General features: G+C 73.1%; 91 protein-coding genes and 11 pseudogenes. 59 read left to right on the forward strand and 43 right to left on the reverse strand.

All coding sequences use genetic code 11. The features are described 5' to 3' along the window. Nucleotides 1–62 precede the first annotated feature (62 nt). The 4 genes from E1265_RS00005 to E1265_RS00020 form a co-directional block, all read right to left on the reverse strand. A complete protein-coding gene (locus E1265_RS00005) occupies nt 63–1,550 on the reverse strand; it encodes a tripartite tricarboxylate transporter permease (protein WP_165953601.1) in 1,488 nt (495 codons plus the stop codon). After that, entirely contained in the window at nt 1,547–2,092 is a 546-nt protein-coding gene (locus E1265_RS00010) for a tripartite tricarboxylate transporter TctB family protein (protein WP_132928096.1), read from the reverse strand. The genes E1265_RS00005 and E1265_RS00010 overlap by 4 nt, the downstream gene beginning before the upstream one ends. Continuing rightward, nucleotides 2,089–3,060, reverse strand: coding sequence for a tripartite tricarboxylate transporter substrate binding protein (locus E1265_RS00015; RefSeq protein ID WP_132928097.1), 972 nt, complete (start codon nt 3,058–3,060; stop codon nt 2,089–2,091). The genes E1265_RS00010 and E1265_RS00015 overlap by 4 nt, the downstream gene beginning before the upstream one ends. A 118-nt stretch (nt 3,061–3,178) precedes the next feature. Next, entirely contained in the window at nt 3,179–4,000 is an 822-nt protein-coding gene (locus tag E1265_RS00020) for an alpha/beta fold hydrolase (RefSeq protein ID WP_243740424.1), read from the reverse strand. A 143-nt stretch (nt 4,001–4,143) separates the two neighbouring features. Between E1265_RS00020 and E1265_RS00025 the strand changes: the two genes are divergently transcribed. Continuing rightward, nucleotides 4,144–5,049 carry a LysR family transcriptional regulator gene (locus tag E1265_RS00025; RefSeq protein ID WP_207930888.1) on the forward strand — a complete coding sequence of 302 codons (906 nt, stop codon included), beginning with the start codon at nt 4,144–4,146 and terminating at the stop codon, nt 5,047–5,049. Here E1265_RS00025 and E1265_RS00030 read toward each other — a convergent pair. After that, a complete protein-coding gene (locus E1265_RS00030) occupies nt 4,985–6,577 on the reverse strand; it encodes a GH32 C-terminal domain-containing protein (RefSeq protein WP_132928100.1) in 1,593 nt (530 codons plus the stop codon). The two genes, E1265_RS00025 and E1265_RS00030, sit on opposite strands and share 65 nt — an antisense overlap. Nucleotides 6,578–6,758: 181 nt before the next feature. Here E1265_RS00030 and E1265_RS00035 point away from each other — a divergent pair, with 181 nt between their 5' ends. Genes E1265_RS00035 through E1265_RS00050 form a run of 4 tightly spaced genes read left to right on the forward strand, consistent with a single transcriptional unit; the run spans nt 6,759 to nt 11,371 of the window. Then, complete coding sequence (locus E1265_RS00035; protein ID WP_132928101.1) at nt 6,759–8,180, forward strand: extracellular solute-binding protein; 1,422 nt, start codon at nt 6,759–6,761, stop codon at nt 8,178–8,180. Next, a complete protein-coding gene (locus E1265_RS00040; RefSeq protein WP_132928102.1) occupies nt 8,177–9,091 on the forward strand; it encodes a sugar ABC transporter permease in 915 nt (304 codons plus the stop codon). The genes E1265_RS00035 and E1265_RS00040 overlap by 4 nt, the downstream gene beginning before the upstream one ends. A 16-nt stretch (nt 9,092–9,107) precedes the next feature. Beyond that, complete coding sequence (locus tag E1265_RS00045) at nt 9,108–9,944, forward strand: carbohydrate ABC transporter permease (RefSeq protein WP_132928103.1); 837 nt, start codon at nt 9,108–9,110, stop codon at nt 9,942–9,944. Beyond that, a complete protein-coding gene (locus E1265_RS00050; RefSeq protein ID WP_132928104.1) occupies nt 9,941–11,371 on the forward strand; it encodes a glycoside hydrolase family 32 protein in 1,431 nt (476 codons plus the stop codon). The genes E1265_RS00045 and E1265_RS00050 overlap by 4 nt, the downstream gene beginning before the upstream one ends. Before the next feature lie 13 nt (nt 11,372–11,384). Here E1265_RS00050 and E1265_RS00055 read toward each other — a convergent pair whose 3' ends face one another. Next, complete coding sequence (locus tag E1265_RS00055) at nt 11,385–12,437, reverse strand: LacI family DNA-binding transcriptional regulator (protein WP_243740425.1); 1,053 nt, start codon at nt 12,435–12,437, stop codon at nt 11,385–11,387. Between the two features lie 207 nt (nt 12,438–12,644). On the opposite strand from E1265_RS00055, the gene E1265_RS00060 reads away from it, so the two are divergent. Further along, on the forward strand, nt 12,645–13,322 hold the full coding sequence (locus E1265_RS00060; protein ID WP_243740426.1) for a phosphotransferase: 678 nt from the start codon (nt 12,645–12,647) through the stop codon (nt 13,320–13,322). Nucleotides 13,323–13,388: 66 nt separating this feature from the next. Here the strand turns inward: E1265_RS00060 and E1265_RS00065 are convergent, their stop codons facing one another. From E1265_RS00065 to E1265_RS00075, 3 genes are read right to left on the reverse strand one after another with little or no spacing between them, the layout of a single operon-like run. Then, the gene (locus E1265_RS00065) at nt 13,389–14,066 is read right to left on the reverse strand and encodes a GPP34 family phosphoprotein (RefSeq protein ID WP_132928106.1); all 678 of its coding nucleotides are present in this window, start codon (nt 14,064–14,066) and stop codon (nt 13,389–13,391) included. A gap of 25 nt (nt 14,067–14,091) precedes the next feature. Then, nucleotides 14,092–14,580 carry a GNAT family N-acetyltransferase gene (locus E1265_RS00070; RefSeq protein WP_132928107.1) on the reverse strand — a complete coding sequence of 163 codons (489 nt, stop codon included), beginning with the start codon at nt 14,578–14,580 and terminating at the stop codon, nt 14,092–14,094. Nucleotides 14,581–14,639: 59 nt separating this feature from the next. Beyond that, nucleotides 14,640–15,884 carry an MFS transporter gene (locus E1265_RS00075; RefSeq protein ID WP_132928108.1) on the reverse strand — a complete coding sequence of 415 codons (1,245 nt, stop codon included), beginning with the start codon at nt 15,882–15,884 and terminating at the stop codon, nt 14,640–14,642. 79 nt (nt 15,885–15,963) lie between these two features. Between E1265_RS00075 and E1265_RS00080 the strand changes: the two genes are divergently transcribed. Further along, the gene (locus tag E1265_RS00080) at nt 15,964–16,530 is read left to right on the forward strand and encodes a TetR/AcrR family transcriptional regulator (protein ID WP_243740427.1); all 567 of its coding nucleotides are present in this window, start codon (nt 15,964–15,966) and stop codon (nt 16,528–16,530) included. 49 nt (nt 16,531–16,579) lie between these two features. On the opposite strand, the gene E1265_RS00085 is transcribed toward E1265_RS00080, so the two are convergent. Both E1265_RS00085 and E1265_RS00090 read right to left on the reverse strand, forming a co-directional pair. Beyond that, nucleotides 16,580–16,984 carry a hypothetical protein gene (locus E1265_RS00085; RefSeq protein WP_132928110.1) on the reverse strand — a complete coding sequence of 135 codons (405 nt, stop codon included), beginning with the start codon at nt 16,982–16,984 and terminating at the stop codon, nt 16,580–16,582. 132 nt (nt 16,985–17,116) lie between these two features. Further along, nucleotides 17,117–18,289: a serine hydrolase domain-containing protein gene (locus E1265_RS00090; protein ID WP_132928111.1), complete on the reverse strand. Its 1,173-nt coding sequence runs from the start codon at nt 18,287–18,289 to the stop codon at nt 17,117–17,119. A 231-nt stretch (nt 18,290–18,520) separates the two neighbouring features. Between E1265_RS00090 and E1265_RS00095 the strand changes: the two genes are divergently transcribed. After that, nucleotides 18,521–19,024 carry an NUDIX domain-containing protein gene (locus E1265_RS00095; protein ID WP_243740428.1) on the forward strand — a complete coding sequence of 168 codons (504 nt, stop codon included), beginning with the start codon at nt 18,521–18,523 and terminating at the stop codon, nt 19,022–19,024. A 24-nt stretch (nt 19,025–19,048) separates the two neighbouring features. On the opposite strand, the gene E1265_RS00100 is transcribed toward E1265_RS00095, so the two are convergent. After that, nucleotides 19,049–19,498 (reverse strand): twin-arginine translocation signal domain-containing protein, encoded by a 450-nt coding sequence (locus tag E1265_RS00100; protein ID WP_132928112.1) that lies wholly within the window; start codon nt 19,496–19,498, stop codon nt 19,049–19,051. Nucleotides 19,499–19,706: 208 nt separating this feature from the next. Between E1265_RS00100 and E1265_RS00105 the strand changes: the two genes are divergently transcribed. The 4 genes and pseudogenes from E1265_RS00105 (at nt 19,707) to E1265_RS00120 (ending at nt 25,519) form a co-directional block, all read left to right on the forward strand. Continuing rightward, nucleotides 19,707–20,924 carry a M20/M25/M40 family metallo-hydrolase gene (locus tag E1265_RS00105; RefSeq protein WP_132928113.1) on the forward strand — a complete coding sequence of 406 codons (1,218 nt, stop codon included), beginning with the start codon at nt 19,707–19,709 and terminating at the stop codon, nt 20,922–20,924. 973 nt (nt 20,925–21,897) lie between these two features. Then, nucleotides 21,898–22,467, forward strand: a complete 570-nt coding sequence (locus tag E1265_RS00110; protein ID WP_132928173.1) for a GNAT family N-acetyltransferase — start codon at nt 21,898–21,900, stop codon at nt 22,465–22,467. A gap of 163 nt (nt 22,468–22,630) precedes the next feature. Further along, the gene (locus E1265_RS40150; protein ID WP_279571378.1) at nt 22,631–23,716 is read left to right on the forward strand and encodes an SDR family oxidoreductase; all 1,086 of its coding nucleotides are present in this window, start codon (nt 22,631–22,633) and stop codon (nt 23,714–23,716) included. A gap of 43 nt (nt 23,717–23,759) precedes the next feature. Further along, nucleotides 23,760–25,519 (forward strand): annotated as a pseudogene (locus E1265_RS00120) (dihydroxy-acid dehydratase). A 25-nt stretch (nt 25,520–25,544) separates the two neighbouring features. On the opposite strand, the gene E1265_RS00125 reads toward E1265_RS00120, so the two are convergent. Next, nucleotides 25,545–26,276: a GntR family transcriptional regulator gene (locus E1265_RS00125; RefSeq protein ID WP_132928114.1), complete on the reverse strand. Its 732-nt coding sequence runs from the start codon at nt 26,274–26,276 to the stop codon at nt 25,545–25,547. A 114-nt stretch (nt 26,277–26,390) separates the two neighbouring features. Between E1265_RS00125 and E1265_RS00130 the strand changes: the two genes are divergently transcribed. The 7 genes from E1265_RS00130 (at nt 26,391) to E1265_RS00160 (ending at nt 32,641) form a co-directional block, all read left to right on the forward strand. Further along, the gene (locus E1265_RS00130; protein WP_132928115.1) at nt 26,391–27,320 is read left to right on the forward strand and encodes a sugar phosphate isomerase/epimerase family protein; all 930 of its coding nucleotides are present in this window, start codon (nt 26,391–26,393) and stop codon (nt 27,318–27,320) included. Then, entirely contained in the window at nt 27,317–29,035 is a 1,719-nt protein-coding gene (locus E1265_RS00135) for a dihydroxyacetone kinase family protein (RefSeq protein WP_132928116.1), read from the forward strand. The genes E1265_RS00130 and E1265_RS00135 overlap by 4 nt, the downstream gene beginning before the upstream one ends. Beyond that, nucleotides 29,035–29,484, forward strand: a complete 450-nt coding sequence (locus E1265_RS00140) for a ribose-5-phosphate isomerase (protein ID WP_165953602.1) — start codon at nt 29,035–29,037, stop codon at nt 29,482–29,484. The genes E1265_RS00135 and E1265_RS00140 overlap by 1 nt, the downstream gene beginning before the upstream one ends. An 8-nt stretch (nt 29,485–29,492) precedes the next feature. Continuing rightward, complete coding sequence (locus tag E1265_RS00145; protein WP_279571379.1) at nt 29,493–30,233, forward strand: triose-phosphate isomerase; 741 nt, start codon at nt 29,493–29,495, stop codon at nt 30,231–30,233. A 103-nt stretch (nt 30,234–30,336) separates the two neighbouring features. Then, entirely contained in the window at nt 30,337–31,110 is a 774-nt protein-coding gene (locus tag E1265_RS00150) for a 5-oxoprolinase subunit PxpA (RefSeq protein ID WP_132928119.1), read from the forward strand. A 59-nt stretch (nt 31,111–31,169) separates the two neighbouring features. Next, nucleotides 31,170–31,772, forward strand: coding sequence for an allophanate hydrolase subunit 1 (locus tag E1265_RS00155; RefSeq protein ID WP_243740435.1), 603 nt, complete (start codon nt 31,170–31,172; stop codon nt 31,770–31,772). Next, nucleotides 31,769–32,641, forward strand: coding sequence for a biotin-dependent carboxyltransferase family protein (locus tag E1265_RS00160; protein ID WP_132928121.1), 873 nt, complete (start codon nt 31,769–31,771; stop codon nt 32,639–32,641). Before E1265_RS00155 ends, E1265_RS00160 begins: the two co-directional genes overlap by 4 nt. A gap of 308 nt (nt 32,642–32,949) precedes the next feature. Here E1265_RS00160 and E1265_RS00165 read toward each other — a convergent pair whose 3' ends face one another. Beyond that, nucleotides 32,950–34,392, reverse strand: coding sequence for an RtcB family protein (locus tag E1265_RS00165; RefSeq protein WP_132928122.1), 1,443 nt, complete (start codon nt 34,390–34,392; stop codon nt 32,950–32,952). A 45-nt stretch (nt 34,393–34,437) separates the two neighbouring features. Next, nucleotides 34,438–34,896: an archease gene (locus E1265_RS00170; RefSeq protein ID WP_132928123.1), complete on the reverse strand. Its 459-nt coding sequence runs from the start codon at nt 34,894–34,896 to the stop codon at nt 34,438–34,440. A gap of 220 nt (nt 34,897–35,116) precedes the next feature. Between E1265_RS00170 and E1265_RS00175 the strand changes: the two genes are divergently transcribed. The 3 genes from E1265_RS00175 to meaB are packed head-to-tail and all read left to right on the forward strand — an operon-like array spanning nt 35,117 to nt 40,277. Continuing rightward, nucleotides 35,117–37,030, forward strand: coding sequence for a methylmalonyl-CoA mutase family protein (locus E1265_RS00175; RefSeq protein ID WP_132928174.1), 1,914 nt, complete (start codon nt 35,117–35,119; stop codon nt 37,028–37,030). Continuing rightward, on the forward strand, nt 37,030–39,231 hold the full coding sequence (gene scpA / locus E1265_RS00180; RefSeq protein ID WP_132928124.1) for a methylmalonyl-CoA mutase: 2,202 nt from the start codon (nt 37,030–37,032) through the stop codon (nt 39,229–39,231). The genes E1265_RS00175 and scpA overlap by 1 nt, the downstream gene beginning before the upstream one ends. Beyond that, nucleotides 39,228–40,277: a methylmalonyl Co-A mutase-associated GTPase MeaB gene (meaB, locus tag E1265_RS00185; protein ID WP_207930890.1), complete on the forward strand. Its 1,050-nt coding sequence runs from the start codon at nt 39,228–39,230 to the stop codon at nt 40,275–40,277. Before scpA ends, meaB begins: the two co-directional genes overlap by 4 nt. On the opposite strand, the gene E1265_RS00190 is transcribed toward meaB, so the two are convergent. Beyond that, entirely contained in the window at nt 40,253–42,307 is a 2,055-nt protein-coding gene (locus E1265_RS00190; RefSeq protein ID WP_132928125.1) for a TIM-barrel domain-containing protein, read from the reverse strand. The two genes, meaB and E1265_RS00190, sit on opposite strands and share 25 nt — an antisense overlap. Before the next feature lie 192 nt (nt 42,308–42,499). Between E1265_RS00190 and E1265_RS00195 the strand changes: the two genes are divergently transcribed. Both E1265_RS00195 and E1265_RS00200 read left to right on the forward strand, forming a co-directional pair. Next, nucleotides 42,500–43,822 (forward strand): hemolysin family protein, encoded by a 1,323-nt coding sequence (locus E1265_RS00195; protein ID WP_132928176.1) that lies wholly within the window; start codon nt 42,500–42,502, stop codon nt 43,820–43,822. Then, nucleotides 43,819–44,835, forward strand: coding sequence for a hemolysin family protein (locus tag E1265_RS00200; protein WP_132928126.1), 1,017 nt, complete (start codon nt 43,819–43,821; stop codon nt 44,833–44,835). The genes E1265_RS00195 and E1265_RS00200 overlap by 4 nt, the downstream gene beginning before the upstream one ends. Before the next feature lie 21 nt (nt 44,836–44,856). Here the strand turns inward: E1265_RS00200 and ctaD are convergent, their stop codons facing one another. Beyond that, the gene (gene ctaD, locus E1265_RS00205; protein ID WP_132928127.1) at nt 44,857–46,587 is read right to left on the reverse strand and encodes a cytochrome c oxidase subunit I; all 1,731 of its coding nucleotides are present in this window, start codon (nt 46,585–46,587) and stop codon (nt 44,857–44,859) included. Nucleotides 46,588–46,796: 209 nt separating this feature from the next. On the opposite strand from ctaD, the gene E1265_RS00210 reads away from it, so the two are divergent. Then, complete coding sequence (locus tag E1265_RS00210) at nt 46,797–47,645, forward strand: SigB/SigF/SigG family RNA polymerase sigma factor (RefSeq protein ID WP_132928128.1); 849 nt, start codon at nt 46,797–46,799, stop codon at nt 47,643–47,645. Nucleotides 47,646–47,715: 70 nt separating this feature from the next. Here E1265_RS00210 and E1265_RS00215 read toward each other — a convergent pair whose 3' ends face one another. The 3 genes from E1265_RS00215 to E1265_RS00225 all read right to left on the reverse strand — a co-directional run bounded on the left by E1265_RS00215 (nt 47,716) and on the right by E1265_RS00225 (nt 50,049). Then, nucleotides 47,716–48,198 carry a DUF6328 family protein gene (locus E1265_RS00215; protein ID WP_132928129.1) on the reverse strand — a complete coding sequence of 161 codons (483 nt, stop codon included), beginning with the start codon at nt 48,196–48,198 and terminating at the stop codon, nt 47,716–47,718. Nucleotides 48,199–48,202: 4 nt separating this feature from the next. After that, on the reverse strand, nt 48,203–49,015 hold the full coding sequence (locus E1265_RS00220; RefSeq protein ID WP_132928130.1) for a SigB/SigF/SigG family RNA polymerase sigma factor: 813 nt from the start codon (nt 49,013–49,015) through the stop codon (nt 48,203–48,205). 218 nt (nt 49,016–49,233) lie between these two features. Beyond that, nucleotides 49,234–50,049: a DeoR/GlpR family DNA-binding transcription regulator gene (locus E1265_RS00225; RefSeq protein WP_132928131.1), complete on the reverse strand. Its 816-nt coding sequence runs from the start codon at nt 50,047–50,049 to the stop codon at nt 49,234–49,236. 215 nt (nt 50,050–50,264) lie between these two features. Between E1265_RS00225 and E1265_RS00230 the strand changes: the two genes are divergently transcribed. Then, nucleotides 50,265–51,872, forward strand: coding sequence for a DASS family sodium-coupled anion symporter (locus E1265_RS00230; RefSeq protein WP_132928132.1), 1,608 nt, complete (start codon nt 50,265–50,267; stop codon nt 51,870–51,872). Here E1265_RS00230 and E1265_RS00235 read toward each other — a convergent pair. Then, nucleotides 51,869–52,981: a substrate-binding domain-containing protein gene (locus E1265_RS00235; protein ID WP_132928133.1), complete on the reverse strand. Its 1,113-nt coding sequence runs from the start codon at nt 52,979–52,981 to the stop codon at nt 51,869–51,871. The genes E1265_RS00230 and E1265_RS00235 overlap by 4 nt on opposite strands. 154 nt (nt 52,982–53,135) lie before the next feature. Here E1265_RS00235 and E1265_RS00240 point away from each other — a divergent pair, with 154 nt between their 5' ends. The 5 genes from E1265_RS00240 to E1265_RS00260 are packed head-to-tail and all read left to right on the forward strand — an operon-like array spanning nt 53,136 to nt 59,251. Next, on the forward strand, nt 53,136–54,446 hold the full coding sequence (locus E1265_RS00240; protein ID WP_132928134.1) for an extracellular solute-binding protein: 1,311 nt from the start codon (nt 53,136–53,138) through the stop codon (nt 54,444–54,446). Then, on the forward strand, nt 54,443–55,375 hold the full coding sequence (locus E1265_RS00245) for a sugar ABC transporter permease (RefSeq protein ID WP_132928135.1): 933 nt from the start codon (nt 54,443–54,445) through the stop codon (nt 55,373–55,375). The genes E1265_RS00240 and E1265_RS00245 overlap by 4 nt, the downstream gene beginning before the upstream one ends. After that, the gene (locus E1265_RS00250) at nt 55,372–56,223 is read left to right on the forward strand and encodes a carbohydrate ABC transporter permease (RefSeq protein WP_165953603.1); all 852 of its coding nucleotides are present in this window, start codon (nt 55,372–55,374) and stop codon (nt 56,221–56,223) included. The genes E1265_RS00245 and E1265_RS00250 overlap by 4 nt, the downstream gene beginning before the upstream one ends. Further along, the gene (locus tag E1265_RS00255) at nt 56,220–57,248 is read left to right on the forward strand and encodes a hydroxyacid dehydrogenase (protein ID WP_243740429.1); all 1,029 of its coding nucleotides are present in this window, start codon (nt 56,220–56,222) and stop codon (nt 57,246–57,248) included. The genes E1265_RS00250 and E1265_RS00255 overlap by 4 nt, the downstream gene beginning before the upstream one ends. Then, nucleotides 57,245–59,251, forward strand: coding sequence for a DUF2264 domain-containing protein (locus E1265_RS00260; RefSeq protein WP_207930891.1), 2,007 nt, complete (start codon nt 57,245–57,247; stop codon nt 59,249–59,251). The genes E1265_RS00255 and E1265_RS00260 overlap by 4 nt, the downstream gene beginning before the upstream one ends. Nucleotides 59,252–59,363: 112 nt before the next feature. On the opposite strand, the gene E1265_RS00265 is transcribed toward E1265_RS00260, so the two are convergent. The 4 genes from E1265_RS00265 to E1265_RS00280 form a co-directional block, all read right to left on the reverse strand. Next, nucleotides 59,364–59,858: a hypothetical protein gene (locus E1265_RS00265; RefSeq protein ID WP_132928136.1), complete on the reverse strand. Its 495-nt coding sequence runs from the start codon at nt 59,856–59,858 to the stop codon at nt 59,364–59,366. A 148-nt stretch (nt 59,859–60,006) separates the two neighbouring features. Beyond that, on the reverse strand, nt 60,007–61,119 hold the full coding sequence (locus tag E1265_RS00270) for a Gfo/Idh/MocA family oxidoreductase (RefSeq protein ID WP_132928137.1): 1,113 nt from the start codon (nt 61,117–61,119) through the stop codon (nt 60,007–60,009). After that, a complete protein-coding gene (locus E1265_RS00275) occupies nt 61,116–61,859 on the reverse strand; it encodes a sugar phosphate isomerase/epimerase (protein WP_132928138.1) in 744 nt (247 codons plus the stop codon). Before E1265_RS00275 ends, E1265_RS00270 begins: the two co-directional genes overlap by 4 nt. An 81-nt stretch (nt 61,860–61,940) precedes the next feature. Continuing rightward, entirely contained in the window at nt 61,941–63,497 is a 1,557-nt protein-coding gene (locus E1265_RS00280; protein ID WP_132928139.1) for an isocitrate lyase/phosphoenolpyruvate mutase family protein, read from the reverse strand. A gap of 151 nt (nt 63,498–63,648) precedes the next feature. On the opposite strand from E1265_RS00280, the gene E1265_RS00285 reads away from it, so the two are divergent. Both E1265_RS00285 and E1265_RS00290 read left to right on the forward strand, forming a co-directional pair. Beyond that, nucleotides 63,649–65,124, forward strand: coding sequence for an ATP-binding protein (locus E1265_RS00285; RefSeq protein ID WP_132928140.1), 1,476 nt, complete (start codon nt 63,649–63,651; stop codon nt 65,122–65,124). Between the two features lie 67 nt (nt 65,125–65,191). After that, entirely contained in the window at nt 65,192–66,052 is an 861-nt protein-coding gene (locus E1265_RS00290) for a class I SAM-dependent methyltransferase (protein ID WP_132928141.1), read from the forward strand. 9 nt (nt 66,053–66,061) lie between these two features. Here the strand turns inward: E1265_RS00290 and E1265_RS00295 are convergent, their stop codons facing one another. Next, nucleotides 66,062–67,099, reverse strand: coding sequence for a LacI family DNA-binding transcriptional regulator (locus E1265_RS00295; RefSeq protein WP_132928142.1), 1,038 nt, complete (start codon nt 67,097–67,099; stop codon nt 66,062–66,064). A gap of 230 nt (nt 67,100–67,329) precedes the next feature. Here E1265_RS00295 and E1265_RS00300 point away from each other — a divergent pair, with 230 nt between their 5' ends. The 9 genes and pseudogenes from E1265_RS00300 to E1265_RS00340 all read left to right on the forward strand — a co-directional run bounded on the left by E1265_RS00300 (nt 67,330) and on the right by E1265_RS00340 (nt 75,087). Then, nucleotides 67,330–68,091, forward strand: a complete 762-nt coding sequence (locus E1265_RS00300) for a ThuA domain-containing protein (RefSeq protein WP_132928143.1) — start codon at nt 67,330–67,332, stop codon at nt 68,089–68,091. Continuing rightward, complete coding sequence (locus tag E1265_RS00305; protein ID WP_132928144.1) at nt 68,088–69,188, forward strand: Gfo/Idh/MocA family oxidoreductase; 1,101 nt, start codon at nt 68,088–68,090, stop codon at nt 69,186–69,188. The genes E1265_RS00300 and E1265_RS00305 overlap by 4 nt, the downstream gene beginning before the upstream one ends. A gap of 221 nt (nt 69,189–69,409) precedes the next feature. Further along, entirely contained in the window at nt 69,410–69,598 is a 189-nt protein-coding gene (locus tag E1265_RS00310) for a hypothetical protein (protein WP_347877137.1), read from the forward strand. 93 nt (nt 69,599–69,691) lie between these two features. Then, complete coding sequence (locus tag E1265_RS00315) at nt 69,692–70,144, forward strand: DUF6879 family protein (protein ID WP_243740430.1); 453 nt, start codon at nt 69,692–69,694, stop codon at nt 70,142–70,144. 32 nt (nt 70,145–70,176) lie between these two features. Beyond that, nucleotides 70,177–70,296, forward strand: a pseudogene (locus E1265_RS38405) (transcriptional regulator); the annotation flags it as partial. An 873-nt stretch (nt 70,297–71,169) separates the two neighbouring features. Then, entirely contained in the window at nt 71,170–72,234 is a 1,065-nt protein-coding gene (locus E1265_RS00325; RefSeq protein WP_132928146.1) for an ABC transporter substrate-binding protein, read from the forward strand. Continuing rightward, complete coding sequence (locus tag E1265_RS00330) at nt 72,231–73,076, forward strand: ABC transporter permease (protein ID WP_132928147.1); 846 nt, start codon at nt 72,231–72,233, stop codon at nt 73,074–73,076. The genes E1265_RS00325 and E1265_RS00330 overlap by 4 nt, the downstream gene beginning before the upstream one ends. Further along, nucleotides 73,052–73,858, forward strand: coding sequence for an ABC transporter ATP-binding protein (locus tag E1265_RS00335; protein WP_132928148.1), 807 nt, complete (start codon nt 73,052–73,054; stop codon nt 73,856–73,858). Before E1265_RS00330 ends, E1265_RS00335 begins: the two co-directional genes overlap by 25 nt. 86 nt (nt 73,859–73,944) lie before the next feature. Next, the gene (locus E1265_RS00340) at nt 73,945–75,087 is read left to right on the forward strand and encodes an LLM class flavin-dependent oxidoreductase (RefSeq protein WP_132928149.1); all 1,143 of its coding nucleotides are present in this window, start codon (nt 73,945–73,947) and stop codon (nt 75,085–75,087) included. A 205-nt stretch (nt 75,088–75,292) separates the two neighbouring features. Here E1265_RS00340 and E1265_RS00345 read toward each other — a convergent pair whose 3' ends face one another. From E1265_RS00345 to E1265_RS00380, 9 genes and pseudogenes are all read right to left on the reverse strand, one after another. Next, nucleotides 75,293–75,808, reverse strand: coding sequence for a hypothetical protein (locus E1265_RS00345; protein WP_132928150.1), 516 nt, complete (start codon nt 75,806–75,808; stop codon nt 75,293–75,295). A gap of 26 nt (nt 75,809–75,834) precedes the next feature. Continuing rightward, nucleotides 75,835–80,331: a DUF6531 domain-containing protein gene (locus tag E1265_RS00350; RefSeq protein WP_132928151.1), complete on the reverse strand. Its 4,497-nt coding sequence runs from the start codon at nt 80,329–80,331 to the stop codon at nt 75,835–75,837. A gap of 99 nt (nt 80,332–80,430) precedes the next feature. Next, nucleotides 80,431–81,804, reverse strand: coding sequence for an NAD(P)/FAD-dependent oxidoreductase (locus tag E1265_RS00355; RefSeq protein ID WP_207930892.1), 1,374 nt, complete (start codon nt 81,802–81,804; stop codon nt 80,431–80,433). A 43-nt stretch (nt 81,805–81,847) separates the two neighbouring features. Beyond that, nucleotides 81,848–82,060, reverse strand: a pseudogene (locus E1265_RS40540) (FAD-dependent oxidoreductase); the annotation flags it as partial. A gap of 69 nt (nt 82,061–82,129) precedes the next feature. Further along, on the reverse strand, nt 82,130–82,681 hold the full coding sequence (ssuE, locus tag E1265_RS00360) for an NADPH-dependent FMN reductase (protein ID WP_132928152.1): 552 nt from the start codon (nt 82,679–82,681) through the stop codon (nt 82,130–82,132). Nucleotides 82,682–82,704: 23 nt separating this feature from the next. Then, nucleotides 82,705–83,859: an LLM class flavin-dependent oxidoreductase gene (locus E1265_RS00365; protein ID WP_132928153.1), complete on the reverse strand. Its 1,155-nt coding sequence runs from the start codon at nt 83,857–83,859 to the stop codon at nt 82,705–82,707. Nucleotides 83,860–83,888: 29 nt separating this feature from the next. Beyond that, nucleotides 83,889–84,032: pseudogene (locus E1265_RS38420) on the reverse strand (SfnB family sulfur acquisition oxidoreductase); the annotation flags it as partial. Between the two features lie 364 nt (nt 84,033–84,396). Then, nucleotides 84,397–85,981, reverse strand: a pseudogene (locus E1265_RS00375) (ABC transporter ATP-binding protein). Between the two features lie 65 nt (nt 85,982–86,046). After that, nucleotides 86,047–86,823, reverse strand: a complete 777-nt coding sequence (locus E1265_RS00380; RefSeq protein ID WP_132928154.1) for an alpha/beta fold hydrolase — start codon at nt 86,821–86,823, stop codon at nt 86,047–86,049. Nucleotides 86,824–87,748: 925 nt separating this feature from the next. Between E1265_RS00380 and E1265_RS00385 the strand changes: the two genes are divergently transcribed. Next, nucleotides 87,749–89,029: an FAD-binding protein gene (locus tag E1265_RS00385; protein ID WP_132928155.1), complete on the forward strand. Its 1,281-nt coding sequence runs from the start codon at nt 87,749–87,751 to the stop codon at nt 89,027–89,029. Nucleotides 89,030–89,087: 58 nt separating this feature from the next. Continuing rightward, complete coding sequence (locus E1265_RS00390; RefSeq protein WP_132928156.1) at nt 89,088–89,330, forward strand: DUF2630 family protein; 243 nt, start codon at nt 89,088–89,090, stop codon at nt 89,328–89,330. 12 nt (nt 89,331–89,342) lie between these two features. On the opposite strand, the gene E1265_RS00395 is transcribed toward E1265_RS00390, so the two are convergent. Then, complete coding sequence (locus E1265_RS00395; RefSeq protein WP_132928157.1) at nt 89,343–90,347, reverse strand: DUF5937 family protein; 1,005 nt, start codon at nt 90,345–90,347, stop codon at nt 89,343–89,345. A gap of 56 nt (nt 90,348–90,403) precedes the next feature. On the opposite strand from E1265_RS00395, the gene E1265_RS00400 reads away from it, so the two are divergent. Continuing rightward, complete coding sequence (locus E1265_RS00400; RefSeq protein ID WP_132928158.1) at nt 90,404–91,684, forward strand: MFS transporter; 1,281 nt, start codon at nt 90,404–90,406, stop codon at nt 91,682–91,684. Between the two features lie 6 nt (nt 91,685–91,690). Here E1265_RS00400 and E1265_RS40155 read toward each other — a convergent pair. Beyond that, nucleotides 91,691–92,696, reverse strand: a pseudogene (locus E1265_RS40155) (WYL domain-containing protein). A gap of 114 nt (nt 92,697–92,810) precedes the next feature. On the opposite strand from E1265_RS40155, the gene E1265_RS00410 reads away from it, so the two are divergent. Together E1265_RS00410 and E1265_RS00415 are read left to right on the forward strand one after the other, a co-directional pair. Beyond that, nucleotides 92,811–93,914: a winged helix DNA-binding domain-containing protein gene (locus tag E1265_RS00410; protein WP_132928181.1), complete on the forward strand. Its 1,104-nt coding sequence runs from the start codon at nt 92,811–92,813 to the stop codon at nt 93,912–93,914. Nucleotides 93,915–93,995: 81 nt separating this feature from the next. Beyond that, the gene (locus E1265_RS00415) at nt 93,996–94,832 is read left to right on the forward strand and encodes an RNA methyltransferase (RefSeq protein WP_132928159.1); all 837 of its coding nucleotides are present in this window, start codon (nt 93,996–93,998) and stop codon (nt 94,830–94,832) included. Here the strand turns inward: E1265_RS00415 and E1265_RS00420 are convergent. The 3 genes and pseudogenes from E1265_RS00420 to tnpA form a co-directional block, all read right to left on the reverse strand. Continuing rightward, on the reverse strand, nt 94,817–96,025 hold the full coding sequence (locus E1265_RS00420) for an FAD-binding oxidoreductase (RefSeq protein WP_132928160.1): 1,209 nt from the start codon (nt 96,023–96,025) through the stop codon (nt 94,817–94,819). The two genes, E1265_RS00415 and E1265_RS00420, sit on opposite strands and share 16 nt — an antisense overlap. Before the next feature lie 105 nt (nt 96,026–96,130). Then, nucleotides 96,131–97,003 (reverse strand): AraC family transcriptional regulator, encoded by an 873-nt coding sequence (locus E1265_RS00425; RefSeq protein ID WP_132928161.1) that lies wholly within the window; start codon nt 97,001–97,003, stop codon nt 96,131–96,133. 104 nt (nt 97,004–97,107) lie between these two features. After that, nucleotides 97,108–97,364 (reverse strand): annotated as a pseudogene (gene tnpA, locus E1265_RS00430) (IS200/IS605 family transposase); the annotation flags it as partial. Here tnpA and E1265_RS00435 point away from each other — a divergent pair. After that, nucleotides 97,364–98,538: pseudogene (locus tag E1265_RS00435) on the forward strand (transposase). The pseudogenes tnpA and E1265_RS00435 sit on opposite strands and share 1 nt — an antisense overlap. Before the next feature lie 124 nt (nt 98,539–98,662). Continuing rightward, a complete protein-coding gene (locus E1265_RS00440) occupies nt 98,663–99,499 on the forward strand; it encodes an NAD(P)H-binding protein (protein WP_132928162.1) in 837 nt (278 codons plus the stop codon). A 223-nt stretch (nt 99,500–99,722) separates the two neighbouring features. Here the strand turns inward: E1265_RS00440 and E1265_RS00450 are convergent, their stop codons facing one another. From E1265_RS00450 to E1265_RS00460, 3 genes are all read right to left on the reverse strand, one after another. After that, nucleotides 99,723–100,007, reverse strand: coding sequence for a hypothetical protein (locus E1265_RS00450; protein WP_132928164.1), 285 nt, complete (start codon nt 100,005–100,007; stop codon nt 99,723–99,725). A 130-nt stretch (nt 100,008–100,137) separates the two neighbouring features. Then, nucleotides 100,138–101,352 carry an acyl-CoA dehydrogenase family protein gene (locus E1265_RS00455; RefSeq protein ID WP_132928165.1) on the reverse strand — a complete coding sequence of 405 codons (1,215 nt, stop codon included), beginning with the start codon at nt 101,350–101,352 and terminating at the stop codon, nt 100,138–100,140. A gap of 17 nt (nt 101,353–101,369) precedes the next feature. Then, a complete protein-coding gene (locus E1265_RS00460) occupies nt 101,370–101,846 on the reverse strand; it encodes an SCP2 sterol-binding domain-containing protein (RefSeq protein WP_132928166.1) in 477 nt (158 codons plus the stop codon). 104 nt (nt 101,847–101,950) lie between these two features. On the opposite strand from E1265_RS00460, the gene E1265_RS00465 reads away from it, so the two are divergent. The 10 genes and pseudogenes from E1265_RS00465 to E1265_RS00505 form a co-directional block, all read left to right on the forward strand. Next, a complete protein-coding gene (locus E1265_RS00465; protein ID WP_243740431.1) occupies nt 101,951–102,631 on the forward strand; it encodes a TetR/AcrR family transcriptional regulator in 681 nt (226 codons plus the stop codon). A 277-nt stretch (nt 102,632–102,908) separates the two neighbouring features. Next, a pseudogene (locus E1265_RS38445) lies at nt 102,909–103,142 on the forward strand (helix-turn-helix domain-containing protein); the annotation flags it as partial. A gap of 65 nt (nt 103,143–103,207) precedes the next feature. Next, nucleotides 103,208–103,447 carry a hypothetical protein gene (locus tag E1265_RS38450; protein ID WP_243740432.1) on the forward strand — a complete coding sequence of 80 codons (240 nt, stop codon included), beginning with the start codon at nt 103,208–103,210 and terminating at the stop codon, nt 103,445–103,447. After that, a complete protein-coding gene (locus E1265_RS38455) occupies nt 103,444–103,749 on the forward strand; it encodes a hypothetical protein (RefSeq protein ID WP_243740433.1) in 306 nt (101 codons plus the stop codon). Before E1265_RS38450 ends, E1265_RS38455 begins: the two co-directional genes overlap by 4 nt. A gap of 347 nt (nt 103,750–104,096) precedes the next feature. Then, complete coding sequence (locus E1265_RS00475; RefSeq protein ID WP_132928167.1) at nt 104,097–104,315, forward strand: hypothetical protein; 219 nt, start codon at nt 104,097–104,099, stop codon at nt 104,313–104,315. 33 nt (nt 104,316–104,348) lie between these two features. Further along, nucleotides 104,349–104,792 carry a DUF4383 domain-containing protein gene (locus E1265_RS00480; RefSeq protein ID WP_132928168.1) on the forward strand — a complete coding sequence of 148 codons (444 nt, stop codon included), beginning with the start codon at nt 104,349–104,351 and terminating at the stop codon, nt 104,790–104,792. A gap of 65 nt (nt 104,793–104,857) precedes the next feature. Next, on the forward strand, nt 104,858–105,343 hold the full coding sequence (locus E1265_RS00485; protein ID WP_132928169.1) for an MSMEG_6728 family protein: 486 nt from the start codon (nt 104,858–104,860) through the stop codon (nt 105,341–105,343). A gap of 279 nt (nt 105,344–105,622) precedes the next feature. After that, nucleotides 105,623–106,072, forward strand: coding sequence for a hypothetical protein (locus E1265_RS00490; protein ID WP_132928170.1), 450 nt, complete (start codon nt 105,623–105,625; stop codon nt 106,070–106,072). Between the two features lie 622 nt (nt 106,073–106,694). Next, a pseudogene (locus E1265_RS40160) lies at nt 106,695–106,979 on the forward strand (transposase); the annotation flags it as partial. Between the two features lie 56 nt (nt 106,980–107,035). Beyond that, a pseudogene (locus E1265_RS00505) lies at nt 107,036–107,380 on the forward strand (transposase); the annotation flags it as partial. Nucleotides 107,381–107,523: the final 143 nt, after the last annotated feature.

Consider the following 107,523-nt stretch of genomic DNA (forward strand, 5'->3'; position numbering starts at 1 on the left):
GGGGCGGTGGTCATGTGGAGCCTTTCCGAGTTCTCGGGGGTTTCTCGGGGGAAGGGGGTTCGTCAGGCGCGGGCCGGCAGGCGGCGGCGCAGCACACGGCCGAGCGCGGGCCCTGCGACCAGCAGCAGGGCGAGCGTCAGGATGGTGACGGCGATGGGGCTGCGCAGCAGGAAGAGGCCGTCGTCGCCGCCCAGGGCCGAGGTCTGCACCAGCGCCTTCTCGAACAGCGGGCCGATCACCAGGCCCAACACCAGGGGCGCCATGGGGAAGTTGAGGCGCTTCATGGCGTAGCCGACGAGCCCGAAGAGCAGCACCACCCAGACGCTGAACATGCTGCTCTTGACCGAGTAGGCGCCGAGCAGGCTGGTGACGATGATCAGCGGGTAGAGGAAGGCGTAGCGGATGCGCAGCAGTTGGGCGAAGACCGGGGCCAGCGGCAGGTTGAGGAGCAGCAGCATCAGGTTGCCGAGGAAGAAGGAGACCAGCAGGCCCCACACCAGGTCGGGCTGGCTGTCGAAGAGTTGCGGCCCGGGCTGGATGCCGTAGACGAGGAACGCGCCGAGCAGCACGGCGGTGGTGGCGCCGCCCGGCACGCCGAGCACCAGGGTGGGGATGAAGTTGGCGTTGGAGGCGGCGTTGGTGGCGGCGTCGGGCGCGACCACGCCCTCGATGGCGCCCTTGCCGAGCTCCCTGCGGTGCCGGGAGAACTTCTTCTCGGTGCCGTAGGCCATGAACGAGGCGAGCGTGGTGCCGGCGCCCGGCAGGCAGCCGAGCAGGAAGCCGACGACGGTGCCGCGGGCGACCGGCGCGGCCGACCGCCTCAGGTCGTCGCGGGTCAGCATCAGCTCGCGGAACCTGGCCCTGATCGGCGGGGCCATGCCGATGTGCAGCTGGTTGAGCAGCTCGCCGATGGCGAAGAGGCCGATCATGACCTCGACGAACGGCACCCCGCCGTAGAGGTCGATCTCGCCGAAGGTGTAGCGCGCCGTGCCGCTGCCGACGTCCACGCCGACGCAGCCGATCAGCACGCCGAGCAGGCCGACGGCCATGCCGAGCGCCAGGTTGCGTCCGGAGAACACCACGATGGTGCACAGGCCGAGGATCATCACGGCCAGCATCTCGCGCGGCCCGAAGGTGAGCGCGGCCTCGGCGAAGAAGGGGGCCACCGCCATCAGCGCGAACAGCGAGACCATGGCGGCGACGAACGCGCCGATCGCCGAGATGGCGAGCGCCGGCCCGGCCCGGCCCTTGCGGGCCATCTGGTAGCCGTCGAGCGTGGAGATCACGGACGACGCCTCGCCCGGGGTGGCGATCAGGATGGCGGTGATGGTCGCGCCGAACTGGGCGCCGTGGTAGATGCCGGCGAGCATGATCAGCGCGGTGAGCGGCGGGAAGGTGAGGGTGACCGGGATCAGGATGGCCACGCCGGTGGCCGAGCCGAGCCCGGGCAGGATCCCGATGACGGTGCCGAGCAGCACGCCGACGAAGCACCACAGCAGGTTGTCCGGGGTGAAGGCGGCCTCGAAGCCGGTGACGAGGTTTCCGATCACTGGGCGCTCCAGACGGCCGGGTCGAACACGCCGAGCGGCAGCGGGACGCGCAGGACGACGACGAAGATCAGGTGGGCCATCGCGTAGGTGGCGCCGGCCACCAGCAACGAGCGTGGCAGCGGCTGGCGTTCCACGACGACGGCCAGGAACAGGGTCATCAGGGTGAGGGCGGGCAGCAGTCCGAGGAGCGGGATCGCGAACGCGGTGACCACCATGGTCGCGACGACGGCGAGCAGCTTGCGGCGGATCCGCCGCCGCTCCTCCGGGGTGTGGTCGCCGTCGTCGATGACCAGGCCGTCGCCCTCGAGCGCGGTTCCGGTGCGGAGCTCCTGGCCGACCAGCACCAGGCCGAGCACCAGCAGGGCGAGCCCGGCGACGCGTGGCAGCGCGCCGGGGCCGACGGCGCCGTCCTCGGGGTTGGACCAGTGGTACTCGAAGGAGAGGGCGAAGAACGCGGCGCCGACGGCGGCCAGCACGGAATAGGCGACGACCACCGGCGCCCGGACTTCGCGGGGCTCCGTGGTCGTGGGGGCGGCGCTCATCGGTAGATCTCCCGCATCCGGTCGTCGTATGCGTCGAGATAGGCGGCGAACTCCTCGCCGCTTCGGTTGGCCGGGATCAGCAGGTCATTGGCGATGTAGTCCTCGTAGGTGTCGGACTCCATGGCCCGCTCGATCTCGGCTATCCAGTAGTCGCGCTGCACGTCGGCGATCTCGCCGGCGCCGAACACCCCGCGCCAGACGGTGACCTCCGCGTCAATGCCCTGCTCGCGCGCGGTGGGCACCTCGCCGAGCACCGGGTCGTCGTAGCGCTCGGCGGTCATGCTGCACAGCGCCACCAGGTCGCCGCTCTCCAGGTAGGGCTTGACGGAGGCGGCGCTGGCGGGCGCGAAGTCCACCTGGCCGCCGAGCAGTCCGGTCATCACCTCGCCGCTCGAACCGTAGGGGACGGTGTCGAACGAGCCGCCCTCCTCGGTGAGTTCGGCGACCACCAGGGAGTCGGCGCCGGTTCGCCCGCTGGAGCCGACCACCACCCGGTCGCGCTCGCTCGCCTCGATCACGTCCCCGCAGTCGCGGAACTCCGAGTCGGCGGGCGCGACGACGACGCGGGAGTCCTCGGCGAACATCACCAGCGGAGTGAAGTCCCGGTAGGTGAAGGGCACGTCGTAGACCAGCGGCAGGGTGTTCAGCGCGGTCTCGGCGACCAGCAGGGTGTTGCCGTTGCCGCGCTCGGCCATGAAGGTGGCCCAGCCGACCGCGCCGGAGCCGCCCTCCTTGTTCTCGACGTTGACGTCGAAGCCGTCGTCGAGCTCGTTGAGCCCCTGCGCGATGACCCGCGCCGAGCGGTCGCTGCCGCCGCCCGGCGCGAAGGCGACGACCATGGGCACCGAACCACGCGGGGTCCAGTCGTCGGGGACGGGTGGTGTCGTGTCGAGGACCGAACACGACGCGAGACACAGAACCAGTGGTGCGCTTGCGACGCCCAGCCGGCTGCGCAGCGGTGACGTCATCGTCAGCCTTCCTGCAAACATCCGAGATCCTATTGGATATTTGAAGAAGGTAGGCGGCGGCCGTCCCACTGGCAAGAGTCGTGCGGGTATCAGTTCGAACGCCGACGCGCCGGCGCCGTCAGTCGGCGAGGAACCGGGCCAGGGCCTCGACCACCACGTCCGGCGCGTTCTCCGTCGGGATGTGGCCGGCGCCCGGGACGCGCACCAGCGTGGTGCCGGGGACCTCGGCGGCGAACCGCTCGGCGTAGGAGACCGGCTGGAAACGGTCCTCCTCGCCCCAGACAAGCAGCTTGGGCGCCGGCGAGGCGACCAGCTTCGGCAGGACCGACAGCGTGTGCCGGCTGTCGGCCGCCGCGGCCAGGCAGAGCCAGGACCTGGCGACCCGGGGGTCCGTCCACGGCTCCAGATAGGCCGTGATCTCCTCCTCCGTGGCGGGCCGGCCGAGCGCGGCGGTGAGCGCGGCGCGACGGGCGGCGAGCAGCTCCTCCTGGGTGACCGCGGCCCGCACCGCAGGGTCGCGGAACCGGGCGACGGCCGGAACCGGCCAGGAGTCGTAGGTCACCGAGTTCACCAGCGCCAGCCGATCGGCCTCGGCGCCCTCGCCGACGAGCAGGTGTTGGGCGACGGCGCCGCCGATGTCGTGGCCGACGACCCGCAGCGGACGGGGAAGACCGAGCGCGGCGGCGAAGCGGGTGACCCACGCGGCCAGCTCGGGGACGGCCGCCGTCTCGGGCGTCAACTCCCCGGCCGAGCGGCCGAGGCCGGGCAGGTCGACGGCGACGGGGCGCAGCCCCGCCTCGGCCAGGCCGTCAAGGACGGGCAGCCACACCCGGCTCCAGTAGGTGCCGTGCAGCAGCAGCACGGCGGGCGCGTCGGCCCGGCCGGCCGTCAGGTAGCTGGCGGCCAGGCCGTCGACGGTGACTGAGGAAGCGGTGCTCAAGGCGTCCCTCCAGACGGGAGAAGGAGTGATGGCCATGACCATCAGGGCCGCCGGGAACCACCGTCAAATACCCCTTGCGGTATGGGCCCATGCCGGGCGAACATGCGCTCTGACCAGCGCCATCGACCTGACAATGGAGTGTGATGCGGCTCTCACAGCTTCGGGTGTTGCTGGCCGTGGCCGACCACGGCGGGTTCACCGTGGCCGCCGAGCGGATCGGCGTGTCCCAGCCCGCCGCGAGTCGGGCCGTCGCGGCCCTTGAGGCGGAGCTCGGCGCCCCGCTGCTGGTGCGCGGCCGCGACGGCGTCACGCTCACCGAGGCCGGGCGGCGCGCGGTACGTCACGCCCGCGCGGCCGTCCACCATCTCGACCTGGTCAGGACCGAGGTCGCCGCCGCCATCGGGCAGGTGACCGGGGAGCTACGGCTGGCCAGCCTGCCGAGCGCGACCGGCACGCTGGTGGCGGCCCTGCTGCGCGAGTTCACCGACCGCCATCCGCACGTCCGGGTGCGGCTGCTCGAGGGCCTCGACCGGGACGTGCGGGCCTGGCTCGACCGGGGCGCCGCCGAGGTCGGCGTGGTGACGCTGCCCGCGCCCGGGCTCGACACCCTGGCCCTGGGCTCGGACGAGATGGTCGCGCTGCTCCCGGCCGGGCACCCGCTCGCCGCCGCCCCCGCCGTGGACGTCACGGCGCTGGCCGGGGAGCCGTTCGTCCTGTCCACCGGCGGCTGCCGACCCCTGGTGCTCGGGATCGCAGGGGAGGCCGGGATCGAGCTGCGGGTCGCCTACGAGGCCGGCGAGGTGTCGGCGATCGAGGGCATGGTGGCCAGCGGTCTCGGCGTCAGCGTGGTCCCGACGCTGGGCCGCGAACGGGATCAGGACGGCACCGTCACCCGGCCGTTGCGCCCGCGCGCGCACCGCACGCTGGCCCTGGCGTTCGCCCCCGGCGACCGCTCCCCCGCCGTCCACGCCCTCCGCCGAGTGATCACCGACCGTGGCCCCGACGCCCCGTCCGGGCCTGGCCGAACTCGCGGATCACCAGGTCGGTGAAGGTGGCGCCGCCCTCCAGCGCGAACAGGTTGACCGCCGTGTCCTCCGGCGGCGGGAAGACCACGTGCGAGTGGGTGTGCGATCCGTCGTCGAAGAACACCTCGACCGTGGTGCGGTCCACCAGCGCCCGCAGCCGCAGCTCCCCGCGCGCCGCCGGGAAGGGGGTCCGGCTCTCCTGCCAGCGGCCCGACGCGTCGGGGTTCGGGGCGTAGCCGCGGTTGACGAAGGCGTACTCCTCGTGCCGGCCCACGTCGACGTGGCGCGTGCCGTCCGCCGAGGCGCGCAACTGGAGGCCGACGGTGCGGGCGGCGTCCCAGCGCAGCGTCGTCGACAGCTCGTAGGCCACGCCCTGGTAGGGCAGGGCGAGCGTGCCGTTGACGGCCACGTCCCCGAACTCGACGGTGCGGGTGACGTGTTGGTCGAGCGCGGCGACCGGCCGGGAGGCGAGGACGAGGGCTCCGGTCGGGTCGCGGACCAGCCTGACCTCGCGGACGACGGAGTCGGTGCCGTTGAAGCCGTCGGCCTCCAGGGTGGGGGTGGTGTTGGCGTAGTCCCAGTTGTTGGCCCAGCCGATGGCGTAGCGGACGGTGGGATCGACGACGCCCGCGGCCCGGTCGGCGTACCGCTCCCAGGTCACCGCCGCGTACCAGTCAAAGCCGTGGTCGAGCCAGCGCGGCTCGGCCGTCTCGGCGTGGAACGTCTCGCCGTCGAACTCGCCGAGCCAGTAGGCGTAGGTGTTGGGCAGGCCGGCCGCCTTGCCGTTGGCGCTGGCCGCGATCACCCAGCGCGCCGTGCCGTCGGCGGCCTCGATCCGGAACAGGTCGGGGCACTCGAGCACTCCGATCCCGCCCCTGACGAAGCCGCTGACGTACCGCCACTCCCGCAGGTTCTCGGAGAGGTAGAGACCGATCTTGTCGTTCTCGGCGAGCGCCATCACCCAGCGGCCGCGCTCGGGGTCCCTGATCACCTTGGGGTCGCGGAAGTCCACCACGCCAGGGTTGGCGAGCACGGGTGCCGTGCCGTGCGGCCGGAAGGTCAGCCCGCCGTCCGTCGAGTACCAGAGGAACTGCGCCTGGTCGTGGGGGCCCTCGCCGGGCGCCTGGGTGGCGAGCACGATCACCGCGCCGGCGCCGAAGCCGGCCGTGTCGTCGACGTCCACCACGGCCGATCCTGACCACACGTCGGCGTTGACGCCGTCCTTGGGGATCACCATCCCCCGGTCCCGGAAGGTCACCAGGTCGTCGCTGGTCGCGAGACGCCAGCCGGTGCCGACGGCACCGGCCGTGTAGTCCGGGTTGTAGAGGTAGTAGTAGTGGTAGGTGCCGTCGATCAGCAGCGGGCGCTGGGGGTCGTTCATCCACTGGTCGGGCACGGTGAAGTGGTAGGCGGCCCGGTAGGTGGCGGCGGCCGACTCACGCGCCGCGGCGCCGCGCGGCGCGAGGGGCGGCGCGCCCAGCGCCGCCGCGCCCGATATGCCGGCGGCTCCGGCGAGCAGGGTCCTGCGGGGGATACGACCGGTGGGGCTCATGCGGGGCTCTTCCTCTCCCTCGACGCATGCGGACGTGTCACAGAGCGTTGGGCCTAACACGTTAAAGGTCAAGCCCTCGGCGCCAAGTTCGTTCAAGACCGTCGAGACCCTTGACAGCAGGGGGGAAGCCTTTCCATCATTCCCGACACCCTTCCCTAACTCGTGTTAGACGAGGAGCCTTATGAGCAGCCGGAGCCGCCGTTCCCGAGACCCCGTTCCCCGTCGTGCGCTGCTGCGTTACGGCGCCGGCACCGCCGCCGCGGCCGGCGTGGTCGCCAGCTGGGACCGGCTCACCGGCCGGGACATCCCGGGCCGCGACGGCCGGGCGCTGGTGGTGGCGCTGCCCGGCAACGCCTTCGACCCGGCGGCGCAGCGGGCGCTGCGCGAGGGCTTCCGGCGGCTCCACCCGGAGATCGACGTGCGACTGCGGCCCGTGCAGGCCGTGGACATGTCGGACTTCGTCGCCAAGATCCTCACCCAGGTCGCCGCCGGCTCCGCCCCCGACGTCGTCTACATCGCCACGGAGGGCACCCAGCTCTTCGCGGAGCGGCTCGGCGTGCCGCTCGACAACCGGGTGCGCCGGGACGCCGCCGAACTGCGCGAGTACTTCGCCGACGTCCACCCGTCGCTGGTCGAGTCGATGATGTACGAGGGGAGCCTCTACCAACTGCCCGTGGAGTTCAACGCGGCCAACCTGTACCTGAACCACGAGGCGTTGGCCCGGGCCGGCCTGGAACTCCCCGACCAGGACTGGGACCGCGACGACTTCACCGCGCTGCTGCGCGCCATGAAGCGCGCCGGCCCCGACGGCTTCGTCCCGTACTTCTGGACCAACCGGCTGTGGGGCGGCGTGGTGCCCTGGCTGTTCGTGGCCGGCACCAACATCCTCGCCGAGTCCAGGGCGCCGGGCGGCGGGTGGCTGTGGGACGCGTTCTACCCGGCCGAGGAGGGTCGTCGCCGGGGCGGCGGCTACCGCTGGACCACGCCGCAGGCCACTGACGAGCGGGTCGAGGAGGTCTTCGACTACCTCGCGGGCCTGATCAGCGACGGGCTCTGCTCCCGCCCGGTGGGGGGCGGCGGCAGCAACCTGGTCGGCGTGTTCTCCGCGGGACGTGTGGGCGCCACCCCGGCCGGCGGCTTCTGGGCCGGCGGCCTGCACCTGGCCGGCATGGACCGGGACGGCTACGACGTGCGGTTCTTCCCCGGCTGGCGGACCAGGCGTCACCAGTTCGGTGGAGCCGGCTACGCGCTGCTGCGCACCTCCCGGAAGCAGGACGAGGCCTGGGAGTTCATCAAGTACTCGGTCCGCCGGGAGGTGTTGGACGAGCTGTTCCTGAGCAACCAGACCACCCCGGCCCGCCGCTCCATGCTGACGGCCGAGCGCTACCGGGAGACGGGACCGGCCGGCTGGCGAACCTTCTACGACACCCTCGACCGGTTCCCCGACACCGGGCCGATACCCGCGCCGCCCCGGCTGACCGAGGTCGAGCTGGCGCTCACCAAGCACACCGCCACCGCGCTCGCCGGCGGCCGGGGGAGCATACGCCCGGCGCTACGCGCCATGCAGCGCGACCTGGAGCAGGCCATGGAGCGTGCCGCGTGACCGTTACCACCTCCCCCTCGCGCCCGGCCCGCTCCACTCGCGCCGGGACGCGCCTGCTCGCCGTGGTGTTCCTCGCCCCCACCGTGCTCGGCCTGCTGCTCTTCACGGTGCTGCCGATCATCGGCTCGGTCGTGCTGAGCTTCTTCCACTGGGACGTCATCGACCCGCCCCGGTTCGCCGGCGCCGCCAACTACCGGGACGCGCTGACCGACGAGACCGTGCTCGTCTCCTTCACCAACACCCTGCTGTTCATGGTGCTGGCCGTGGCGTTGCAGATCGGCATCGCGCTCGCCCTGGCGCTGGCCCTGGACGGCCGCCTGCCCGGCTGGCTGCGGTCCGCCTTCCGCTCGGCGTTCTTCTTCCCGGTCGTGCTCTCCGCCGCCTCTGTGTCGGTGGTGATGAAGTACCTGTTCAACCAGGACTTCGGGGTGGTGAACTGGGCCGTCGGCCGGCTCGGTCTCTCGCCCGTGCCCTGGCTGACCGACGAGTCCTGGGCGCTGGTGACGGTCGTCCTGGTGTACGTGTGGCAGCAGTTCGGCTTCTCGCTGCTGCTGTTCGTCGGCGGGCTCAACAACATCCCGCGCGAGATCCACGAGGCCGCCTCGATGGACGGCGCGACCGGCTGGCGCAAACACCTGCGGATCACGCTGCCGCTGCTCTCCCCCACCCTGCTGGTCGCCTCGGTGGTCGGGATCATCAACGCGCTCCAGGTCTTCGAGCAGCCCTATGTGCTGACGGACGGCGGCCCGGGCGACGCCACCCGCACGGTGGTGATGGTGATCTACGAGAGCGCCTTCGAGCAGCTGCGGTTCGGCCGTGCCTCGGCCGTCGGCGTGCTGCTGTTCGCGCTGATCATGGCGGTGACCGCGCTCCAGTTCCGGCTCAGCCGGCGCTTCGTCCACTACCAGTGAGCCGGAGGCCAAGGACATGACCACCCCGACAGCGCGCCTGCTGCCCCGCGCCGCGCGGATCGCCGGCCTGACCGTCGTCGCCCTGCTCACCATCGGCCCGGTGCTGTGGACGGTCTCCACCTCGCTGCGCGCGCCCGCCGACTCCTTCGACCTGCCGCCACGCCTCGTTCCGGTCGACGCGACGACCGAGGCGTACCGCCAGGTCTTCGACCAACTCGACGTCTGGCTGCTGGCCCTCAACAGCACGCTGGTGACCGGCCTGGTGGCCGGCGGCCAGATGCTCACCGCCGGGCTGGCGGGCTACGCCTTCGCGCGGCTCGAGTTCCGGTTCAAGCGGCTCCTGTTCGGCCTGGTGCTGGCCACCATGATGGTGCCGCTGCAGGTGACCATCGTGCCGGTGTTCCTGCTGCTGAAGGAGATGTCGCTGACCGACACCCTGCTGGGACTGATCATCCCCGCCTGGCCGACCGCGTTCGGCACCTTCCTGATGCGCCAGTACTTCCTCGGCATGCCCAGGGATCTGGGCGAGGCGGCGCTGATCGACGGTGCCGGGCCGTGGCGGATCTTCCGCTCGGTCTACGCGCCGCTCGCCACGCCGGGTCTGGCCATCGTCGGCGTGCTGGCGTTCAACTACCACTGGAACGAGTTCTTCCGGCCGTTGATCCTGGAGACCAGCGCGGAGAACTTCACCCTGCCCCTTGGCCTGGTCTCGCTCCAGGGCAACCTCGGGACGGGCAGCGTCTCGGTGGTGCTCGCCGGCGTCGTCCTCTCGATGATCCCCGCGCTGCTCGTCTTCGTCGTCGGCCAACGCCCTCTCCGCGAGGGCATCACGTCCGCAGGAGTCAACAGGTGACCCCCCAGCACGACCCGCGCCTCCACGTCCGGCCCCGTTCCGGCTGGATCAACGACCCCAACGGGCCCTTCCGCTGGCGCGGTCGGTACCACCTCTTCTACCAGTACAACCCGGCGGCGCCGGTACACGCCGACATCCACTGGGGGCACGCGAGCAGCGTCGACCTGGTCCGCTGGGAGCACCACCCGCCGGCCCTCGCCCCCACGCCGGGCGGCCCGGACGCCGCCGGCTGCTGGTCGGGCTGCGTGGTGGACGACGGCGGCACGCCGACCGCCGTCTACACGGGTGTCGACGCGTCCCACGTCGGCCTCGGCACCATCTGCCTGGCCCGCGCCGCCGACCCCGCCGACGAGCTGCTGGCGGCCTGGACGCCCGTGCCGACCCCGGTGGTGGACGGCCCTCCTCCCGGCCTCGACGTGACCATGTTCCGCGACCCGTTCGTCTTCCTCCACGCCGGCCGCCGCTGGGCCCTGGTCGGCGCCGGCCACGGCGACGGCACGCCGTCGGTCCTCCTCTACGACGTGGACGACCTCACCCGCTGGCGCTTCGCCGGCGTGCTGCTCGACGGCCGGGACCCGCTGGCGGCCAAACTCTCCGGGCCAGGGGCGACCGGCTGGGAGTGCCCGCAGCTCTTCCGGGCCTCGGCGGACGAGGACGGCGACTGGGTGCTGGTGCTCTCCCTCTGGGACGGCAGCCCGGTCTCGGTCGGCTACCTGACGGGCAGGTTGCGGGCCGCGGGCGACACCCTCACCTTCAGCCCCCGCGTCGGCGGCCCCCTGGACCACGGCCGCGACTGCTACGCCCCGGCCGTGCTCCAGGAAACCGACCGCGCGCTGCTGTGGGGCTGGTCCTGGGAGGCCAGACCCGAGCGGGCCGTGGCCGAGGCGGGCTGGGCCGGCGTCCTCACCCACCCCCGGGAGGTCTCCACCCACGAGGACGGCTCGCTCCGCGTCGCCCCGGCACCGGAGTTGACCGGGCTGCGGGCCGCCCTTCCCCTGGTCGCCGACCAGGGGCACGCGGAACTGCCGGGGGCCTACGAGATCGAGTTGGCGGCCTCCGGCGGCCCGGTCACCGTCGAGTTGTCGCACGACGCCGCCGGTGATCCGCTGCTGGCGGTGCACCTCGATCCCACGGCCGGCCGCGTCGTGCTCGACCGGTCGGCGCTCCCCCGGGAGGGCGACGGGGCCCGCGGCTCCGAGCACCCCGAGTCCGGCCCGGTCGAACTCCCCGTACCGCCGGGCACCCGGTGCACCGTCCGGATCCTCGCCGACGGCTCCCTGCTCGAGGTCTTCGCCGGCCGGCACGCGGTCGCGACCGAGCGCCTCTACCAACGCCCGGGCGACCGTGCGTCGTTGACCGTCCGGGCCGCCACCCCCGGCGGGTACGCGCTGACCGCGTGGGAGTTGGCGCCTCCGCGTCGACGCTGACCTCGCCGCCCGCTCAACGTCCCGGCGCGGGCCCCACCGACTCGCGTGCGATCAGCGGGCAAGGCAACTCCCGTACCTCCACCGGGGGTTGCTTGCCGGCCTCGATGGCGTCGAGGAGCGTGGCGGCGGCCAGCTCGCCCATCGCCGCGTGCGGCAGCGCCACCGTGGTCAGGGGCGGGGTCAGGAACTCCACCATGTGTTCCTGGTTGTCGAAGCCGACCACCGACAGGTCGCCGGGTACGTCGAGGCCGAGCCGGGCGGCGGCGTGCAGCACGCCGGCGGCGACGCGGTCGTTGTAGCAGCTGATGCCGGTCGGGCGATCGGCCGCCGCCCGGTCGCCCAGCAGCCGGGTGGCCGCCTGGTAGCCGCTGGAGATTTCACTGCCGGTCGGAAGGATCCGGTCCTGGCCCGCGGTGAGGCCGGCGGCGGACAGAGCGTCGTGGAAGCCGCGGAGGCGGCCGGCGTAGGCGATGTCGTCCGGCATGCCGCCGACCAGGGCGAGTTCGCGGTGCCCGGCGCCGATCAGCGCCTCGGCGGCGGCCCGACCGCCGGCCCGCTCGGCGGGGATGACGGCGGGGAACCGGCCGTTCTCCGCGGTGCAGTTGGCCAGCACCGCGTGGGTCCGGTCGAGCCCGGCCGGGGGCCTCGCGACCCGGTGCGCGAGCGCCGCGTAGATGATGCCGTCGACGCGCCGGTCGAGGAGTTCGGCGACGGCGGCGTCCTCGCGCTCCGTGTCGCCGGCCGAGTCCACGGTGAGCACCAGGTGGCCGCGGTCCCAGGCGGTGCGCATGGCACCGCGCAGCAGCCGGCCGGCGAACGGCGCGGAGGCGATCTCGTCGGTGATGAGCCCGATGACGGAGGTGCGGCGGCGACGGAGGCCGCGCGCCACCGGGTCGGGCCGGTAGTTGAGCTTGGCGGCGGCGTCGAGGATCCGCCGCTGGGTCTCGGCCGAGAGGTTGCCCTCGGCGCGGCCGTTGAAGACGAAGGAGACCGCCGTGTGCGAGACGCCGGCGAGCCGAGCCACGTCACGCGAGGTGGGACGCCCACCGCCACCTCTGCCAGCCACCGTCCTCGTCCTTTGCTCGGCACCGGGTGGCCATGCTAGCCGAGCGCGTCTAGCCGACGAGGCGGCGGCCTTCTGGCGGGGCGCGGCGCGCGATCCGTGCGGCGTGCGGGCGGTCACCGGGCCGGGCACCGGGCCGCCGGCGCCGGGGCCGCCAAACGGCGGCCCCCCGCCCTGTCGACCGGTCATCCGGCGTGTGATCATCGGCACATGTGTTCGATGAGGCCGCTGCGGCACGGCTACACCAACCAGACCGTCGGCGACGGGGCCGTCGTGGCGAAGACCTACGAGGGGCCGGACGCCGCGCTCAGGCTCGAGCGCGAGCGCACCCTGCTGACCCGCCTGCGCGGCCGGCTGCCGGTGCCGCCAATCCACGCGGCGGACGCCGGCACCCTCACGCTCGGCTTCCTGCCGGGCACCCCCGGGCAGGAGCTTCTGGACGCCGGCCACGCGCCGGCCGTGCTCGCGGCGTGCGGGCGGCTGCTGCGCCGCGTCCACGACACCCCGACCGGCGGCCTGGCGCTCGGCCCGTCCGATCCCGGCGTGGTGCTGGTGCACGGCGACTTCGGGCCCAACAACGTGCTGGTCGACCCGGAGTCGTGGGAGGTCACGGCCCTGGTCGACTGGGAGTTCGCCCACCTCGGGCGGCCGATCGAGGACCTGGCGTGGTGCGAGTGGCTGGTGCGCACGCACCACCCGGCGCGGGTGCCGGCCCTCGACCACTTCTTCGACGCCTACGGCGGCGACGTCCCGCCCTGGCCGGACCGACAGGCGGAGATGCTGGCCAGGTGCGAGGCGCTGGAACGGTTCTGCCACCGTTGGGAACCGGAAGGGCCGGGCGTCCGCCTGTGGCGCGAACGCACCGCGACGACGGCGAGCTGGCGATGACGCCCGCCACACTGGACCCCGGCCGACCGCGGCTCCGCGCCTTCTCCGAGGCCGACGCCGACTCCCTCAGCTGACGGCCGTGACGACCGTCGTCGCCACCGTCACCGCGATGATCGCGGCCACCGCGTCCTCCGCGGCCTTGATGACGCGGCGGACGGCGGTCGCGGACCACTGGTCGTGGGAGATCCGGGCCATGGCCGCCTCGATCTCCCGTGGCTCGGCGTCCGGGAAGGCCAGTCGGTGCAGCTTCGCTCCGTGCAGGAGTGCCACGAGGGCCGCCGTGCGCTCGTCCGAGGTGGCGTCGTGGAGGACGACCGCTTCGAGCCGTCGCCGCACGTCGGCCTCCACCGAGCCATCGGCCTCCGGATAGCGGCGCACGGGGAAGATGCCGAGCACCCGCTTCGTCTCCTCGCGGACCAGGCCCTTGTCGAGCAGGCCCCCGCTCGCCCCGGCCACGGCCTCCTTCCTCAGGCGCTGGATCCAGTCCCTGGTGCTGCCCGGCCTCTCCCGGCCGGCGATCTCGGCGAGCGCGGCGTCGAGGGTGGGCTCGCCGAGCGGCGCCTGGGCAACGACGGTGACCTGGTCGTCCGTCACGTCGACCCGGCCGGCCAGGGCCAGCTCCACGAGCGAGGCCGCGGAGATCGCCCAGGCCACCTTCTCCGACTCCTTCCCGGCCCCTGTCTCGTCGTCGAGCGAGAGCAGCAGCAACCGCTCGCCCAGCGTGGTCTCCACCGGTGGTTCCATCCCCGTGTCCTCTCTCTCCCGCCCGTCAGGCGAGTTCCTTCCGCATCAGTGTGCACACGGTCTCGTAGCGCCGCACCGACCCGTCCGGGGCCAGCTCGTCCCAGCCGTCGGGCTCGCTGCCGTACGCGACGTAGCCGAGCCTCTCGTACAACGCGCGGGCCCGCGGGTTGTTCTCCTCCACGCTCAACTCGGCGCGGGCGACCCGTCGTTCCCTGATCCGGGCCTCGGCGGCCCGGATCAGCAGGGTGCCGAGACCGCACGAGCGCAGCGCCGGGTGCACGGCCAGCTGGAACAGCACGCCGCAGGCTTCGCGGGCACGGTGGTCGACGCCGCCGATCGCCACGGGGAGCCCGGAGGGCGGGCAGACCGCCAGGTAGTCCACCTCGCCGAGCTCCGCCCGGCGCAACTCACGTGCCACGAACCCCAGATGGAGCTCGGACCCGGACCAGCCGCACCAGGCCAGGTCGGCGTCCCGCAGATCGCGAACTGAGAGCGGCAGCACCACGCTGTCCACCGGCGTCACCTCCGGCTCGCCAGCATGGGCCCAGGTTGCCCCGACGGCAAACCGTTTCGCTACACGGCGGCCTGCGGGCAGGTGGCGGCGTGCCGGGCGGTCTGCCGGGCGCGCAGGCGTTGGGCGGTGAGGGCGAGGACGCTGAGGGCAGCGACGGTGAGCCCGTAGGCGAGCGCCGTCGGCCGCAGCCCGGCGGACGTGGCGGCGAAGCCGGCGATCACGGCCGGGAGGCTGAACGCCAGGTAGGCGATGACGAAGACGACCGCGAACAGCTCACCGCGTTCCGCCGGTGCGGCCAGCCGGGCCAGGGTGCCGAAGCAGGACAGGCCGGCGCCGCCGAAGCCGACACCGGCCACGACGGTGCCGATCGCGGCCAGGGCGACGGTGTCGGTCTCGATCCCGATCAGGGAGACGGCCGTTCCGCCGGCGAGCAGGGCCGCCGAGGCGTCGAGCAGCCGGGCGGTCGACCGGCCGCGCAGCAGCAGCGCGGCGGCGGCACCGGTGCCGCACAGCAGCGTGACGACGAGGCCGCCGATCAGATGGCTGCGCAGGCCGAGCAGGCCGACGGCGACGGAGGGGCCGAGGGAGAGGTAGAGGCCGGCCAGCGCCCAGCTGGCGATCAGGATCGGCAGCAGGGTGTAGAGGTCGGGGCGGATGGCGTGGGGCACGCCGAGGCGGGGGGCGAGCGAGCGCAGGGCGCCCGGGCGGCGGGCCGAGGTCTCGGGGAGGAACAGCAGCACGGCGGCCGAGAGCGCCATGCCGACCAGCAGCAGGGCGTAGACGAGGCGGGTGGGCGCCGGCGCGTACTCGACCAGGGCGCCGGTGCCGAGGGCGCCGACGGCGAGGCCGGTGAGCGGGATGACGCTGCTCAGCGTGCCGGCCCGGCCGGGCGCGTGGGGCGGGTCGAGGTCGACGAGGGCGGCCCCGAGCGTGGTCATCGCGGCCCCGGTGGCGATGCCCTGCAGCAGCCGCGCCAGGAGCAGCACGGAGACGTGGTCCGCGGCGAGGAAGAGGCCGAGCGACGCGGCCTCGAGCGCGATGGCGCCGGCGATGACGGGGCGGCGGCCGACGTGGTCGGAGAGGGCGCCGACCACGAGCAGCGTCGTGAGCATGCCGATGACGTAGACGGCGAAGACGACGGTGAGCGTGGCGGCGGAGAAGCCCCATGCCTCCTGGTACACGACGTAGAGCGGCGAGGGGGCGCTGGAGGCCGCGGTGAAGAGGACGAAGATCGCGGCCACCGCGGCGAAGGCCGCCGTGCCTGTCCTGGGCGACGTCGTGGGGCGCTGGGATATTTCGGGCATGCGAGCTCCCTATTGCAGTGATCGCTGCGTTTGCCCGGAGCGTAGCAGCAAACGCAGCGATCGATGCAATAGTGGGGGTGTGGAGACGAACAGCAGCACCGGCAACGCCACGCGCGCCCGGCCGGGCGGCCGGTCCGCCCGGGTGCGGTACGCCGTGCACCGCGCCGTGACCGAGCTCCTGGCCGAGGACGCCGCCGAGTCGCTCACCATCCCGGTCATCGCGGCCCGGGCCGGCGTGCACGCCACGACCGTCTACCGGCGGTGGGGGTCCGTCCCCGAGCTGTTGGCCGACATCGCGAGCAGCCGGTTCAGCGGCGACGTGGTGGTGCCGGACACCGGCTCGCTGCCCGGCGACCTCGAGCGGTGGGTCGAGCAGGTCGCGACCGACCTGGCCGACCCCGACGTGCTCAAGCTGATGCGCGCCGCGGTCGGCACGGGCGCGCTGGGCTCCAACGCGTGCGTGGCGGACCGGCACGCCCAGCTCGCCGCGATCCTCGACCGCGAACGGAGCCGCGGCGGCGACCCACCGGACGTGGAACGCACCGCCGACCTCCTGCTCGGCCCGCTCTACTACCGCGCCGTCTTCATCGACCTCCCGGCCGGCCCCGACTGGGCCCGCACCCTGGTGGCGGGCCTGCTCGGCTAGGCCGTTCCCATCGAGGGCCCGGAGGGGCGCCTACATCCCAAACGAGTGCCTAGTTGACGATGATGTAGTTCAGCCGGACGTTGAGGTCCTTGTCCCACTCGACGTTCCCGCGCACGATGATGCGGCCGTCGCCGTGCGGCGCCACGTTGTAGACCTGGAGCCGGGCGTTGCCGATGAACGGCACGCCATCCGCATTGAGCTCGCAGATCGAGACCGCGACCTGACTGAACGCGTTGACCTGCGAGGTCGGCAGCGTCTCGGTGTGCAGGAACTCCCCGCTCCAACGGAAGTCGGCGAAGTGCCAGAACGTGCTGGTCGGGATCCCGGAGCGCACCACCTTGCCCGTGTCCTTGCTACTGCGACTCAGCGCCTCCGGAACGAAATTGGCCGTGGGCATGCCGGACGTGCCGGCCAGCTGGTCGATGGTCTCCTCGTGCCTGCTTGTCATCGTCATGGCGCCCTCATCTCATCGCAGTCGCGAACGTTGCTTTCAGCGTGCCACCGGGGCAGTGACCTCACCACTCGGCGGCGACACGGCTCGGGCCACGCGGCGGCGGCCCAGGCCGCCGCGTTGACCAAATGAGCGCTATGCCGTGATGAGTTGTCGACCGAGTTCGACGATGGGGTTGATGGTGGTGTCGTAGTTGCCCAGGACAATGGAAACCCAGTCCAGGTCGGGGAAGATGTCCAGCCGGGTGGCCGCGCCCGGGCCACCGCCCGAGTGCCCGAGGACGCGTTGGTCGTTGACGATGACGTCGAGGTGTCCGTAGCCGTAGAACTGCGTCTGGCTCGGTGGCTGGGACGGGGGGAGAGCGACCTTTCCGCCGGTGATGAGCTCGGTGAACGGAGGGTCGAGCAGGTCGCCCGCGGTGAGCGCGCGGGCGAAGGCGAGCAGGTCGGTCACGGTCGAGTAGGCGCCGCCCGCCGGTCCCGTCGTGAAGGGCGCGTAGGGACTGGTGGCGAAATCGGCACGGCTGCCGGAGGGTTGCTGCGTCCAGTACGGCCTGGCGATGGTGTGGTCGGCGATCACCTGGGGCCGGCCGTGGAAGGCGGTGCGCGACATGCCGGCGGTCCCGAAGACGTGCTGGCGGACGTAGTCGAAGTAGGACTGGCCGGCCACCCGCTCGACGATAGCGCCGAGGACGAAGAAGCCGTCGTTGCTGTACTCGTACCTGGTGCCGGGCGTGAACTGGAGCGGGGTCTGGCGGATGAGATCAAGGGTGCCGTTCATCACCTCGTCGAAGCTGTCCCAGTCAAGACCGGGCGGGGTGCCGTTGCCGACGGCCGGCCGGCCGATCCCCGAGGTGTGCGTCAGCAGGTGGTGAATGGTGACGGCGCTCGCGATCTCAGTGGGGAAGCCGTCGAGGTGGTCACCGAGGGTGTCGTGGAACGCAAGCCGGCCCCGCTGCGCCAGTTGACCGATCGCCAGGGCGGTGAAGCACTTCGTGATCGACGCGAGCCAGTAGACGGTGTCGGACTGGTTCGGAATCTCGCGGTCCTTGTCGGCCATGCCGTGGGAGCGGATGAACACCGGCCGGCCCCGGTGCGCGAGCAGCACGGTGCCGGAGAACGCGTCCTGTGCGGCCCGCTCGGCCACGAACCGGTCGTACGCCCCGCCGGGGCGCAGCTCCCTCGGCGGCGCGCCGGCTCGGGACGGGGCGGCGTGGGCGGCGCCGGGCGCGGCCGCGAGCGCGGCTCCGGCCAGCGGGAGGCCGCCGAGCAGGCCGAGTGCTGACCGCCGGGATGTCGAGACTGTCATCGAAGCTCCTCGCGAGTGCGGCAGGGACGGGGCGTTCCTATCGGCCGGCGTACATCGGAAGGCGATGACCGGGCCATACGAGATCCATACGCCCTTCTTGGGAGCCTGGGCTGGCGCGGCTCAACCGTTGGCCGGCCGGGATCGCCGCCGAGTTCCGCGAGCACGGCCGCGCCGTGGACCCCGCCCCGGGCGGTCGGGTGGACGCGAAAGCCACAGATAACATCAGCCTTCATGGCGCTGACGGAACGGTGGACTTCCCGAGTTCTTCTGGTGGATGAGGATGATCTGCTCCTGCTGTGCGGTCGTGATCCTCGCAGGTCGGGGGCTAGGTGGTGGTTCACCGTCGGTGGTGGCGTCGAGCCGGACGAGAACTACCTTCAGGCCGCAGTCCGGGAGGTCTGGGAGGAGACGGAGCTGTCGCTTCCGGTTGAGCGACTGAGTCGCGTCGTCTGGACCCGGCAAGCGATCTTCAGCGTCGACGGGCATGTCTTTGACCAGTACGAGGAGTACCGTCTTGCCCGCGTAACGGCTGACGAGGCAGGCCGGATGAACATCCGGACGGAGGAGGCCCGTTACGGGCATCGCTGGTGGTCCACGCCCGAACTGGCCACCACCGCGGAGACCGTCCGGCCCAAGAAGATGGCCTCTCTCCTACCCGACGTGCTGGCCACCGTTGGCCTCGACCGACGGCCTGTGCATCTCGGCAGCTTCAACGAGGACGCTGATCAGGAGTAAGGCGAAGCATCACCGGCCGTCTCCCTACCGCCCAGTGATGAGCTCTTGGGGCTTCCGCACGATCGGCTGCACACCGCCGCCGTCCGGGCCCATCGTGGCCACATCGAAGAGCGCGGCGAGGCTGTAGCCGTCGTCGGGGTAGATGACGCGGTGACCGGCGACTGTGAGGTCGGCGCAGCCGTAGCCGTAACGGTCGCCGAACCCGGTCGGATCTTGCCGGTGGTGACCTCGGCGGTGTGGGCGGCGTCGATGAAACGGTGGCGCGTGAGGGCACGCGCGAACGAGGTGAGATCGCCGACGGTGGTCGAGTTGAACCGCGCCGGAGAACTCGCCCCGATCTGCCAGGTCGGCGACAAACCGAGACAACTCCTCCGCGACGGATGTCGTTTCGGCAGCCGAGGCGGGCAGTGTGCCCGCGACAACCCATGCTCCGCCAAGAGCGGTGGCGCCGAGCAGCCTTCGTCGTGTGATCACGCGTCCTCCGTGGGATTCGGGAGGACACGGGCTGCCCGATCGATGACCAGTCGTCGATCTATACGCCGTTCATCAGTCGCCGCCCCGCGATCCCGACGACCGCAACCTCGGGCTCAATGCCGTTCACCCGGGCATGATCCCCACCGACCGCGACGCTTCTGACCTCCGCCTATGCCTCCCTCCCCGGCCAGCGAAAGCAGGACGCCTCATGAACCGGCCCGCCCTTTCTGACGCCCCCGATCCCCTCGCCCTGGCCAAGGAGGACCACGACACCGTCCTGGACCTCACCCAGGACCTAGTGCGCGTCCCCAGCCGCGCCGGCATCGACCCCTACGAGCCCGTCATCGCCGCGCTCAGCACCTGGATGCGCGATCGCGGTCTGGCTCCCCACGTCCTGCATGACGCCACCGGCACACCGGTCGCCGTCACCGCCGAGGTGGCCGGGGCCCTTCCGGGACCACGCTGGGTGCTGGACGCCTGCCTGGACACCGCTCCCTACGGCGACGAGGCCGCCTGGACCCACCCACCCACCTCCGGCCTCCTCGAAGGCGGCTGGCTGTGGGGCCGGGGATCCTCGGACTCCAAGGCCGCGGTCGCCACCTTCTGCCACATCGCCGCACACCTCCGGCGCCGCGCCGACCAGTTGCACGGCACCCTGGTGCTGCTTTTCGACCTCGACGAGCACACCGGCGGCTTCGGCGGCGCCAAACGCTACTTCCAGGGCCCCGATGCCCCCGCCGATGTCGCCGGGGTCATGATCGGGTACCCGGGTGACGACCATGTCGTGATCGGCGGCCGGGGCGTCCACCGCGCCCAGGTTCACCTTCACGGTGTCTCCTCCCACTCCGGAGGCAGAAAGTCAACGTCCAACGCCATCGACAAGGCCGCCGACCTCATCCGTGAACTCAACGCGACCGAACTGCCACAGCCGCACAGCGACTTCCCGCTACCTGGCAAGGTGACCGTCACCGCCATCACCGCAGGGCAGGGCTTCTCCGTCACCCCCGATCTCTGCACGCTCAACGTGGACATCCGCACCACCCCGGCCTTCGACGACAGCGCCGCCGGCGAACTTCTGGCCGCCGCCGCTGAGCGAACCGACCGGGCCTGGCCCACCACGCCGCCCACCCGGATCGACGTCCACACCCGCTGGCCGCCCTACGCCCTGCTCGAAAACTCCCCCCTCCGAGCCGCGCTGCTCACCGCGGCCCACCGGCAAGGACTGCGCCCGAAGCCGAAGATCGCCGGACCGTCCAACATCGGCAACTACCTCGCCGGCCTCGGCATCCCCGCCACGGCCGGCTTCGGCGCCGAGTACATCGGCCTGCACGCCACGGACGAGCGCATCAGGACCGACGCGCTTCCCGCCGTCCAGGCCACCTACCACTCCGCCCTTCTCACCCTCCTCACCAACGGCGCCGCCTGACCGAACGCGCCTTCATTGGCCGAGCTCGTTCACCTCGGTGTAGCGGCTGAGTTCGATGACGAGTTGGACGCCAGAAACCACGGCGCGGCCCGATGTCCGTACGGCAGGTAGCCGTCCTCCGAGGAGTAGACGAGCCGGCCGCTTGCGGTGGGGGTAACAGAAGCCACCGAAGACGCCCCAGGCCGCGGCTTTCTGGAGCGGAGCAGCAACGGCCCGGTGAGGTGCGGACAGTGCCGAGCGGCCAGCGCCACGCACGGCAGGCAGATCGGCGGCTTGGCCGAGAGCGGCCCTCCGGCCAACTCGCGTGCCGCTCGGTCGCGTCGGGGCGCGGGAGAAGGAACAGCCAGCCACGGGAGGTTCGGCTCGCTTGCCCGCCGCACACCTTGCACAGCTTCGCCAGCATGGCGCGCCGCTGCCGACTTGAGTGCACGGCACGGAGGTTGGGCCGCCCGACCCCAGGCGCGTCGGTCAACCATGCCCACAGCACGCCGTGCGGGTCACGGTCAGCGGGCACCTCGTCCCGATACGCCAGCCCGGCACCGCCCGAGCGAGTGGTCAACGCACCGCGAACGGCCGGGATTTCGCCGCTCCACGCGGCCACGTGGGAGCGGCGGTCGATGGCGGTGAAGTGGGCGCGCATGGCTTCGACCGGGGCCGTGGGGTCGGCCCGACTCGAACGCCGCGAGATCGCGGCGTATTCGGAGACGGCCTGCTCGGCTAGCTCCATGCCAGTGACTTAAGGGTCGATTCGCGCGTCTGACCTGCGGGAACGTCGCCCTACGGCGCTCTCGAGAGCCATAAAGTCACCGGTATTGCGGCTAGGAGCGTGGGTCAGTAAACAACTCCTGGAATGCCGAGCCTCGTGGTGGAGTGGGGCTGTCGGGCGCTGCTGTTGAAAAGGCGTGGCTGGCGGGCAGTCGTGATGCGAAAATCAGTCCGCATCTTGATCCACATCCGCGTCCCGGAGGTCCGCATGGACGTCGCCTCGCTGCTGCCGTTGACCACGGCCCGGTTGTCGCTGCGTCTGTTCACTCCCGGCGACGCCGACGACCTGTACGCCTACCAGAGCCTGCCGAGCGTGGCGCGCTACTTGTACCGGCCGGCGCACACGCGGGAGCGCAGCGAGCAGGTTGCCGCCGAGCGCGCGGCGCAGACGGCCTGGCGCGCCGACGGGGACAAGCTGGCGCTCGCTGTCTGCCGACGCGATGAGCCCGGCGTCCTTGGCGAGGTGAGCCTCGCCCTGGCCGATGCCCGCGCCGCCCAGGCCGAGATCGGCTGGACTCTCGACCCACGTCACCAGGGGCACGGCTACGCGACCGAGGCGGCCGCGGCGCTGGCCGGGTTTGCCTTCGACACGCTGGGCGTGCACCGGCTCTACGCACGGCTGGATGTGGAGAACACCGGGTCTGTGCGGGTCTGTGAGCGCCTCGGGATGCGTCGGGAGGCGCACCTGGTCGAAAACGACCTCGACGGGGATCGCTGGGGCAGCGAGTACATCTACGCGGCGCTGGCCGCGGACATTGGCGGTCAATCAAGCAGTTGAGCCCGACGCCGCCTCCTGTTCGTGATCTTCCGTATGGAAGAATCCTGGTATTTCTGGTGGGGATGGCCTGTTCGAGGTGGACCCGGCGGCGGTGGTTGAGCCGCAGACCGCACCGACGGTGCCGGTGAAGAAGACGTTCCGGGTGTTCGTCTCCGATCAGATGATGTTGCTGCCGCCGTCGCTGGATGAGTGGTTGCCGCAGGACCATCTGGCGCGGTTCGTCGCCGAGTTGGTCGACGAGGTCCTGGACCTGGCCCCGATCCTGGCGTCCTACACCGAGAGGCGCGGGTTCCCGCCGTATGGCCCGCGTCTGATGGTCCGGCTGCTGACCTACGGCTACACAACCGGGGTGCGCTCGTCGCGGGCGATCGAGCGCAAGTGCACCGATGATGTGGCCTTCCGCTACCTGGCCGCCGGGGCCGGCCCGGATTACCGGTCGATATCCAGGTTCCAGGCCCGGCACCTGGACGCCCTGGCAGGGATCTTCACCCAGCCGCTGCACCTGGCCCAGAGTTCGGGCATGGTGAAGATGGGCAGGGTGGCGTTGTACGGCACGAAGCTTGAGGCCAATGCCTCAAAGCACAAGGCGATGAGCTACACCCGCTTGGTCGACAAGGAGCAGCACGTCGAGGCGGAGATCGCAGAACTCCAGGCCGCTGCGGCGTCGCCCGCGTGGGCGTGGGCAGTGGCCCGGGAGATGATCGACGCGGCCTTGGCCGCCCTCGATCGTGTCGACGTCCTGCACGCCAACGCCGCCGTCCAGGTAATGGGTGGGCTCGAGGCCACCGAGCCGGCGCACTGGGACCGGATGTACGCCGTCAACCAGCGTGCGGTGGCCGAGGCCATCCGAGCCGTCGTACCGGCCATGCGCTCGGCCGGCGGCGGATCCATCATCCTCACCGCCTCGTTGCTCGGCATCACCGGCGACCCCGACCTGCCGATGTACGGCGCCACCAAGGGCGCGCTGCGGGCGCGGTGCCGCTCCGTCGCCGCCCACGGCGTCGACAACATCCGTTGCAACACCATCTGCCCGGGCGACGTCGACACCGAGATGGTGCGGGAGTTCTTCGCCCACCGCCCCGATCCGGACGCGGCCCGCGCAGAGATCGAGGCGCGCTACCCGTTGGGCCGGCTCGCCAGTCCCGCCGACATCGCGGGCGCCGCCCTCTTCCTGGCCTCCGACGACGCCGCCTACGTCACCGGCACCGACCTGGTGGTCGACGGCGGCCTGCTCGCCCGCATCTACTGACGCGTCCGGCCGCCGAACCACCCCACGATCGACAGGAGAGACCGTGCCCCTGACACCCGGCACCCGACGCAGCGGCCACTGGTTCGCCGGAGCCGACCTGCCCGGCTTCCTGCACCGAGGCTCCCTGACCGCCGCCGGCGTCAGCCGCGCCGCGCTGGACGGACGGCCCGTCGTCGGCATCTGCAACTCCTGGTCGGAACTGGTCAGTTGCAACCTGCACTTCCGCGGCCTCGCCGACGCCGTCCGGCGCGGCGTCCTCCAGGCCGGCGGACTGCCCCTGGAATTCCCCACCATGAGCCTGGGCGAGAACCTCCTCAAGCCCACCGCGATGCTCTTCCGCAACCTGATGGCCATGGACGTCGAGGAGAGCATCAGCGGCTACCCCTTCGACGCGGTCGTCCTCCTCGGCGGCTGCGACAAGACCGTCCCGGCCCAACTGATGGGCGCGGCCAGCGCGGACGTACCCGCGATCGCCGTGACCGGCGGCCCCGCTAACCCCGCCAGGTTCCAGGGACGGGAACTCGGCGTGGGCACCGACCTGTGGGCCTACGTCAACGAACTGCGCGCCGGGCGGATGTCCCGCGCCGAGTTCGACGAACTGGAGGCCGCCGCGATGCCATCTGCCGGCCACTGCCCCGAACTCGGCACTGCCGCCACCATGGCCGCCGTCACCGAGGCCCTCGGCATGAGCCTGCCAGGCAGCGCCACCATCCCCGCCACGGACGCCCGCCGCCAGGCAGCCGCCGAGGCCGCCGGCCGCCGCGCCGTCCAACTCGCCCACGACGACTACGCCCCTCCCACATCCTCACCGCCGACGCCTTCGACAACGCCATCACCGTGCTGATGGCGCTGGGTGGCTCCACGAACGCCGTCCTCCACCTGCTCGCCCTCGCCGGCCGCGTCGGCGTGCCGCTCACCCTCCAGCGGTTCGACGAGATCTCCGCCGTCACCCCCCGTATCGCCGACATCAGGCCGAGCGGCGCCCGGTTGTTCGCCGACCTCCACGAGGCCGGCGGCATCCCCACGCTGCTCGCCGAGCTGGCACCGCTGCTGCACCTCGACGCGGCGGGGGTCGGTGGCGCGACGCTCGTGGAGGGCCTCCCGGAGCGGCGCCCGGACGCCGGCGAGGTCATCGCCTCCCTGGACGCCCCCTTCGGACCCACCGGCAGCCTCGCCGTGCTCCGCGGCACGCTCGCGCCCGACGGCGCGATCATCAAGACCTCGGCCGCCGACCCGAGCCGGCTCCGGCACCGCGGCCCGGCCCTCGTCTTCGACAGCGTCGGCGAGCCGTCCCACCGCATCGACGACCCAGGGCTCAACGTCACCGAGGACACCGTGCTCGTCCTGCGCGACGTCGGCCCCGTCGGCGGCCCCGGCATGCCCGAGTGGGGCCAACTACCCTACCCCGAGAAGTTGTTGCGCTGCGGAGTCCGGGACATGGTGCGCATCAGCGACGCCCGGATGAGCGGCACCGCCTTCGGCACGGTCGTGCTCCACGTCGCCCCCGAGGCCAGGGCCGGCGGCCCGCTCGGCCTGCTCCGCACCGGCGACCCCGTCATGCTCGACACCGCCGCGCGGCGCCTCGACATCGACGTCCCCGCGGCCGAGCTCGCCCGCCGTCAGGCCACCGCCGCACCGCCACCCGCCCACGACGCGGGGCGCGGCTACCTGCGACTGTACGCGGAGCGCGTCACCCAGGCCGACCAGGGCTGCGACTTCGACTTCCTCCGCGGCGGACCCCACGACCCGTCGGACACCACCCTGCCGACGGGGCTTCTCAGCGGCTGGCACGGCGGCTGGTGATACCGGCCCGGCGAGAGCCGGCGCGTCAGGCGCCGCCGTCCTCCTCCGCGTGGGAGCGGCGGTCGATGGCGGTGAGGTGGGCGCGCATGGCCTCGACCGGGGCCGTGGGGTCGCCCGACTCGAACGCGGCGAGGATCGCGGCGTGTTCGGTGACAGCCTGGTCGATGTCGAAGGTGCCGTGGTCGACGGACTGGCGGAGCCGGTGGGCGTGGGCGTTCAGCGACTCCGCCATCTGGGTGAGGAAGTGGTTGCCCCCGGCGCGGATGATCACCAGGTGGAAGGACCAGTCGGCGGTGAAGCACTCGCGGAGGTCGGCGTAGCCGGTCGGCGGGCCCTCGCCGCTGCGGAGGCGGGCGACCTCGTGGGCCGCCAGGACGTGGTGGGCGTGGGCGGCGCGCAGGTCCGACAGGAGGTCGGCGGCGCGGAGCGCCGCGCGCTCCACGGCGGCGATCTCGACGACGGCGCGGGCGTCCATCAGCTCCGTCATCTGGGCGGCGGAGAGCGGCGGCGCCACGCGATAGCCCTTGAGGGCGGTCCTGGCGACGAGGCCGGTGTGCTCCATCTGCACCAGCGCCTCGCGCACCGGCGTCTGGGAGACACCCAACTCCCTCGACAGCGAGTCGATGTTGAGCGAGCTGCCGGGGGGCGTCGAGCCGTCGAGTAGCTTCTCGAGGATCGCGTCGTAGACGCCGTCGCGGAGGGCGCGGCGCGGGACCACGGGGGTCTTCGGCTGGGTTGGCGGGCTCTGGGGAGTCATATCGGCTCGATGGTATCGGGCGGGCGGGATCGCACGCGGACTGTACCGACGAGAATAGATCCTATACGATCCACGATACGGGCGCCCCGCTGACATCGACGTTCGGAGACGCACATGGCTTTCTCTGCGCAGGACTGGCCGATCGGCGCCGCGCTCCTGCAGTTCCCCGACGCCCAGGACGCGCCCGCGGCGCGGTGGGCGGAGACCCTGCGGGAGGTGGCCGCCGCCGGGTTCGACCACGTTGACCTCACCGACACCTGGGTGCGGCCCGGCGACCTGGACGCCGAGCGGCGCCGGGAGCTGGCCGCGGGGCTCAGGGAGGCCGGCCTCGGCGTCACCGCGATCTCCACGGTGCGGCGCAGCGTGACGGATCCGGACGAGGGGCGGGCCGAGGAGAACCTGGCGTACCTGCTCAGGACGGTGGAGGCCGCGGCCGACCTCGGCGTCGGGGTGGTGTCCGTCGGGCTGCACCGCGAGCTCTCCGGGCGACAGCGGGCGGCCGTGTGGTTCTGGACCGAGCCGGGGGCGAGCGACCCGGTCGGGGACGAGCGGGTCTGGGGCCTGGCCGTCGAGCGGCTCGGCCTGATCGGCGAGCGGGCCGCGGAGCTCGGGGTGGCGGTGTCCCTGGAGATGTACGAGGACACCTACCTCGGGACGGCGGAGAGCGCCGTCCGGCTGGTGCGGGAGATCGGGGCGGCCAACGTCGGGCTCAACCCGGACATCGGGAACCTGGTGCGGCTGCACAGGCCCGTGGAGGACTGGGAGCGGATCATGCTCGAGACCGCGCCGTTCACCAACTACTGGCACGTCAAGAACTACTACCGGGACCACGACCCGGCCACCGACGCCTACTTCACCGTGCCGGCCCCGGCCGAGTCCGGGTTCGTCAACTACCGGCGGGCCGTCGAGATCGCGTTGGCCGCCGGGTTCGCCGGCCCGATCTGCGTGGAGCACTACGGCGGCGACGGGTTGAGCGTGTCGGCCACCAACCGGGAGTACCTGCGGCGGCTGTTGGCCGCCAAGCTGCCCGGAGGTGCCAGGTGACGGTGGTGTGCAACGACCCGTCGGCGTTCGCCGACGAGGCGCTCGAGGGGTTCGCGGCCGCGCACGCCGGCCGGGTGCGGCGGGTGCGCGGCGGCGTGGTGCGGGCCAGCGCGACCCCGCCGGGTCGGGTCGCGCTGGTGGTGGGCGGCGGCAGCGGCCACTACCCGGCGTTCGCGGGGTGGGTCGGCCCGGGCTTGGCGCACGGCGCGGCCTGCGGCAACCTGTTCGCCTCGCCGTCCGCCGCCCAGGTCGCCTCGGTCGCGCGGGCCTGCGAGGCGGGCGGCGGCGTCATCCTCTCCTTCGGCAACTACGCGGGCGACGTGCTGCACTTCGGCCAGGCGGCCGTCCGGCTGCGGGCCGAGGGGCTCGACGTGCGGGTGCTGACGGTGACGGACGACATCGCCTCGGCGCCGCCAGAGGACCACGGAGCGCGCCGCGGGATCGCGGGCGACCTGCCGGTGTTCAAGATCATGGGCGCGGCGGCCGAGCACGGCCTCGACATCGACGAGGTGGAGCGGGTGGGTCGCCGGGCCGTGGCGGCGACGCGTTCCCTGGGCGTCGCCTTTGGCGGCTGCACCCTGCCGGGCGCGGCCGAGCCGCTGTTCACGATTGAGCCGGGCCGGATGGCGATCGGCCTCGGCATCCACGGCGAACCGGGCATCGAGGAGCGGGAGTTGGCGAGCGCCGACGCCGTGGCCGACCTGCTGGTCGATCGGTTGCTCGGTGAGCGCCCGGCCTGGCACGTGGGGTACGGCGAGGACCGGGTGGCGGTGCTGGTCAACGGGCTAGGCGAGACCAAGTACGAGGAGCTGTACGTGGTCCACCGGCGGGTGGCGGCGCGCCTGGCCGAGCACGGGCTGCGGCCGGTCGACCCGGAGGTCGGCGAGCTGGTCACCAGTCTGGACATGGCCGGGCTCTCGCTCACCCTCACCTTCTTGGACGACGAGCTGGCCGAGCTGTGGGAGGCGCCGGCGGACTCCCCCGCCTACCGCAAGGGCCTGGTCGAGCCGCGGCCGGCGCGCGCGGACGACCTCGACGCCTCCGCGGCGCCGCCCGCGATCGCGGCGGGCGCCGAGCCCTCGCGGACGGCGGCGCGGCGTCTTGTGACGGCGCTGGAGACGGTCACCGACGTGATCGCCGCCCACGAGGAGGAGTTGGGCCGGCTCGACGCGGTCGCCGGGGACGGCGACCACGGCATCGGGATGCGGCGCGGCGCGGAGGCGGCGGCCACGGCCGGAGCCGAGGCGGCGGCCGCCGGGGCCGGCGCGATGACGACGCTGGTCAGGGCCGGCGAGGCGTGGGCCGAGCGGGCCGGCGGCACCTCGGGGGCGCTGTGGGGCGCCATGCTGACGGCGTTCGGCGCGGCGCTCGGCGACGAGACGGCCCCGGATGCGGGGCGGTTGGCGGCCGGGGCGCGGGCCGCGGTGGACGCCGTCACGGAGTTGGGCGGCGCGCGTCCCGGCGACAAGACGCTGGTGGACGCGGCCCTGCCGTTCGCCGAGACGCTGGCGAAGGCGCTCGAGGAAGGCGAGCCGGCCGGCCGCGCGGGCGCGTTGGCCGCCCGGGCGGCGAAGCGGGCCGCGGACGCGACGGCCGACTTCCCGGCGCGGCTCGGCCGGGCCCGGGTGCACGGCGAACGCGGGATCGGCACCCCCGACGCGGGCGCGGTCTCGTTCGCCCTGATCGTGACGGCTCTGAGTGAGGAGTTCGAGTGATGCTGCGGATAGCGGTGGGCGCCGACGGCGCCGGCTTCGACTACAAGGAGGCGCTCAAGGCCGACCTGGCGGCCAACGACCTGGTGGCGGAGGTCATCGACGTCGGGATCGCCGAGGGGCAGGGCACCGACTACCCCCATGTCGCGGTGGAGGCCGCGCGGCTGGTGGCCGAGGGGCGGGCGGACCGGGCGCTGCTGGTCTGCGGCACCGGCCTCGGGGTGGCGATCGCGGCCAACAAGGTGCCGGGGATCCGGGCGGTCACCGCGCACGACTCGTTCTCCGTCGAACGCTCCGTGCTGTCCAACGACGCGCAGGTGCTGTGCCTCGGCCAGCGGGTGATCGGTCTGGAGCTGGCGCGCCGGCTGGCCGGGGAGTGGCTGACGTACACCTTTGACCCGGCCTCGGCCTCGGCGGCCAAGGTCGAGGCGATCCGTTCCTACGAGGGGTGAGCGCCGCGGTGCGCTGGATCGGTACCAGCTTCAAGATGACCAAGACGATCGCCGAGTCGGCGGCGTACGCGGCGCGGCTGCGGGACGCGATCGGCCCGCGACTGCCCGCCGGCGTGCGGCCGTTCGTGATCCCGCCGGCGACGGCGATCGAGACGGTCGCGCGCACGCTCGGCGCCGACTCGCCGGTGCTGGTCGGCGCGCAGAACGCGCACTGGGCGGACGGGGGCGCCTGGACCGGGGAGATCTCGATGCCGCAGGCGGCCGACGCCGGGGCGCGGATCGTGGAGCTCGGCCACTCGGAGCGGCGGGCCCACTTCGCCGAGACCGACGCCACGGTCCGGCTCAAGGTCGCGGCGGCGCTCCGGCACGGGCTGATCCCGCTGGTGTGCGTCGGCGAGGACGCCGGCACGTTCGCCGCCGGCGGCTCGGCCGACCACGTGGTCGCCCAGGCGCGCGCGGCGCTCGACGGGTTGGCCGACACGGGCTCCGTGCTGCTGGCCTACGAACCGGTCTGGGCCATCGGCGACGCCGGCCGCCCGGCCGAGCCGGCCGAGATCGCCGCGCCGGTGGCCGCCCTGCGGGACGCGGTAGGCGACCGCGTCGCCGGGGTGCTCTACGGCGGCTCGGTCGCCCCGGACAACGCCGCCGCGCTGCTCGGAGTCCCGGGCGTCGACGGCCTCTTCGTCGGCCGCGCCGCCTGGCGGGTGTCGGGCCTGCTGGCGCTGCTCGACATCGCGGGCGAGCGCTGACTCACCCCTCGCCGAGCGGCCCGGCCGGCCGGGCCGCTCGGCGGGCGCCCCGTCGGCAGGGATGCCGTCGACGACCGGCACCGTCACGGTAGGGTCCGTCCCGATGAGCACAGTGATCGACCTCAACAGCGATCTCGGCGAGGGGTTCGGGCAGTGGCGGCTCGGGGACGACGAGGCGCTGCTCGCGGTCGTCACCAGCGCCAACGTGGCCTGCGGCTTCCACGCCGGTGACCCGACCATCATGCGGCGGGTGTGCGAGGCGGCGGCGGCGCGTGGCGTCGCGATCGGCGCGCAGGTCGGCTACCGGGACCTGCCGGGGTTCGGGCGCCGGTTCATCGACGTCGACCCGGCCGAGCTGGTCAACGACGTCGTCTACCAGATCGGCGCGCTGGACGGCTTCGCGCGGCTCGCCGGCACCCGGGTCGCCTATGTGAAGCCGCACGGCGCGCTCTACAACGCGATCGTCCACCACGAGGCGCAGGCCGCGGCCGTCGCCGAGGCGGTGCGCCGGTACGATCCGGCGCTGCCGGTGCTCGGGCTGCCGGGCAGCGTCTGGCTGCGGGCCGCGGCCGAGGCCGGGTTGACGCCCGTGCACGAGGCGTTCGCCGACCGTGCCTACACGCCGCGGGGCGCCCTGGTGTCGCGCCGCGAACCGGGCGCCGTGCTGCACGACGCCGACCAGATCGTGGCGCGCTGCCTGCGGATGGTGACCGAGGGCGTGGTGACCGCGGTGGACGGCAGCGACGTACCGCTGAGCGTGCGGTCGTTGTGCGTGCACGGGGACACGCCGGGCGCGGTGGCCATCGCCAAGCGGCTGCGGGCGGAGCTCGAGCGGGCCGGGCACCCACCGGCGCCGTTCGCGGTGGCCGCGCCGTGAGCGGCGGCACCCCGCTCCTCGGGGTGCGGCGGGCGGGCGACGCGGCGGTGCTCGCCGAGTTGGAGGGACTGCCGGCCGTGCTGGCGCTGCGGGCCTCGCTGCTGGCCGAACGACCGCCGGGCGTGGACGAGTTGGTGCCGGCGGCCCGCACGCTGCTGGTGCGGTACGACCCGAGCGTGACGGGCCACGACGACGTGCGGCGGACACTGGCCGAGCGGGCGGCGGGGCTCGCCGCCGGGGACGTCGCACGGCCGCCCGGCCGGCTCGACACGCTGACCGTCCCGGTCCGCTACGACGGCCCCGACCTGGCGGAGGTCGCCGCGCTGACCGGGCTCAGCGCGGCGGAGGTGGTGGCCCGGCACACCGCGCCGCTCTACACCGTGGCGTTCGCCGGGTTCGCGCCCGGCTTCGGCTATCTCACCGGCACCGACCCGGTGTTGCACGTGCCGCGCCGAGCCGAGCCGCGAACCGCCGTGCCGGCGGGCTCGGTAGCGGTGGCCGGCGGCTACACCGGCGTCTATCCGCGTTCCTCGCCGGGCGGTTGGCGGCTGCTCGGCACGACGGACGCGCCGCTGTGGGACACCGACCGCGACCCGCCGGCGCTGCTCGTGCCGGGGCGGACGGTGCGCTTCACGGCGATCGGTGTGGGGGCGACGGCATGAGCGCGTGGGCCCTGGAGATCGTCGCGACCGGGCCGCTGGCCACCGTGCAGGACCGGGGCAGGCCCGGCTGGGCCGAGCTCGGCGTGCCGCGCTCCGGCGCCGCCGACGGGCCGGCGCTCGCCCTGGCCAACCGGCTGGTGGGCAACGCGCCGGACGCCGCCGGCGTCGAGGTCACCTTCGGCGGGCTCCAGGTGCGGGCACGGGGTCGCGGGGTGTGGTACGCGGCGGTGACGGGCGCGCCGGGCGCGGTGACGGTGGACGGCGTCCCGGCACCGTTCGCCGCGCCGCTGGCGCTGCGGGACGGCGCCGTCCTGGAACTCGGGCCGCCGACCTCGGGGTTGCGGAGCTACCTGGCGGTGCGCGGCGGCGTCGACGTGCCGCCGGTGCTTGGCTCGCGGGCCACCGACCTGCTGTCGGGGCTCGGCCCCGCGCCGCTGCGGACCGGCGACACCCTGCCGGTAGGCGAGCCGGCCGGGCCCCTCCCCCGCGTGGACGCGGCCCCGTGTTCCGCGCCGCCGAAGGAGTTCCTGCTGCGGGTGCTGCCCGGGCCGCGGGACGACTGGTTCCCCGCCGGAGCCGTCGAGCTGCTGTGCGCGGCACGTTGGACGGCGACCAGTGAGGGCAACCGGGTCGGCATCCGGCTCTCAGGACCCGAGCTGCGGCGGGAGCGGGACGGCGAGCTGCCGGCGGAGGGCATGGTGGCCGGCGCGCTCCAGGTGCCGCCCAACGGCCAGCCCGTGTTGTTCCTCGCCGACCACCCGGTCACCGGCGGCTACCCGGTGATCGCCGTGCTCCACGGCGCGGACCTGCCACTGGCCGGCCAGATCCCCCCGGGGGCCGCTGTCCGGTTCCGCTCCGCTCGGGCCTGACCTCGACCGGCCGGGCCGCGGTTCCGCTCCGCTCGGCCAGCACCTCCCGGCCGCCGCCGGGCCACGCCGTACGACGGCCAGGCCGCCTGGCCGGCCGGCTGCGGCGGCGGCAGCGCTCGGGCCGCGCCGCCTCGCGCCTCGCACTCGCCGTCGAGGCAGTTCAGCATCCACCTGCCCCGGGCCGCTCCCACAACGCCCGCCACGGCGGTGAACGCCCACGCAGCGGTGGGCGGCCCGGCCACAGCCGCTGCGGCCGGCCGTCAGGCCGCCGACGCGGGCGTCGCCCAGGCCGCGGCGCCAGGCGCCCGTCAGCCCTTGACCACGCCGAGTGGCACCAGGCGGGCCACGCGGCGGCACAGGCCGGCGCCTTCGGCGGCGGTCACCACCGCGTCGATGTCCTTGTAAGCACCGGGCGCCTCCTCGGCGAGGCCGCGGGCCGTGGTGCCGCGGACGGCGATGCCCTGGGCCTCCATCTCGGCGCGCAGCCGGCCGCCGCTGACCTCCCTGGCCGCCTGGTGGCGGCTCTCGACGCGGCCGGCGCCGTGGCAGGTGGAGTGCCACGCGTCGCCGTCGGGGACCCCGGTGAGGAGGTAGGAGGCGGTGCCCATCGTGCCGGGGATCAGCACCGGCTGGCCGACCTCGGCGAGGTCGGGCGGCAGTTCGGGGTGTCCCGGCGGCAGCGCCCTGGTCGCGCCCTTGCGGTGCACGCACAGCCGGCGCTGCTCGCCGTCGACCCGGTGCGTCTCGATCTTGGCCAGGTTGTGCGAGATGTCGTAGACCAGGTCGAGGTCGTGGCCGACGGTCTCGGCGAACGCGGCCCGGCTTGACTCGGTGAGCAACTGCCGGTTGGCCCGGGCGTAGTTGGCGGCGGCCGCCATGGCGGCGAGGTAGTCGCGACCCTCGGGCGAGTCGGCCGGCACGCACGCCAGCTGGCGGTCCGGCACCTCGATGCCGTACCGCCGCATGGCGCGGCCCATGGTCCGCACCTGGTCGGTGCAGATCTGGTGGCCGAGGCCACGCGAGCCGCAGTGGATCATCACGCAGACCTGGCCGGCGACGAGGCCCATGGCGCGCGCCGCCGCCTCGTCGTGGACGGTCTCCACCTCCTGGACCTCCAGGAAGTGGTTGCCGGAGCCGAGGCTGCCCAGCTGGCCGAGGCCGCGGTCCCTGGCCCGGTCTCCGACCCGGCCGGCCGCCGGGTCGGCCTCGGCGAGCACGCCGCCGTCCTCGCAGCGCTCCAGGTCGCGCTCCACGCCGTGGCCGCTGGCCACCGCGTATGCGGAGCCCTCGCGCAGCACCCGGTCGAGCTCACCGCGGCCGATGTGCCAGACCGCGCCCTTCCCGGCGCCACGCGGGGTGCGGCGGCCGAGCGCGTCGAGCAGGGCGCCGATCCGAGGCGCGATCTCGGCGCGGTCGCAGTCGGCGGCGAGCAGTCGGACGCCGCAGGAGATGTCGAAGCCGACGCCGCCCGGCGAGACCACTCCCCCGGCGGCCACGTCCGTGGCGGCCACGCCGCCGATGGGGAAGCCGTAGCCCCAGTGCACGTCGGGCATGGCGTAGGAGGCGCCGACGATGCCGGGCAGCGCGGCGACGTTGACCACCTGGTCGAGCGCCTGGTCGCCGGCCGCCTGGGGCAGCAGCTCGGGGCTGGCGAAGACGACGCCCGGCACCCGCATCGCGCCGTGGCGCGGGATGTGGTAGCGGTAGGCGCCGGCCTCGGTGATCTCGATGCGCTCCGCGTGCTGGGTCATGACGCGCTCTCCTCCCGGACGGGGGTGCGTGGGCGACTCGACGGCTCAGACGTCGAGGGTGACCGAGCAGGTCCAACCGGCGGGCCCCCGGCCGAGCGACAGGTCGTGCAGGGTGACGGCCTTGGGGGCGGCGCCGACGGGTTCGAGGTCGTCCGCGTCGGCCATCCGGTAGGCGACCCGCAGGCCGCCGGGGATCGGGTCCAGGTCCACGTCGACCGGTACCTCGCCGGCGGTGTCGAGCCGGTAGACGACGTCGTCCATCAGCGCCACCAGCAGCTCCGGGTCGTCGTCCGCGTGGAGCTCGGTGTGCCGCCGCCGTCGGGCGCCGGCACCGGACGAGGGGTCGGCGAAGGACTCGACGACGCCGCGCACGACCTGGGCCAGGCACTCCTCGCGCGTCGACCCCCAGGCCGAGACGCGCAGGTCAGCGGTGTGCGGGACGCCACGGTGGCCGCCACGTCCCTCAGTGTTCCCCTCGTCGGGGTGCTCGCCGTGGGTGGCCATGGGTCCATCGTCGCGCGCCGGCGCGCCGTCCGCACCCGGTGGCGTGTAGGGGTGGGCATCACGCCGGTAGGGGGACGACACGCGACGCCACTCCGCGTACCCTCCCAGGCACGGGTCGCATCCACCTCGTGCCTTGAGCCACGCTTTATCCGTCTTTTGGCCCGGCGTGCGAACCTCAGCCAGCGAGCGGGTCGAGAGGAGAACCATGACGAAGGCGTCGATGCCGGCGGTCGACGGCGAACTCCCCCTGGCCGAGGGGTTCCCCGCGGTGACCAGGGACCACTGGCGGGAGTTGGTGGCCGGGGTGCTGCGCAAGGCGGGCCGGCAGGACGTGGCGGGAGCGGCGGCCGAGGAGGCGCTGGCCACCGCGCTGGGCGACGGAATCGTCACCAGGCCGCTCTACACCGCCGAAGACACGGCACCGGGTCCCGGCCTGCCGGGCTTCGCGCCGTTCGTCAGGGGCGGGCGCCCCGAGGGCACCTCGGTGGCCGGCTGGGACGTGCGGCAGTTCCACGGCGATCCGGACCCGCGGCGGGTCAACGAGGCGGTCCTGGCCGACCTGGAGAACGGCGTCACCTCGGTGTGGCTGGCGGTCGGCGACGCCGGCGTGCCGGTGGCGGAGCTGGCCACCGCGCTGGAGGGGGTGCTGCTCGACCTGGCGCCGGTGGTGCTGGACGCGGGCGCCGGGTTCGACGCGGCGGCCAGGGAGCTGCTGCGGATCGCGGACGAGCGCGGCCTCGCGCCGGGCGCGGTGCTCGGCGTGCTGGGCGCCGACCCGCTTGGCCTGGCGGCCCGCGGCGGCGACCACGCCGAGCTGACCACCCGGCTGTGGGCGGCCGCCAGCCTGGCCGCCCGCTGCCACCGCGACCACCCGGGGCTCCGCGCCCTGGTGGTGGACGCGCTGCCCTACCACGAGGCGGGTGGCAGCCCGGCCCAGGAGCTTGGCTGCTCGCTGGCGACCGGGGTGGCGTACCTGCGGGAGCTGACCAGGGCGGGGCTCCCGGTGGACGCGGCCCTCGGCCAGCTGGAGTTCCGCTACGCCGCGACCACCGACCAGTTCCTGACCATCGCCAAGCTCCGGGCGGCCCGCCGGCTGTGGGCACGGGTGGCGGAGGCGAGCGGCGCGGCGCCGGCGGCCGGCGCGCAGCGGCAGCACGCGGTGACCTCGCGGGTGATGATGACGCGGCGCGATCCGTGGGTGAACATGCTGCGCACCACGGTGGCGGCGCTGGCCGCCGGGGCGGGCGGCGCGGACGCGGTGACGGTGCTGCCGTTCGACGAGGCGCTCGGCCTGCCGGACGCGTTCGCGCGGCGGATCGCCAGGAACACCTCGGCGATCCTGCTGGCCGAGTCGCACCTGGGGCGGGTGATCGACCCGGCGGGCGGCTCCTGGTACGTGGAGCGGCTGACGGACGATCTCGCGCGGGCCGGCTGGGCCTGGTTCCAGGAGCTGGAGCGGGCCGGCGGGCAGGCGGCGGCGCTGCGGTCGGGTCTGGTGGCCGAGCGGCTCTCCGAGGAGTGGGCGCGGCGCGGCCGGCGGCTGGCCAGCCGGCGCGAACCGATCACCGGCGTCAGCGAGTTCGCGAACCTGGCCGAGCGGCTGCCGGAGCGCGACCCGGCGCCGGCCGTGGTGGGCGGCGGGCTGCCGAGGGTGCGCGGGGACGAGGCGTTCGAGGCGCTGCGTGCCAGGGCGGACGCCGCCGAGGAGCGGCCGCGGGTGTTCCTGGCGGCGCTCGGCCCGGTGGCGGCGCACACGGCGCGGGCCGGCTTCGCGGCCAACCTGTTCCAGGCGGCCGGCATCGAGCCGGTGCACGAGCCGGTGTCGGTCGCGGCGGACACCGTGGCGGCCGCGTTCGAGGCGAGCGGCGCCGCGGTGGCCTGCCTGTGTTCGAGCGACGCGCTCTACGCCGAGCAGGCGGCGGGGGTGGCGGCGGCGTTGAAGGCGGCCGGGGCCCGCCGGGTGGTGCTCGCCGGGCGCCCGGGCGAGCGGGAGGCCGAGTACCGGGCGGCGGGCGTCGACACGTTCGTCTTCGTCGGCGTGGACGCCGTGGACGTCCTGTCCTCCCTGCTGGACCCCGTTGTCGAAGTACCTGTTACCGACGTACCCGTCAGCGATGCGCCGGAGGTGGCGTGATGCCGATCATCCCCGACTTCTCCGACGTGCCGCTCGACGGTCCCGCCGAGGCGGAGCGGGCGGTCGACGTCGACCGGTGGCGGGCCGCCGTCAAGGAGAGCAGCGGCCGCTCGGTCGAGGACCTGGTGTGGGAGACGCCCGAGGGCATCGCGGTCCGGCCGCTGTACACCGCCGAGGACCTGGCCGGTCTCGACTTCCTCGGCACCTATCCGGGGGTGGCGCCGTTCCTGCGCGGCCCCTACCCGACGATGTACGTCAACCAGCCGTGGACCATCAGGCAGTACGCCGGGTTCTCCACGGCCGAGGAGTCCAACGCCTTCTACCGGCGGAACCTGGCGGCCGGTCAGAAGGGCCTGTCGGTGGCGTTCGACCTGCCGACCCACCGCGGCTACGACAGCGATCACCCCCGGGTCACCGGGGACGTCGGGATGGCGGGCGTGGCCATCGACTCGATCTACGACATGCGGCAACTGTTCGACGGCATCCCGCTGGACCGGATGAGCGTGTCGATGACGATGAACGGCGCGGTGCTGCCGGTGCTCGCGCTGTACATCGTGGCGGCCGAGGAGCAGGGCGTGCCGCCCGAGAAGCTGGCGGGGACCATCCAGAACGACATCCTCAAGGAGTTCATGGTCCGCAACACCTACATCTACCCGCCGCAGCCCTCGATGCGGATCATCTCCGACGTCTTCGCCTACACCTCGCGGCACATGCCCCGCTACAACTCGATCTCCATCTCCGGCTACCACATCCAGGAGGCGGGGGCCACGGCCGACCTGGAGCTGGCCTACACCCTCGCCGACGGCGTCGAGTACCTGCGGGCCGGCGTCGCCGCGGGCCTCGACGTGGACGCCTTCGCGCCCCGGCTCTCGTTCTTCTGGGGCATCGGCATGAACTTCTTCATGGAGGTCGCCAAGCTGCGCGCCGCCCGGGTGCTGTGGGCCAGGCTGGTGCGGCGTTTCGCGCCGGAGAACCCCAAGTCCCTGTCGTTGCGCACCCATTCGCAGACCTCCGGCTGGTCGCTGACCGCGCAGGACGTGTTCAACAACGTGGTGCGCACCTGCGTGGAGGCGATGGCCGCCACCCAGGGCCACACCCAGTCGCTGCACACCAACGCGCTGGACGAGGCGCTCGCCCTGCCCACCGACTTCTCGGCCCGGATCGCCCGCAACACCCAGATACTGCTGCAGCAGGAGTCGGGCACCACCCGGGTGATCGACCCGTGGGGCGGCAGCGCCTACGTGGAGCGGCTCACCCACGACCTCGCGCGGCGCGCCTGGCAGCACATCGAGGAGGTGGAGGCGGCCGGCGGCATGGCCAGGGCCATCGACGCGGGCATCCCCAAGCTGCGCGTGGAGGAGGCGGCCGCCCGCACCCAGGCTCGGATCGACTCGGGCCGGCAGCCCGTGATCGGCGTCAACCTCTACCGGGTGGACGAGGACGAGCGCATCGAGGTGCGGCAGGTCGACAACTCGGCGGTGCGCGCCCAGCAGTTCGCCAAGCTGCGGCGGCTGCGCGCCGAGCGGGACGAGGCGGCCTGCCAGGACGCGCTGCGGGCCCTGACGACCGGCGCCTCGGGCGACGGCAACCTGCTGGCGCTCGCGGTGGACGCGGCCCGGGCCAAGGCCACGGTCGGCGAGATCTCGGACGCGCTTGAGCAGGTGTTCGGCCGACACTCCGGGCAGATCCGTACCATCGCGGGTGTGTATCGCGAGGAGGCCGGGGCGTCGCCCGGCGTGGAGCGCACCCGCGCGCTGGTGGCGGCGTTCGCGGAGGGCGAGGGCCGCCGGCCGCGGATCCTGGTCGCGAAGATGGGGCAGGACGGGCACGACCGGGGCCAGAAGGTGATCGCCTCCGCCTTCGCCGACCTGGGCTTCGACGTGGACGTGGGCCCGCTGTTCCAGACGCCCCAGGAGGTGGCGCGGCAGGCCGTCGAGGCCGACGTGCACATCGTCGGGGTGTCCTCGCTGGCCGCCGGCCACCTGACGCTGGTGCCCGCGCTGCGCGAGGAGTTGGCCGCCCAGGGCCGCGCGGACATCATGATCGTGGTCGGCGGGGTGATCCCGCCGGACGACGTGCCGGCGCTGCGCGAGGCGGGCGCGGCGGCGGTGTTCCCGCCCGGCACGGTGATCCCCGAGGCCGCCCACGACCTGCTGCTGACGCTGGCCAGGAGCCTCGGCCTCGACCTCGAAGCCCCGTGACGCGCCGGCCCGTCATCGACGTCGAGGGCTACGCCAAGGGCGTGCTCGCCGGCTCCCGGGCGCAGGTGGCCAGGTCGATAACGCTGGTGGAGTCGACCAGGCCCGACCACCGGCGCCTGGCGCAGCGGCTGCTGCTCGACCTGCTGCCGCACGCCGGCCGGGCGCGACGCATCGGGATCAGCGGGGTGCCGGGGGTCGGCAAGTCGACGTTCGTCGACGCCCTCGGGACCATGCTCACCGGTCTCGGCCACCGGGTGGCGGTGCTGGCCGTCGACCCGTCGTCCACCCGCACCGGCGGCTCGATCCTGGGCGACAAGACCCGGATGGCCAGGCTGGCCGTCGACGAGCACGCGTTCGTGCGCCCCTCGCCCTCGGCCGGCACGCTCGGCGGGGTCGCGCGGGCCACCCGCGAGACCATGGTGGTGATGGAGGCCGCCGGCTACGACGTGGTCCTCGTCGAGACGGTGGGCGTCGGCCAGTCGGAGACGGCGGTGGCCGGCATGGTGGACTCGTTCCTCTTCCTCACCCTGGCCAGGACCGGGGACCAGCTCCAGGGCATCAAGAAGGGCGTCCTCGAGCTCGCCGACGTCGTCGCCGTCAACAAGGCCGACGGCCCGCACGAGCGGGAGGCGCGGGCGGCGGCGCGCGAGCTGCGGGGCGCGCTGCGGATGCTGCGGCCCGCGGACGCGGTCTGGTCGCCGCCGGTGCTCACCTGCAGCGCGCTCGAGGAGACCGGGCTCGACGAGGTGTGGCAGATGCTGGAGGGGCACCGTGGGGCGCTCGAGGCGGCCGGCCTGCTGGCCGAGAAGCGGCGCGACCAGCAGGTGGAGTGGACCTGGTCGATGGTCCACGACGAGCTGCTCGGCCGGCTGCACGGTCATCCGGCGGTGCGGGGTCTCGCGCCGACCCTCGAACGGCAGGTCCGTGACGGCACGTTGACCCCGACGCTGGCCGCCGAGCGGCTGCTCGACGCGTTCAACGAGCCGGTCAACGAGCCCAACGACCGGGACGACCGGGAGGGTCAGGCCGGGTCGAGTACCGCCTGAACGCCGCGCTCCGCGCGCACGAAGGCGGGGAACTCGTCGGGCGCGCACGTCACCTCCCGCCAGCCGGGCCCGGTGAGGGGCGGGCAGCCGACCAGGCCGACCCACTCCCCCGGCGGCACGTAGCAGGCGCGCCGGCCGCCGGGTTCGAGGAGCGGGGCCACCAGCACGTCGGGGCCGAACAGGTACTGGAGCCCGGCGTCCCTGGCCTGGCGGTCGCCGGGGAAGGCCAGCGGCATGGGCCGCATCAGCGGCAGCCCGTCGGCCGACTGGGCCGCGTCGCTCACGTAGCGCTCGATCCGGTGACGCAGCCGGCAGGCGGCGATGGCGGCCGAGCGGTACGGCTCGGGGTAGGCGGTGGGTTCGCGCCGGCCGGTGCCGTGGAAGCGCGTGATCGGCGAGAACGCGGCCCACTGGGCCCACCGCCCGTACAGTTCGGGCTCGACGTCGGCGAACACGGCGTCCGGCTCCATGGTCGCGCGCAGCTCGCCGGCCCGCCGGTAGGAGGCCGGGGTCCAGTAGCCGCCGGCGTCGTGGGTGACCATGGAGAAGCCGCTGAGCGACATGGAGAGCACCGCGCGCAGCGTGCAGACCAGGCCGCTCCAGGTGGACGGCATGTCGCCGGCCCAGTGCGCCGGGTCGCGCTGCGCTCCCGCGGTGCCGGAGCGTGCGATGGGCACGAAGTCGTCGCCGAGGGCCTCGGTGCCCGCCTCCCGCACCACGTCCTGGTAGAGCAGCCCGTAGGAGTTGCGGCGCTCGGGGCCCGTGGTGCCGTCGGCGAAGATCGCGTCGTCGGCGATCTCCTCGCCGAAGTCGCTGAGGAGCGCCGAGTTGCCCTCCTCGCGGAAGGTGTCGGCAAGTCGCTCCCGCCACCAGGCGCGGGCCTCGGGGTTGGTGAAGTCGACGGGCAGCGTGTCGGGGTTGTCCGCGGTGGCGGCCGGGCTGCCGTCGGCGCGGCGCACCAGGTAGCCGCGTTCGTCGAGCCAGTCGGCGAGCGGGGTGCCGCGCTTGACGTACGGGTTGATCCACAGGCTGGTGCGGACGCCGCGTTCGGCCAGCGGCCCGGCCCAGCCGGCGGGGAAGCGGCGGCGGTCGGGTCCCGCGGTCCACGAGGCGTCGTCGAGCACGGACTCGTCGAGCCACTCGTCGACGTGGATGACGTCCACCGGGCAGTCGGCGGCGGCCAGTTCGTCGACGGTGCGCACCATCTCGTCGGCGGTGAAGTAGGAGGAGCGGCTCATCCACACCCCGAAGGCCCACTTCGGCAGCTTGCGCGGTTGGCCGGTGAGGGCGTGGTAGCGGTCGAGGATGGTGGGCGCGTCGCCGCTGAGCAGGAAGAGGTCGAGGTCGTCGCCGCCGATCTGGAAGCGGGCGGCCTCGGAGTGGGTGGCGCCGACGTCGGCGTCCACCGGCTCGCCGGTGTGCGCGAAGATGCCCCAGCCGACGTCGGACCACAGCAGCGGCACGTTGAGGTAGGCGGAGTCGCGTCCCGCGGCCCGGTTCTCCTCGATGTTGCGGAGCCTGCGGTGCCGGCCGCGCAGGTCGATGCCCTGGTAGCTCTCGCCGCCGCCGTAGACGGCCGCGTCGGGCGCGAGGTGGATGGTCTCCACCCAGGCGGCGGGCCGGTCCTTGGTCGCCGGGCGGTAGCCGGCCTGGAAGGGCAGCGTGGCGCCCTCCGGCTCGGAGAAGCGTTCGAAGGCGCCGAAGCGCAGGGCCTGCGGGGCGCCCTCGCCGTCGCCCACGGTCGTGGGGTCGCCCGACTCCCAGAAGGCCTCCACGCCGGGCCCGGTGATGGCGGTGCCGCCCGGCACCCGGGTGAGGGTCGCGGGCCGCTCTGGCAGCTCGCGCAGCACGGAGTCGACGGCGCGCGGCCCGTCGCCGGGAGGTCCGGCGAGTCGCAGCCGCAGCACGCCGTCCACGGGGACGCCGCAGACGAGGTCCACGGTGCGCCCGGAGCCGAGGGTGATCCGGAGCACGCCGTCGCCCTCGGGCGCCGGCTCGGCGGCGACATAGGGGTCGGTGCCCGGTTCCATCTCGGCTCTCCCTTCCGTCCCGCTTCCGCCCCCGCCCCGCCACCTGGCCGGGGCCGTGATCCGGGTGACTGATCCGTCGGCGCCGGGTACCCGCGGTGGGATCGGGCAAACGGCTCAAGGCCACGGGCCACGCGGCCGATCACAGAAGGTGACCGCGGGAGTCTTCCCGGACCTCGGATGGGGGGCGACATGCTGACCGAACTGCTGCTACTGCTGGTCGCGTTGCTGTTGACGCTGGCCTGCTCGGTGTTCGTGGCCGCCGAGTTCTCGCTGACCACGCTGGAGCGCGGCGAGTTGGAGCGGGCGGCGGCGGCTGGCCAGCCGGGGGCCGAGGGCGTGTTGAAGGCGGTGCGCCGGCTGACGTTCCAGCTCTCCGGGGCCCAGCTGGGCATCACGGTCTCCTCGCTGGTCATCGGCATGCTGGCCGAGCCGTCGCTGGCGGCGCTGCTGCGCGGGCCGCTGCGGTCGGCCGGGCTGCCGGAGGGCAGCGCCTCGTCGCTGGCCGTGGGTCTTGGTGTGGCGCTGTCCACGGTGGTGCTGATGGTGGTCGGTGAGCTGATGCCGAAGAACTGGGCGATCACCCATCCGATGCGGGTGGCGCGCGCGGTGTCGCCGCCGCAGCGGGGCTTCACGGCGGCGTTCGGGCCGCTGATCAGGCACCTCAACGAGACGGCCAACCGGATGGTGCGCTGGTTCGGCCTCGAGCCGACCGAGGAGCTGGCCTCGGCGCGCACCCCGCCCGAGCTGGTGGCGCTGGCACGGCACTCGGCCGCCGAGGGGGTGCTGCCCCGGGACTCGGCCGAGTTGTTCGTGCGCACCCTGCACCTGGGGGAGCTGACGGCGCAGAGCGTGATGACGCCGCGGGTGGCGGTGCACGCGCTGCGGCGCACGGCGAGCGCGGCCGACGCCGCGAACCTGACGCTGGCCACCGGGCTCTCCCGGTTCCCGGTCTACAACGAGGGTCTGGACGACGTGGTGGGGATGGTGCACATCAAGGACGTGCTCGCGGTGGACGAGTCGCGGCGGGCCGCCGTGCCGGTGGCCGAGCTGGCCACGGAGGCGCAGCTGGTGCCGGACAGCCTGCCGGTGGACCGGCTGCTCGAGGAGCTGCGGGGGCGGCGCTCCATGGCGGTGGTGGTGGACGAGTACGGCGGCACGGCCGGGGTGGTCACGCTGGAGGACATCGTGGAGGAGGTGGTGGGCGAGGTCAGGGACGAGCACGATCCTGAGGAGGTGCCCGAGCTGGCCAGGACGGGCCCCGGCGTGTGGGAGGCGGGCGGCGGCGCCAGGACCGACCAGCTGGCGGAGGTCGGCCTGCCGGTGCCCGAGGGGCCCTACGAGACGCTGGCCGGTCTGCTGGCCACGGAGTTGGGCCGGATCCCCGCGGCCGGGGACCGGGTCGAGGTGGCCGGCTGGCGGCTCGACGTGCTGGCCGCCGCGCGGCACCGGGCCGAGCGGGTCCGGATCACGGCGCCGCCGGCACCGGGTGAGGCCGAGGGCGAGGAGGCCCGATGACCTTCTGGCAGCTCGGCGTCGGGGCGCTGACCCTGGTCACCAACGCCTTCTTCGTGGGGGCCGAGTTCGCGCTGATCTCGGTGCGCCGCGACCAGATCGAGCCGCGCGCGGAGCGCGGCGAGCGCGGGGCCCGCACCGTGCTGTGGGCGCTGCGGCACCTGTCGGCGATGATGGCCACCGCGCAGCTGGGCATCACGGCGTCCTCGCTGGTGCTGGGCGCGGTGGCCGAGCCGGCCATGGCGCACCTGCTCGAGCCGCTGTTCGACGCGGTCGGGGTGCCGCACGGCCTGGTGCATCCGATCGCCTTCGCGATCGCGCTCTCGGTGGCGACCTATCTCCACATGCTGGTGGGCGAGATGGTGCCCAAGAACATCGCGCTGGCCGCCCCCGAGCGGACGGCGCTGCTGCTCGGCCCGCCGCTGGTCGGCCTCACCCACGCGCTGCGGCCGGTGGTCTTCGGGATCAACGAGCTGGCCAACGTGCTGCTGCGGCTGGTGCGAGTGACGCCGCGGGACGAGGTGGCCTCGGTGTTCACGGACGACGAGCTGGTGCGTCTGGTGCAGGACTCGAGCGAGGCGGGGCTGCTGGCGACCGAGGAGAGCGAACGGCTGCGGGACGCATTGGAGTTGGGGACCAGGACGGTGGCGGAGATCGTGGTGCCTGTGGCGCGGATGGTGACCGTGGACCACCTGGTGACGCCGCGCCAGTTGGAGCGGGTGTCGGCAGCCTCCGGCTACTCCCGGTTCCCGGTGACCGGTCCCGGCAACACGGTGCTCGGCTACCTGCACGTCAAGGACGCGCTGGCGGCCACCGCGCGTGACCGGCCCTTCCCCAGGGACGCGACGCATCCGGTGGTGCAGATCCGTCTCGACACCCCGCTGGACGACGCGCTGACGGCGATGCGGCGGGCGGTCACGCACCTGGCCGCGGTGGTGAGCGCCAGGGGCCGGCTGTTGGGCTTCGTGACCATGGAGGACGTGTTGGTGGAGCTGGTCGGCCCCGGCGCGGAGTGAGCCCGCCGCCCGGGCCCCGGGTCAGCGCCGCCCGGTGTCGTCCCCGGGATACGTCTCGGGGCGCGGGGTCTTCGGGTGGCCGCCCGGCTCCCTGTCGCGCCGCTGGGCGACGGCGGCGATGTCGGGGTGGTGCAGGTCGAAGGCGGGCGCCTCGGAGCGGATCCTGGGCAGCGCCAGGAAGTTGTGCCGGGGTGGCGGGCACGAGGTGGCCCACTCGAGGGAGCGGCCGTACCCCCAGGGGTCGTCGCCCACGACGCGCGTCCCGTGCCGCGCGGTGCGCCAGACGTTGTAGAGGAACGGCAGCGTGGAGAGGCCGAGCAGGAAGGCGCCGATGCTGGAGACGGTGTTGAGCGCGGTGTAGCCGTCGGCGGCCAGGTAGTCGGCGTAGCGGCGCGGCATGCCCTCGGCGCCCAGCCAGTGGTGCACCAGGAAGGTGCCGTGGAAGCCGACGAACAGCGTCCAGAAGTGGATCCTGCCGAGCCGTTCGTCGAGCATCCTGCCGGTCCACTTGGGCCACCAGAAGTGGAAGCCGGCGAACATCGCGAAGACGACGGTGCCGAAGACCACGTAGTGGAAGTGGCCGACGACGAAGTAGGTGTCGGTGACGTGGAAGTCGATGGGCGGGGCGGCGAGGATCACGCCGGTGAGGCCGCCGAAGAGGAAGGTGACGAGGAAGCCGATGGACCACAGCATCGGCGTCTCGAAGGAGAGCGAGCCGCGCCACATGGTGCCGATCCAGTTGAAGAACTTGACGCCCGTGGGCACGGCGATGAGGAAGGAGAGGCCGGAGAAGAACGGCAGCAGCACCGCGCCGGTGGCGAACATGTGGTGGGCCCACACGGTCATCGAGAGGCCGGTGATGGCGATGGTGGCGGCGATCAGGCCGAGGTAGCCGAAGATCGGCTTGCGGCTGAAGACGGGGATGATCTCCGTGACGATGCCGAAGAACGGCAGCGCGATGATGTACACCTCGGGATGGCCGAAGAACCAGAAGAGGTGCTGCCACAGCAACGCGCCGCCGTTGGCGGGGTCAAAGACGTGGGAGCCGAAGACCCGGTCGGACGCCAGGCAGAACAGGGCGCCGGCGAGTACCGGGAAGGCGAGCAGCACCATCACACTGGTGAACAGGATGTTCCAGGTGAAGATCGGCATGCGGAAGAGGGTCATGCCGGGGGCACGCATGCAGGCGATGGTAGTGACGAAGTTGACCGCGCTCATGATGGTGCCGAAACCGGAGAACGCGAGGCCCATGATCCACATGTCGGGCCCCACGCCCGGCGAGTGGGCCTTGTCGGTCAGCGGGGCGTAGGCGAACCAGCCGAAGGCGGCGGCGCCCTGCGGGGTGAGCAGCGAGCCGACCACGAGGAGGCCGCCGAAGAGGTACATCCAGTAGGCGAGCGCGTTGAGGCGGGGGAAGGCGACGTCGGGGGACCCGAGCTGGAGGGGCATGATCCAGTTGGCGAATCCGGCGAAGAGCGGGGTCGCGAAGAGCAGCATCATGATCGTGCCGTGCAGGGTGAACGCCTGGTTGTACTGTTCGGCGGTCACCAGCTGTAGTCCCGGCCTGGCGAGCTCGGCCCGCATCACCATGGCGAGGGCGCCGGCGAGCAGGAAGAAGAGGAACGAGGTGACCAGGTAGAGGGAGCCGATCCGCTTGTGGTCGGTGGTGGTGAGCCAGGCGACGACGATCCGCCCCGGGCTCCGGCGGTGTGGGGCGGGCGCCGTGCCCCTGGTGTCCGTCAGCGTGGCCATGGCCGGTCCTCTCTCGGTCACGGACCGCACACGGCCCGTCAGCGGCCCGTTCTACTGCCGGGCCACGACCGCTCCGGCGTTTTGCCTCTTTAGTGGGCGATTCACCCCGAGATGTGCGCGGTCGCAAATGCGGGCAGACTGGTGCCGAAGGCCTCTTCCGTGGCGAGCACAGAGCGGAATCGTTCGCCCAACCTCTCCGGGGAGAGCACATGAACTCACCCGCACAGCCCCGAAAACGCCGTCGCCACCCGCACGACGACGCACCGGACACCAGCAGGGAGTTCGCGCGCATCGCGGAGCTGCCGCCGTGCGCCGAGCGTGACGAGTTGTGCGACGAGGTGGTGCGCGCCTGGATCCCCATGGCCGACCGGCTCGCGCGCACGTTCCGTGACCGTGGCGAGTCGCTCGAGGACCTGGAGCAGGTCGCCGCGCTCGGCCTGGTCAAGGCCGTCCACCGCTACGACCCGAGCCGGGGCCGGCCCTTCGAGAGCTACGCGGTGCCCACCATCGTGGGCGAGGTGAAGCGGCACTTCCGCGACCACCTCTGGAGCCTGCACGTGCCGCGGCGCACCCAGGAGCTGCGCAACCAGGTCCGGGCCGCGACCCGGCAGCTCAGCTACCGGCTCGACGACCGGGGCCCGAGCGTGGCGCAGATCGCCGAGCACAGCGGCCTGACCGAGGAGGAGGTCAGGACCGGGATGCAGGCCCTGGAGAGCTACAGCACACTGTCGTTGAACGCGGAACTACCCGGGTCCGACGGCGACTACTCGCTGCTCGACACGCTGGGCGAGCCGGAGCCGGGGTTCGACCGGGTGGTGGACCGGGAGTCCGTGCGGGACCCGCTGCGCGCCCTGCCGGAGCGCGAGCGGCACATCCTCTACCTGCGGTACTTCCACGGCATGACCCAGAGCCACATAGCCCACCGGCTCGGCATCTCGCAGATGCACGTCTCCCGGCTGCTCAGCCGCGCCTGCGAGCGGATCAGGGAGGAGGTCGAGGGGACCGACGGCGAGTCGGACCGCGACTCCGACCGGGAGGCCGGAGCAGGCTGCCACTGAGCGCTCCACTCAGCGTCCTTCGGGCCCGGCAGGCCATGCTGGCCGAGCTGGCCGGCCGAGCCCGGTCGCCTCATCGGCGACCGGGCTCGACGCGGCGGCGCAGCAGCCGCGGCAGCACCCACCACAGCGCGAGGCACAGCAGGAAGGCGCCGGAGCCGGCCACAATGCCGGCGGTCCGGCCCACCACCACGTCCACCACGAGCAGCAGGGAGCCGGTGAACGTCAGGGCGAGCATCACGAGACCCGCCGCGGCGAGCCGGGAGGACACCGTCACGATCAGCCGCTTGGCGCCGCGCTGGAACAGGCCGCGGTGCACCGCGGCGGGCGCGGTGAACAGCGCGGTCGCGGAGAGCGCGAACACCAGGGTCGTGACGTAGGTGCCGCGGGCGAAGTCGTCCAGCTCCTCGAAGCGCTGCGTGAACGCCAGGGTGAGCAGGAAGGCGAAGAGGATCTGCACCCCCGTCTGCGTCACCCGGAGTTCCTGCAGCAGCTCCGTGAAGTTGCGGTCGGCCCGCTCCATCGGGGTCTCGTGCCTGGCCTGCGCGCGTGGCATGCGGTCATCCTGCACCGCGTCCCACCACCTGTTCACGCAGGCGCGAGCAGGTGCGGTCGAGCAGCCGGGAGACGTGCATCTGTGAGACGCCGACCCGTTCGGCTATCCCGCTCTGCGTCATACCACGGAAGAACCGCAGGTAGAGGATGTACCGCTCGCGCTCGGGCAGCTCGCGCAGCCGGCAGCGGACCGACTCCCGGTCGACGATCCGGTCGAAGCCGGACTCCTGCCGGCCCAGGGTGTCCACCAGCGCCGTGCCCTCTTCGGTGCCGGCGATCTCGGCGTCGAGCGAGAGCACCGCGAAGGACTCCATGGCCTCCATGCCGGTGCGGACCTCGTCCGGGGTCAGCCTGGTCGTCTCGGCGATCTCCTCGACGGTGGGCTCGTGGCCGCCGGGGCCGTGGCGCAGTTCCTCCCGCGCGACGCGCACCCGGTTGCGCAGCTCCTGGACGCGGCGCGGCACGTGCAGCCCCCACAGGTGGTCGCGGAAGTGGCGCTTCACCTCGCCGACGATGGTGGGGACGGCGTAGCTCTCGAACGCGGTGCCACGCTCCGGGTCGTAGCGGTGGACGGCCTTGACCAGGCCGAGGTGGGCGACCTGCACCAGGTCCTCGAGCGACTCGCCGCGGTCGCGGTAGCCGCGGGCGAGCCGGGTCGCCATCGGCATCCAGGCGCGGACGATCTCGTCGCGCAGTCGGTCGTGTCGTGGCCCCTGCGGCAGCACCGCGAGCCTGCGGAAGGCGGCGGCGGTGTCGGGGGCGTCGTGGTGGGGATGGGGTCGGCGCGCGGCGCCGGCGCGTGCGCGGGTGACGGGCATTGGTCGCAGCTCCCCTCGTCTTCGTCGATGTGTCGACGCGGGTCCCTGGCCTGACCGCCGGGATGCCATGGTCCCCGCTTGTGTGCCTGCGGTCAGCGGCACAACGGTTCGCGTGCCCGAGTGCTCGGGCAGCAAACGAAGGGATCGCAGATCTCCTCGAATCGTGCAAAACGGCGCGATCCTGTGGGGTTTGCCCACCCCGTCGGCCAACTCGGGTCTCAACTCGGGTCGGTGGACCGCCGATCGGTCGGCACGACCACCACGTCGCGGCCGGCGGCCCGGAACTCCTCGACGACCGATGACGGGGCGCCGTCGTCGGTGACCAGGGTCCAGTCGGTCTCCAGCCGGGCCCAGGCGCGGAACGGCCGGTGGTTGAGCTTGGCCGCGTGCACCAGCACGTAGACCCGGCGGGAGCGGCGGGCCATCAGCTCCTTGAGCCTGGTCTGCTCGAGCTCGGCCTCGCACAGACCGCCATCGCTCGTGACGCCGTCGGCGCCGAGGAACGCCACGTCGAAGCTCATCCGCTCGAGCGCGGCCTCGGCCAGCGGCCCGACGAAGGCGTCGCTGAGGGCGCGCAGCCGGCCGCCGAGGCACAGGGTGGTGATGTCGTCGCGATGCTGGACGTGGTGGAGCACCGGCAGGCTCGCGGTGGTGACGGTCAGCGCGGCGCCGGCGGGCAGGGCACGGGCCAGCAGGGCGACCGTGGTGCCGGCGTCGAGCAGCAGCGACTGCCCGACCTCGATCCGGTCGGCGGCCCAGCGGGCGATGGCACGCTTGGACTCGAACGCCTCGCTGTCGCGCTGGTCGAGCGACGCCTCGCCGCGGTGCGGCACGGCGATCGCGCCGCCGTAGGTGCGGGCGAGTCGGCCGCTCGCGCTGAGCTGGGTCAGGTCGCGGCGGATGGTGGAGGCCGTGACGCCGAAGCGGGCGGCCAGCTCCTCGACGCTCGCGAGTCCGGCGTCCGTCGCCAGGCTGATGATCTGCTCCCGCCGCTCGCGGGACCTGAGCGTGCCGCGGCTGCCTGGGGTTGCCATCCGACCGACCGTCCTCGCTCTCTCTCGGCCTGTGAGACCGTGCTGGGCGCGTGGCCCGAACTCTAACCAGCGGTGCGCGAAACACGCCAGCTCCGCTGCGCGCTCGGCGCAGGCACGGCTTTCTCCCGCTTCACCCCTGTACGCCGGCGCGGATCCCGGGCAGGTTTGCCTGGTGTCCCGCGACGGCGCGGGGCACCGACCTGGGAGGTGGTGCCATGACAACCAGCGGAAGCGGTCCGGGAGCCAGGACGGACGTGCAACAGGCACTGCTGGGGCACGCGACCTATCGCAGCCTCGGCGAACAGCGGCTCTCGCCGGCCGAGGAGCGGTTCGAGCGGGCCAGAAGGACCACGGGGCTCTGGCTGGCCCCGCTGGTGGCGATCGTGTTCCTGTCACTGCCGCTCGACATGGCGCCGAGCCAACAGACCCTCGCCGGAATCCTGCTCGGCGTGGTGGTGCTGTGGGTGACCGAGCCGGTGCCGATCCCCGTGGGCGGGCTGATCGGCGTGGGCTGCGTCGTGCTGTTCGGGGTGGTGCCGTCCGACGAGGCGCTCGCGCCGTTCGGTTCGTCGACCGTCTTCACGTTCATCGGCGCCTTCATCCTGGCGCAGGCCATGCTCAAGCACGGCCTCGCGCGGCGGTTCGCGTTCCGGATCCTGGCGCTGCCCGGCGTCGGCAGGTCCACGGTGGGCGTGGTCGTGGCCTTCGGCGGGATCACCTGCGTGCTGTCGGCCTTCGTCTCCAACACGGCGACGGTGGCGATGCTGCTGCCCACCGCGCTCGGCATCCTGACGGTGATCGCGAAGCTGCTGCAGGACCGTGGCCTGGTGGCGCCGGACTTCGACCCGACCCGGCTGCGGGTGGGCGCGGCGCTGGTGTTGATGCTGGCGTACGGCGCGAGCGTGGGCGGGCTGCTGACGCCGGTGGGCTCGCCGCCGAACCTGATCGGCCGCGGGCTCATCGAGGAGGCCACCGGGGAGCGGATCTCGTTCGCCCAGTGGATGGCGACGGCGCTGCCGCTCTGCGCGCTGATGTTCGTGGCGCTCGCGGTGGTGCTGCTGCTCCTCAACCGCCCGGAGATCCGCCGGATCGAGGGGGTCGAGGAGTATGTGGCGGAGCAGCGGCGGGCGTTGGGGCCGCTGTCCCGAGCCGAGTGGAACACCCTGATCGCCTTCGGGATCACGGTGACGCTGTGGGTGACGCCGGGCGTGGTGGCGCTGGTCGCCGGCACGGACTCCTCGGTGTACGACACGGTCAGCGGCCGGCTGAACGAGGGGATCGTGGCGGTGCTTGGGGCCTCGCTGCTCTTCCTGCTGCCGACGAACTTCGCGCGCCGGGAGGCGACGCTGAACTGGAGCGACGCGGCGCGGATCGACTGGGGCACCGTCCTGCTGTTCGGCACCGGCATAATCTTCGGCTCACTGCTGGAGTCAACGGGGCTCGCCCTGACCATCGGCACGGAGGCCAACGACGCGCTGGGGATGACCAGTTCCTTCTGGATCACCGCCTTCGCGGTGGCCCTGGCGATCCTGGTGTCCGAGACCACGAGCAACACGGCGTCGGCCGCGGTGGTGGTGCCGATCGTGCTGCCGATCGCGATGGCGGCGGACGTCGACCCGTTCGTGCCGGCGCTGGCGGCGACGTTCGCGGCGTCGTTCGGCTTCATGCTGCCGGTCTCCACGCCGCAGAACGCGATCGCCTACGGCTCGGGCGTGGTGCCGATCACCACCATGATCCGCTCCGGCTTCACCTTCGACGTGCTGGGCGCGTTGGTGATCGTCCTGGGGCTGCCGCTGATGGTGGAGGTGGTCGGCATCGGCTAGGGCACCGGCTCTGCCTGGCCGCCGCAGGACTCCCTGACGTTCAGGGTGGGCCACAACTGGACCCGGTGCACCGGGCGTTCGCCGGTGTCGGCGACGCGGGCCAGGGCCAGTTCGGCGGCCAGCGCGCCGAGCCGGTGCTTCTGCGGGCGCACGGCGGTCAGCGGCGGGTCGGAGGCGGCCGCGACCTCGTCGTCGTAGGAGACGACGGCCAGCTCCTCGGGCACCCGAAGGCCCGAGTCGCGGGCGCGCTCCAGCATGCCGATGGCCTCCCGGTCGGAGTGGACGAGCAGCGCCCGCACCCCGCGCTCCCGGCAGCGGGCGAGCACCTCGTCGTAGGCGTCGATCCAGCCGGGGGTGCCGTAGGTGGGCACGTCGATGTCCAGGTGGAGGTGGGGCGGCAGGTCGAGCGAGGCGGTGGTCTCACGCCAACCGGCCCGCAGCGCCCGGCTGGTGGGGCTGGAGCGCGAGGTGATCAGGGCGATCGTCCGGTGCCCGAGGGTGACCAGGTGCCGGACGGCGAGACCGGCGCCGAGCGCGTGCGCGGTGGTGGCCGCGTCGAGCGCCAGGGTGGGCAGCGCGGGCGGCGGCAGCCGCTCCACGAGCACCACCGGTATGGGCAGGCCGCCGAGCCAGCGCAGCAGTTCGAGGCCGGCGGCGCCGGCGATGGTGGGCGCGACGAGCAGCGTCTGGATGCCGCGGTCGAGCAACGCGGCGACCTGGCGGCGGTCGTCGGCCGGGTCGTAGCTCGAGGCGCGCATCACAAGACGGCCGCCCTCGGCCGAGACGGCGGCCTGGGCGCCCTGGATCACCTCGGGCCAGTAGTACTCGGCCGAGGGCACGACCATGCCGACGAAGACGGCCGGCGGCCCGCCCCGGTTCCGCTCGCCGAGGCCGCGGTAGGGCAGCGTGATGCCGCCGTGCACCCGGCGGACCAGGCCGCGGTCGGCGAGCGCGGTGACGTCGCGGCGCACGGTCACGGCCGAGACGCCGAGCCGCCGCACCAGTTCGGAGAGGCGCACGGTGCCCGCGCGCCGGACGGCGGACAGGATGTGCTCCTGCCGCTCCCAGGCGAGGCCGCCGGGCCCCGGTGCGCCGTCCCCCGCCTCCATCACCGCCCCCTTCGTTTCTGATCGATTCTGATCGATTTGGTTCTGGATGATTGACCTCGAACTATGGCACAGGTTGAAGTGTCCGGCACCACTCCCAAGGGGCGGGGTGAACGTCCGGCGGGGCCGTCGGGCGGGATGGAGAAGGGACGAAGTAATGGCGCTTCACACCGGCTGGTCGCGGCGCGCGCTGCTGCGCGCCGCGGCGCTCGCCGCGGGCGGTACCGCCCTGGCGGGCTGTTCGTCGCGGACGACGGCCTCGGGGGCCACCCGGGTCACCATCTGGTCCTGGCTGACCGGCATGGACCAGTACGTGGCCGCCTTCAACGCCGCCCAGCGGGACGTGCACGTCGAGCTCAACGTGATCGCCGGCGGCCTGTCCGGCGGCTACGCGCAGCAGACCAACGCCATCCGCGCGCACAACGCGCCCGACATCCTGCACGTCGAGTACCAGGGCCTGATCCAGGTCCTGGCCACGGGCGGGCTGCGCGAGATCACCGACGACGTCGCCGACCTGGGCGACGGCTACTCCCCCGCCGCCTGGCGCGCGGTGCGACCCGACGGCCGGACCTGGGCCGTGCCGATGGACCTCGCCCCGATGGCCTTCTACTACCGCAAGGACCTCTTCGACGAGCACGGCATCGCGGTGCCGCGCACCTGGGACGAGTTCGCCGTGGCCGCCGAGGCGGTCAGGGAGGCCGACCCGGCCGCCAGGATCACCACCTTCCCGCTCAACGACGGCTCCTTCTTCGCCGGCATGTGCTGGGGTGCCGGCGACCCGTGGTGGCGGATCGAGGGCGACACCTGGCTGGTCGACGTCGCCAGCGAGGGCACCCTGCGCACCGCCGCCTACTGGCAGGACCTGATAGCCGCCGACCTCGTCGGCTCCGGCGGCACCGGAACCCAGGACTGGATCGCCGGCATGCACGAGGGGCGCCTCTGGGGGCTGCTCGGCGCGGCCTGGAGCGTCGGCACGCTCAAGAGATCCATACCCGACGACACCGGCCGCTGGGCCGTCGCGACCATGCCGACCTGGGGCGGCGAGCCGGCCAACGGGATGCAGGGCGGCAGCGCGTTCGGCGTGTCGGCGGAGAGCCCGGTCCCCGAGGCGGCCCTCACCTTCCTGCGCTGGCTGTGCACCGCCGAGGACTACCCGCGCATCGGCGCCGCCTTCACCTCGCCGTTCCCCGCCTACCAGCCCATCAGGAACGTCGCCCGCGAGGTCGTCTCCAACGACTTCTTCATCGGCGACAACGTCTACGACGTGCTCGACGAGGCCTCGGCCCGGGTCCCCGACTGGACCTGGGGGCCCAACGCCCTCGGCCTGTTCTCCACCGTCGCCGACTCCCTCGGCCGGGTGAGCACCGGCGGCAGCACCATCCCCGACGCGGTCCGCCACGTGCAGACCGCCGCCGTCTCCGACATGCGCGGCCGGGGTCTCTCGGTCCGTGAGGGGAGCCCCGCATGACCGTCGTCACACCCACCCGCTCCCCGAAGACCGCCGACGGCTCTCCCATGCCCGGCGCGCCCCGCCACCGACGCACCTCGCCGGCCACCCTGCTGCTCGTCGCGCCCTTCGCGCTGCTGCTCACCGGCACCGTGCTGGTGCCCGTCGGCTACGCGCTCTACCTCAGCCTGTTCACCGAGCGCCTCTCCGGGCTCGGCTTCGAGGGGCCGCACGACGTCTTCGTCTGGCTGGAGAACTACGGCGACGTGCTCACCGACGCCGCGTTCCACGACAGCGTGGGCAACGTCGCGCTCTACGCCCTCATCCACGTCCCGCTGATGCTCGGCGGCGCGCTGCTGCTCGCCCTGCTGCTCGACGCCGCCACCGTCCGGCTCCGCCAGGTCTGGTCGCTCGCCGTCTTCCTGCCCTACGCCGTGCCCGGCGTGATCGCCGGCCTGGTCTGGGCCTACCTCTACAGCCCCAACATCGGCCCGCTCAACGACGTGTTGCCCTGGGACCCGCTGGGCAGCGACGGCGTGCTGCCCTCCATCGTCAACATGGCCACCTGGCAGTGGATGGGCTACAACATGATCATCTTCTACACCGCGCTGCGCACCGTGCCCCGCGAGGTCCTGGAGGCCGCCCGGGTGGACGGCGCGGGCGGCCTCCGTACCGCGCTCGGCATCAAGGTCCCGATGATCAGGCCCACCATGTTCGTCGCCCTGGTCTTCACCGTCGTCGGCTCCCTCCAGCTCTTCACCGAGCCCCTGGTGCTGCGCAACTTCACGCCCTCGGTCACCAGCACCTGGACCCCCAGCCTCTACGTCTACGAGGCCGCCTTCATCAGCAACGACTACGGCCGGGCCGCCGCCGCCTCGCTGCTGCTCGCGGTCGCCTCGGCCCTGCTCTCGGCGCTCGTGATGCGCCTGTCCGCCCGGAGGACCCGATGAGAACGCCGTCTTCGTCGCGCTGGATGTCCAGGGGCGCCGTGCACGCCCTGCTGCTGATCGCCGCCCTCTACAGCGTGCTGCCGCTGGTCTGGCTGGTCACCTCGGCCACCAAGTCCGTGGGCGACTTCTCCACCACCGGCGCCTTCGAGCTCGGCGACTGGAACCTGTGGACCAACCTCGACGACCTGTTCGCCGAGGAGGACGGCGTCTTCCTCGACTGGGCGCGCAACTCCCTGCTCTACGCCGGCCTCGGCTCCGTGCTCGGCGCGCTGATCTGCGCCGCCTGCGGATACGCCATCGCCAAGCTCGACTTCCCGGGACGCCGCGCCCTGTTCGCCGTCACCCTGGCCGGCGTGCTGGTGCCCACCACCGCGCTCGCCCTGCCGCTCTACCTGATGGCCTCAGAACTGCGCGTGGTCAACACCTTCTGGGCGGTGTTCATCCCGCTGCTCACCAACCCCTTCGGCGTCTACCTGGCCCGCGCCTACGCCGAGGCCGCCGTGCCCGACGAGGTGCTCGAGGCGGCCAGGATGGACGGCTCGAACGAGCTGCGCACCTTCTTCACCATCGCGCTGCCCATGATGCGCCCCGGCGTGGTAACCATCCTGCTGTTCCAGTTCGTGGGCATCTGGAACAACTTCTTCCTGCCCCTCGTCATGCTCACGGATCCCGAGCTGTTCCCGATGACCCTTGGCCTCTTCCAGTGGAGCGCGCGCGTGGCCCAGTTCCCGCAGTACACCCCCCTCGTCGTCACCGGATCGCTGCTCGCGGTCGTCCCCCTGGTGGTGGCGTTCGTCGTGTTGCAACGCCAGTGGCGCTCCGGCCTGGCCGCGGGGAGCGTGCGGTGACGCTGCCGGAGCGGCCCTGCCGCCCTGACACCCTGCTGGTGATGGACGCCGGCTGGCTCGGCACCCTGTTCGGCGAGGCCGAGCTCGCCCGTCTCGGCGAGCTCGCCACCCTCGGCGAGCCGCTGGCCGCCCACGAGTTGAGCTCCCCGGCCGCGCGCCGCCGGCTCGCGACCGCCGAGGTGCTGCTCACCTCGTGGGGCTGCCCACAGCTCGACGACGAGGTGCTGGCCGCCGCGCCCCGGCTGCGGGCCGTGCTGCACGCGGCCGGCACCGTGCGGCCGCACGTCACCGACGCCGTGTTCGACCGCGGCATCCTGGTCACCACGGCCGCCGACGCCAACGCCGAGCCGGTCGCCCAGTACACGCTGGCCGCGGTGCTGTGGGCGTTCAAGAAGGTGCCGTTCCTGGCCGCCGAGTCCCGCCGGTTCCGCACCGACTGGAGCTACCGCGACACGCACGGCGAGCTGACCGGGCGGGACCGCACGGTGGTGCTGGTCGGCTTCTCCCGGATCGGCCGCCGGGTCACCGAGCTGCTGGTGCGGCTCGACCTGGCTCGGGTGCTGGTCGTCGACCCGGTCGCCGACCCGGCCGCCATCGTCGCGGCCGGCGCCGAACCCGCCACGCTGGCCGACGCGTTGCCCAGGGCCGACGTGCTCAGCCTGCACGCGCCCGCGCTGCCGGAGACCCGCCACCTCATCGGCGCCGCCGAACTCGCCGCGCTGCCGCCCCAGTCGGTGTTGATCAACACCGCGCGCGGCGCGCTCGTCGACACCGCTGCGCTCGAACACGCCTGCGCCACCGGCGCGTTGCATGCCATCCTGGACGTCACCGAGCCCGAGCCGCTGCCCGACGCCTCGCCGCTCTACGACCTGCCCAACGTGGTGCTCACCCCGCACATCGCCGGCTCGCTCGGCTCCGAGACCCGCCGGATGACGGCCGCCGCGCTCGACGAACTGGAGCGCTACGCCGCCGGGGCGCCGCCGCTCGATCCGGTCACCAGGGAGTCGCTGGCGGTGCAGGCGTGACCGTGCTTCCCGAGGAGGACCGGCTCCTCTCCCCGCACACCGGCTGGACCAGGGCGCACTGGGCCGCGCACGCCGACCGGATGCTGGCCGCCCTCGAGCCGTACCGCTCCCCCGGGCTCGCCCGGGTCGACCTGCCGGGCCCGGCCAGCCGCTACGGCCCCGACTCGGACGGCCTCGAGGGCTTCGCCCGCTCCTTCCTGCTGGCCGGCTTCCGCATCGCGGGCGAACGAGGCGCCGGGCAGGAGGCGTTGATCGAGCGGTACGCGGCCGGCCTGGCCGCCGGCACCGACCCGCGCCACCCCGAGCACTGGCCGCGCCCCGACCGGCTCGGCCAGGCGAAGGTCGAGGCGGCCTCCATCGCGCTGGTCCTCCAACTCACCCGCGCCTGGCTGTGGGAGGCGCTGGACGACGGCGTGCGGGAACGGACCGTCGACTGGCTGGCCACCGTCGTCGGCCAGCCCTACCCGCCCATCAACTGGGTCTGGTTCCGCGTCGTCGTCGAGTCCTTCCTGCGCGAGGCCGGTGGCCCCTGGTCGGCCGCCGACATCGAGGAGGACCTGGCCGTCCACGCCACCCTGCGCCGTCCTGGCGGTTGGCTCTCGGACGGCGCGGAGGAACGCGCCTACGACCACTACACCGGCTGGGCGCTCCACCTCTATCCGCTGCTGTGGACCCGCCTCTTCGACGTCACCGGCACGCTCTGCCCGCCCGAACTGCCGGACCGCTGGGCCGCCGACCTCGGCCACTACCTGAAGGACGCGGTCCGGCTGGTCGGCGCCGACGGCTCGCCGCTGCTGCAGGGCCGCAGCCTGATCTACCGGTTCGCGGCCGCCGCGCCGTTCTGGGCCGCCGCGTTCACCGGCGTCGATGCCCTGCCGCCCGGCATGCTGCGCCGCGCCGCGAGCGGCGTCCTGCGGCACTTCGCCGACCACGGCGCGCCGGACGGGCGCGGGCTGCTGACGGTCGGCTGGCACCACGCCTGGCCCGCGATGCGGCAGGCCTACTCGGGCCCGGGATCGCCCTACTGGGCGGCCAAGGGCCTGCTTGGCCTCGCGCTGCCGGCCGACCACCCGGTGTGGACGGCCAGGGAAGAGCCGCTGCCGGTCGAGACCGGCGATCAGGCCCGGGTGGTCGCCGCGCCCGGCTGGCTGGCCTCGGCCCGCCGCGACACCGGCATCGCGCTCGTCCTCAACCACGGCACCGACCACGCGGCGCCCGGCGCGACGACCGCCGACGCCCCGCTGTACGCCAGGCTCGGCTACTCCACGGCCACCGCGCCGCCGCTGACCGGGCCGGCCGCGGCCCAGCCGCTGGACAACGCGGTGGTGCTCCTCGACCACGCCGGCCGCGCCACCCACCGCGCCGGCTTCGTCACGCACTATGTGAGCGAACTCCCCGGCGGCGTGCTGGCCGCGGCCTCCGGCGGCCAGGCCCGCTGGGTGGACACCAGCGCCGACGACAGCCCCGACCACGGCTCGGGCCGCGCCGGCGCGGTGGCCCCAGGACCGGTGCTGACCGTCGCCTCGGTGCTGCGGGACGGCGTGGAGGTGCGGCTCGCCCGCGTCGCGGGCGAGGATGCCGGGACATGGCGGGAACTCCGCCTCGGCGGCTGGCCGGTGACCGCCGACGAACCGCCCACGACGGAGGCGACCGCCGGCGTGGCGAGCGCCGCGGGCGCCGGCGGTCGTCGTCCGCTGGCCGCGGGGGCCACGCGCGGCGCGCCGAGCGCCGGTCTCCGCTCCACGGTGCGGAGCCTGCTCGGCCTCGACCGGTCTGGCGTCACGTCGTTGACGGACGTGACGCCGCTCGGCCGCCACACGGCGGTGCCGTGGCTGGCCACCGCCGGCCCGCCGTCTCCCGGCGCGGTGCTGGCCGCCCTGGTGGTCCTCGATCGCTCGGACGCCACACCCCCCGCCGTCCCCGAGGTCACCGTCGGCCCTGGCGACCTGGTGACGGTTGGCTGGCCCGACGGCCTGGTCAGCGAGGTGACACTGCCCGCGTAGCCACGGGCCGCTGGCAGCGGCCGGCCACGCCCGTTCGGCCGGGGCCGCCACGCCCGGCCCGCTCAGCCCCGGCCGGCGAGCGGGCCGCCGCCGTCCCGACCGGGCCCTCGGCTCAGGTCCGGTGGCAGAACACGCAGCCGGACCACAGCGGCCACGCGGTCAGCACCCGGTGCCTGGCACAGGAGGCGACCGCCCCGCCGTCCCGGCCGGGGAAGACGGTCGGGTCGGGGCGGGCGGTCGCCGGGTCGAAGGCGGCGACGATCTCCCGGTACTCCGCCAGGTCGGCGGACGCGTGCGGCGGGTCGTAGCCCAGCTCGTCCCAGCGGTGCCGGGCGGCGGCCAGCCCGACGACATCAAGCACGAACCGCCGGTTCGTGGCCCACTCGACCGGGGTCGCTCCCCAGTCGAGTTCGCTCAGGTGGAATCCGACGGCGCCGCGCCCCCACATGCTCTGGTCCTGCGTGGCAATCAGCATGCCGAAGCGGAAGTGCCAGCGCCGGCACGCGAGTTCGGCCACCGCCAGCGTCAGTACGTCGACGAGGACCTCGGTGCCGCCGTTGGACAGGTACACATCGCGCCCGAAGCCGTCCCCGAACGAACACCCCACGGGAACAGGCTACGCCGCCCAGCGGGGGCCAGACCGGCTGGGCGCCGCAGCCGAAACCACCCGCCCGGCCGGCCGGTACGCGCGAGCCCGGGTCTCCCTCGTAGCTCGCCGCTCGGCCCGCCGGCCAGGCGACCCCCCGACCGCGCCCCTACAGTTCGGCCGCGTACGGGTCCCAGCCGGCCGGCAGGGGGGCGGGGGCCGTGAGCGGGGCCGTGCCGTCGGCGTCGAGCCGGCGCGGCTCCCCGCTCTCCGCCGCGTCCGAGATCGCCGCCATCACCTTGAGCACGTGCAGGGCCAGCGCCCCAGAAGCCCGGTGCGGCACGCCGGCGCGCAGTGCCCGCGCCATCTCAAGAACGCCGAGGCCACGGCCGGCCGTCGAGCCCTCGACCGGGAGCTCGACCCACTCCCCGGCGCCGTTGGACAGCAACCGTAGCGGCCCGTCGAAGGTGTTGGGGTCGGGCACGGCCAACGCGCCCTCGCTGCCGATGATCTCGATGGAGGTCCGGTGGATCGAGGAGTCGAAGCTGAACACCGAGCTGGCGGTGAGCCCCGAGCCGAACTCCAGCATCGCCTGGACGTGCGTGGGCACGTCCACCGGGAACTCCTGCCCGGCCTTGGGGCCCGAGCCGACGCTGCGCACCGTGCGGCCCTTCCCGCCGGCGGCGTAGACGCCGGCGACCGGGCCGAACAGGGCGACCAGCGCCGTCAGGTAGTAGGGACCGATGTCGAACAGCGGCCCGCCGCCCGGCTGGTAGAAGAAGGCGGGGTCCGGGTGCCAGCCCTCGGGGCCGAGGCTTTGGGTGGCGGTGGCGGCCGCGATCGGGGTGCCGATCCTGCCCTCGCGCACGGCGCGCAGCGCGGACTGGATGCCGGCGCCGAGGAAGGTGTCGGGCGCGCCGCCGAGCAGCAGCCCACGCTCGGCGGCCTCGGCGAACACCTTCTCGCCCTCGGCCGGCGTCGCGGTGAACGGCTTCTCGCCGTAGACGTGCTTGCCGGCGCGCAGCGCGGCCGTGGCCACCTGGGCGTGCGCCACCGGGACGGTCAGGTTGACGACGATCTCCACCTCGTCCACCGCGAGCACGGTGTCCACGTCGCCGGCGACCGGCACGTCGTGCTCGGCGGCGGCCGCCCGCGCCCGCGCCTCGTCCAGGTCGGCGACGGCGAGCACCCGGACGTCGGGGAAGCTGCCGAGGGTGCGGAGGTACTGTCCGCTGATGTTGCCGGCGCCGACGATGGCGACGCCCACGGGTCCTTCGGTCATGCCTCCCCCAGTCCGGCGAGGTAGGCGCGGCTCGCGGCGAGCGCGTCGAACAGGTCGGTGGCGCAGGAGTCGAGTTCGACGATCCGCTGCGCGCCCGGCGCGGCGGCCAGCACCTCGGGCACCGGCATCACCCCGGCGCCCACGGCCACGTGCGGCTCGTCCCTGACCGCGGGACCGTCCTTGACGTGCAGCGCCGTCACCCGCCGCCCGAGCCGGCCGAGCAGCGCCGGCACGTCGGCGCCGCCGACCGCCGCCCAGTAGGTGTCGATCTCCAACTCCACCTCGGGGGCGAGGAGTTCGGCGAGCACCTCGATGGCGTGTCGGCCGTCGAGGACCGGCTCTATCTCCCACCAGTGGTTGTGGTAGCCGATGCGGATCCCGTGCTTGGCCGCGTCCTCGGCGAGCCCGTTGAGCAGGTCAGCGGCCCTGGCTATCCCGTCACGGCTGGTGAAGTCCTCCTGCGGGATGCCGGCGGGCACGATCGCCAGGTCCGTGCCGAGGGTGGCCACGGCCTCGAAGACCGGGCCCGTCTCCCCGTCGAGCAGCTGGATGGCGTGCGTCCCCGACACGGTCAGGCCAAGGTCGTCGGCGACCCGCCGGAAGCCTGCGGGGTCGTCGGTGGGGTTGAAGGGCTCGATCGCCGTGTAGCCGATCCCGGCGAGCCGCGCGAGCACGCCGTCCCGGTCGGCGGCGAGCGCGTCGCGCACGGTGTAGAGCTGAACACCAAGTGGTGTTGCCATGGTTGGAGTGCCTTTCGAGGCGTCCGATCTGCGTCCTTCACGAGGATGAATCGATTTACCGCCGCTGGCAATCCCCCGCCGTCATCGAAGATCCTTCCCCGCCACCTCTCCTTCCACGTCGCCCGCCAGCCGCCGCACCTCGGCGTACGTCGGCACGCTCGACTCCTCCGGCCGCCGCCCGTCCCGGATCGCGGTCGCGGTGGCCACGGCCGCGCCCAGGGCGGTGCGGTACAGCAGCGAGCCGAGGCTGATCCGGCGCACCCCGAGCGCGGCGAGTTCGGCGACGGTCGGGCCGGTGGGCGTGAGGAGGACGTTCAACGGGGTGGTGAGGATGGCCGTCAGCGCGGCGATCGCGTCCGGGTCGGCGAGCCCGGGCACGAACACGCCGTCCGCGCCGGCCTGTTCGTAGCTCGCCAGGCGTGCCGCGGTCTCCCCCCGCCGGCGGCCGAGCCAGTGGGTGTCGGTGCGGGCGTTCACGAACAGCTCGGGCACGGCGGCCTTGACGGCGACGATCTTCGCCGTGTGCAGGGCCACGGGTGCGAGCGTGCCGTCCGGGCGGCCGTCCTCCAGGTTGATCCCGGCGGCGCCCGCGGCGTGCAGCTCTCGGGCCAACTCGGCCACCCGCGCGGGCTCGTCGCTGAAGCCGCCCTCGACGTCCACGGTGAACAGGAACGACTCCCGCCCCAGTCGCCGGGCCAGCGCCAGGGTCTCCGCCGCGGTGGCGGCCGTCCCGTCCGGCACCCCGGCCGCCGCGGCCACCCCCAGGCTGGTGGTGCCGACCGCGGCGAACCCCCGCGCCGCGAGCGCCACGGCGGAGGCGTGGTCCCAGGCGTTGGGCAGCAGCAGCGGCGCCGCCTGGTGGTGCAGGCGGGCGAACGAGGTCGTCGGGCGCCGCAGCAGGCCGTCGGCGAGCGCGAGGGCGTGGGCGCGGCCGGGGCAGACGTGGGGCGGCCAGCCGAAGGTGAGGGGCACGGGGTGCGCGCGGTGGGCGGTGGCGAGGTCGAGGAGCAGCACGTCGCCCGCCGCGATCTCGCGGCCCGCGATCCGGGTGGGCCGAGCGGCGACGCGGCGCATGGTCCGCACCGGCGGGGTGTCCCGGAGGACCCGGGACAGCGGGGCGGCGTCGCGGGCCGCCGTCTCGACCAGCGCGGCCGTCGCGTCGCAGGCCTGCACCAGCAGCCCGACGCGGTTGGCGACGGCCTCCAGGGCGGCCTCGTCCGCGCCCTCCGGTGCCAGGCGTGCCACCAGCCGGGCCACCGCCTCGTCGCCGGCCGGGTCCGTCCCGCCGAAGTAGGTCCTGGCCACCGCGACCACGTCCCGGGCCACCGCCTCGGGCTCCGGCATGCCGAGGGCGGCGGCGAAGGCCCGCACCACCCGGACGCGGGCCTCCCCGCCACGCTGAGCCGTCGCGGCCTCCCGCAACACCGCGGGTTCGAGCCGGGCGAGCTCCGCCTCGACCAGGGCCCGTCGCCGCCGGTGCGGCTCACCGGAGCTGAACCTGGCCACCGTGGCGCGAAGCCAGGCGACGCTCGCCCCGGCCGCACCCTCGCCCGCCGGCCGCTCCGGCACCAACGCCGGGTCGGCGAGCGCCGCGAGAACGGCCGCGTGGTCGTGGATCTCGTGCACTCGGTGCGTCATGCCCCGACGCTAGGCCCCAAACGTTTCGACGCCCGCCGAAACGTTCGCGACGCGGGTGCTTCCATCTGAGCCCTCGCCATGCGGCAGCTATTATCGATCCAGCTATAATAACCTGACTTATCATTGCCCGACGGTCTCAGCGAGGTGACCTGTGGAAAAGCCGTTGGACATGTTCGACCGCGACTTCGAGTGGTCGGAACTCGTCCGGTTCGCGTCGTACGCCGGCCCGGAGGCCACCCTTGGCGTGGTCTCCGGGCGGCGCAGGCAGGGCAAGACGTTCCTGCTCGACGGCCTGTGCCGAGCGACCGGCGGCTTCTTCTTCTCGGCGACGCAGGCGACCGAGGCCGAGTCGCTGCGCCAGTTCGGCGCGGCCATGGCCCGGTTCGCCGGGCAGCCGGTTCCCTACCGTTTCACGCACTGGGACGAGGCCGTCGACACGCTGATGGCCCTGCCCGCACCGGGCAAGGGCCCGCTGACCGTGGTCCTGGACGAGTTCCCGTTCCTCGCAAAGGCCTCCCCCGAACTGCCGTCCTTGTTGCAGCGCGCGCTCGGCCCCCAGGGGCGCCGCACGGGTGGGCCCGTCCGGCTGCTGCTGTGCGGTTCGGCCCTTGCCTTCATGGGCGGCCTGTTGTCGGGCAACGCGCCGCTGCGCGGCCGCGCCAGCCTTGAACTGGTGGTGCCGACGCTGGACTACCGGCTGGCCGCGAGGTTCTGGGGGATCACCGATCCCCGGCTCGCCCTGCTCGTCAACGCCGTGGTCGGCGGGACACCCGCCTACGCGCGTGAGTTCACCCTCGGTGACGCCCCGGCCGGCTCGGCCGACTTCGGTCCCTGGGTGCTCCGCAACGTACTCAACCCGGGGCGGCCGTTGTTCCGCGAGGCGCGCTTCCTCCTCGCCGAGGAGCCCGACCTCCGCGACACCGCCCTCTACCACGGTGTGCTGTCCGCGATCGCGTCCGGCAACCACACCCGGGGCGGCATCGCCGGCTACCTCGGCCGCAAGGCCACCGATCTGGCGCACGCGCTGACCGTTCTGGAGAACACCGGGATGGTGGTCCGGGACCCCGACGCCTTCCACGGCAAACGGTCCGCCTACCGGATCGCCGAACCGATCCTGACCTTCTACCACGCGGTCATGCGACCGGAGTGGAGCGACCTGGAACGCCCGGGTCAGGCTGAACAGGTCTGGCAGCGGTCGCAGGCGACCTTCCGCAGCAAGGTCGTCGGCCCGCACTTCGAGCAGGTGTGCCGCACCTGGACCCGCTGGTTCGCCGCGCCCGGAACACTCGGCGGCCGCCGCACCCGGGTCGAGTCCGGCACCGTCCCCGACTCGGCGAACCGCACCCGGCACGAGCTCGACGTCGTGGTCTTCGGACGTGACGAGCACGATCGCGAGGTGCTGTCGGCCGTGGGCGAGGCCAAGTGGAACGAGCCCATGGGCCTCGGCCACCTCCAGCGCCTCCAGCGCATCCGCGACCTGCTGCGTGCCCGGGACGGCCTGCACGCGGAGAACACCCGTCTGCTGTGCTTCAGCGGTGCCGGCTTCACGGACGAACTGCGCCACGAGGCGGACCGGAGATCGATGGTGGAACTGGTCGACCTGGAGCGGCTCTACCACGGCGACTGAATCGGCGTGCTCACCCGGCTCGTTGTCGCCTTACGGCACCCGCTTGGGCCGTCGAGGATGGGGGCGCATGGACAAGATTTCCGAACCAGACTCCACCAGGGCCGTGCGGGAGTACTACGAACAGTCCGCTGGCCGCGAATCGGAGCGACTGAGCCGCCCCGCCGACGGCGTCGTCGAGTGGGAGTTGCACGCGCGGGCATTGGCAGAGTTCCTGCCCGCCCCACCTGGGCGGATACTGGACAACGGCGGGGGCCCGGGGACGTGGACCCTGTGGCTCGCCCGGCGCGGCTACCGCGTCGTTCTCACCGACCTCTCCCCCGCGCTGCTGGAGGTGGCACGCGCCCGCACCGCGAAGGCCCCCGCACATCTCGCGGCGAACGTGGCAAGCGTCCAGCAGGCCGACGCCCGTGACCTCTGCGCCTTCCAGGACGGCTCCTTCGACGCCGTGCTGTGCATGGGACCGCTCTACCACCTGGCCACGGATACCGACCGCCGGCGGGCAGCGCGGGAAGCGCACCGGGTCCTGCGCCCAGGAGGGCTGCTCGCCGCCACCGTCATGCCGCGCTACATGCGCCTGGTGGCAACGGCTCTGGAACACGGTTCGGCCGCGTTCGCCACGGGGGTGATCGGACGCATCCTCGACGAAGGCCGCTACGACGATCCGCGCCCAGGACGCTTCACCGGCGGCCACCTCATGGCCCCCGGCGACGTGGTCCCGTTCTTCGAAGGCCACGGCTTCCTGGTCCGCCGGGTTCTCGCCTCGCAGTCCATCCTGGCCTGGAGCCAAGCGCGGGTCGCCGCTCTCGCGGAACGCGATCCCGCCGCCTACGAGAAGCTGCTCGACCTGGCCTACGAGACGGCCGGCGATCCGTCCATCCACGGCATGGCCGGCCACCTGCTCGTCATCGCCGAGCGGCCTCCCCTTTGAACATCCGGCTCAGCGTCGTTTCGCCGTGCTGCCGCGCAGCACCAGCGTGGTGGCCAGTTCGGTCCGCGGGCTTTCGACCTGCTCGCCGGCGATCAGCCGGGCGAGGGTGCGGAGGGCGGCGCCGCCCATCTCCTTGAGGGGTTGGCGCACCGTCGTCAGCGGTGGCGAGACCCAGCGGGCCTCCGGCAGGTCGTCGAAGCCGACGACGCTGACGTCGTCGGGCACCCGGAAACCGGCCTCGGTCAGGGCCTGGTAGCCGCCGATCGCCATGTGGTCGGAGCAGACGAACAACGCGGTCGGCGGCTCCGGCAGTTCGATCAGCGCCCGGACCTGGGCCCGCCCGCTGGCTCGGTCGTAGGTGCCGTGCCGCAGCAGTTCGGGGGGCGCGTCGGCGCCGGCCGCCGACAGCGCGGAGCGGTAGCCGGCGATGCGGGCCCGCGCGAAGAGGTGGCCAGGGGGCCCGGTCACCAGTCCGATCCGCCGGTGGCCACGGTCGAGGAGGTGGCTGGTCGCCTCGTAGGCGCCCGACCAGTTGGTGGTGCCGACGGACCAGACGCCGGGCGGCGGGTCGCTGAGCGGGTCGATGACCACGCAGGGGACCCGGGCCCTGGCCAGCCGCCGGAGTTGGTCCTCGGTCGGCTCGGCGAGGCCGAGCACCACGCCGGCGCTGCCCCGCTCCAGCGCCCGGTCCACCCAGTCGGGGGCGTGCCTGCCCTCGCCCGCCGGCGTGCGGGCGACGGAGATCACCACGTGCAGCCCGGCGTCGTAGGCCGCGGCCTCCATGCCGCTCGCGACGCTCGCCGGCCACGAGCCGTCGATACCGCCGAGCACGAGGTCCACGGTGCGGGGGCCGGCCACCGCCGGCTCGGCGGTCGGCGCGCCGCGGCGCACGTACCGGTTCCTGCGGAGCACGGCGTCGACCCGGGCGCGGGTGTCGGAGGAGACGTCGTCCCGGCCGTTGAGGACCTTGGAGACGGTGGAGACCGAGACACCGGCGGTCTCGGCGATCTGGGAGAGGGTGAGGCGTGGGGCCCGGCCTTCGGTCATGAGTCCGCCTCCGTTGGATTCCTGGGGCTCGTGGGGTTCGGTGGGTTCCGACAGTTTTCGAAACAGACACCATAGGGCCTCGCGCCCCTTCGGCCCTCCGAGGTGGCTCCTGGGCGCCCTTGACAGGCCGCCGCCGGCGATCTAGCTTGACTGCCGTTTGTTGCGAAAACTAGGCCCGGAGTAGCGAAAATATTTTCGCGACCGCACCCGGGCAGGACCGGAGTGAGGCCATGTCGTCGCCCGTCTCCCCCCTGCGGGTCACCGTCTGGAGCGAGGGTCGCCACGAGCAGCGGGACGAGAGGGTCGCCCGCCTGTATCCGAAGGGCATGCACGCGGCCGTCGCCGAGGGCGTCACCGAGCACCTCGGCGCCGCGGCCGTGGTGCGCACCGCCACCCTGGACGAGCCGGAACACGGCCTGACCGAGGCGGTGTTGGCCGAGACCGACGTGCTGACCTGGTGGGGCCACGTGGCCCACGGGGAGGTGGCGGACGAGGTCGTGGACCGGGTGCACCGGCACGTACTGGCCGGCATGGGCCTGATCGTGCTGCACTCGGGGCACTGGTCGAAGATCTTCACCCGGCTGATGGGCACCACCTGCACCCTGCGCTGGCGCAACGGCAGGGACCGCGAACTGGTGTGGACGGTCGCCCCCTCGCATCCCATCGCCGCCGGCGTGCCGCACCCGATCGTCATCGAGGAGCAGGAGATGTACGGGGAGTTCTTCGACATCCCGGCCCCCGACGAGCTGGTGTTCGTGAGCTCCTTCTCCGGCGGCGAGGTGTTCCGCAGCGGCTGCACGTTCCGCCGCGGCCACGGGAAGATCTTCTACTTCAGCCCAGGCGACCAGGACTACCCCGTCTACCACCACCCCGACGTGCGGCGGGTCATCGCCAACGCCGTCACCTGGGCCGCACCGTCCGCACCTCGCACCACCCCGACGCTGGTCCGCAGCGAGACGGGCTGGTTCGAGGGCGAGGACGGCACCGCATGAGCGCGCCCGCCTTCCGCACCCTGCCGGCCGGCGGCGATCCGCTGCGGGTGCTCGTCGTGGGCGCCGGCGCGATGGGCCGGGCCTGGCTGGGCACGGTCGCCGCCTCGCCCGACGTCACGCTGGTCGGCGTCGTCGACCTCGACCCGGACGCGGCCACGGCGGCGACCGAGGGCGCGCCGGGCACCGTCGCCGGCACCGACCTGGCGGCGGTGGCCGCCGCGTCAGGCGCCCAGGCCGTCATCAACGTGACGACCCCGGCCGCGCACCTGCCGGTCACCCTCCGGGCACTCGGCCTCGGCCTGCCGGTGCTGGGCGAGAAGCCGGCCGCCGCTTCGGTGGCCGAGGCGCTGCGGCTGGCGGCGGCCGCCGAGTTGGCCGGTCAGCTGTTCATGGTCAGCCAGTCCCGCAGCCACGACCGCCACCTGCGCCGCTTCCGCGACCAGGCCCGCCGGCTCGGCCCGCTCGGCATCCTCACCACGGAGTTCTTCCTCGCCCCGCGCTTCGGCGGCTTCCGCGACGCCATGGCACACCCGCTGCTTCTCGACATGGCGATCCACCCCTTCGACGCCGCCCGCTACGTCCTCGACGCCGAGCCCGTCTCGGTCTACTGCCAGGAGTACAACCCGTCCTGGAGCTGGTACGCGGGTGACGCGGCCGCCACCGCCGTCTTCGAGATGACCGGCGGCATCCGCTACGTCTACACGGGCAGCTGGTGCAGCCCGGGACTCGAGACCTCGTGGAACGGCCACTGGCGGCTCAGCGGCGCGCACGGCACCGCCACCTGGGACGGCGAGGGCCCGCCCCTGCCGTCCACGGCCCCCGCGCAGGAACCGGCCGACCAGGGACCGCCGGACGGCATCGCCGGCGCGCTGGCCGCCTTCGTCCACGCCCTGCGCACCGGCGCCACGCCGAGGGGCGAGATCCACGAGAACGTGCTCAGCCTCGCCATGGTCGACGCGGCCGTGCTCTCCTCCCGCGAGGACCGCCGCGTGGTGGTGGCCGACCTCCTCGACGCGGCCCACGCCGAGGCCCTGTCCGCCGCGGGACCGGAGCGCGAGGCGCTCAACTCCTGGCCGTCCGCGCGCACTCCGCACTGAGCGGGCCCGCCACCAGGCGCGCTCGGCGCCCCCGGTGGCGGGCAACACGGCGGTGACCCACGCGCGTACGCGATCACGGCCGACCCCTACCCTGTCCAACTCCGCATGCGCTCAGCCACGGGCGCGAGCCCCCGTGCTGCTTCTGCGCCCTCGACGCCCTCCGCTGCGCTCGGTGACTGTCGTGCATGGCCCTGCAACTCTGTCGGAAGGCGAACTCCCCCATGGCTCTCCGGTTCATCGGGATCGACCCGAACACCAACGGCGGCAACTGCCCGGGGGTATGGATCGACGACGTGAAGGAGGAAGTGCTTTTCCAGGGCTGGAAACCCGACGCCGAGACGGAGGCGGCCTGCGCCGAGAACAGTCCGCTGCCGTCGTCGGAGGTATCGTCCGCCTTCCCTACCGCATGATCCAGCTCATCAGGAAGGCGTGTGATGAAGCCGAAGGCCCCCAGCTTTGATGAACTGCTCGATTCCGCCCGGTACTCGGCCGTTCATCTGGAGATGAGGGACACCTATGCCGTGCGTGAGGAGGAAGACGACGTGGCGATGTGGCATGCCGGCAAGTGGACCCACGACCACGCGCGCGAAGCCCTCGCCGACTGGTTCTCCCTGGTCTCTCGAACGGTCAAGCGCGGCGTCACCATCCGCAGGGCGCGCCTCGTCTCCGAGCCGGTCTCCGAGTACGTCAGGTTCGAGCACTTCACGACGCCGCTGAACATCGAGGCCGGCGAGGACGTCCGCTGGCTGCCGCGCCGACTGGCACTCGGCATCCCCCTGCCCGCCGCCGACTTCTGGCTCATCGACGCTCGGCTCGTGCGCTTCAACCTCTTCTCGGGCGACGGCGACGCGGTCGAGCCCGAACTGAGCGACGACCCGACCATCGCCTCGCTGTGCGCATCGGCGTTCGAGGCCGTGTGGCAGAAGGCTATCGTGCACGAGGACTACCAGTTCTAGCCCTCACCCCGCACGTCCGGACAGTCAACTCCATGCCCGTCTCCCCCTCGTCGAGCGTTCAGGAGGCCCGCAGGGCCATCGCCACCCGCCTTGGACACCTCCGCCGGGACGCCGGTCTCACGGGACGCGAGCTGGCGATCCGATGCGGGTGGGCGAATAAGGCTCAGCTCCCGGCGGAGGCAAGCGGGAGGCCGACGGTGACGAGTACGCCCCCGCACGTAAGAACTCCTCGCCGCCGGCCCCGACACGTGGTTCTGGCCGGGCCGGTCGGCGCCCAGCGGGGCGGGGCGGTCAGGCGCGGAGGCCATGAGGCCGTCGTAGGCGGCCATCACGATCTCGAGGGCCCGGGTCTCCTCCTCGGGGCCGCCATCTGGTTGGTCACGTAGGCCACCGCCAGGCCCGCGTTGGGCTCGACCATGACCATCGAGCCGCCTCAGCCGCCCCAGCCGTAGGTGCTACCGAACAGGCCTTAGCGCACCGGCATGCCATGGACGCGGTCCGGGCCGCTGAGCTGCTCCGCCCAGGCGCGGTCGCGGCCCGCCCGCGACAGCAGCCGAACCCCGCCCGCCGCTCCCCGCAGGCCATCACCGACTGCGCGAGGGCGACCGAGCGGGCGTTGCCGACGCCGCTCGCCGCCGGGATCTCCGTGCGGCGCCCGCCAGCGCTGCGCGGTGGATTTCATGTTCCGTTCGCACGCGTTCATCGGGCCTTCTGACATCGGAAGATTCGCTTCGCATGATGAAGCCGCGTTACACCGGCGGCCGGTCGAAATGTGGGGCCGTGCACGTGGTTGACCGTTCGCCCACGTGTTCGCTACTTTCTCGGACATGCGGACCTTCGCCCAGCTCAGCCAGCGGCGCGCCGTCGATCTGATGCGCGTCGCCACTGCCATGTGTCGCTGATTTCCTCCGCTCCGCGTCTTTCCCACCACGCTTTCCGCTTCCGGCGACGCTGCTTTCCGCTGCCTTCTCGCCGGCGTTCCGCATTCCACGCACATTCCACGCACACGATTTCCGGGAACCACCATGCCCAGATTTGGACACGTCGCGCTCGCCGCCGCCCTCGTCGCTCCGCTGCTGCTCGCCGGCTGCGCCACCGACGACGCGGAAGGTGGCGCGAGCGACGAGGAGTTGGCGGCGGCGGAGATACCGGCGACCGTCGATCCCGAGACCACCCTGACCATCGGCACGCCCGAGGCGCAGGTCGCCCTCGAACTGTCCGGGCTGATCGACGAGATCCCGTTCACCGTGGAGTGGGCCAACATCAGCGGCGGGCCGCAGTGCTCCGAGGCGTTCCGGGCGAACGCGCTCGACGTGTGCTCGGCTGCCGAGATCCCGTCGATCCACGCGCACTGGACGGGGCTCGACACCAAGCTGGTGGCGACGCAGTTCCGGCAGGACCCGGTCGACCACCCGATCTACCAACTCGGCGTCGCGCCGGGCGTCGACGTCACCTCGCTGGAGGACCTGCGAGGCAGGCGCATCGCGTTCAGCCCGGGGCAGGCGCAGGGGGCGCTGGTCCTGCGGGTGTTGGACGCGGCGGGGCTCACCACGGACGACGTGGAGCTGGTGGAGATCCCCAGCACGGGAGACGTCTATCCGACGGCGCTCGGCAACGGCGAGGTGGACGTGGCGCCGATCGGGGGCGTCAACATCCGGCGCTACCTGGAGCAGTACGGGCCGGACGGCGGCACCACCATCTTCCACGGGCTGCGCGACGACCCGGGACACCTGTGGGTGCCCACCTCGTCCGTCTCCGACCCCCGGAAGGCGGCCGCCATCCGGGAGTTCATCGGTCTCTGGGCGCGGGCGCTGACCTGGGCCAACGAGCACCCGGAGGAGTGGATCCAGGGCTACTACGTCGAGGACCAGGGGTTGTCCACCGAGGACGGCGAGTACCTGGTCGAGCAGAACGGCGTCCCGGAGTTCCCGGCCGACTGGTCGGGCGCCATCGAGCGGCAGCAGCAGACCATCGAGCTGCTGGCCGAGGAGCTCGACCGCGAGTCGTTCGACGCCGAGACCCTGTTCGACCGGCGCTACGAGACGGTGGCGGCCGACGCCATCGCGGAAGCGGAGGGTGGTGGGTCGTGACGACGACCGAGATTCCGTTGGCCACGCCGCGGACGGACCAGCCGCCGCCGGCGCCCCGGCGGCGCAGGCGGCGGCTCGGGCCCGGGCGGCCGATCCGCCACGGCTGGGCCATCGGCCCGCTGCTGCTGCTCCTGGTCTGGGCGGTCGGCTCGGCCGCGGGCTGGATCGACGAACGCAACCTGTCGGCGCCCTGGGACGTGGTCACCACGGCCCGGGAGCTGATCGAGGACGGCCGGCTGCAGGAGAACCTGTGGACGTCCGCCGGGCGCGCCCTGGCCGGGCTCGGGTTCGGGGTGGCGGCGGGGCTGGTGCTGGCCGTGATCGCCGGGCTCAGCCGGCTCGGCGAGGGCGTGATCGACGGCCCCGTGCAGATCAAGCGGTCCATCCCGTCGCTGGCCCTGATCCCGCTGCTGATTCTGTGGTTCGGCATCGGCGAGACGATGAAGGTCGTCACCATCACCCTCGGTGTGCTGGTGCCCGTCTACGTCCACACCCACAACGGGCTGCGGACGATCGACAGTCGCTATGTCGAGCTGGCCGAGACGGTGCGCCTGGGCCGGGTCGCGTTCCTGCGGCACGTGGTGCTGCCGGGCGCGCTGCCGGGCTTCCTGCTCGGCATGCGGTTCGCGGTCACCAACGCCTGGCTGGCCCTGGTGGTGGTCGAGCAGGTCAACGCCACCAGCGGCATCGGCTACATGATGGAGCTGGCGCGAACCTACGGACAGACCGAGGTGATCATCGTGGGCCTGGTGGTCTACGGCCTGCTGGGCCTCGTCTCCGACGGCCTGGTGCGGCTCGTACAGAGAAGGGCGCTGTCATGGCGACGCACGCTGGCGGACTGACGACCGGAGTGACGACCGGACTGGCGACCGGGGCCGCGGTGCGGATCGAGGGCCTGGTGCGGGCGTTCGGGGACCGGCGGGTGCTCGACGCGCTCGACCTGACCATCGCGCCGGGCGAGTTCGTGGCCCTGATCGGGCGCAGCGGCTCCGGCAAGAGCACCCTGCTGCGGGTGTTGGCCGGCATCGATCACGACGTGACCGGCTACGAGCGGCTCGACGCGCCGGAGAACGTCTCGGTGGTCTTCCAGGACGCCCGACTGCTGCCGTGGAAGCGGCTGTTGGAGAACGTGACGCTGGGCCTCGGCGGTCCGGACGCGACCGGGCGGGGCCGCACCGCGCTGGCCGAGGTCGGCCTCGCCGGCCGGGAGCGTGCCTGGCCGGTGGAGCTGTCCGGCGGCGAGCAACAGCGGGTGGCGCTGGCCCGCTCGCTGGTGCGGGAACCGGAACTGCTGCTGGCCGACGAGCCGTTCGGCGCGCTCGACGCGCTGACCAGGATCCGGATGCACGCGCTGCTGCGGCGGCTGTGCGAGGCGCACCGGCCGGCGGTGCTGCTGGTCACGCACGACGTGGACGAGGCGATCGCGCTCGCCGACCGCGTCGTGGTGCTCGACGCGGGCCGGATCGCCGCCGACCTGCCGATCACGCTGCCCGCTCCGCGCGCCCCCGGCAGCCCCGAGTACGCGACGCTGCGCGCCGACCTGTTGGCGCGCCTCGGAGTCGACACCGAGGCGGCGGAGGCCGAGACCGTCGGCACCGGGGCAGGGGAGGCGGCGGAGGCATGACCGGGCCGGCGGCCGGCCCACCGCCCCCTCCGGTGCGCCGGCCGCCACCATCCACCACCTCCTCAGCCGCAGCGAAAGGGTGTGCCATGTCCGCGGGGCCCGTGCCACTGTCCGTCCTTGACCTGGTGCCGATCAGCTCCGGCGCCACGGCCCGGGCGGCGCTCGCCAACACGGTCGACCTGGCGCGCCGCGCCGAGGAGTTCGGCTACCACAGGTACTGGATCGCCGAGCACCACCTGGCGCCCGGGGTGGCCGGCTCGCAGCCGGCGCTGGTGATCGCGCTGGTCGCCGGCGCGACGAGCCGGATCAGGGTCGGCTCGGGCGCCGTACAGCTCGGTCACCAGACCGCCCTGTCGGTCGTCGAGCAGTTCGGCTTCGTCGACGCGCTACACCCGGGGCGGATCGACCTGGGTCTTGGCCGGTCGGGGCACCGCAAGCCGCCGCCGAACGGCGCCGAGACGCCGGCGCCCGTGGCGGCCCCGCGCGAGGCCCGCCGGGTCGGCACGCTGCTGATCCCGAGGCCGTTCAACCCGGCCGGGCTGCTCGACTCGCCCCGCTTCCGGCTCCACCAGCACCTGCTCCACCCGCCGGGCGCCACGCCCCGGGACTACGCGGCGCAGGTGGACGACATCCGGGCCCTGCTGACCGGCGACTACCGCTCCCCCGAGGGCCTTGACGCGCACGCCGTGCCGGGTGAGGGGGCGGACGTGCAGCTGTGGATCCTGGGCAGCAGCGCCGGCGAGAGCGCCCGGGTGGCCGGCGAGCGCGGGCTGCGCTTCGCGGCCAACTACCACGTCAGCCCGGGTACGGTGCTGGAGACGGTGGCCGCCTACCGGTCGGCGTTCCGTCCCTCGGCCGATCTCGGCCGGCCCCACGTGCAGGTCTCCGCCGACGTGGTGGTGGCGCCGGACGACCGCGCCGCGCGGGAGCTGGCCGCCGGCTACGGGCCGTGGGTGCGGAGCATCCGCGCCGGCGGCGGCGCGCGTCCCTTCCCTGCCCCGGGCGAGGTCGACGACGAGCCGTGGACGGATGAGGACCGGGCACTGGTGGCCGACCGCGTCGACACGCAGTTCGTCGGCTCCCCCGAGCGGGTGGCCGGCCTGCTGCGCGAGCTGCGCGACGCCACCGAAGCCGACGAGTTGCTGGTCACCACCATCACCCACGACCACCGCGACCGGGTGCGGTCCTACGAGTTGCTGGCGTCGGCCTGGGCGGAGCTGGGCGCGTGAGCGCGCTCAGGCCTGGCGGGGCCTGGCCTCCAAGGGGGCCTTCGGACTGCCGCCCGGCACCCCGCGGGACCGGCGGGCGGTCGAGGTCGCGCACCGGCTCGGCGTGGTCGGCCTGGCCGAGCACCGCGTCAAGCTGCGCTGGGGCTGAGCGGGTCCTGGACGGCGCGTGCGTGCGCGGCTCCGGGACCGGTCGGATGAGCGCTGCTCACGCTGTGGGGGCCGGGCCGTCCGACTCGCGGTCGTCGCCGGAAGCCCAGTCCGCGAACGGGCTGAGGTCGGCGAGTCGGGGATCGACCCTGATGGCTGCCCGGGAGAACTCTCTGGCGAGGTCGCCGAGCATGGTCTCCAGTTCGGTCGCGTCGATCCTCTCGATGCTCGGGTCGGGGGTCCACGCCGTGCGGGACTCGCAGCTGATCAGCACGTGATCGTCCGCGAAGGAGAACTCGAGCAGTCTTTCGACGCCCTGCCCGTAGAAATCCAGGTGGGCCGAGGCACGGCGCCGAATCGCGGCCAGCACGTCGGGAAGCTGTTCCATGACTGAGGAGAAGTCGTACCCGATGTCCAACGCCCAATGGGGATCGCCGAATCCTTCGACGCGAAAGCGACAGTCGTACTGTGCCAGGAGATCGCAGACCTCCATGACGATGGTCGGATAGTCTTCTGGCAGCGGCATGTCCGGAGGTCCCGGCACCAGGGTGGATTGCGGCGGGGTGAAGGACATCGAGAAGGTCATAGGCTGCTCACTCGTCAGGGGGCTATGGGGTAGGCCGTCCGGTAACCGCCGTTGCGCCCCGGGACGAGATTCGCCCACTGCGCCTGGACGATACTTCCGTCGGGCCTGATCACCTGGCCGAGTCCGTCCGGTATGCGCACCCGACGCGGACCGGCGGCGGGGTCGTACGCCGAGCGGAGGAAATCGGCCGCCGCGTCGTTGTCCAGCCACTGCCCCTGGTCGTTTCCGGTGCTCCTGGCCCGGTCGGTGAGGGACCGGGTATTGCGGGGACCGGCACCATGGGTGCTGAACGTGTGGCCGAACGTGGGCCGACTTCGCCAGTTCCAGTTCAGGCTGCCGCCGCTGGCCGGGTAAAGGCCGAGGATGTCCGTCCACCCGAAGGGGTTGGGCGGATAGCCGTAGTGGTTGGGGGCCGGGTCGAGCCCGAGGGGATCCGGGCTGATGTACCGTGCCGTGGCGGGGTCGTAGTGGCGGTGGTAGTTGTAGTGCCACCCGGACTCCTCGTCGGCGTACTGGCCGGGAAACCGCAGCGGAGTCGACGCGGTGCCCCGCGCCTCCGCCACGGGGATCCCCCACAGCGTCGTACGGCCCTGCCACGCGACCTTGCCCCCCTCGGTGACGAGATGGGTGGGCGTGCCGATGAGGTCCGTGATGATGGCGTAGAAGCGGCGATCGAACTCCTCTCGTTCGGCCTCCCTTCGGATACCGCCGGCCGGTGGGGCCGACCGGGCTTCGGTCTGAGCGACGGGAAGGTGGCCGATGTGGTCCCAGGTGGTGGTTTCCGCGAGACCGGCCCGCTCGCTCGACACGGCCCTCTGCTCGACCAGCGATGTCAGCCACCAGGTGAAGTCGATCCGCTCGGCCACCGAACCGTCGGCATCGACACGCTCCTTGGCGATTCGGCGACCGAACGGGTCGTACACGTACCGCCAGGTCGTCTGGTCCGGCGTCCTCACCTCGATCAGCCGGTCCTGGGCGTCCCAGGTGTAGTGCCACGTGTCGGGCTTGTGGGAGAGACGCCTCCGCCGTCGCAGGACGACGCGGCCGGCCCGGTCGTACGCGTAGCTCACCTGACCGGCCCGGGTCAGGAGCGTGCCCTGGTAGGCGCGGTCGCCTGAGGTCTCGTCCGGTGTCCCTGCCAGGGACCAACGGGCTTCGGCCTGGTTGCCGACCGGGTCGTACGCGTAGCTCTCCGTACCGGCGGGCGAGGTCACGGCCGTGACCCGGCCGACCGCGTCGAGCGTGAACGCCGTGGTGCCCGCCTGGTCGGTGATGCCGGACAGGTAGCCGTCCGGGCGATAGGCGTACGCCCGACGATGCACGACACGCTCGTGGTCGATCGCGGACGTCGTCAGCGTCTGACCGGAGAGCCGCCCGTCCATGTCCCAGTTCTGCGCCAGGAAGAGGCGCTCACCGATGCGGCGGCCTGTTTCCCTGCCCGTGACGTCGTGCTCGAACGCCAGACGATGTCGCCCGGTCGTCAGGGACGTGCACGCTCCCTCAGTGTCATAGGCCCATCGGCTGACGTGTCCGCTGGGTGTCTCACGTGAGGTGACCCGCCAGTTGGCGTCGTAGGTGAGGGTCAGCCTGCGGCCGTTGACCGTCTCGCTCAGCAGGTTGCCGAGAAGGTCGTAGGACCTCTCCACCACCGCGCCCGGACCGGTGGCACGGGTCACACGCCCCTGTGGGTCGAAGGAGTAGGACGTCGTGCCGCCGTCCGACGTCGTGACCCGGACGAGGTGCCCCAGGATGTCGTAGGAGTAGCCGACCGACTCGCCTGCCCCGTTCACGCGCGCCACGACCTGGCCGGCGGCGTCGTACTCCAGTCTGGTGGTCCGGTTGTCGAAGTCCGATTCCGCGACCACGCGTCCGGCGGCGTCGAAGGTGTAATCCCAGGTGCGGGCCGCCGGGTCGGTGACCCGGCACAGGTTGAGCTCGGTGTCCCGGGTGAAGGCGTACCGGGCGCCGTCCGCCCCGGTGCGGGACGTCAGTTGGCCGAAGGGGCCGTAGGTGTGGTGCGTCGTCTGCCCGTTGGCATCGGTGTGGGTGAGGAGGTTGCCCTCCGCGTCCCACTCCCAGGTCTCCTCCCCGCCCTGTGGATGCACGCGGCGGACGAGCCTTCCCTCCGTCGACCAACACTCCCGGGTCTCCGCTCCCCGAGGATCGATCACCCGGACGGGGCGCCCGAAGGCGTCACGGTGACAGCGCGTCGCCTGGCCGTGGGAGTCGACGACTTCGAGCGCGAGCCCCGCCGCGTCGGTGCGGATCCGGGTGACGTTGCCGAGCGCGTCGGTCACGGCGGTCAGGCCACCATGGCTGTCATACGTGTAGTACGTGCGGTTTCCCGACGGATCCACCAGGACGGCGCAGTTGCCGTTGCCGTCGTACGCCTGCCGCCAGACGGAGCCGTCCGCCTCCGTGACTTCCGTGAGAAGGCCGAGATCGTCGTACTCGGTCCTGATGCTGGCCCCGTCCGGGCGAACGACGGCGGCGAGGCGGCCACGACCGTCGTACTCGAAGCGGGTGCGGCGCCCCAGCGGGTCGCTCACGGCCAACGGACAGTCGTACCGGTCCCATTCGTGGGTCGTGGTGTTGCCGAGCGGATCAGTGCGTGCGACGAGCTGGAAGCTGTCGTTGAACTGGTAGACGGTGTCGTTGCCCAGGGAGTCCGTGACGACCGTGCGATGGTCCTCCGGCCCGTAGCGGTAGTGGTACTCCAGACAGCGGTCGGAACCGGTGCCGAGGACGCAACGCCCCGTCTCGTCATAGGCGTACCGGTACCAGTGGCCGTTCCGGTCGACCCACCGGGTCATGCGCGAACGCTCGTCGTACTCGTACCGCAGCGGTGTTCCGGAGGAGTCGTACACCTCGGAGAGGTTTCCGGCCTCGTCGTACCTGAATGCACGGATGACGGGCTCGTCCGGATCGTTGAGCAGCCGCAGCGCGGTGACTCGCCCCTCGTAGGTGGCGACGGCGATGCGGTATCCCCCGGAGTGGGCCACTTCCGAGGGGAGTCCATCGGCACCGCGGCGGATGTCGATGCGGTTGTCGTTGCGGTCGGTGACAGCGATCAGGGGCAGTTCGCCGTCCGTGGCACCGGCTTGTGCCGCGAAGTGCAGGGTGCGGCCGGACTCCGGCTGGTGAACGGTCAGTGGCCCCCCAGGCTGCCCGCCCCAGGCGAGCCCCCAGCGGGGTCCTTCCACGGGCAGTACGGGGATTTCCGGGTCCGACAGGGGCACCGGGTATTCCAGGATCATGCCGTCCGCGGTGCGGAAGAGCACTCCGCCCTCTTCGAGGACGAGTCGCTGGTCCAGCGTGGACGCCCATGAACTCCCGAAGCAGCGGCCATGGGTGTAGGTGGACAGATGGTGTCGCTGGAGGATCAGTGGCAGTACACCCGGGAGGTCAACGTCGGTCTCGGGCATCGCCACCGCACCCGTGGCGAAGTCCACAGGGTCGCGCGACAGGACCCTGCGTCCGAACTCCACGGCGTTGCCCCGCAGTCGCCGCCCCGCTCCAACGGCACCACGGGCCATGCCGCGCAGCCCCGTTCGCGCCAGGGCGCGCACCCCGGCGGCCAGGCCACCGAGGGTGGTGAGGCCGCGCATGCCCGGGACGCAGTCGAGGGCCGCGAACGCCACGTCCCACAGGGACGCCTCGCCGTTGGCGTAGCGGTAGAGCGTGTCGGCGAGGACGACGAGCGCCGCCGCCAGGACGACCCAGGCAAGAGGGCCGCCGATGATCATCACGACGATGCCGAGGACGGCGACGACGACCTTGCAGACCTCGACAATCGTGTCCCAGTTCTCCTGAACCCAGTGGACCGCGTCCTCCCACCACCGCCGGTTCTGGATACCGGCGTCCGAGGCCGCGTCGATCTCCGAGGCGCAGGTGCGGGCCGCGTCCTCGCGTAACTCCTTGGCCTGCCGGGCGAGTTCGCGGGCCGCAGACAGCGCCTCCGCAGCGGCGTCGACCCGGCCCTGGGCCGAACTTGCCGCCTCGTTGGCCGCGTTCGCGTCGCGCGTGGCGGCCCGCACCTCGGCCTCCGACGGCGGCTCGACGCCCTCCCGCTCGCCCTCGCGTTCCAGGCGCTCGGCCTCCTCGCCGGCAAGCGAGACCCAGTCCTGCGCGTCGGTCAACGCGGCCTGGGCGGAGGAGAGGTCGGCCTGCGCGGCGATCGCCCGGTCCAGGGCACGGTCCGCCATGCCCTGCGCCGTCTCCAGCTTCGGCCAGTACGACTGCAACGCCCGCGCCGCCATGTCGTACGAGGTCTGGAGCTTCTCCAGGTTGCCCGGCACCCCGTCGAACTCCGAGCGGAAGGCCTGCGCCGAGAGACCGGCCCAGTCCTGGACGGCCCGGTCGCCGGCCATCCCCCGGACGCGGGTCAGGGCCTCGCCGACGTCGTCGGCGAAGGTCTGTAACTCGTCGGCCAGTTGCCGGACCTCGTCGGGGTTGCCAGGTGTCGGGTCGAAGTCCATGTCGACCGGACTCCAGTCGGAAGGTCGCGCCATGCCATGCCCCCCCCGGGCCGCTTCGCGATCATGTACCTGACTAGTTGTCAGCCACCGTAGGCGCCGCGGAGCCGCGGGGACAAGAGTGCGCCGGGACGCTCAGGCATTGCCCAGCAGCTCGCGCGCCACGATGTAGCCTGAGGCGCCGTTGACGCCGTGTCCCGGCCAGGTGGCGGCGCCCAGCGTGTAGAGGTTGGGCACGAAGGTGCGGTGCGAGGGCTGTGCGGGCAGCGGCCGCAGCAGGTAGCTCTGGGCAAGCTCGTGGCTGCCGCCGTAGGGGTCGCCAGGGCCGCAGTTCGGGTTGAAGCGGGCCAGGTCGTCGGGGCCGATCACGTACCGGCCGAGGACGGCGCCCGGCAGGTTCGACGCGTGCCGGCCGGCCAGCGCGATCACCCGGTCCGCGAACGCCTCCTTCACCTCGGCCGTCCAGCTGCCGCCGCCCACCTCGATCCGGCCCGCCGCGTCGCCGCGCGGCCGCAGCGGCACGTCGAGGATCTGCAGGCGCGCCACGGCCGCTCCCGGCGGGCACCGGGCGGGGTCGGCGACGGACGGGGTGTCGAAGGAGATCGTCGGCTCGGCCGGCAGCAGCCCGCGGACGGCCTCGTTGATCGAGCGGGACACCGCGTCCAGGCCGCCGGTCAGGTGGTTGAGGCCGGCGGCGGCAAGCCGCTCGTCGGCGAACCGCGGCGGCTCGGACCGTGCCAGGTGGAGCTGCACGCAGCCGCGCCCGTACCGGAACTCGCTCGCCTGCCGCCGGAGCAGCGGCGGCACAAGGCCCTCCTCGTGCGCCAGCAGCCCGAGGTAGAGCTGGTCCGGGTTGACCGAGGCGATGACCGCCCGGCGGGCCGAAACGACCTCGCCGTCCGCCGTCCGGACCCCGGCCGCCCGGCCGTTCCGCAGCAGAATCCGGTCGACCCGGCGCCCGGTCTCCACGCGCCCGCCGTGCGCCTCGATCAGTCCGACCAGCGCCCGCACCAGCCGGTCGCCGCCGCCCTCGGGCGTGGGCGACCCGACGGTGGTCTCCGCGATCAGCACGAGCAGCACCCAGAAGGCGCTGTTCACCTCGTCCGGGCCGCGGCCGAGGTGCAGCGTCCAGGGGGCCAGCAGGGCGCGCAGCACCGGGGAGCTGAACCGGTGTTCGAGCAGGTCGCGGGCGGTGCGCAGGAAGTCGCGGGCGAACGTCGAGTACGTGCGTCCGTCGTGCATCAGGTCGTGGATGACGCGCGCCGACTCGCGGTTGGCGAGTTCCGCGCCGAAGAGGCCGAAGACCGGGCCGACATGGGGCTGGAAGTCGGCCAACAGGGCGGTGAGCGCGGCCCCGTCGCCGGGCGCGAGGCGCTCGGCCTCCGCCACGTTCTCGGCCGCTTCCGTGGAGAACACGGCACTGCCGCCCGGCGACGAGACGCCGAAGCTGTAGTGGAAGCCGCGATAGACGAGGCCGAAATCGGCCGAGCTCGGCGCCGAGTTCGGCATAGACCGGGCCGGAGACGAACAGGGGGTGCAGTGAGGAGTAGGTGTCGTGCCGGAAGCCGGGCAGGGTGAGCTCGTCGGTGCGCACCAGGCCGCCGGCCCGGTCGTTCCGCTCCAGCACGACGACCTCCCAGCCGGCCCTGGCCAGGTAGGCCGCCGCGACCAGCGCGTTGTGGCCGCTGCCGACCACGACCACGTCTCCGCGTTCCACACCTCGGAGTGTGACAGGGGCGGCCACGCGGCGGAACGGCGCGCGCACGCACGGCGACCGTCGTCCGTGCGCGCCGAACCGCCCGGCGGCCGGCCCGGTGGGCCGGCCGCGCGGCCGTCAGGAGACGCGGCGCAGCAGCCGGGCCCCGAGGTGGAGGGAGAACTGGTCGACGAGCTGGGTCAGCGGCTCGGCGGCCGAGGGGTCGAAGGTGAGCGAGCCGTCGTCGGCGGTCAGGATGTGGCGGTCGAGGACGAACCAGCCCGGGGTGATGTGGGTGGCGCCCATCGAGGACAGCACGGGGCGCAGCGCGTAGTCGATGGCCAGCACGTGGGCGGTGCTGCCGCCGGTGGCCAGCGGCAGCACGGTCTTGCCGGCCAGCGCGTACTGCGGCAGCAGGTCGAGCAGCGCCTTCAGCAGCCCCGAGTAGGCGGCCTTGTAGACGGGAGTGCCGACGACCACCCCCTCGGCCCGGTCGAGGAGTTCGGCGACCTCGGCGATCGCCGGGTGCGCGAGGTCGGCGCCGAGCAGCGCCTCGGCCGGCAGGGCGCGGACGTCGAGCGGGATCACGTCGTGGCCCTGGAGTGCGAGGCGCGCGTCCAGGTGGCGCAGCAGGCGGGCGGTGCGGGAGGTGGGTGAGGGGCTTCCGGAGATGGACAGGACGACGGCCATGGTTGCTACCTCGCGATGTCGGGTCAGGGGCGGGCGGCGGCGAACGGGGCCTGGGGAGCGACGGGTTCCCCGTCGGCGCGGGCCGGATGCCGCCACAGGCCACGGCGTTCGAGGATGGGGAGCACCCCCTCGCCGAACCAGTAGGCGGCTTCCAGGTGGGGGTAGCCGGAGAGCACGAACTCCTCGATGCCGAGCGCGTGGTACTCCAGGATCCGCTCGACCACCTCCTCGTGGCTGCCGACCAGCGCGGTGCCGGCGCCGCCGCGCACCAGGCCGATCCCGGCCCACAGGTTGGGGTGGATCTCCAGGCCGTCGCGACTGCCGCCGTGCAACGCCAGCATCCGGCGCTGCCCCTCGGACTCGCTGTGGCCGAGGCCCTCCTGGACGGCCGCCACGGTCGCCGGGTCGAAGCCGTCGAGCAGCCGGCGCGCCTCGGCCCAGGCCTCCTCGGCGGTGTCGCGGTTGATGACGTGCAGCCGGATGCCGAAGCGCGGGGTGCGGCCGTGCTCGGCGGCCAGCTCTCGTACCCGGGCGATCTTCTCCGCCACCTGGGCGGGCGGTTCCCCCCAGGTGAGGTAGACGTCGACGTGCCGGGCGGCGACCTCGAGAGCGGCGGGCGAGGAGCCGCCGAAGTACACCTCGGGCACCGGTTCCGGCAGCCGGGTGAGGCGCGCGCCCGCCACGCTCAGCCGCTCGCCTGCCAGGTCGACGGTCTCGCCGTTCCACAGCCGCCGGACGACGTGCAGGAACTCGCCGGTCCGCGCGTAGCGCGCGTCCTTGTCGAGGAAGTCGCCGTAGGCGCGCTGCTCGGCGCTCTCGCCGCCGGTGACGATGTTCAGCAACAGCCGGCCGCCGGTGTGCCGTTGGTAGGTGCTCGCCATCTGGGCGGCGAGCGTCGGGGAGACGAAGCCGGGCCGGAACGCGACCAGGAACCTGAGGCGTTCGGTGTGCTGGCTGATCATCGCGGTGGTGAGCCAGGCGTCCTCGCACCAGGCGCCGGTCGGGGTCAGCGCGCCGACGAAGCCCAACTGCTCGGCGGCACGGGCGATCTGACCGAGGTAGCCGACCGTCGGCGGCCGGTCACGCCCGGAGGCGGTGACGGCGGCGCCGTGGCCGCCGCCCACGACGTGCCGGCTGTCGCCGTTGGTCGGCAGGAACCAGTGGAAGGTGAGGGACACGGGAGTGCTCCGTTCTGTCGCGGGGGTCGTCACAGCGGGCCGTGCCGGGGCGGCGGCGTGCCGCCCCGCGGATGGCGGGCGATGTGCCGCACCTTCCAGCGGACCGGATCGTGCAGGGTGTGGGTGCGGGCGTCGCGCCACTGGCGGTGCGGCCTGAGGCCGTCGAGCGCGGCGGGCGGGCGCGGCGGACGGCCCGGCCGGCTGACGCGCGCGGGCAGACGGGAACGAGCTCGCCGGGGGCGAGCGGAGGGGCAGGCGGGAGGACCAGTCGGAACGCGGCCGAAGGCGCGCTACGCGCGGGGGGCGCGCACGGCGTGGGGCGCGGAGCCGTCAGCTGGAAGCGCGACAGATCGCGGCGGCCACGCGGAGGAAGTCCACGCAGCGGCGGCGGGTCAGGATCCGGGCACCGGACATGCTCCGATGCAAGCATGACCACCCGTGACCGTCAATGCCCGGTTCGTCATACGAGACATACAGGTGGACATGCGGGACGAGGTGTCGGACGACGCGCGATCCGCCGTCCGTGGTGACCGTCCGTCACCTGCCGTGCCAGGACCGCCAGAGCGCCGCGTAGGCCCCGCCAGCCGCCACCAGCTCGTGGTGCGGGCCGAGCTCGGTCAGCCGGCCGTCCTCGAGCACCGCCACCCGGTCGGCGTCGTGGGCGGTGTGCAGCCGGTGGGCGATGGCGATGACCGTGCGGCCCCGCAGCACCGCGGCCAGCGCGCGCTCCGCGTGCCGCGCGGTCGCCGGGTCGAGCAGCGCGGTGGCCTCGTCGAGCACCAGCGTGTGCGGGTCGGCCAACACGACGCGTGCCAGGGCGAGTCGCCGCCTCCTCGTGCTCGCCGCGGCCGGAGAGCACCGCCCGCAGGGTGCCGGCGAAGAGGTCGGCCTCGTTGTCCGCGAGCAGGATCCGGTCGCGGACCCGCGCCCGGGCGATCCCGGCGAGCGGAACGCCGCCCCAGGTCACCGCCGAGTGGACGAACCCGCCCAGCCGGTCGAGCACCGCGCCGGTCTCGGCGGGCCGCGCGCCGACCAGCGCGGTCAGCAGGCCGGGCGCCACCAGGACCCCGGACTCCGGGTCGTGCAGCGGGGAGTCGGCGGGTGGCGGTTCGAGGCCGGGACCGACGACGTCGCCCGCCGGCTCCAGGTCGAGGAAGCGGACGATCCGGCGGGCCGCGACCAGGCCGCGGCTCACGTCGTACGCGCCCTCGATCAGGTAGGCGACGGGGATCGAGAGCACCGCCACATAGCCGTAGACGGCGACGAGTTCGCCCACGGTGATGGAGCCCTGGGCGGCCATCCGGGCGGCGAGCCAGGTCACGGTGGCCAGGAAGAGTACCGGCAGGCCGCTGCCGAGCGCCTGGATCCAGCTGGTGACGGTGGCGACCCGGTAGCCCTCGGCACGCAGCCGCGCCGAGTCGCGCCGGTAGCGCTCGGCGTAGACGTCCTTGCCGCCGAGCCCGCCCAGGACGCGCAGCCCGCCGACGATGTCGAGCACCCGGGCGGCGAGGCCGCTCTCCCGCTCCCGGTAGCCGGCCTCCGAGCCGCGCAGCGGCCCGAGCAGCGGCCCGACCAGCAGCGCGAGCACCGGCACCCCGAGCAGCACCACGGCGGCGAGCGGCGGCGAGACGGCCAGCAGCAGCGCCGCCACCGCCGCGAAGGCGAGCACCCCGACGGCGCCTGAGCTGGCGATGGTCAGGGCCTGGCCCGCGACGCCCACGTCGCGTATCCCGATGGTGACCACCTCGCCGGCGGTCACCCGGCGCGGCAGCGTGGCGCCGAGCCTGGTCGCCTGGTCGTACACCAGCCGCGCGGTGCGGAAGGCGGCGTCCATCCTGACCCTGGTCATGGTGCGGTGCCGAAGCACCGCGAACGACGCGCTCAGCGCGTTGATCCCGAACAGCGCCGCGCACCAGCCGGCGAGCGCGCCGGGCCGCCCCGGCGCCAGGCCGTCGTCGATGGCGCGGGCGAGCACCAGCGGCGACAGCGTGAGGCCCGCCATCCAACAGGAGCCGAACAGCATCCCGGCGACCACGCGGCCGCGCTGGCTGCGGGCGAGCCACCACAAATAGCGGCCGGCCGAGCGCCGGTCCGGGACCCCGGTGAGCCGTGTGACGTTCATGGATCACCCCCGAACCGCACCGTACCCCGAGGCGCTGGATCACCGGCCTCCGCGCCGGCCGCCGTTCACGCCGGCGTGGGCCGCAGCGCGGCGGCGACCGTCTCGACCACCGCGTCCTGATGCTCGGTCAGATAGAAGTGGCCACCGGGGAAGACCCGCAGGTCGAACGGGCCCTCGGTCTCCTCTCGCCACGCCTCGGCCTCGGCCAGGGTGACCTTGGGGTCGGCGTCGCCGGTGAGCACGTGGACCGGGCAGCGCAGGCCGGGCCCCGGCGGGCGGACATAGGTCTCGATGGCCCGGTAGTCGGCGCGGATGGCGGGCAGCACCATGCGCATGATCTCGCTGTCGGCGAGGAGTTGGGAGTTGGTGCCGCTCAGGTTCCGCAGCTCGGCCACCAGACCCTCGTCGTCCCGGGCGTGCACCGTCTCGGTGCGCCGGGTGGCGGGGGCGCGGCGCCCGGAGGCGAAGAGCGCGGGGGCGACCAGGCCCTTCTCCCGCTCGAGACGGCGGGCCGTCTCGAAGGCGACGATGGCGCCCATGCTGTGGCCGAAGAAGGCGAGCGGGCGGTCGGCCCAGGGCAGCAGGGCGGCGTGGACGGCGTCGGCCAGCAGCGGAATGGTCTCGATCGGCGGCTCCTTGAGCCGGTCCTGGCGCCCCGGGTACTGGACCGCGAGCACCTCCGCCGTGCCGGCCAGCGCCCGCGACATCGAGAAGTAGAAGCTGGCCGAGCCGCCCGCGTGCGGCAGGCAGACCAGCCGGACCGGGCTGTCCGGCCGGGGGTGGTAGCGGCGGATCCAGCGGTCGGTTTCGGCCGGGGCCGTGGGAGCGGCTTGGTCGGTCATGGACGGGTCGCTTTCCTTCCCTCGCGGGTGGCTCGTGGGTGGGTTGGTGCTCGGGGCGCGGGTCGGACGGCCTGGCCTCGCGCCGTGGCCGCTCGTTGGAGCGCGAGGCCGGCCGGTCAAGCCGCCTCCGGGCCGGGCGTCCGCGCCGCTCGCGACCAAGGCCGCGCCCGCGGGGCGGCACTGACCTGTGCGGTGGAACGGCCCGGCCGGGCGCTGGGCGTGCGCCGGCGCGGAGGCGGCGCCCTCCGTGGTGGCCGGAGGGGCTCGGGAGGGGGAAGCGGGCACGCACTCATGGGGCCCGCATGGGGCCTGGCCGGCTACGCGCCCGGCGCGGATAAGCCGGCGCGCGGACGGCGGGTGGGCAGGGGCGCGCGAGCGCCGCCGGCAGGGGCGCGGCTGTGCCGGCACGGCCCCCCGGCGGCCGCCCTGGCTTTCGGCGCGGCCTGGTTCATGTCAGCCCCTCGCATCGTGCCCGCGTGCTCCGCGGGGTCTCCCCGACGTCTCTCAACGACCTGATCGCGGCCCCGCCAGGACGTGGTCGGCACGCACTCCCACCGCTCGCGCCTTCGCATATCAGAGCGCAGAAACGTCGCCGGACGCAGCACTCTCAGCAGCTTTTCGGACAAGTCAACCAGCAGGGTTTGTGATCTACCGATCAACGGTAACCAGACCGGCTGATCGGATGCATACCGCGCAATTCCCCACCCCGGACGGCACGGAAGCCCCGCCCGGCTCTGGCCGGCGGGGAGACCGCCCCGGGGAAACTGGCCGGTTCGCGCGCCGCCTAATCGTTCCGCCACTCGGATCAGGCCACCTGATCGCATGAACCGCGTGGGCGTCCCATTGACGCCGCGCGCACCCGAACGCGAGGCGAGGCCCCCGCGACCGCTACCCGTCGTACAAGGATTCGTATTACGGTCGCCGCATGCTGACAACCGGGACGCCCGCGCGCAACTGGGCGGGAAACATCACCTTCGGCGCCGCGCGGTCGCACCGCCCGAGCACCATCGACGAACTGCGGCGCGTCGTCGCCACCGCGCGGAGCGTGCGGGTCCTGGGGGCCGGCCACTCGTTCAGCGACATCGCCGACACCACCGAGGACCAGGTGCGGCTCGACGGGCTGCCGCGCCGCGTCGAGATAGACCAGGACGCCGCCATCGTGACCGTGGGCGGCGGGCTCCGGTACGCCGACTTCTGCGCCGAGGTGCACGCCGCCGGTTTCGCGCTGCCCAACCTCGCCTCGCTCCCGCACATCACCGTCGCCGGCGCCGTGGCCACCGGCACCCACGGCTCGGGGAACGAACAGCGCGGTCTCGCCGGCTCCGTGGCGGCGATCGAACTGATCGGCCCCGACGGCGACCCGCTGCGGCTGAGTCGGGCCGAGGACCCGGAGCACTTCGCCGGCGCGGTGGTGAACCTGGGGGCGCTCGGCCCCGTCACCGCGCTCACCCTGGACCTGGAGCCGGCCTACGACGTGGCCCAGTGGGTCTACACGGGCGTCCCGCTGGACGCGGTGGCCGCCGAGTTCGACGACATCACCGGCGCCGGCCACAGCGTCAGCGTCTTCACCGACTGGCGCGGCGGCGAGGGCGGCATCTGGCTCAAGCGCCGCGTCGACCGGCACGGCGCCGGCCACCCGGGCGCCGACTGGCACGGCGGCCGGCTCGCCGAGACCGCCATCCACCCCATCCCCGGCATGCCGCCCGAGACCTGCACCCCCCAGCTCGGCGTGCCGGGCCCCTGGTACGACCGGCTGCCCCACTTCCGCCTGGCGTTCTTCCAGCGCGAGGGCGACGAGATCCAGTCCGAGCTGTTCCTGCCGCGCACGGCGGTGCGCGAGGCGTTCGCCGCGCTGCGCGAGCTCGGCGACCGGATCGCGCCCCTGCTGTACGTCTCCGAGGTGCGCACCATCGCCGCCGACGAGCTGTGGCTCTCCCCCGCCCAGGGCCGTGACTCGGTGGCCTTCCACTTCACCTGGCACCGCAGGCCCGAGGCGGTGCTCGAGGTGGTCGCCGCCATCGAGGAGCGGCTGCTGCCGCTGGGCGCCCGCCCGCACTGGGGCAAGGTGACGGCCGCCGCGCCGGCCGTGGTCGTGGCCGGTTACGAGCGGTTCGCCGACTTCCGCCGGCTGGTGCTCGACCACGACCCCGAAGGCCGGTTCCGCAACGCGTACGTCTCGCGGCTGCTCGACGCGGCGCCGCGGTGAGGGACGGGCGCCGGGCCACCCGGTGGCCCGGCGCCCGTTTCCCACCTAATCTGACCCAATGGACGACAAGGACATCCTTGCCCGTGTCGGTGAACTCGTGTCCGAGGAGCGCGCGCTGCGCGAGCGCTCCATCGGCAGCGGACTCCGGGAGGACGAGCGGATCCGCCTGACCGACGTGGAGGCCAGGCTCGACCAGTGCTGGGACCTGCTGCGCCAGCGCCGCGCCCGCCTGGAGTTCGGCGAGGACCCGGCCGGCGCGACGGAGCGGCCAGCGTGGGAGGTCGAGGGGTACGAGAGCTGAACCGTCCTGTCGTCAGGCGGGCCCGGCGGGCGGCGGCGAGCCCGCGGCCTGGACGATGGTCTCCCCGGCCCGGGTGCGCGCGTACAGCACCTGGCGGCCGGCGCGGTGGGCGCCGACCAGCCCGGCGGCGCGCAGGGCGGTGAGGTGTTGGGAGACGCCACCGGGGGTCAGGCCGACGCGGCGGGCGAGCTCGGTGGTGGAGGTGGGGGAGGTCAGCTCGGTCAGCAGGGTCGCGCGGGAGCGGCCGAGCACCCCGGCGAGGGCGTCGGGCACGGCCGTGGGACGGGTCTGCCAGAGCGTCCCGACGGCGCGTGGCGGGTAGCGGAGCGAGGGCTGCCACGGCTCGTTGAGCACCGAGAACACGCGGGGCCAGACGAAGGCGGACGGCACCAGGAGCAGGCCGCGCCCGTCGAGCCGGCGCGCGCCGCGCGCGGTGCGGTGTTCCAGCTGCAGGGTGCCCTGGGCCCAGGTGACCTGGGGGTCGAGGTCGGCGAACAGGTGCTGCGCGCCGCCCTCGACGAGGCGACCCGCGCGGTAGCGGATGTCCCCCTCGAGCAGGGTGAGGACGCGTGACCAGTAAGGGGCGAGGGCCAGCTCCCAGTAGGCCCCGATCGCGTCGGCCAGCCGGCCGATTTCGGCGGCCGGGTCGGCGCGCAGCGCGGCCATCCGGGCCTCGGGCACCTCGGCTGTGGTGTGCAGCAGCGCGGGCGGGGTGGCCCGCACCGTGGCCAGCTCGACGTCGAGCGACGGCAGCGGCGTCGTGGGCGGCGGGCAGAGGAACCCGGGGACGCGGCCGGACCACGGCGAGCGCGTCGGCACCGGCACCAGGTCGAACAGCGGGCCGAGGTCGAGGCCGGACGCCGCCAGGCGAGGGCGCACCTGCCGCGCCCAGCCGCGGTGCAGGCCCTGCTCGTCGGCGCCCTTGAGCACCCGGACGCTGGCCACCACCTCCCACAGCGGGGAGATCGCGAAGCGGGTCCGCGCCACGTCCGCCATGCCGAACTCGATCTCGATCATTCAGCCCAGGCTAAATCAGTAGGTGGGCGGGTCGGCGGTCGCGCACGGTACCGGGCATGACCGAAGCATCACGCTCCCCGTGGCGGCTGCGCGACTTCCGCAGGCTCTTCGCCGCCAGCGCGCTGAGCCACCTCGGCGGCAACGTCGGCTATGTGGCGATCCCGCTGCTCGCCGTCACCGCACTCGACGCGGGCCCCGGGCAGGTCGGCGCCCTGGCCGCGCTCTCCACGGCGGCCTTCCTGCTCATCGGGCTGCCAGCCGGCGCCTGGGTGGACCGCCTGCCAGCGCGCCGGGTGCTGGTCGCCGCCGACGCCGTCCGTGCCCTGCTGCTCGCCTCAATCCCCCTCGCCTGGTGGCACGACGCACTGTCGCTGCCGCAGCTGTACGCGGTGGTGCTGCTGACCGGCTGCGCCACGGTGTTCTTCGACGTCGGCTCGCAGAGCGTGCTGCCCGAACTCGTCGGCCGCGACCGGCTCGTGCCGGCGAACGCCGCCGTCGTGAGCCTGATGGCCGGCGCCACCATCGCCGGCCGCGGCGCCGGCGGCTTCGTGGTCCAGCTGTGCACGGCGCCGCTGGCGATCCTCGGCGGGGCCGTGGCCTACCTGGCCTCCGCCGTCGGCCTCGTCGGCCTCGGCGCCCCGCGGCCCCCCGGCGCGGCACCGGTCGCCCGGCGGCGGCTGCGGGCCGAGATCGCGGAGGGGCTGCGGCACGTCCTTGGCGTCCGCGAGCTTCGCGCGCTGGCGCTCACCGCGACGCTCACCAACCTCGGCGCCCAGCTGGTCAACGCCGTGCTTCCGGTGCTCTTCACCCGTGAACTCGGCCTGTCCGCCGGGGCGCTCGGCCTCTACTGGGCGGCCGGCGGGGTGGGCGTCCTGCTCGGCGCCGGCCTGGCCAGGCGGTTCGCGGCCCGGCTCGGCCACGGACGCGCCCTGGGGCTCGTCGGGATCTGGTTCGCGCCAGCCGGTCTCGCCGTCGCGCTGATCGGGGACGGTCCGTGGCTGTGGCTGGCCGGCGCGGGGTGGCTGGCCGCCATGACCAAGACGGGCGTCGACAACGTCCTCGGCGTGTCGCTCCGCCAGCGCCTCACCCCCGACCCGCTGCTCGGCCGCATGAACGCCACCTTCCGTTTCCTGCTCACCGGGGCCCTGGCCTTCGGCTCCGCGCTCGGGGGTGTCATCGGCGAGACGCTGGGCGTGCGGGCGGCCGTCTGGGCCGGCGCGACATGCCTGTCCTGCGCCTTCCTCCCGGTCTTCTGCTCGCCCGTCCGCGCGCTGCGCGCCCTGCCGGCGCCCGCCACGCCACCCCGCCGGGCGCCGGCGCCCGCCACCGAGGGCTGAACCGACTCATCCGCGCGCCCCGCCCGGCTCCCCGGCCGCGGCCCTGGCGAAGCGCCGGGCCAGGCGCGCGAAGGCGTCCCTGAGCTCGGCGGGACCGACCACCTCGACGTCCGCGTCGAACCTGCCGGCGGCGGCGAGTGCGGGCCACGACCAGGCGCCGAGGACGAGCCGGCAGCGGTCCGGGCCCAGCTCCGCCACGACCCCGTCGCGGACGTACTCGGACACCTCGGAGGCGGGCAGCCGTAGGATCACCTCGCCGCGGCAGGGCCAGCCACCGGAGCCGTCCGAGCCCTGGAACCGGCTGGCGACGAAGGCGGCCACCCCGCCTCCCCGGCAGCTCGCGCGGGGTGAATCGGGGCCCGGTGGGGGTGCGCGGGGCGATCCGGTCGACGCGGAAGGTGCGCCAGTCCGCCCGGTCCAGATCCCAGGCGACGAGGTACCACCGCCCGCCCCAGGCGACGAGGTGGTGCGGCTCCGCCCGGCGCGGCGGGCGCGTGGCCGGGGCGGCGCCGGCGGCCCCCGACCCAGCGGCGTAGTCGAAGCGCAGCACCTCGCGGGCCCGGACGGCCGCGCTGACCGCCACCAGCGTCCGGGGGTCGGCCCGCGGCCGCGGCCGGTCACCCGCGCCTTCGACGGCGGTGACCTGGAGGGCATCGACGCGGTGCCGCAGCCGGGCGGGCATCACCTGCCGCACCGTGTGCAGGGCGCGCACCGCCGCCTCCTCGATGCCGGCGCCCGTGGTGGCGGCGATCTGGAGCGCGACGGCGAGCGCGACGGCCTGCTCGTCGTCGAAGAGCAACGGCGGCAGCCGCGTGCCGGCGTCCAGCCGGTAGCCGCCGTCGGGCCCCTTGACGGCCACGATGGGATAGCCGAGTTCGCGCAGGCGGTCGACGTCGCGGCGCACCGTGCGCGGGCTGACGTCGAGGCGCTCGGCCAGCAGCGCCCCCGGCCAGTCCCGGCGGGCCTGGAGCAGCGAGAGCAGCGACAGCAGTCGCGCTGAGGTCTTGGGCACGGTTCCCATTCTCCGCGCCGAAGCGGACATCTTCTGTCCGCTACCCGTGCGATCGTGACTGGTGCCCGACGACGAGAACCCCGGGAGGGCCCACCCGCCGTGACCACCGCCACCATGTCACCCGTGCTCGACACCCGGGCACTCAACCGCGCGACGCTGGCGCGGCAGTTGCTGCTCGACCGCGCCGACCTGCCGGTGCCCGACGCCGTCGCCCACCTCTGCGGCCTGCAGGCGCAGGAACCGCAGGAGCCGTTCCTCGGACTCTGGTCGCGGCTGCGCGCGTTCGACCCGGCGGTCCTCTCCGACCTGCTCACCGGGCGGCGCGTGGTGCGCACCCATCTCATGCGCCGCACCGTCCATCTCCTCGCCGCCGACGACGCGTTGGCCTGGCGCGCCCGGCACGACGCCATGCTGCGGCAGCGCGCGGTCGGCGCCTACCGCCGCGAGCTCGACGGGGTGGATCTCGACGAACTCGCCGCGGCGGGGCGGGCGTTGATCGCGGACGGCGAGCCCCGCTCGATGGCCGAGCTCGGCCGGGCGCTCGCCGAGCGCTGGCCGGGTCCTGGGCCGCGCGCCCTCGGCGAGGTGCTGGTCGCCGCGCTCATCCCGATGGTGCAGCTGCCGCCGCGCGGGCTGTGGCGCGTCCGGGCCGGGGTGCGGAACGTGCCGCTCGCCTCCTGGCTGGGGCGCGACATCGCCCCCGGGGACCCGGCGGGCACCGACGCGGCAGGACAGGCCCTGGTCCGGCGCTACCTGGCCGCCTACGGCCCCGCGGCCGTCGCCGACATCCGTGCCTGGTCGGGACTGGCCGGGCTGCCGGCCGCGGTGGCGGCGATTCGCGCGGAGCTCGTGACCTTCCGAGACGAGCGCGGCCGTGAGCTGATCGACCTGCCGGACGCACCCCGCCCCGACCCGGACACCCCGGCCCCGGTGCGGTTTCTGCCGGCGTTCGACAACGCGATCCTCGGATACCACGACCGCGGCCGGATCATCGACGACGCCCACCGCGGGCTGTCGGTCGCCGGCGAGCGCGTCGTGCTGGTCGACGGCCGCGCCGCCGCCACCTGGAAGGTCGAGGCGGGCACCGTGACCGTCGCGCCGCTGCGCCGGTTCTCCCGGGCGGAGCGCGCCGAGGTCGCCGATCAGGGGCGGGAGTTGGCGTCGTTCCTCTCGGAGGGCGAGAGCGACCGGGTGCGCGTCGCGGCATCCTCGGGCTGAGCCGCGGTGCGTTCGGCCCCGCCGGCCGGGTTAGCCTGCTGGTCGGCGGGCATCGAGCGGACGGACGGAGCGGGGGCGCGGGTGGCGGGGTTGCGGATCACGACGCGGAACGCCCGGTTCCAGCAGTGGCAGGCGCAGCTGGCGAACCGGAACAAGCGGCAGCGGGCGCGGGAGTTCCTGGTGCAGGGGGTGCGGCCGATCAGCCAGGCCGTGGCCCACGGCTGGCCGATCAGGGCGCTGCTGTTCGACGCGGACCGGCAGCTCTCCCGGTGGGCCAGGGAGCTGCTCGCCGAGGTGCGGGCCGAGAAGGTCGCGATGGCCGCCGAGCTGCTCGCCGAGCTGGGCGAGAAGGAGGAGGGCGCGCCCGAACTGGTCGCCGTCGCCGAGCTGCCGGCCGACGAGCTGTCCCGGATCCCGGTCGGCCCGGACTTCCTCGGCGTGCTCTTCGACCGGCCGACGAGCCCCGGCAACATCGGCACCATCGTCCGCTCGGCGGACTCCTTCGGCGCGCACGGCCTGGTGGTGACGGGCCACGCGGCCGACGCCTACGACCCCAAGTCGGTCAGGGCCAGCACGGGTTCGTTGTTCGCGCTGCCGGTGGTGCGGTCCCCTGGACACCGCGAGGTGTCGGCCTGGCTGGCCGGCGTCTCCACGCCGATCACCGTGGTCGGCCTCGACGAGGACGGCGAGGCCGACGTGGCCGACTTCGACCTGACGGGTCCCGTGCTGCTCGCGGTCGGCAACGAGACGGTCGGGTTGAGCGCCGGCTGGCGCGAGCGGTGCGACGCGGTGCTGCGGATCCCCATGACCGGCTCGGCGAGCTCACTCAACGCGGCGAGCGCCGCCACGGTCGTCCTCTACGAGGCCGCGCGCCAGCGCGGGCGAGGCGGCCGACCGGCCGGTCAGTGCGCGTCGTAGATCCCCCGGTAGTGCCCGAGCGCCGTCTCGTTGACCTTCTCGTCGCTCCAGGAGTCGAAGCGGCCCGGCGCCAACCGGTCGGGGTCGACCGCCAACTCCTCGACCCCCAGCAGCATGTTCGCCAACTGCCGGGCGACGCCCGCGGCATGGGTCACCCAGGACGCCTCGGCGCACCACAGTCCTGGCAGCCCGGCCACCGGGCCGACGAGGGGGAGCTCGTCGGGGGTCAGCGCGAAGACGCCGTTGAGCCGGCGCCCGAGCCGCGCTCCCCTGAACGCCGGTACCAGGCGGGTGGCCTCGGCGATGGCCGAGCCGAAGTCCACCTCCCTGAAAGGCAGTTCGGCGGAGTCGAGGGCGGCGGTCTGATCGAGCGGCAGCGGCGGGTGCGCGTAGCTGCCGACCCCGTAGCGGCGACCGTGCCGGCGGGTGTACACGGTGTGCTCCGGGTAGCGGACGATGGGCGCGTCGATGGGCGTCTCGTCGAGCTCGGGTCGCTCGGCCGTGAAGACGTACGGGTGTTGGACGTCGACCATGGGCAGCCGCACCCCGACCCGCGCCGCGAGCACCGGGCCCCAGAGGCCGGCCGCCAGCACCACGCGCTCGGCCCGGATCACGGCCCCGTCCGCCCGGACGCCGACCACCCGGCCGTTCTCCGTCTCCAGGGTGGACACCGGCGTCCGCCACCGGAACTCGGCGCCGGCCAGCTCGGCGGCCCGCACCAGCTCCCCGGTGAGGGCGGCCGGATCAGCGGCGCCGTCGGAGGGGATGAACAGGCCGCCCAGCGCCCGTTCGGCGTCGACCAGCGCGGGCGCCGCCGCGACCGCCTCGGCCGCGTCGAGCACCCGCGCCTCGATGCCGAGGCGGCGCCCGTGCTCGACGTCCCGATGGGCCTGCTCGAGCCGGGCCACGGTGGTGGCGACCTCCAGGCAGCCCACCTGCCAGAAGGCCGGCGCCGGCGCGGTCTCGGAGAGCGCGCGATAGCTGGCCACGCTCTCCCTGGCCAGCACGGCGAGCTCGGGGGTCGCGCTCAACTGCCCAACGAACCCCGGCGCGAGCCCCGTCGAGCCGGGCAGCGCGGCGCGCTCCCGCGTGTCAAGCACCGTCACCCTGTCATGCCCCAGCCGGGTGAGGTGGAAGGCCACCGCGGCCCCCACGACGCCGGCCCCGACGACCAGAATCCTGTCGGCGGTCATCAGCTCCCCTTCCTCGATCACGCAACGGTCTCGCGTCGGCGACGCGCGCCCGCGCCGCCGGGCGGTCAGGCGGTCGGCCGGCGGGCGGCTAGGCCAGGCGAGCGGCTAGGCGGGCGCCCACTCCGTGCAGAGGCGCCCGCCCTCCGGCTCGTGGCAGGCGCGGTACTCGCTGGGGCTCACCCCGTGGACCCGCTTGAAGGCCGCGCTGAAGCCGAACGCGTCCGCGTAGCCGACCTGCCGCGCCACCGCGCCGACCGTCGCCGCGGACTCGGTCAGCAGGTCGGCGGCGAGCGTCATGCGCCAGTCCGTCAGATAGGTGAGCGGCGGCTCGCCGACCAGCCTGGTGAACCGGCTGGCCAGCGTCGTGCGCGACACGCCCGCCTCGCGGGCCAGGGCGGCCAGCGTCCAGGGCCGCTCCGGCGCGGCGTGCATGGCCCGCAGCGCGGGGCCGATCGCCTCGTCGCCCATCGCCCGCACCCAGCCCGGCGGCAGGGCGCCCGGGCCGTCGAACCAGGCCCGCAGCGTGCAGACCAGCAGCCAGTCGAGCAGCCGGTCGAGCACCACCTGCCGCCCGGGCGGGCAGGCGGCGAGCTGTGTGTCGAGGGCGCCGACGAGCTCGGCGCAGCCGTCGCCGCCCGGCACCACGAGCACCGGCCGCAGCACGTCGAGCAGCCGCTTGGCCACCCGGCCCCGCACGTGGTACGCCGCGACCAGCAGCGCCACCGGCTCGGTGGAGCCCGGCGGGCCGGAGAGCGTGAACGGCGCGGCGCCACGCACGAGCAGGGCGTCGCCGACCCGCACCGGCCCCGGCTCCTCGCCCGCTCCGGGGGACACCCACGCCTCGCCCCGCAACGGCGCGTAGAGCGTGAGCGGCGCGCCGTCGGTGGCGCGCACCGCCTCGGGCGGCGAGAGATCGGCCCGGCGGAAGGCGGTGCCGTCGGCGCGGATGCCGCGCAACAGCTCGTCGAACGGGTCCATCCTTTGATCTTCCCAGAGAATCCCGGCGTTTACGCCGGGAGGAAATGCGATCCCTTGCCCGGAGGCGCGGAGCGCCGGAGTGCTCTGTGTCTTTGTGGTGACGGTCAGGTGGGACGCTTCTGGTCCTCGATGTAGTCCTTCACCACCTGGAGTGGTGCGCCGCCGCAGGACCCGCGAAATACGAAGGCGCCCACAGGTGGCCGTGCGTGATCGCCCGGTCCATCGTGCCTGTGTGCTCCTGGCGCAGGTAGCGGGAGGAGACGCCCTTGAGGCTGTTGACCAGCTTGGACAGGGCGACCTTCGGCGGATAGTGCACGAGCAGGTGGACATGGTCCTCTTCGCCGTTGAACTGCCGAAGCTCTGCAGGCCGCTGCGTTGACCGCGATGCTGGCCGATCACCGCTCCCTCTACAACGGGGCCTTGCAGGAACGCCGCGACGCCTGCCAGCACGTCTCCAGGACGAGCATCACGTACGGCGACCAGTCCGCGCAGTCAAGGAGATCCGGGCATTCGGCCCGGAGCGTCAGGGCCGCTGGTCGTTCTCCAGTCAGCAGGCCACGCTTCGCCGTCTCGACAAGGCGTTCGCCGCGTTCTTCCGCCGGATCAGATCCGGGGACACCCCCGGCTATCCGCGTTTTAGGGCGTGAACCGGTTCGACACCGTGCGGTTCCCGAAGGACGGGGACGGCTGCCACTGGGACTCCACCCCGCACGCCCCAGTCACCCGCGTCCGATTCCAGGGTGTCGGTCACGTGAAGGTCAACCAGCACCGCGCCGTGGCCGGCAAGGTCAAGACCATCAGCGTCAAGCGCGAGGGCAAGCGCTGGTATGTGGTGTTGGCCGCGGAGCAGGCCGAGCCCGAGCCGCTGCCCCCGACGGGCAGCGTGGTCGGCATCGACATGAGCATAGTCAACTTCCTCGCCGACTCAGGCGGCGAGTTCGTGCCCAACCCGCGTCACGGGCGTACCGCTGCCGCGAAGCTTCGAAGCCGCGCAACAGGCCCTGTCCCGGTTTCCCCGCCGCAAGGCCAAGGACCGCACCACCAACCACCAGCGCGCCGTGGAGAAGGTCGCCAGGCTACACGGCAAGATCCGCCGCCAACGCCTCGAGCACGCACACAAGACCGCGCTTGACCTCGTGCGGCAGCACGACTTCGTCGCGCACGAAGACCTCAAGATCCGCAACATGAGCCGGGCACCCGCACCGAAGCCCGACCCTGGCAAGCCGGGCAGCTTTCTGGCCAACGGAGCCGCGTCCAAGGCCGGGCTCAACCGAAGTATTGCCGATGCCGGATGGGGGGTGTTCCTGACGATCCTGCACGCCAAGGCTGAAGGCGCCGGACGGGAAGTGATCGCCGTGGACCCCCGCAACACCTCCCGGCGCTGTCCCGAATGCGGGCACACCGCCAAGGAGAACCGGCCCACGCAGGAGAAGTTCCGTTGCCGAGAGTGCGGCCACACCGCGCACGCTGACACGGTGGGCGCCCTGAACGTTCTACGGGCCGGGCTGGTCCGTCGCGACGCCAACACGGCATAGCGAGAAGCCCCCGTTCATGAGGGGGAGGAGTCACGTCCCTCACCCTATCGGCGGGACGATCGGACATGCCCCGCGTACGAACGGCCATGTCCCGCTCCCGCGATCCACGGGTTGACTGGCCGGCATGACGACACACGACAACGACATCCTGGTTCTCGGCGCGACCGGCAAGACCGGGCGCCGGCTCGTCGGCGCGCTGCGGGCCGCCGGCCACCGCGTCCGCGCCGCCTCCCGCTCCGCCGAAGTGCGCTTCGACTGGTCGGACCAGGACACCTGGCCGGCCGCGCTTGACGGGGCCTCGGCCGTCTACCTCGTCGCCCCCGAGGACCCGGCGCTGGCCGACGTCTTCGTCAAGCGGGCGACCGAGGCGGGCGTCCGCCGTTTCGTGGCGCTGTCCGGACGCGGCCTCGACCGGGTGCCGGCGGACGTCTTCCAGGGCATGGCCGCGGGGGAACGGGCGGTGCGCGCCTCCGGGGTGGAGTGGAGCGTCATCCGCCCGAACAACTTCAACCAGAACTTCGACGACGCCTTCGTCTGGCGCGACCCGCTGCTGGCCGGCCGCCTCGCGCTGCCGATCGGCGCCACGCCCGAGCCGTTCGTGGACACCCAGGACATCGCCGACGTGGCGGCGGCCCTGCTGACCCAGGACGGCCACCACGGACAGGTCTACGAGCTTTCCGGGCCGCGCGGGCTCACGTTCGCGGCGGCCGTCGAGACGATCGCCCGGGCGACCGGCCGGGACATCGAGTTCGTGGAGATCTCCCCCGCTGAGTACCGGGAGGAACTCCTGGCCGAGGGCGCGTCGGAGGAGGTCGCCAGGGATCTCGTCGCCATGTACGACCACATGCGCGCCGGGCTTGTCGCCGAGCCGACCGACGACGTGCGGCGCGTACTCGGCCGCGAGCCGATCGACTTCGCCGACTACGCGACCAGGACCGCGGCGGCCGGCGCCTGGGCGTGACGGCAGCCGGCCCCCGCCGTAGCGGGGGCCGGCCGTCGGCTGGGCTCAGTCGCCGTCGATCTCCACGTCGACGCCGACCTCCTCCAGGGCGTCCTCCGCCTCGTCGAGGACCTCGCCGACCGCCTCTTCCAGGAAGTCGTCCATGGCTGACCCACCTCTCACACGGCAACACCCCGCAGTCCGGGGCGAGTTGATCCTACAGACGCCCCGGACCGCGGTGCCCTCAGCGCGTGTAGGACATCAGGGCGCGCACCATGTGGCACGTGGTGTCGGACGGCGGGTGGATGCCGATGAGCGCGGCCATGTCACGTATGACGCGGTCCCGCGCCTGGATCGGGGTGCGGACGCCGGAGTCGAGCAGGGCGATGGCCAGGCGCATGGCCTTCAGCCTGCGGTTGTGGGCGATGTACCACTCGCGCGGCTGCCCGGCGGGCAGCGGCGCCTTCGCGAGCGGGGCGTACGGAAGATCGAAGAGCGCGGGCGTGGAAGTGGGTGCGGAAGCCGTCACAGGGGTCCTCCCGTCGTCGTCGAGAGCCGCCGGATCGCCCCGGCCGACCCTCTCGAACACTGCCTCCAGTTTACCGCCCTGCACTGACAAAGCCGCTGGTCACAACAGGAGTTGACGGCCGTCACGCCCCTCAGCGGAGCGGGCGGCCCGAGATGGCGCGGGCTATGACGAGGCGTTGGATCTCGCTGGTGCCCTCGAAGATCGTGTAGATCTTCGCGTCGCGGTACATCCGCTCCACCGGGTGGTCGCGGCTGTAGCCGGCGCCGCCGAGGATCTGGACGGCCTTCTCGGTGGCGCGGACGGCGAGTTCGCCGGCGCGGAGCTTGGACATCGAGCCCTCGGCGGCGGTGAACGGCTTCTCGTTGCGGCCCATCCAGGCGGCGCGCCAGATGAGGAGGCGGACCGCGTCGATCTCGGTGCGCAGGTCGGCGAGGGCGAAGGCGATGGCCTGGTTGTCGATGACGGGGCGGCCGAAGGCCTCGCGCTGGCCCGCGTAGTCGAGGGCGTACTCGTAGGCGGCGCGGGCGATGCCGAGGGCCTGGGCGCCGACGGTGGGGCGGGAGACCTCGAAGGTGGCCATGGCGGCCTGGCCCTTGGCCTGGCCGCCCTCGCGGGCGCGGGCCAGCCGGTGCTCGAGGCGCTCGCGGCCGCCGAGGAGGCAGTGTCCCGGGACCCGGACGTCGTCGAGGAAGACGTCCGCGGTGTGCGAGGCGCGCAGTCCGAGCTTCCTGATCTTGCGGTTGCCGGTGAGCCCCGCGGTGCCCGGCGGGACGACGAACGCGGCCTGGCCGCGGGCGCCGAGCGCCGGGTCGACGGCCGCGACGACGACGTGGACGCCGGCGATGCCGCCGTTGGTGATCCAGGCCTTCTGCCCGTTCAGCACCCACTCGTCGCGGGCCTCGTCATAGCGGGCCCGGGTGCGCATGGCCGAGACGTCGGAGCCGGCCTCGGGCTCGGAGACGCAGAACGCCGCCACCCTGGGGTCGTCCGCGTCACCGAAGCACTGCGGGACCCACTCGGCCAGCTGGTCGGGGGTGCCGGCGGCGAAGATGCCGGCGACGGCGAGAGAGGTGCCGAAGATGGCCATGCCGATGCCGGCGTCGCCCCAGAACAGCTCCTCGTTGGCGAGCTGGAGGGAGAGTCCCGTGGGGTCGCCGTACATCTCGGCCAGGGACTCGAAGCCGTAGAGTCCAATCCTGGCCGCCTCCCTGATGATGGGCCAGGGGGTCTCCTCGCGGTCGTCCCATTCGGCGGCGGCCGGGCGCACCACCTCGGCGGCGAAGCCGTGCACCCAGTCCCGCAGGTCGCGCTGTTCCTCGGTGAGGTCGAGGGAGAAGCCGCTCATCTCGCGTCGGTCCTCCGTCAGTTCTTCGTGGACTTGGGGATGTTGAAGAGGCGGGCGAGCCCGGAGGCCAGCGCGACATCGCCGGTGGCCTTGAGCTTGCGGGTCATGAACATCAGCACAGGGCTCGCGTTGCCCGAGACCAGGCGGAGGAAGTCGGCGTCGCCGAGGGCGAGGGTGACGCGCGGGGTGGCGTCCGTGGGTCCCGGGACGGCGGCGCAGGTGCCGTCGGCGATGGTCACGTCGTAGACGGCCGTGGGCTCGCCCGCGCCACCGGTGAGCTCCCAGCGGATGAGGGCGGTGAGCGAGCCGGCGTTCTCCGGGCGGAACTGGCGGGCCATCCGGGTGAATATCTCGGCGAGCACCCGCTGGCGCGGCTCGCCACGCATCAGCTCGTCGAGCTCCTTGGCCGACGACTGCTTCACCAGGGCGGCGAAGTCCTCCGGGGTGACGCTGGAGAAGTCGTGGTCTTCCAAGTTCTGCGTGCGCTCAGCCATGGCGCTCATCTCACTCTCTGGCCGACGGGCGAGGACCGTTAACTTACCCAAAAGTAGACTTACTGGAAAGTAAAATTAGAGGGTCACTGGGTAGTGTGGCAAGGGTGACCGACAAGCCAGACGACAAGCCAGACAAGCCGAGGCGCCGGCTGCCCAGGAGCGTGCGCGAGCAGGAGATCCTCGACGCCGCGGTCCGGGTCTTCTCCAAGCGCGGCTACCGCGCCGCCGTGGTCGACGAGATCGCCGAGCTGGCCGGGATCTCCAAGCCGATGGTCTACCTCTACCTGGGCTCCAAGGAGGGCCTGTTCGTCGCCTGCGTCAGGCGGGAGTCGGCACGCCTGGTCGCGGCGTTCCGGGAGGCGGCGGACGCCGGCGGCCCGCCCGAGGGGCGGCTGTGGGCGGGGCTCGCGGCGTTCTTCGGCTATGTGGCCGAGCACCGGGACAGCTGGGTGGTGCTGCACCGTCAGGCGCCCGAGCAGGGCGACGAGATCGCGGGCGAACTGGCGGCGGCCAGGCGCTCGGTGATGGCGGAGGTGACGGGCCTGGTGGACGCCGGCATAGCGGACGCCGGACCCGACGCGGGCGGCGGCGCGGTGCGACTCGGCGCGCAGGACGCGGAGTTCGTGGCGCACGCGCTGGTGGGCGCGGCCGACTCGTTGACGGACTGGATGGAGCGCCACCCCGACGAGTCGCCCGAGGCGGTCACGGTGCGGCTGATGAACGTGATGTGGATCGGCATGCGGAACGTGCTGGCCGGCGAGGTCTGGTCCCGGCCTGAAGGCTAGGGCCTGTTGCGAAAGCCGCATCGGATCAGTCCGCGTCGTCAGATGAGTCACATTTTCGTAGGGGCTGATCTGTCCCCTGAGTGTGGACGTCGTCTGACCTGGGGTTCTGCGCAACATCCGCCACGGTGAGCCTGCACGGACGCACGTGGGAGGCGCCGAAGCTTTGGACGGGAGCTGCCATGGGGCGAGAGAGCGGGGCCGTGAGCTGGTGGCGATCGGGCAGTGGTCCCACGCTGCCCGCAAGGCCCGATTTGGCCCGCTCTTAGAGTCTCGCCCCATGGCGCTGCCTAAAGCTTCGTCGCTGGTGTTGCGGTCGAGGATCGTGCTGGCGTGCGCGGATGGCAGGACGAACTCGCAGGTCGCGGAGATGTTGGGCGTCTCGCGGGAGACGGTGCGCACGTGGCGGTCCCGGATCGTGGCGGACCGGCTGGAAGGGCTGACCGACCAGCCGCGCTCGGAGGCGCCGCGGAAGATCAGTGACGAGCGGGGCGAGGCGGCGATCGCCAAGCCCCTTGACCAAGCACCGCCGAAGGGCGACACGCACTGGTCGACGCGGTCGATGGCCCGGCTTCGGGGATGTCGCAGTCGGCCGTCTCACGGACCTGGCGGGCCTGCGGACTCAAGCCCCACATCGTGCGGACCTGGAAGCCGTCCACCGACCCGCGGTTCGCGGACCAGGTGCGCGACGTGGTCGGCATCTACCTCTCCCCGCCTGAGAACGCCCTGGCGCTGGCGGCGGATGAGAAGTCGCGGACACAGGCGCTGGGCCCGACCCAACCGGTCCTGCCGCTGGCGCCCACCACCCGGCGCGGATGACGCACGACTACATCCGCCACGGCACCATGAGCCTGTTCGCCGGCTCGGTCATCGCCCAGCACTACCGCCGCCACCCGCGTCAGGAGTTCCTGCGCTTCCTCGAGCTCATCGACGTCGCTGTGCCCCGGGCCGAGCTGACCACCCGCAAACTCAGCTGCTCCACCCACTGCAGCGTCGTCGAACTCGAACGCGACATCCGCGGCTGGATCAACGAATGGGACAAGGACCCCAAGCCCTTCATATGGACAAAGACCGCCAACGACATCCTGGAAACCCTCGCCGCCTACTGCACCACGAACTAACGACTCAGAACACTAGACCCACTGGTGTTGCGACGCTCTCGGGGGTTACTTCGAGTTGTTGACGACGAGCCTCTGACGTTGCGTTGGACGAGTTCGGACCCCGTCAGAACTTCTTGGTGACTGCCGAGATGCGCGCTGATTGCCGTGTCATTCTCGCAAGCCTCCTACGGGAGCGCGCCCGGATCACCGCATGGCGGGAGACAACCGGGCTACTTCACGGGGAGTACGAGGGCCGCGCCCGGTCGCTACCGGATTCGAGTGGCGGGCGCGCCGAACCGCCCTTAGCCTTGGAAGAGCGGTTCTGGATACCGCGAGACGCGACACGAAGAATTCAGGAGGCTGCTGTGATGGTCAAGAAACTCCACGAAATGGGTTTGCGCAGCGAGCACGCCTACTCCGCTGCCATCGGATCCATCGGCCTGTCGTTCCTCGCCTGGCTGGGGTCACTGAAAAAGGAGCCGGGGCAGGGATTGGACCGAGCCGACCGCTGGGGGATCTTCGTCGGAGAGTGGGCCCCGACCTTCTTCGGGCTTGGCATCGCTCTATCGCAGTACGAAAAGGACTGACGCCTTTCCGCGCCTTCCCGCGAGGTTGCAACCATGAGCAGAACCGACAGCACACGTATCGTCAAGCGCGGTCCTGTCAGGACAGCCGCGCTGATCGTGGGAGCCCTCTTCCTCGTCGTGGGAGCCCTGGGGTTTATCCCCGGCATCACCACGGACTACGACGAGCTGGAATGGGCGGGACACGACTCCGAGGCCGAACTGCTGGGCCTCTTCCAGGTGTCGGTCCTGCACAACCTCGTCCATCTCGCCTTCGGCGTGCTCGGTGTCCTCATGGCCGCGACCTCGGCACTGGCCCGCCTCTACCTCATCGCAGGCGGCGCGGTGTATCTCGCACTGTGGTTGTACGGCCTGATCGTGGACGATGACGAGGGTGCCAACTTCGTTCCGCTCAATACCGCCGATGACTGGCTTCACCTCAGCTTGGGAGTGGGAATGATCGTTCTTGGGTTCCTCCCCGGTGACCGATCCAGGCGGTAACGCCACGACGACCAGAGCCCGCCTCGCCCGGCGGCGGGTGGTACACCGGAGACCGGACAGGCGGTATGCAGACGTTCCTCCCGTTCCCAGACTTCACGGCGACCGCCCGGGCACTGGACACGCGGCGGCTGGGCAAGCAGCGGGTGGAGGCGCTTCAGGTACTGAGGAGCCTCACCGTTCCCGAATACGGCTGGCGCCACCACCCCGCGGCCCGCATGTGGGCGGGGTACGAGGAAGCGCTGACGCGGTACGGACTCGACATCTGTGAAGAGTGGTGCGCGGCCGGCCACGCGGACACCTGCCGGTCCCTGTTGCGCCGCGAACTCCGGACGGGCATCGGCATCGCCGGGCCGCGCTCGCAACCGGAGCTCGCCGTAGCCGGTGAGCTGCCACCCTGGCTCGGCGACCCGGCCTTCCACCGAAGCCATCAATCGGCCCTGCTCCGCAAGAACCCGGAGTACTATGCACAGGCGTTCCCCGGCGTGCCGGACGACCTGCCCTACTTCTGGCCGACTTCCGACCGGACCAGCAGCGCCCCTGCCTCCGGGTGAGACGGCGGTGGGCGAGACCGTGTCGACCGGTCTCCCGATGGGCCGAAAACGTGCAGTGGCCACCGCGCCATGCCCGGTTCCACAGCACTTCACCCCCACCTCTGCCTCCTGCTCCACCTGGGCGCGGGTTCGCCAAACTGACCAACCGCAAACTACGCCGCTCCGCCCACTGCAGCGTGGTTGGACTGGAGCGGCAGGTGTGGATCAAGACCGCCAATGATCCTGGCGCCCTCACCGCTCACTGAAGACCAGTTAACGACTCAGGACAGTAGATAAACTATGAGCAATCACAGCGATGGTCCCGACCGCTCCCATCAGCGCCCAGTCGGCGTAGGCGACACCACGGTGGAGGCTCTAGGATCACTGTCGAAGGCACTGGAGACAACCGAGCGGGCCCGAGGCCACCTCTATAGTTTCCACCAACTGACCGGTACGGCCGACCTGGAACTGGATCGGGCAGTAAGCCTGCTGCGTGAAGCCGGCCACTATGAGTGGGCCGAAAGAGTACAGACAGAAATTCTGGGCCGCAACGTCATTCCCGGCCACTGGACCTTCCAAATCATCGAGGCCTACGACTTCACCTACTATGAGACGTTCAAAGAGCTCGAACACGCTGCGGTGGATGAGCTGGCCCATGGCCGGGACCACCTGTACGAAGCGGAGATGAAGGAAGCACGCCGCACAGCCGGCCACCCTGCCCACACAGCCCGCCCCGACACCGCCCCGTAGCTGGCCGCACTGCAGCTAACCTCGTGCTCTCATGAAGTGGGTTGTCCGATGGTGGTCGACCAAACAGAAAGTTCCCCTGACCATCGAGAATGAGGATTGTTGAGGTCCTTGTTCCCGCCCCTGTCGGAGGCACTTCCTGGTGAAGCAGCTTATCGGGCTCTACCCGCGTGTGCGCGTGCGGGCCGACGGCCGTCAGGTCGTCTCCCAAACCGGGGGCCGTGCTGCTGGAGCAGCCCGCCCTCACCGGTCAGCTTCAGGCCCTCGGCCTGAGCACGATCGACGAGCTGGTCGATCAACCGCCGTTCCACCGCCACGGACGACTGCCGCTCAGCCGTCTCGACGGGACCGGTCGGAAACGTGTTCTTACTGGTCGTAGGTGCATCTTCCGTGATCGGGATACACCGCTCGTTTGGCTCTGTCTCACTTTCGGTGGTGACGTACGGCGACTTCCGCTACGTCTGGTGATTCACCCAGCTCGCAGCAGAAGCCGACGCTCGGGCCCTGCTCCGCAGACGACAGCGGCGACGCCCCGGGGGCGGGTACCGGAACGAGTTGACCAGCCATTCTCGGCGCTACCCTCTGTGACCACCGAAAGTGAGACGAGCCACTCGTTTGACAGACCCAACTCGCCCGCCTTGTCACCGGGTTCGCCGTGCTCCTCGCCCCCGCCGCTGGCAACGACACCCAGCTCACCGAGTGGATCACCACAGTCCGCACCGCCGACCTGCCCCACCTACACAGCTTCTGCAACGGCCTCGAACTCGACCGCGCCGCCGTGAACGCCGGACTCACCCTGCCCTGGAGCAACGGCCGCACCGAAGGCGTCAACACCAGCACCAAGAAGATCACGCGCCAGATGCACGGCCGAGCAGGATTCGACCTCCGCCACCGCATCCCGCTCCAATAACGAACACCGACCGCTACCACCGACTACGGAACAGAGCCGCTCGTTTTACAGTCCCACTCCTGGCCACGCACCCTGTCCAGACGATTATCGCGGACAAGGGCTACGTCTCACGTGACCTGGACCAGCGGCTGGCCGAGCGGGGACTGCGCCTGCTGAGGCCGTCCTACCGCAACCACGCACCCCGCCCCGGCCAGCACCTGTTGAAGTCCGTCCGACAGCTGATCGAATCCGTCAACGACACGCTCAAGGGCCAGATGGCGCTGGAACAGCACGGAGGCCGCACACCCGCGGGCGTCACCGTCCGCGTCGGCCAACGCATCCTCGCCCTCACAGCCGCCATCTGGCACAACCGCACCACCGGCCAACCCATCGCCCGCTCACTGACCGCCTTCGATCACTGAGATCGGCATAACTCGTCTAGTAGTGCTTCGTTAGGTTGATTTGATCGTGTGCTGGGCGGTGGTGCATGCTGCCGTTGTGGATCTTGGGGAGGTCGAGCGTCTTCGCGGGGATCTGGCCGAGTTCGTCGCCGAGGCGTTCGCCT

This window comes from Streptomyces sp. 8K308 (assembly GCF_004348315.1).
Taxonomy (GTDB): domain Bacteria; phylum Actinomycetota; class Actinomycetes; order Streptomycetales; family Streptomycetaceae; genus Streptomyces.

What these genes read in the sequence shown, in the direction of transcription:
- E1265_RS00010 (WP_132928096.1), bottom strand. Translation starts at nt 2,092, where the DNA reads ATGAGCGCCGCCCCCACGACCACGGAGCCCCGCGAAGTCCGGGCGCCG.
- E1265_RS00015 (WP_132928097.1), bottom strand. Translation starts at nt 3,060, where the DNA reads ATGACGTCACCGCTGCGCAGCCGGCTGGGCGTCGCAAGCGCACCACTG.
- E1265_RS00025 (WP_207930888.1), top strand. Translation starts at nt 4,144, where the DNA reads ATGCGGCTCTCACAGCTTCGGGTGTTGCTGGCCGTGGCCGACCACGGC.
- E1265_RS00030 (WP_132928100.1), bottom strand. Translation starts at nt 6,577, where the DNA reads ATGAGCCCCACCGGTCGTATCCCCCGCAGGACCCTGCTCGCCGGAGCC.
- E1265_RS00035 (WP_132928101.1), top strand. Translation starts at nt 6,759, where the DNA reads ATGAGCAGCCGGAGCCGCCGTTCCCGAGACCCCGTTCCCCGTCGTGCG.
- E1265_RS00045 (WP_132928103.1), top strand. Translation starts at nt 9,108, where the DNA reads ATGACCACCCCGACAGCGCGCCTGCTGCCCCGCGCCGCGCGGATCGCC.
- E1265_RS00060 (WP_243740426.1), top strand. Translation starts at nt 12,645, where the DNA reads ATGTGTTCGATGAGGCCGCTGCGGCACGGCTACACCAACCAGACCGTC.
- E1265_RS00065 (WP_132928106.1), bottom strand. Translation starts at nt 14,066, where the DNA reads ATGGAACCACCGGTGGAGACCACGCTGGGCGAGCGGTTGCTGCTGCTC.
- E1265_RS00075 (WP_132928108.1), bottom strand. Translation starts at nt 15,884, where the DNA reads ATGCCCGAAATATCCCAGCGCCCCACGACGTCGCCCAGGACAGGCACG.
- E1265_RS00085 (WP_132928110.1), bottom strand. Translation starts at nt 16,984, where the DNA reads ATGACGATGACAAGCAGGCACGAGGAGACCATCGACCAGCTGGCCGGC.
- E1265_RS00090 (WP_132928111.1), bottom strand. Translation starts at nt 18,289, where the DNA reads ATGACAGTCTCGACATCCCGGCGGTCAGCACTCGGCCTGCTCGGCGGC.
- E1265_RS00095 (WP_243740428.1), top strand. Translation starts at nt 18,521, where the DNA reads ATGGCGCTGACGGAACGGTGGACTTCCCGAGTTCTTCTGGTGGATGAG.
- E1265_RS00105 (WP_132928113.1), top strand. Translation starts at nt 19,707, where the DNA reads ATGAACCGGCCCGCCCTTTCTGACGCCCCCGATCCCCTCGCCCTGGCC.
- E1265_RS00110 (WP_132928173.1), top strand. Translation starts at nt 21,898, where the DNA reads ATGGACGTCGCCTCGCTGCTGCCGTTGACCACGGCCCGGTTGTCGCTG.
- E1265_RS40150 (WP_279571378.1), top strand. Translation starts at nt 22,631, where the DNA reads ATGTTGCTGCCGCCGTCGCTGGATGAGTGGTTGCCGCAGGACCATCTG.
- E1265_RS00125 (WP_132928114.1), bottom strand. Translation starts at nt 26,276, where the DNA reads ATGACTCCCCAGAGCCCGCCAACCCAGCCGAAGACCCCCGTGGTCCCG.
- E1265_RS00130 (WP_132928115.1), top strand. Translation starts at nt 26,391, where the DNA reads ATGGCTTTCTCTGCGCAGGACTGGCCGATCGGCGCCGCGCTCCTGCAG.
- E1265_RS00140 (WP_165953602.1), top strand. Translation starts at nt 29,035, where the DNA reads ATGCTGCGGATAGCGGTGGGCGCCGACGGCGCCGGCTTCGACTACAAG.
- E1265_RS00150 (WP_132928119.1), top strand. Translation starts at nt 30,337, where the DNA reads ATGAGCACAGTGATCGACCTCAACAGCGATCTCGGCGAGGGGTTCGGG.
- E1265_RS00160 (WP_132928121.1), top strand. Translation starts at nt 31,769, where the DNA reads ATGAGCGCGTGGGCCCTGGAGATCGTCGCGACCGGGCCGCTGGCCACC.
- E1265_RS00165 (WP_132928122.1), bottom strand. Translation starts at nt 34,392, where the DNA reads ATGACCCAGCACGCGGAGCGCATCGAGATCACCGAGGCCGGCGCCTAC.
- E1265_RS00170 (WP_132928123.1), bottom strand. Translation starts at nt 34,896, where the DNA reads ATGGCCACCCACGGCGAGCACCCCGACGAGGGGAACACTGAGGGACGT.
- E1265_RS00175 (WP_132928174.1), top strand. Translation starts at nt 35,117, where the DNA reads ATGCCGGCGGTCGACGGCGAACTCCCCCTGGCCGAGGGGTTCCCCGCG.
- scpA (WP_132928124.1), top strand. Translation starts at nt 37,030, where the DNA reads ATGCCGATCATCCCCGACTTCTCCGACGTGCCGCTCGACGGTCCCGCC.
- E1265_RS00190 (WP_132928125.1), bottom strand. Translation starts at nt 42,307, where the DNA reads ATGGAACCGGGCACCGACCCCTATGTCGCCGCCGAGCCGGCGCCCGAG.
- E1265_RS00200 (WP_132928126.1), top strand. Translation starts at nt 43,819, where the DNA reads ATGACCTTCTGGCAGCTCGGCGTCGGGGCGCTGACCCTGGTCACCAAC.
- ctaD (WP_132928127.1), bottom strand. Translation starts at nt 46,587, where the DNA reads ATGGCCACGCTGACGGACACCAGGGGCACGGCGCCCGCCCCACACCGC.
- E1265_RS00210 (WP_132928128.1), top strand. Translation starts at nt 46,797, where the DNA reads ATGAACTCACCCGCACAGCCCCGAAAACGCCGTCGCCACCCGCACGAC.
- E1265_RS00215 (WP_132928129.1), bottom strand. Translation starts at nt 48,198, where the DNA reads ATGCCACGCGCGCAGGCCAGGCACGAGACCCCGATGGAGCGGGCCGAC.
- E1265_RS00220 (WP_132928130.1), bottom strand. Translation starts at nt 49,015, where the DNA reads ATGCCCGTCACCCGCGCACGCGCCGGCGCCGCGCGCCGACCCCATCCC.
- E1265_RS00225 (WP_132928131.1), bottom strand. Translation starts at nt 50,049, where the DNA reads ATGGCAACCCCAGGCAGCCGCGGCACGCTCAGGTCCCGCGAGCGGCGG.
- E1265_RS00230 (WP_132928132.1), top strand. Translation starts at nt 50,265, where the DNA reads ATGACAACCAGCGGAAGCGGTCCGGGAGCCAGGACGGACGTGCAACAG.
- E1265_RS00235 (WP_132928133.1), bottom strand. Translation starts at nt 52,981, where the DNA reads ATGGAGGCGGGGGACGGCGCACCGGGGCCCGGCGGCCTCGCCTGGGAG.
- E1265_RS00240 (WP_132928134.1), top strand. Translation starts at nt 53,136, where the DNA reads ATGGCGCTTCACACCGGCTGGTCGCGGCGCGCGCTGCTGCGCGCCGCG.
- E1265_RS00245 (WP_132928135.1), top strand. Translation starts at nt 54,443, where the DNA reads ATGACCGTCGTCACACCCACCCGCTCCCCGAAGACCGCCGACGGCTCT.
- E1265_RS00250 (WP_165953603.1), top strand. Translation starts at nt 55,372, where the DNA reads ATGAGAACGCCGTCTTCGTCGCGCTGGATGTCCAGGGGCGCCGTGCAC.
- E1265_RS00270 (WP_132928137.1), bottom strand. Translation starts at nt 61,119, where the DNA reads ATGACCGAAGGACCCGTGGGCGTCGCCATCGTCGGCGCCGGCAACATC.
- E1265_RS00275 (WP_132928138.1), bottom strand. Translation starts at nt 61,859, where the DNA reads ATGGCAACACCACTTGGTGTTCAGCTCTACACCGTGCGCGACGCGCTC.
- E1265_RS00280 (WP_132928139.1), bottom strand. Translation starts at nt 63,497, where the DNA reads ATGACGCACCGAGTGCACGAGATCCACGACCACGCGGCCGTTCTCGCG.
- E1265_RS00290 (WP_132928141.1), top strand. Translation starts at nt 65,192, where the DNA reads ATGGACAAGATTTCCGAACCAGACTCCACCAGGGCCGTGCGGGAGTAC.
- E1265_RS00295 (WP_132928142.1), bottom strand. Translation starts at nt 67,099, where the DNA reads ATGACCGAAGGCCGGGCCCCACGCCTCACCCTCTCCCAGATCGCCGAG.
- E1265_RS00300 (WP_132928143.1), top strand. Translation starts at nt 67,330, where the DNA reads ATGTCGTCGCCCGTCTCCCCCCTGCGGGTCACCGTCTGGAGCGAGGGT.
- E1265_RS00305 (WP_132928144.1), top strand. Translation starts at nt 68,088, where the DNA reads ATGAGCGCGCCCGCCTTCCGCACCCTGCCGGCCGGCGGCGATCCGCTG.
- E1265_RS00310 (WP_347877137.1), top strand. Translation starts at nt 69,410, where the DNA reads ATGGCTCTCCGGTTCATCGGGATCGACCCGAACACCAACGGCGGCAAC.
- E1265_RS00315 (WP_243740430.1), top strand. Translation starts at nt 69,692, where the DNA reads ATGAGGGACACCTATGCCGTGCGTGAGGAGGAAGACGACGTGGCGATG.
- E1265_RS00325 (WP_132928146.1), top strand. Translation starts at nt 71,170, where the DNA reads ATGCCCAGATTTGGACACGTCGCGCTCGCCGCCGCCCTCGTCGCTCCG.
- E1265_RS00335 (WP_132928148.1), top strand. Translation starts at nt 73,052, where the DNA reads ATGGCGACGCACGCTGGCGGACTGACGACCGGAGTGACGACCGGACTG.
- E1265_RS00340 (WP_132928149.1), top strand. Translation starts at nt 73,945, where the DNA reads ATGTCCGCGGGGCCCGTGCCACTGTCCGTCCTTGACCTGGTGCCGATC.
- E1265_RS00345 (WP_132928150.1), bottom strand. Translation starts at nt 75,808, where the DNA reads ATGTCCTTCACCCCGCCGCAATCCACCCTGGTGCCGGGACCTCCGGAC.
- E1265_RS00350 (WP_132928151.1), bottom strand. Translation starts at nt 80,331, where the DNA reads ATGGCGCGACCTTCCGACTGGAGTCCGGTCGACATGGACTTCGACCCG.
- E1265_RS00355 (WP_207930892.1), bottom strand. Translation starts at nt 81,804, where the DNA reads ATGCCGAACTCGGCGCCGAGCTCGGCCGATTTCGGCCTCGTCTATCGC.
- ssuE (WP_132928152.1), bottom strand. Translation starts at nt 82,681, where the DNA reads ATGGCCGTCGTCCTGTCCATCTCCGGAAGCCCCTCACCCACCTCCCGC.
- E1265_RS00380 (WP_132928154.1), bottom strand. Translation starts at nt 86,823, where the DNA reads ATGACCGACCAAGCCGCTCCCACGGCCCCGGCCGAAACCGACCGCTGG.
- E1265_RS00385 (WP_132928155.1), top strand. Translation starts at nt 87,749, where the DNA reads ATGCTGACAACCGGGACGCCCGCGCGCAACTGGGCGGGAAACATCACC.
- E1265_RS00390 (WP_132928156.1), top strand. Translation starts at nt 89,088, where the DNA reads ATGGACGACAAGGACATCCTTGCCCGTGTCGGTGAACTCGTGTCCGAG.
- E1265_RS00395 (WP_132928157.1), bottom strand. Translation starts at nt 90,347, where the DNA reads ATGATCGAGATCGAGTTCGGCATGGCGGACGTGGCGCGGACCCGCTTC.
- E1265_RS00400 (WP_132928158.1), top strand. Translation starts at nt 90,404, where the DNA reads ATGACCGAAGCATCACGCTCCCCGTGGCGGCTGCGCGACTTCCGCAGG.
- E1265_RS00410 (WP_132928181.1), top strand. Translation starts at nt 92,811, where the DNA reads ATGTCACCCGTGCTCGACACCCGGGCACTCAACCGCGCGACGCTGGCG.
- E1265_RS00420 (WP_132928160.1), bottom strand. Translation starts at nt 96,025, where the DNA reads ATGACCGCCGACAGGATTCTGGTCGTCGGGGCCGGCGTCGTGGGGGCC.
- E1265_RS00425 (WP_132928161.1), bottom strand. Translation starts at nt 97,003, where the DNA reads ATGGACCCGTTCGACGAGCTGTTGCGCGGCATCCGCGCCGACGGCACC.
- E1265_RS00440 (WP_132928162.1), top strand. Translation starts at nt 98,663, where the DNA reads ATGACGACACACGACAACGACATCCTGGTTCTCGGCGCGACCGGCAAG.
- E1265_RS00455 (WP_132928165.1), bottom strand. Translation starts at nt 101,352, where the DNA reads ATGAGCGGCTTCTCCCTCGACCTCACCGAGGAACAGCGCGACCTGCGG.
- E1265_RS00460 (WP_132928166.1), bottom strand. Translation starts at nt 101,846, where the DNA reads ATGGCTGAGCGCACGCAGAACTTGGAAGACCACGACTTCTCCAGCGTC.
- E1265_RS38450 (WP_243740432.1), top strand. Translation starts at nt 103,208, where the DNA reads ATGTCGCAGTCGGCCGTCTCACGGACCTGGCGGGCCTGCGGACTCAAG.
- E1265_RS38455 (WP_243740433.1), top strand. Translation starts at nt 103,444, where the DNA reads ATGACGCACGACTACATCCGCCACGGCACCATGAGCCTGTTCGCCGGC.
- E1265_RS00475 (WP_132928167.1), top strand. Translation starts at nt 104,097, where the DNA reads ATGGTCAAGAAACTCCACGAAATGGGTTTGCGCAGCGAGCACGCCTAC.
- E1265_RS00480 (WP_132928168.1), top strand. Translation starts at nt 104,349, where the DNA reads ATGAGCAGAACCGACAGCACACGTATCGTCAAGCGCGGTCCTGTCAGG.
- E1265_RS00485 (WP_132928169.1), top strand. Translation starts at nt 104,858, where the DNA reads ATGCAGACGTTCCTCCCGTTCCCAGACTTCACGGCGACCGCCCGGGCA.
- E1265_RS00490 (WP_132928170.1), top strand. Translation starts at nt 105,623, where the DNA reads ATGAGCAATCACAGCGATGGTCCCGACCGCTCCCATCAGCGCCCAGTC.